Here is a 113,985-nt window from a genome sequence, read left to right on the forward strand (position 1 = left end):
CGCCTTCCGCTTCTACACCAAAACCAAGACCGTGACGTCGCGGTGGCCCTCCGGCATCCGCCAGGGCGCCAGCTTCATCATGCCGGCAGGCAGCTAGCCTTAGTCCATCTATGACAGCACGTAGTAATCAGCTGCGCTCAACCGACCCGATCGCTAACCCCGCAAGGAGTCAGTACATGAACGACTACACGCCGTGCACCCTTGAGTCCGGCCTCGCCTCCGCGCCTATTGGAGGTGGCCGCGCATGATCAAACGGCATGCCTCCCCGGCGCAAGTAACCGACCCGCCACCGGCGGGCCGGGCGCGGCGCCGCCACAACTTGATGGTGCCAATGCGTGACGGGGTCGAGCTGGCGTTGGACGTGCTACTACCGGACGGCGAAGGCCCGTTCCCGACGGTGCTGATCCGCACCTGCTACGACAAGAACAGGCACATCGACACGCCGCGTCCGGTACTGCAGGCGCTGCTTGGGACGGGCTACGCGATCGCTGCTCAGGACGTCCGCGGCCGGTTCAACTCTGACGGTCGGTGGGGGATGTACTTCGCCGAATTCGACGACGGGTTCGACACCCTGGAGTGGCTGGCCGGGCAGCCTTGGTGCGACGGCAACATCGGCATGTACGGCGTCTCCTACGAGGCGTCAGTGCAGTGGTTCGCGGCCCGCAGCGGCAGCGAGCACCTCAAAGCCATCGTACCGATGGCCGCCACGCCGAGCTCGATGTGGAGCAACGAGCCCCTCCGCGGCGGGGCATTCCTCGCGCCGATGGTCCAGTATGCGGTGGACATGGGGTATCGCTCCTTCCAGAGTATCGACTTCGGCGGCACGCTATGGGCCGAGGACCGGCCCTCGTCGATGGCGTTGCCATTCGCCGACATTCCCGCAGCCCAGGGCGCGCAAAGCCCATGGATCGCCGAGATGCTGCAGCACCCCACGCTGGACGAGTTCTGGGCGCGCGGCGACTTCAGCTGCTGGGACCAGATCCGGACACCGGCACTGCACATCACCGGCTGGTGGGACATGAACCTACCCGGTGCCCTGGACAACTACCCGGGAATGCGCGCTGGCGCGGCGACCACCGAAGCCCGTGACGGCCAGCGCCTTATCATCGGACCGTGGCCGCACTGGATGAACAACACTCGTCAGCTCAACGGCGTCGACTTCGGCGACCAAGCCGTAATCGACCTCGACGGGCACATCGTTGAGTTCTTCGACCGGCACCTGAAGGGCATACCGGCCGCGGCCGACGAGGACCCGGTGCACGTCTTCGTGATCGGCGCCAACGAGTGGTGGGCCTCGGACCGATGGCCGCTCGCCGAAGCAGTGGACCGCGAGCTGTTCCTCAGCTCGGATGGCCACGCCAACAGCCTGCACGGCGACGGCGGGTTGACTTGGGAGAGCCCGGGCGACAGCCCCTCGGACGAATACGACTACGACCCGTTGAACCCGGTGCACGCGTTCTTCCACATGTGCGCCGACGGTCCGGTTGATGACCGGATCCCCAGCCAGCGGCCGGACGTGCTCTGCTACACAACGGCTGCCCTGACAAAGGACATCGACGTGGTGGGTCCGGTGCGGCTTCAGCTCTGGGCCGCCTCCTCGGCAACGGACACCGACTGGCACGCCCGCCTGGTCGACGTCCACCCGGACGGCGCCGCCCGGTACCTGTGTCACGGCGTGCTGCGTGCCAGGTTCCGTGACAGCTTTACTACGCCGGCCCTGCTCGAGCCGGACCGCCCCTACGAGTACGAGATCTCGATGGACGCGGTGGGCATCCGCTTCGGCGTCGGGCACCGCATCCGGCTGGAGATCACCAGCAGCTGGTCACCTCGTTACGACCGCAACACCAACACCGGCGCGGACAACCCGTTCCAGGAGAGCCGTACAGTTGTGGCGCACCAGACGATTCTGCACGACGCAGAGCATCCGTCCCGGCTCATCGTCCAGGTGGTCGAACGAGACGCCGATCAGGCGACAGCGGCCCACCAGTCATGACAGCGGCAAGCTGCACTATCCCGGCAAGTCGGTGACATCCGGGATTGATGTGACGTAACAAGAGGACCTCCGGGTGTTGCGTGGTGCTTTTTCGAGAGCAAACACGCACTCCTGGAGGTCCTCGTCTCCCACTCCAACGCGATCCAGGCCCCTGCTATCGATCTCTGGCGGACGTGCCAGTAGTACAGCACTATCGGGGCCGGTGTCCGCAAGGTTGAGCCTGGTGGTGTGCATCGTTGGCTCGATGATCGGCGTCGGAGTATTTGGCGTGGGTTGAGGCTGTGGTGGTGGATGGGACCTTGGGGCTGTACCTCGACTGGACCAGTGTGGCCGTGTGCGCCAAACACCATGATGGCCTTCAAAGCGTTACTCCTCTTCGCTGTCTTCGGCACGCCACCGTACGGCGTAAATCTTGGGATCCAGACTCAGGCGTTTTACGGTTCTTTCGAGGGCGCCGATGTCCGCCTCCGTACTCGCGGAAAGCTCCGCCCGCACCTTGACCAGCGCGTTTTTGGTGCCCCGGGTTGACATCGACTGCAGACTGAAACCGGGTCGGCTGATCGCCTGCACCAGCATGGATCGCACCATTCCTTCACCCTCGCCATCGGTTGTGGCCTCCAGCAGGTAGCCGACGTCCGCCGTCGATGGTATGTCACCGGCAGTCCGCCGTGGGTGCCGGTTGATCATCCGTCCCACCGGGCGTAGCAGCGTGTTCACGCCAACAATGCACAACGCCCCAAGGATCGCGATCAGGTACAGCCCTGATCCGGCCAGCGAGCCGACGGCGGCGGCGCACCATAGCGTTGCGGCAGTGTTGAGTCCGCGGACATTCAGTCCCTCACGCATGATCACCCCGGCGCCGAGGAAGCCGATACCGGACACGATTTGGGCCGCCACGCGGGTGGGATCCGCCCCGATGCCTCCGAAGGAGTACGCACCCATCACGACGAAGAGCGCAGACCCCCCGGCGACCAGCGCGTTGGTGCGGATTCCAGCCATCCGGGAACGCCATTGCCGCTCCAATCCGATGCTGGCTCCCAAAAGCAGGCTGATGATAACCCTCAGCGAGAGGTCAAACAGCTCGGCGCTGAAGGTCATAGTTCCTGCGGAACGACGGCGTGGCGGAGGCCGAATCCGCCGTCGAAGAGCGTGCCGGCGGGGTCGTTAGGAACGTCGGGGTTTGAGGCCTCAATCGCGCCCGTGCTGGACGGGATGGCAGTCAGGTGTTGCAGCGGCTTTGTCATCATGGCACTCCTCTTGCGTCAGGGCATTGGCCATGTCGCGGTTGCGGTCAATCTGTTGGGGCTTGTTCAGTTGGCTGCCGGGCGCTTGGCTATGGAGGCAGGGCTTCGATCTCCAGCAGGCTCTGGCGTTCCAGCCGTCGTTTGCGCTGTGCGGCGGGATCGAGAACGGGGGCTGCCATCAGGAGCCGGCGGGTGTAGGGCTATTCCCCGCTCCGTGGTGGTCCGGCAGTCGCCGCTACGAGGGCGGGTAGTCGCTGGCAGGGTGGTCCTGGGCCACCGTCTCTGCCGTCATGATGGCGGAAAACCGGGCCCAGATCTTGTGTTTCGCATTGCGAGACGACGGCGTTCAGTTTATTCCAGACGGGCTTGCCGCGCTTCTGGTCCAGGAACCGTGCCTTGTCCTGACTGAAGTGTTCCTCCAGGAGCGCGAAGAGCAACTTCTCCTTCGAGGGGAATTGGTGCAGCAGGCCGGACCGGGTAACCCCGGCCCGGTCCGCAATGGTGTTGAGGGCAGCGCCCCGATAGCCGAGCTCCGCAAAGGCGCGTTCAGCTTCGGCAGGAATTTCTGCTCGGCGCCTCTCACCCTTGGCATTTCTGACGCCCGCTACTGCACCCACCTCACTACTTCCCTTGTGGTCGCAAGCGCCTATCGGCAGGCAATCTGTGGGTGTCGCACCATGCGGTCCCGCACCAGTCTGCTCAGGAGACCACCAGCTGGCCGCGAAGTCGGGAGACCAGAGTCTCATCCAGGCCCGCGGCCCGCAGGGGCTCCAGGGCGTCACCGTATTTCTCGTCGAGCTTCAGCAGGGCAAGCCGCAGGACCGAGGGCCTGGCATCCAACATCGGAGGCAGGTTGTCCAAGTCCAGGGACTCCAGGAACTCCCGCGGACCAGCGGGCGAGTCACCATCCGCTGCTCCCCCGGGCTCAACGCCGTTGCCCGTCGTCGGGGCCGCCGGCGTAGCGGCCAGCCATCGCGCGACCATAGTACGGAGATTCCCGGCCGTGACGCCGTAATCCCGGATGATCTCTTCATCCTCGGCACCAAGGATTCTCAACAGCAGCGCGGCCAGGATCCCGGTGCGGTCTTTGCCTGCGGCGCAGTGGAACACCAGGCCTCCCGCACTCCAGGCAATGAGGCTCAATACGCTCACCAGTTGCCGTGAATGCTGCTCGACCAGGCGTACATAGATTTCGGCCATATCGTCGTCATCGGCCGGCGTTGCGTAGCCGTCCATCACCTGACCGCCGAGCGCAACATTATGGTAGTCAATCCCGCGGGAGCCCAGCCGCCCAAGATTCACCTTGGCGATTTCCTCCGCACCTCGAAGGTCTACTACATCAGTGATTCCGTGCTCCGCCAGGAGAAGGTCAAGGAACTCATCAGTTGCCGTACTGAGATCATCGCTGCGGAACACGCGCGATGAGCGCACCTCTCCGCCGGAGACAGGAATCCCGCCAAGGTCGCGGAAGTTTCCCGGTTCGGTAAAAATCGTTGAAGGCATAGCCGCCATCTCTCTCTGTGAAGCCCCTGTCCGAGGGGCTAGAAAACACTGTGAATGTCTTGCCGCTCGTGGGGCGCACAGACGGGACTGCGCCCCCTTGGACCCTCAGTATTGCAGCCACACACCTGGCCGCGCTTGAGTCAGAAAAACGAAACAAGGCTTCAGCATTGTACGATCTGACGAAGGCCAGGGCGGTGGAGCGTCGAAGGTAGAGGGACAAGACTGTGAACCGCAACGCTATTTGGCTTGGAAGTCGTTGCGCTTAATGGCCGATCAGGAGTGGTTCTCTGGCGGCGTCGACGATCTCGGGGGTTAGTGCGTCGAGGTGGTTGAGTGTTTGGATGCGGTGCACTTGTGTCAGGAGCCTGTCCACGAGTCGGAAGTTGCCGCCGGTTATTCACGAAATCTTTGTGGTGGGCATGCGCCCACCGGGTGGCAGCGCGTTCCTATTCGACGGTGACACCCTGACCAAACAGCAGGAGGGGCTCCCGGGCGCAAGTCCCGGGAGCCCCTCCTGTCTGGCCGCTGAGGAGATTTAGGCGGCTACTTTGCTATAAAGCCGCCCGCCATAAAGAAATTCAACGCCATCGATGACTAGGTGCTGGAATTCGGTAGCCGATCCTTCGGGATCAGCCACGAATCTGGAATTCGACAGCAGATGAGCCTGGAGCGGCGCCTGGTCAGGTTCCCCAGAAATATCAACCTTTGACGAAGCAGCCAGCAGAAGCTGCCCGTCCTCCCGGCGGGTCAACTCGATGCGTGTCGTCGTGGATTCATAGGTACCGAGCAACCCACTGCTGTCGAAGTCCTCGCCGGTGCCTTCATCGAAGGGCTTGGGATAGGTCAGTCCCAGCTCAGCACCAATGGCAGTCTCCAACTCCTTGGCCAGAAGGTACCCGCCGCGGGAGTTGGTCAGAACACTCATCGCAACATTCACTTCGGGAAAAGTGTGAAGACTGGCAATCTGACCGATAGTAGCCCCGCCATGGCGAACAGCCATCGCAGTCCCCCAGTCCGACAAAACCCAGCCCAATCCCCAAGCCTTATCCACAGTGGAGACGGTCGATAGGTCGAACTGCGGCGTCCGCATGAGTCGCGCTGACTCCTCGGACAGGATTCGCTTCCCATTCAGTCCGAGCCCATCACGCATATGCGCCGACGCAAACATGAGCAGATCCTCAACCGTGCCCGTAATGACCCCTGCCGGGCCCATGGACCTCACCAGAACCCATTCCTTGGTCGGGACCACCTCTTCCCCGGACGCCGGATCAGCACTTGCCAGATGCCCAACCGCGGCACGGAACAACGGAGCATCCTTGGTCCTGGTAATGACGTGGCTCAGTCCCAACGGTTCATAGAGATAATCAACCAGCACATCATCCCAGGCCTGCCCGCGAAGAACCTCAATAATCCTTCCGGCAACGGTGAACCCGGAGTTGCAGTAACTCAGTTGCCCGCCAGGCTCGGTGATGCTGGTGGCCGTGGACAACGACGCAACGTACTTCTCAACGCAGTCATCGCCATACCCCGTGTCAGTGAAGAGATCACCATCGATCCCACTGGTGTGCGTCAACAAGTGGCGCACAGTAATCAGGCCCGAATACTCAGAGTTGGCAATATTGAAGTCAGGAAGAACATCAACCACCAAGGTATCGAGAGTCAGTTTCCCCTCGTCAACCAACTGCATGATCAGAGTCGTGGTCCAGATCTTCGTGATCGATCCGTACTGGAAAATCGTCTCCGGCGTGACCTCAACACCAGTGGCAAGACTGGTCACCCCGGTCGTCAAAACACGCAGATCCACATCACCCGCTGAATCGAGCGCAATCAAACCAACCTGCACCCCCGGCACGGAATGCTTCTTGGCCAGAGAATCAAGCCGTTCCTGCCACTCCGGCGTCGTCAGCAGATCTGAAGGAATTGTTACGGACATTAGTGCTCCTGAAAATTATCGTTCCCAAACTGGGAGAAAACTGGGCTGGAAACTAGCATGGTCTTTCCCTGACAGTTACTCAGACTGGCGGAATGACCAAGGGTCAATAACGGCAGACAGGCTAGCCGTAAATCCCCGCATGTAGATCTTGCTATCGAACCATCCCAACGGAAGGACATCTGCATCGGAGACGAGGGCGCGTTCTGCTGCCTGCCATTCAGGGCATCCCGCAGTTCCGACCGTCTTCATTGCTGCGGCGACGTTCTTGTTGTAGGTAGTATTCTGAATATTCGAGAAGTTGTTCGACGAATCGCCACTGAAGTAAGGAACCAGAACGTTGGGGAACGAGTTGAGGGTGTTAATGTCCACGACGTCCCAGTCTGCTGCACCTGGCTTGAAGAGCATGTCGATAATGGTTGCGATATCCGTAGATTTCAGGGTCACATCAACTCCCAACTTTTTCCAAACGTCGGCCTGATGCTCAAATGCCGCATTCTTCTCAGCCTCAGAGGTGTAAACGAACGTGATGGCCAGCTTTTGGCCGTCCTTGCTGCGCACACCGCCATCTGCCATCTTCCATCCGGCATCATCAAGGGTCTTGGCCGCGGCGTTCAGATCAAATGACGGAATGGACTTGTAGACGTCGTCAATGGCACAGGTCCGTGGCTTACCTACAAGGAGAGACTGGGTGGGACTTCCCTTGCCTCCGGCAAGAATGTCGATGACTTCCGAGGTATTCGTGCTTTGGACCAGAGCCTTCTTGACCGCAGGGTCTGAATTTACCCGTGAACTTCGCTGGTTGAAGAATAGCTCACTCGAAGGTTGCTGGACGGAAAGGCTGTTCATCTTAAGGGCGTCAAGCCGTCCGGCATCTGCTCCAGAGACGGAGGCAACATTCGCATCTCCGGAAGCAAGCAGGTTGGCCCGAGTTGTGTTGTCCTCCACAACAGTGACCACTACTGACTTTGGCAATCCTGGAGTTTCAGAAGTTGCTCCCTCAGGGCCCCAGCTATACCCTGAGCGACGGGTCATCGTGTAGCTTTCTCCGGGCTTCACGTCAGTGAGGGTGTAGAGACCGGTTCCACCAAAAGCTCCGGCAAACTTGGAGGGGTCCTTAAGCGCAGCGCTACAGGCAATGAAGACACGGCCAACATTCTCAACGAGGAACGGGGATGGCGTCTTCGAGGTCAAGGTAACCGTTCGGCTCGCGTTGTCGGCCGTGGCCTTCAAGTCCTCCGGAACCTTCGCGCCCAACTCGGACGAGTTGTTCGTCGCATCCGTAATCCAGGTGAAATTATCGGCCACTGTCTGGGCCGTCAATTCGGATCCGTCGTTGCAGGTAATTCCGGGCTTCAGAGTGAAGGTAGCTTCCGTGGTGGTCGCCGTCCATGATTCAGCCAACCAAGGCCTTGGCTTTCCATTATCATCCAAAGAAATCAAATTATCATAGCCAAAGGCAATCACTTGCTTACCGTCTGACGATGAATTCAACTGCGGGAATAGATTGCCGGGTTCTCCAGAAGCTGCGATTTTCAATGTTCCGTCGGTCACGACTTTCCCGGACGATGTCGTTTCGCCCGGGCTGGATCCGCAGGAACTCAGGGCAAGGGCTCCTGCCGCAAAAATCGCAGCGCAGGGGATTAGTTTCTTATTCATGAACGTTTTCCTTCAAGTTAGTAAATTCGAGAAGATAGGTATAGCAAATGGTCGCTGGTTACATGAGTTTCTGTGATTCGGAAGCACTTCCGGCTCCTGCGGCCTCGAACAACGGAACTCCGATCTGAGGGACTGCCTCGATCAGCAACCGTGTAGAAGGGTGCTGGGGGTTGGCCAGAACTTCGTCTACGGCACCGAACTCCACGAGGTTTCCTTTGTCCATGACGGCAACGAAGTCACACACATAGCGAACGACTGCGAGGTTGTGTGAAATGAACAATGAGGTCAAACCCAGCTCCGACTGAAGCTTGCGAAAAAGGTTCAAGACGGTCCCTTGAACGGAAACGTCCAGGGCAGACGTCATTTCGTCGGCGAGCAAAACCGACGGCTTGGCACCGAGGGCACGAGCTAAGGCCACCCTTTGGCGTTGCCCGCCAGAGAGTTTCTGGGGGTATCTGGACGCGAAACTAGGATCCAGTCCGACCAGTTCAAGCAACTCGTGAGTCTCGGCAATGAGTCGGTTTTTTGGTCGCCGGACAACTGTTGGCTCTCCAGGTTGTCTGTCACCTGCGCGCACGCCCTCAATGATCGAGTCACCGATGGTCATTCGAGGATTCAGTGAGGAATATGGATCCTGGAAAACCATTTGCACGGCCCGTCGATGGCGCCTGCTGGCACTCCCGGATCCCAGTAGCGACTTCCCATCCAAAAGAACTTCACCTGAAGAGGCACGCTCCAGGCCAATGGCCACTCGGGCAAGTGTCGATTTGCCTGAACCGGATTCCCCCAACAAACCAACAGTGGAGCCCGTAGGCACAGTAAATGATACGTCCTTGACGGCACGAACCGTCTTTGATCCATGTCCGAAATTCACTACGAGGTTTTGAAATTCAAGTGTCGTCATGATGGCTGCTCCTTCATAAAGTCACCAACTGTTGCCAACGGGCGGGTTTTGTCTGTTGTCAGCGTTGGGATTGAGGCCATGAGCGCACGTGTGTACGGATGCACGGCTAGGCCAGCAACCAAATCCGAAGTTGAAATGTCTTCGACCAGCTCTCCCCGGTACATGACTAGAACTCGATCGCAGAACCCAGTGACCAGAGCTATGTCGTGGGAGATAAACATGACGGCTGAGCCGTGTTCGACTGAAACTCGATCCAAGACTTCGAGGACAGTTCGTTGGACAGTCGCATCAAGCGCAGTGGTGGGTTCATCAGCAATGATCAGGCGTGGATTTCCCATAAGGCCCATCGCAATCATGGCCCTTTGGCGCATGCCTCCCGAGAACTGGAAGGGATATTGGTTGAAACGTAGTTTGGGATCAGGTATGCCCACTTCGTCCAGGCGATCGACTGCCATCTTTTTGGATTCAGACGCCGAATGGTGTCCGTGAACTTTGGCCACTTCGGAAACCTGTGGACCAATTCGTGTTGAGGGATTGAGGGAAGACATGGGGTCCTGGAAGACCATTGACATTGTGAGACCGAGCTTGGACGCATGTGAGTCGACTTCTCGCCGGCTCAAACCGGCAAGTTCCACACCATCAAACATGATGGTGTCCGCATCGACACGAACAGGGTCTTCAATGAGCTGGCTGATTGCGAGGGCTGTAAGGCTCTTCCCCGAGCCGGACTCTCCCACAATGCCTACTCGTTCACCGGCCGCAACGTCAAAACTTACACCGCGTACTGGAGTTATCCAGTTTCCGTGCGCGGGAAATGAAACGTGCAGATTCCGAACTGAGAGGACGTTTTCTGATCGCTCCGGCGCCTGGGTTTCGGCTTCCAATGTTTGCTCCGTCGTGTCCTTTCGGCCCGGAAAACCCGCCATCTTTCGAAGCGAAATCACCGGATTCACGCCCAATGCGCGCCCAATGGTGTCTCCAAGCATTGTCAGAACAATGCCAGCAAGAGTGACAGCTAGTGCAGGTGCCAGAGCGGCAGCAGGGGAGATATAGAGCCTGGACAGTCCCTCAGCAAGCAACCGTCCCCAGTCATACGCGGGAGGCTGCAGGCCGAGACCCAGGAATGAAAGGCCGGCCATCGCAGTGAGACACCCGGCCGCAACCATCGTTGCGTTGACGACCACCACATCTGTGATGCTGGGGATGATGTGCCGAATGAGGATCATGAATCTGGGCACACCGAGAATTTTTGCTGCGCTGATAAAGTCACGGCCGCTAACGCTAGCGGACATCGTCTGGCATAGCCTCGCCATATCCGGAACGATAGCCAAACCGAGGGCAACCACTGCACCTGTGGTTCCTTGACCAAAGATTACGGCAAGGAAGAGCACCAGAAGCAGGGAGGGGAAAGCGATCATCATGTTCACGAACGCAACGATCATTCGCCCTATGGCTGGCGGCAGGACACTGGGCAGGCAACCGACAACGATGCCCAAAGTCACTCCGATGACGGTGGCCACCATTCCATACATGAGGGATAGCTGTGTCGCGACAAGAGTCCGAAGGAGGATGTCGCGTCCTGAAGCGTCAGTACCTAACCAGTGGTCAGCGCTGGGGCCTTGAGCAATCGACGTTACGTCAACAGCGGCCGCTTTTTCTCCAAAGATACTTGGAGCAAAAATTGCAATTCCAATGAGTGTAAGAGTCCCAAAGATGGCAATCGCACCCGTTGGCGTGCGAGCCTGTTGCATGAATGACCGAAACCGACCGGTACTTACTGCAAGGGGATCTTGGTTGGTCGATGACATGAGTGCCTCTAAGTCGTTGTGATTCTGGAACGTGGATCAAATGCCGCGATGAGCAGATCTACGATGAGGTTAATGAGCAAAACGATTCCGCCATATACCAGGACTATGCCCTGCACCAGGGAATAGTCCCTATCAGCGATGGACCCGACGACAGTGGACCCCATTCCTGGCCAAGCGAACACGGTCTCAACGAATACGCTGCCCGCAATCAGACCTCCGAACATCAAGCCGGCAATCGTCAATGTTGGCGTAATCAGGTTCGCAAGCACATGCCGTACATACAGCCTGGCCTTACTAATTCGTTTGGACCTCGCCGTCCTAACGAAGTCTGCCTCCAACACAGACAAAGTCTCGGCTCGCACAATGCGTGCAATAGCGCAGACTGCCGGTAATGCCAGTGAAAGGACAGGCAATACATAGGAGGACGGTCCTGAACGGCCTGCTACCGGGAAAATTGGGGAGCTTATGGCGAATAGGAAGATGGAGATGGCTGCAACAACGAACACTGGGGCCACGGTAAAGAATCCCGTGATCGCGGAGAAAGTAGTGTCCAGCCACCTATTGCGGCCCCCTCGCGTCATCTCGGCCACCAGCATCCCGAACGGAATGCCTGTAACAAGAATTACGATGATTGTAAGGACGGCCAACTCCAACGTAGCCGGCATTCGCTGGGCGATGATTTCGAAAACGGGGAGCCGGTTGCCATAAGAAGTACCCAGGTTCCCCTGAAAAAGGCGTTCCCAGAAATGGAAGTACTGACTAAGCAACGAGTCGTCGAGGCCTAGTTCTGTCCGCCTGCGTAGTACTTGTTCGGCGCTTGCATCGGCACCTAGCGACAACCTTGCCGGATCCCCGGGCAAGAAACGAACCATTAGGTATGCGGCAGTGACGAGGGCGACGATCGAAACGACTAAACGCACAAACCGGCGTGCGGCGTATGCAATCCATGGGTTTCTCGTCCTGGCGGCCGTGACTTTCTGCGACACAACCTCGTTGTTGTTTTCAGGCAATGCCTTCGTCGTGGGCGGAGGCAAGCCGATCCTCTCATCCGTGGATATTTGGCTCTTCATATATTCAATTTTCCAGCGTGACGCAGATCATGTACAGTGCATGGTGCAGCGATATTGGATTGAGTATTGTCAAATTGAACAATGCATGCTCAGCATGGTCTGCCTAAGAGCGGTCTTCCCCCAGTTTCGGTCTGAAACCGGCAGACGTGTGCCGCCGGACGGGCTCGTCAACACCCGGCCGGGTCCGTGCACCTGGCCCCTGAATCATCTACTGATGTGCTAGTAGCGATGCTTTCTTGTACTAGTACGAGACGATAGGTTTAGGTGGTGATTGAGTCAGTTCGTACCCGAATATTGGAACCCACGGCCCGCGGTCTGGCAGATGCGGTCAGTCAATCAATCCGGGACGGTTCCTTGGAGTCAGGCAGTAAGCTGCCACCGATCCGCTCTGTTGCAGCTACCTTGTCGCTTTCGCCAAGCACAGTGAGCAATGCTTGGTCGCAACTGGCCAAGGCCGGACTCATCTTCACCGACGGCGCACGCGGGACCTTCGTAGCTGCAAGTGCTGCTCCGCCGGCCCGCTACAGGCGCGCTCTGCAATACTCAGGAAAATTCGAGATCGATCTCTCAACGGGTCTCCCCGACGCAGAACTCTTGCCTGATATCCAGAGTGCGTTTTCCAGGTTTGTGGGCTCGTCTCACTCTGATTCGTACCTGGGCGACACTCTGCTTCCGGACTTGGGCCGCGAACTGCGGAAGTCCTGGGCACGCGGCATCGAAGCGATCACGATCACTGACGGCGGCATGGACGCCTTGGACCTTTTAATAGCATCGCGGGTGAGACTCGGCGATTTTGTGGCTGTCGAGGACCCCGGATATCCGCCGCTGTTCGATCTTCTAGGTGCTGCTGGAGCCAGGATGCTATCGGTCGAAGTTGACAACGACGGCCTGGTACCCGCTTCCTTGGAAAAGGCCCTGAAAAGTGGTGCGTCCGTCGTGTTCCTTCAAACCCGGGCACAAAATCCAACAGGAGCCGTCTTGACGGCCGCTCGCGCCAAGCAATTGTCGGACGTGATGGGCCGGTACGACACCCTCATTGTCGAGTTCGACTTTGCCGATGGAATCTCCGCCGCACCTTGGGTGAGCTTTACTCAACTTCTGCCGGAGCGAACGTGTCACATTCACGGCTATTCGTCCTCCCTTGGCCCGGAGATGCGGCTTGCAGCACTCGGGGGTCCCTCCGCGGTCATCGATCCGATCGTTCAACGCCGCCATCTGGGACAAGGTTGGACGAGCCGGATACTGCAAAGCCTGCTGCTTGACCTCATCACGGACGAATCGTCATTGACGCAGGTCGAGAACGCTTGCGCCGAGTACGCGGCCCGTAGGTCGGCTCTCGTTGCAGAACTAGCTCAGCTTGGTGTTGAGGTGGGTGGGAGTGACGGCATAAATGTTTGGATACCGGTGGCCAACGAGGCGGCAGCACTATTGAGCCTCGCGACCGAAGGAATCGGGGTAGCACCCGGGAGCCCTTACATTCTGAACAGTCCCGTTTCCCATCACATCTGTGTGACAGCCGGGCTTGTTCCAGTGGGTGAATCGAGGCGAATCGCCGCTGCGATCAGCCGTGCCGCGAAACCTTCCAGTGCGTCACGCAGCGCTTAGGTGCTGTCTCCTCAAGTTGTCGGCCCTCAATTTACCCCTTTTGTGAATTCTGGTTTCGGTCGAATATGTAAGAGCCACGAGCGTCAAAGCCCACCACCCGGGAGCCGGCAGCGAATTCACTCATGAAGCAATCGCGCACCACGGAGCGCCATGCCCTTGCTGCCTCGGGATGTGTCCGGCGAAGTGACTCAATATCATCCGGTGTCGCCACTGCGACAACTGCTGACTGGGGCGCGGCCGAACCGTGCGGGTGATTGTTCGCGTCCGTCACGATGAGTTCAGTTGCCTCTGGCAGAGGCCGCTCATGCTCCGAACTGCCAGGGCTGACCGAACCGACGATTTCACTGTCAAGATCCCAGGTGATGAGTAACCGATCTGACGCGTCAGACCCATTGATTGCATCGTCCATCTGGCCGTAGAAGTTCGGAAGGTATTCAGTTGGGACGGCGCCTAGTTTGACGATATTAAAGAATGCGTTGCGCCGAACGAGCGGATCAACTGTCCACGTAATCGTGTGCATTGATGACTCAAGTGCCCACGCACGCTGGTGCAACTTGATTGCTTGCCCCACCTTGCGTCCCTGCATTGAACTGGAAACGCCTGTGATGTGGCTGTGGAGGGAGCGCTGATCAGGTTGTCCGCAAAATCCGACGCTCATCCCGACAAGTCTAGATCCAACAAATGCTCCGGATACGTAGTTTCCTGTCTTAGCCAATACCCTCAGGATGCCCAGGGTCATACTTTGATTCGACGCATCTGGACGCCATGTCTCCTTGTAGAGCTCATAGGCGTCAGTGAGTTCGTCGGGTGCGCTAATCGTCCGCACCGTGACGCCGGCCGAGGCGGCAGCAGCTTCTGCGAGTTGGTGAGCCCGCGCTGCGACGTTGGACGCATTACCCAGAGTGAGTTCAGTCATACATACAAGCGTGCCGGAGGGGCAGGCTGGGTTTCTTGTGCGTCGGTACCCAATATGAGTGGCAGACAGTGCCATTTGACCAATCCCCCCGGGTAGTCCCCTGCGTTAGCGGACATGAGAATGCCCACTTCCCCTGAACGCGGGCAAGGCCCCGCCAGAACAGCTGGAAGGGCCTTGCCGAGCCCGTCGCAAGGTCTGCGATGGACGGTTCGTGCGGGGCATTCGTGGCAGGACTTACCCACGGTCCGGACGCACGGATGCTGTGTGTACCGTCATTTCGGCGAGCACACTTGGGATTGGCTCGACGCCAAGTCCTGGTGCCGTCGGGATCTTGATGTATCCGTCCTCCAACACAAACGGTTCAGTGAGGTCCTGCTCATAGAAACGGTCCGAGGCCGAGATATCGCCCGGCAGCGTGAATCCGGGCAAGCCCGCCAGCGCCGAGTTCGCAGCTCGTCCCAGGCCTGACTCAAGCATTCCACCGCACCACGCCGGAATACCGTTGGCGCGCGCCACTTCATGGATGCGTTTTGCCTCCACGTACCCGCCCACGCGCCCCGCCTTGATATTGATGACATCCGCTGCGCCCCACGCAATCGCGTCGGCAGCCCGTTCGGCGGACACAATGGACTCATCAAGGCACATGGGAGTTCGCATCGTCTTAGCGAGGATCGCGTGTTGCCGCAGGTCGTCCTCGGCCAGCGGCTGCTCAATAAGCAGCAGATCGAATTCGTCGAACCGGCGAAGTGTGGGGGCATCGGCCAGCGTGTAGGCGGCATTGGCGTCCACCTGAAGAGGGATGTCGCCGTACTTCTCGCGAACCGCGCGCACTGGCTCAATGTCCCAGCCAGGCTTCACTTTGAGCTTGATCCGCACGTATCCCTCGGCAAGGAAGTTTCCAACGACATCGAGGAGTTCGGGAATCGAGTCCGCGATCCCGACTGACACCCCCGATTTGACCTTCGTCACGGTTGCTCCAAAGTACGAAGCGAAAGAACGTCCGCTGGCACGCAGCTGCGCGTCCAGTATCGCCATCTCCAGACCGGCTTTCGCCATCCGATGCCCGATGATCGGTCGAAGTACGTGACCCACCGTCTCCGCCGTGATGTCGTGGCCAGCAGCCTGGTGAGCGAACAGCATGGGCACGAGGTACCTTTCGAGAACTGCCCGGGTACCGTCCACGTATTCCTCGGAATACAGAGGATCACTCATGGCCACGCACTCCCCCCAGCCGATCGTCTGCACACCGTCTTCGAGGGCGGTAACCTTCACCAGCAGAGGCCGTCGTTCGGTCTGCGTACCGAACGATGTGGTGAATGGGCTCTTGAGCGGCATTCTTACCGTTATCAGCTCAACTTCGATGATGTTCATGCAGAATTCCTTTCGGTGCGGCGTGAACCGCGGGTGTGTTTGCCAAGGCGATCCGCTGATCGACTCCGCAGGACCGACTGCGACGAGCGGGAATGAAGGCCGTCGCATTCTCAAGGTCCACGCACTCGTCAGAGCGTGCGCAGGAGGAACGGTCAGGCCAACAAACTTAACCCTGCCCGCTTGGGAGCATCGAAACATCGTTCGATCGAACAATGCTGCACCCGGCGACTATGCCGCTCGCACACTTTCTGCCGAACGGGGTCCCAGGCCATGCCCTGTCAGCCGAATAGGCGCAGCTGCAATATGAGACCAAACCGTGTGTCGGCGTCGCCAAGGTCGATTCCGCCGATCTCGCACAGCCGCGCGAGACGGAATCGGAACGTGTTCCGATGCACATGGACGGCGTCTGCGGCCATCCTGATGTCGCCGAAGTGCTCCAGCCAGCTTTTGAGGGTTTCGACGTAGGCGGTGTTGTGTTGTTCGTCGTGTGCGATGAGGACCGCAAGCGGTCCACTTACCTTGACACCATCGTCTGCCAACGTGTTGGCAATGCGCAGCATCAGCCATGCCACCTGCACATCGGCCAAAGTCTGAACGGGCCCTTTGTCGACGGCGCCACTTTGCAGGACGCGCAGGGCAGCATCCGCTTCTGATCTTGACTGATCGAGATCCGCGGCGCTGAGGGCTACTGAACCGACTCCCGCGAGGAATCTACTGGTCGAATCCATACGGGCAATAAATTCACGGGCAAGCCGAACAGCCCTCTGTTGAGCACGTTCGTCGTTGGCGCGGAGGGGCACCACAGCATAGATGGTGCCGCTGATCAGCGCTGCCAGCGACCCTGGAGAGAGCGGGTGGAGGTACATGTTCAGCGAACTCACTACCCGCTGCAGTTCGGCTTCAGAACGAAGTGCGTCATCGGCGAATCCATGCCTGGTCCCGAAGGCGATGACACAGGTGGAAAGCGAGGCAATATTCAGCTGCTTGGCGGCGTCCCTTGCCTGCTGGCCTCCCTCGATCAATGTATTCACCAGGCCGAAACGCTGCCTTGCAAACGAGTCGGAGCTTGCCCGGGCACGCAGCATGGTGAGGGCAACGACGCTGGCTGCCTCGACAAAACCCTGTTCGCGGCGGTCCGTAAGGGGTTCGTGCACAACCGCCCAGATTGACCCAAGTACTTCCTCGCCGGCCTTCACCCTCATGGCCACACGGGGAAACTCCGTGGGAATACTCGGCTGGATGAAGACCGGACGGTCAGATGTGTAGATGCGTCGGAAGACCCCTTGGGCACGGTGATCATCCCCGTAGACATCTGGCACTTGCAGGCCAAGGATCGTCAGCCGGCGCGATTCGTCCGTGCCGGCCTGGTCGGCGGAAAAGGCCATAACCCGCGAGGATAGGTCCTCGATGGTCACTGGCGCCTGTAACAGGGCCGCGACCATGTTCGCCAGCTCAAAGAGATCCGTAGGTTCGTCGGAACCGGTTCCGACCGTGAGCCCGTTGGAGTCAAGGACGCTGAGCGCGGAGGAAAGCATCGATGCTACTTGGATCCAGGAAGCACCGCGAATGAGTCCGAAGATCACGATGCCCGTCTCCGCTACGGCCTCCGCGATTGCCGGATTCGTTGGAACCGGTTCCTTCATCACTAGTGCGACAGCCCCATCGGACGAGAAGGACCTTATCTGTTGGGCAGTGTCCTCCGCACTCGTCATTCCCACCCAAAGCACCACCGTACCGGGCACCACAATCGGCGGATCAATCGGATCGAAGAACGCCACACCACTAACGCTGGTTCCCGGTTCGAAGTTTCCGGCCTCAACGGAGAGAAGGGTGGAGCCAAGCCGATCGAAAAGGCGGCCGAGCGTCGCCGTACCAGACACCCCGGAGGGAAAGTGCGAATCGGTCATGATGGAGCTCTCTTCTCTTGGGCACAGGAAGCCTACTGATCAGCTCAAGGGCAGGGACAAGATTCTACCGCCGTGACGGTGCCGATTACACAGAAAACCCGTCCGATGCTGTCCTTTTGGCACAAGACGCGCTCCACCGGATTGGTGCACCGTAGAAAGTGAACATTTTTCCAGAACTCCCACGAAGGAAACCCTCCGATGAATCACGCCGACCTGCTCGAATATGTCTATCGCGTGACCGTCAGCGTCGCCCCGTCACCTTCGGGCGCTTCCGCCCTCCTCCGGCTTGTGTCGGTCATTCATCGTCGGGGTACGGATGTCCAAAGCGTGGCTTACACTGTCGCAGCTGACCACAAAGCAAGCATGACTGCGACTTTCAGGTCGTTTCCGGGGCGGGCCGCCACTCTGGTCAGATCTCTTCAGGGTGCCGTCTGCGTCACGGATGCCCGGCTGGAAGTTTGGTCTGCCGGCGATTGGGCACCCCAGACCCTTTAACCTTCGGACAGTGTCCGCGTAGATCGGAGGAAATTGCTTTCCCACACATCGACAACGCTCCCTTCCACGTCTGTGACGAGGTAACTTGACCACCGATCGAATGCCGAGCAGGGGTGGGAGATCCCGAATTGAACAACGTCCCCTACTTCGAGGCCACCTGCCTTCTCGAGTACGGCGTGGTGGTCGTACAGCTTCCTGACTATGCCACGAGCTTCAGGCTTTCGTTGGCCGTCAACCCCGGACGCGGCCAAAAGGACCGGAAATCCGGCATCGTACGGAAGATCACGCTTCCCGGCTCCGATGATGACGAGACCGGGTTCAGGTGCGGACAACACCACTGCGCGGACTGTTAAGGCCGGGTTGAGGCCAGGGACAGGGCTTACGCCCGCGTAGGTACCGTGGTCGTGGACTACGTAGCAACCCGACCGAAGAAGCCGAATCGTGCCAGGGACTTCTTCGACGGTGGGGAGGAACTCAACAACACGGTCGGGAAATGCGGACCCGCCCATTGAAAAGACGGGTGTCGCCGTCTCAAAGAGATCGGCGACGTCGAGATAGGCGTCCCGCACGCGGCGGCAATGATCGTCAACCGAGACGATGGTTTCATTGTTTCGTGTATTCGGGGCGATGCCTTCGTAGCCTGCCACTCCGACTAACTTGAGTCCCGGAGCGTCTGCTACGAGTTCTGCAATCCGTCGAGCCTCACGAATGTCACGGAGGCCGGTGCGTCCGACTGGAGCTCCGATGTCCAAAAGCACTTCAAGCACGGGTCCGGGTTCCCCGAACGCCAGCGCGGCTGCCTTTACACCAGCCTCGGAGTCAACAAAGCACTGAATCTTCCGGCCGGGGTCGTCTGCCAGCAAGGATCTCAACTGTGAGAGACCGAAGGAATCGACCACTTGGTTGGCGATGAGGACTGAGCAGTGCCCCCAATCAAGCACAGTCACCGCTTGGTCAACGGTTGCTACGGTGACTCCCAAGGCTCCTGCGCCGACCTGCCGTTCGATGATTGGGGCGGACATCGTTGTCTTGACGTGGGGCGCCAGAGCCACGTCCCGCTCACTGCACCAGCGGGCCATGATGTCGATATTCTGCTCAAGCGCATCAACGGACAGGCACAACTGAGGGTATGAAGCAGAGATCACGTTTGCTCCTTTGTAGCCACTCATGCCACTTCGACAACGAGTTCGATCTCGACGCATGCGTTGAGGGGAAGTGCAGCAACACCCACGGCCGAGCGGGCATGTACTCCCGCGTCGCCCAGGACGTCTGCGAGCAGTTTCGATGCGCCGTTTACCACTTCGGGCTGACCCGTAAAGTCGCTCGACGAGGCGACGAAACCCACCACTTTCACGACACGGACGACTGAGTCGAGCCCCACCAGGTTGTCTATCGCGGCAAGAGCGTTGAGTACGCAGTGTTCCGCAGCCAGTTTCGCATCTGAGACTGAGACTTCACTGCCGACTTTCCCTGGCCGTTCGATCACACCCTGAACCATCGGAAGCTGCCCGGAGGTATAAACCAAGTTCCCGGTCCGGACGGCCGGGACATAGATACCGGCCGGTTTGGCCGCTTCCGGCAGGGTGTAGTTCAATTCCGCGAGGCGCTGCTCCCAAGGCGATGGGATGCGTGCAGTACTGCGAGGGAATGCTGTCGAGGACACGTAGAAAATCTCTCTGTGGAGGACGGCTGTTGCGATCCAGTATTCGGGGCAGCAGCCGAGAAAGCATCGGCATTCTTGACGAATATCGACGTCAAACCGGTACAAAAGGACAAAACCCCAAGCTTGGAACAGGATCTGACGCCCACGCATCCCGGTCTTAGCCGGGCTCCCTCGTGTTCACGACGAAGTTCGCAGGCACCGACGCGATGCCATTCGCCTGGACCACAACGTAGTGCTGCCCTGGGTAGTACGTACGGGTTGTGATGGGGCGGAAGGAATGTGTTTTAGAGACGGTGACGGCCTCACCGGGTGCAATCCGACGGGAGGTGAGCTTGAAAGTCTTGGCGCTTACCGTGCCGTTGGCGCGCTGGAAACCGATGGAATAGTCAATCGCTGCCGTCGCGGGCTCGGAGCCTTTATTCAAGACCTCCGCTGTAAATTCCACGGTTCCGTCCCATGCGATGGCCGTGCGGAGGATCCGGGGCTCCATGACCACGAGCCGGCCACCCGAATAACCAACGAGTGCGAGCGCCTCTGGATTGCCTTGTTTGACCAGAGTTCTGAGTCCGTGGCGGATTACTTTTGCCGTGGTGGCATGCGGGTTCCCTGACCAGCGGCGCGCCGTGGCTACTACCAGCAGTGGATCAATCCGGCTCAGATCGTTGAGATGGTTTGCCGCGGACCGTCGAACATAATCGGCATCGTCCTGGTAGGTGGCATCGAGGATCCCCTGCGTCGCCGCTGGATTGGCCACCAGCCAAGGTACTCGCTTGGCCCATGGCAGGTAGGCCCGGGAGCCCTCCGTTGCGAGTCGGCGGACGTTGTGGTCATGGTGGTTCGTCCAGGTTTGCATGGTCGCGATGGCTCGGTCCGGCCTGGCAGCTATGAGGTCACGGATAGCGAACTCTCCCGTGAGCCGGACAGTCAGCCGGGAAAGCACCGCGAGTGCGGCGTCGAAGTCGGCGAGTGCCCCGGACCGGAGCGCCCTGCCGGTCACGACTTCGGAAACCGGCCAGAGCATCCATCCTGTAAACCGGGGGTCCTCGAGGGCATCGAGAAAGATCCTCTCAGCTGAGGAATAGTCGGCAGGAAGGTCTTGGAGCAGCGCGTCCCTCACGATATCCACGCGCTGCCTGAGGCGTTGCCCGTCAAGGGACTGGCGTGAACGCTCCGTTGTTGGCAGGTCAACGCCAGGCCCGGCGCTCATGAGGATGGACCGCAGTTCGTTCACCACGCTGGAATTGATCAGCTCATCCATAGCGCCCATATTTTCTCCTTCGCCGGTGCTGTCATCGTAGGCGATGGGACGGACACCTAAAGCGCGCACAAAAGCCGCCCGCCGCCGTCGTACTTCTGAGGAGAGCACGACGACGGCAGGCGCCCCAAGCGCTATGCGTCAGGCCGGCAGCTGGCTGGCCACCCGCGGCGCTTCCTGTGCCGGCAGTCCTTGACCGGTCTGCCCGTAGAGCCAGTCGTTGTACTGGAAATCGTTGTCTTTCCGGCTCTTGAAGAGCAGGTTGCGCAGCGTCCGGGCCACGCCGGAGACGTGCCACGATTCGCCCCACACCCGCGCGGTGCGCTGGACGCGCGCGGTCCGGGCGGCACGGGCGGAGTTGAACGCGGCAAGAGCGTCGTCCCACGCCGCGGGGTTGACGCCGTCAGCGGTGAAAACGGTGCCGGCGCTGACATCCTGCAGTACGGCGGCGTCCTCAAGCGCCTGGCAGGCGCCTTGGGCGAGGTACTGGAGCATGGGGTGGGCGGCGTCCCCCATCAGGACCATGCGTCCGGCAACCCAGTTTTCGATCGGGTCACGGTCGTACATGGGCCAGCGGATGCCGGTGCCCAGGTTTGCGAGCGCGGCCTGGACGGCGGGGACGCAGTCCTTGTAGGCGGCCTGGAGTTCATCCACTCCCCCGTACTGCTCCTCGCCGCGCTCAAATGAAGGGGACTTGAAGACGGCTACCGTGTTCAGCAGCTCGCCCTTGCGCAGCGGGTATTGCACCAGGTGGCAGTCCGGCCCGAGGTACACCACAACGTCCTCAAGGTCGGCAGCCGGGGTCGCCGGAGTGATGGGCACTGTGCCTCGGTAGGCAACGTATGCCGAGGAAACGGGGTCGTCGGACGCCACCAGCGGCCGCAGGGTGGACTTCAATCCGTCAGCAGCGATCACCACAGCCGCTTCATAGTCCACCCCGGCCGCGGTGTGCACGATTCCTCGTCCGTTCACGGTTTCCACGCTGTCCACCATGACGTCGTTGACCAGCTTCACACCCGCCGCTTCACATCCTTCGAGGAGCACGCGGTGCAGGTCGCTGCGGTGGATCACCACATACGGGGCGCCGTAGCGTTCTTCGAATTCCCCGCGCAGCGATTGCCGCGTGAGCTCTTCGCCGGTGACGGCGTCGCGGAACACCAGGTGCTTTGGTTGGACACCGATTTCGAGAGCCTTCTCCAACAACCCCCAGCGCTTCAGGACACGTGAGGCGTTGGGCGCCATCTGCAGCCCTGCGCCAACCTCGCCGAACTCGGGCGCCCGCTCCACGAGCGTGACGTTCGCCCCGTTTTCACGGAGGGCCAAGGCCCCTGCCAAGCCGGCCATTCCCCCTCCCACTACCAGGACATCGGTGGACGTTGCGTACTCAGACATTGCTTGCTCCTTGGGAGAATTTGGTGGTGATTTTGAGTCCGACGGCGGCCAACAGGACCGCTGCGATGGCGGCGGCACCGGCGAACGCGAGGAAGTTGGAGTTGACGCCCAGCCCGGCTGCCAGCAGCAGGCCACCCACCTGCGGTGCGACGACTGCGCCGATCCTCCCGGTGCCGAGGGCCCAGCCGAGCGCGGTTCCCCGTAAATGGTTCGGGTAGTGGCTGGCGACGGCCGCGATGATGAGGCACTGCGTGCCGTGGGTTCCGACCCCGGCCAGCACCAAGGCCAGGTACACCACCGTGACCGGCGGGCCGGCCAAGAGGACCGAAAGCCCGACGGCGGCTACGGCGGCTGCCGCTATCGCCGTCGGAATCGGGCCAAACCGTGTTCCCGCCCAAGCGGTGATGACCGATCCCGCAACAGCGCCAAGGTTTAGCGCCAAGGCGAAGGTGAGCGCAGATCCCAGGTTGTAGCCGGCCAACTGCATGAGGTTGGGCAGCCACGTCCCCAGACCGTACCAAGCGAACAGAGTGGCGATGGTGGCGAGGGCGAAAAGGACGCTGATGCCGAGGTAAGGCGCGCGGAGCAGGGTGCGGAAACCGACGGGTTCCCGCGAGGTTCTGCCAGCGGGTTCGTTGGCCGCCAGCGTCTCCGGAAGGTACTTCAGGCCGAGCGGCACCACGATCACCAGGGCCAGCGCGGCCACCAGGAACATGGACTGCCAACCGAAGGCAGGAATCATGGGGATGCCCACCAGCGCGGCGATGGATCCCCCAATGGGAACACCGGACATCATGAGCGTGGCGATGGTGGAGCGCCATTTGGCAGGGACCAGTTCAGCCACCAGTGCATTGGCAGAGGGAACCAATCCGCCCAGCCCGATTCCGGCGAGAAGCCGCAAACCACCAAACACGGCCGCATTGGGAGCGAGGGCGCAAAGGATGGTGAAGATCGAGAAGACGATCGCGCAGCCGAGGATGGTTCGGCGCCTGCCCCACGAGTCGGCCATCCTGCCTGCGAAGATGGCACCGATCATCATGCCGAGAAACGCCATGGAGCCGATGGTTCCGGCGGTCACCTTGGTCAGGCCCCAGTCCGTCTCCGAGATGAGCGAGGACTGGACCGTGCCGTAGACAATGAGGTCGTAACCATCGAAGACCACCAACAGCCAGCAGACCATGACGGCCAACGCTGAGCCTCTGGAGAAGCGCGGCGCATTGCCGGCAGGTCCTGCGGTAGGCCGCTGCGGCTCTGCAGCGGTAAATGTGTGATTCATCCCACCACTGTCAGGGGAGCGCCAAGCGAAGCACCATACAATTCTGTTGTGCAGAATAAGCCAGTTTCACCTTCGGCTCGAAAGCCAGTCCAAAAGCGGCCCACCTATTCCATCGAGGCCGTCGACAATGCCCTGCAGCTCCTCCAGCTGCTCCGCGACGGCGGCGCGCTGCGCCTCAAGGACGCCGCCGCAGAGCTGGGTGTCGCTCCCTCCACAGCCCACAGGCTCCTGGCGATGCTCGTCTACCGGGGCTTCGCGGTCCAGGACGAGAACCGTCGATACGTCCCCGGGCCGGCGATGGGCGTTGGCCCGGCAGGACTTAGCTGGACCAGGCAACTGAGGGACCTCGCCCAACCCCACATGGAGCTCCTGTCCGCCCAGCTCAACGAAACCGTCAACCTGATGGTCCGGGTGGGCACCAAGGTCCGGTTCCTGGCCACCGTTGAAGGCAGCAATGTCCTCCGCGTCGGCGATCGCCAAGGCACGGTCATGCCTGCGAACAGGACTTCCGGCGGGAAAGCCATGCTCGCCACGTTGGAACCTACAATGATCGAGCAACTCTTCCGGAGCCACAACGCGGAAATCGGCGGCGACACTATCCCCGATGACGAATTCGCCGCCTTCATCCGGGAGCTGGACGCCATCCGCGGCAACGGCTTTGCGGCGAATTTCGAGGGCACCGAGGAAGGGGTCAGCGCATTGGGCATGGCGCTCCACAACCGGCACGGCGCTGTGGTCGGCGCGCTAAGCGTCGCCACGCCGTCCACGCGGTTCCGCAGGGTGTTCGACGGCGGCCTGGTCACCGCTCTGCGCGAAAGCTGCAGGCAGCTGGAAATCGACATAGCTGCCAATCCGGCGGAACGCGACTGACCCCCTTCGTTGCGAGGCCCGCTCTGCGCCCCAAACACGCCCCAAACCCCGCAAACCAGGCCCCACAACGCAGGGACAATTCTGTAGAGCAGAATTATCTGTCAGTCACGGACCTGCATCCCTAGGGTCGAACTACGCCAAAAACTGTTCGGACCCTATCGAGGAGGCCCACGTGTCCATCAGCGCCGAGAACACGACTCATGAATCAGTGGCCGCCAGCCACGCCCTGCCGGAGCCGACTCCTGAGGAACAGGCCCAGTTGGAGCAGCTGTATGAGGACTTCGAGAAGGAGAACCTGATCCCGCTGTGGACCGAAATCGGCGACCTGATGCCCATGGTCCCCACCCCGAAGGCCGTGCCTCATGTGTGGCGGTGGAATGACCTGTACCCGCTGGCAGCGCGTGCCGGGGATCTGGTTCCGGTGGGCCGGGGTGGCGAGCGGCGGGCCATAGCCCTGGCCAACCCCGGCCTCGCTGGTACCCCTTATGCAACACCTACGTTGTGGGCCGCCATCCAGTACCTCGGCGCCCGGGAAACAGCCCCCGAGCACCGGCACTCGCAAAACGCGTTCCGTTTCGTGGTGGAGGGCGAGGGTGTGTGGACCGTGGTGAACGGGGATCCCGTGGCGATGCGCCGCGGTGACTTCCTGCTGACCCCGGGCTGGAATTTCCATGGCCATCACAATGACACCGACCAACCCATGGCGTGGATCGATGGCTTGGACATCCCCTTCGTGCACTACGCGGATGCCGGGTTCTTCGAGTTCGGCACCGAACGCGTCACCGACGAGGCAACCCCGGACATCTCCCGTTCCGAACGCCTCTGGGCCCATCCGGGCCTGCGACCCCTCTCCGGGCTGCAGGACACGGTCAACTCCCCCATCGCCGCCTATCGCTGGGAACACACGGACGCCGCCCTCCGCGAACAGCTCCTCCTCGAGGACGAGGGCCACCCGGCAACCGTCTCCCAGGGCCACGCGGCTATCCGATACTCGAACCCCACCACGGGCGGTGACGTCATGCCGACTATCCGTGCCGAGTTCCATCGCCTCCGCGCCGGCGCCAGGACCGAGCCTCTCCGCGAAGTCGGCTCCAGTGTCTGGCAAGTCTTCGAGGGTACCGGTGCGGTGGTGATCAACGGCGAACCCCGGCAGCTGGCCAAGGGCGACCTGTTCGTGGTCCCGTCCTGGCAGGAATGGTCCCTGAACGCGGACACGGAATTCGATCTGTTCCGTTTCAGCGACGCCCCCATCTTCGAACGACTGAACTTCAACCGCAGCTACACCGAAGGACGCAAGTAATGAGACTCCTGACCCTCCGCCTTGAAACCGGAACTACAGCCGTCCGCCAGGACGGCGATACCCTCACCGAGATTCCCGGCTTCTCCGACGTGGGCGCGCTGCTGGCGGACCCTGCCTGGGAGACCTCAGCTAAGACTGCCAACGGCGCAACGCACGACCTCGACGGCGCGGACCTCGCCGCCGTCGTACCGTCACCGGGGAAGATCATCTGCGTTGGCCACAACTACCGCAACCACATCAAGGAGATGGGTCGCGAAATCCCCGAGTACCCCACCCTGTTCGCCAAATACCAGGAATCACTGATCGGCCCGAACGACGACCTCGCGCTGCCGCAGGAATCGGACACCGTGGACTGGGAAGCCGAACTCGCCGTGATCATCGGCAAGAAGGGCCGCCGCATCGCCGAAGCCGACGCGCAAGATCACATCGCCGGGTACGCCGTCCTGAACGATATCTCCATGCGCGACTACCAGTTCCGCACCATCCAGTGGCTCCAAGGCAAGACGTGGGAGAACTCCACCCCCTTCGGCCCGGCCCTGGTCACCAAGGACGAATTCACCGCCGGTCCCCTCATGACCTCAGCCGTGGACGGCGAAATCCAGCAGTCCACCCCCACCGGCGACCTCGTTTTCACCCCCGAGTTCCTGGTCTCCTACATCTCCACCATCATCACGCTGAACCCGGGCGACGTAATCGCCACCGGCACCCCCGGCGGCGTCGGCCATGCCCAGGACCCCAAGCGCTACCTGCAGGAAGGCCAACTCCTGGTCACCACCATCGAGGGCCTCGGCCAGCTGAACAACCGCGTGGTCAAGGAAGCCTGATGGCAGCCCGCCACGACCACACCACCGATCCGCGCCTGCAGGAAGAACTCCTGCAGGCCCGGCGGGGCACCGCGTTCTTCGCCCGGAAACTGAACGAACTCACGGATGCAGAGCTCGACGGCGGGACGCGCCTTCCGGACTGGAGCCGCCGTCACGTTGTGGCACACGTGGGCTACAACGCCCGAGCCATCGCCAGGCTGGTGGAATGGGCAGCGACCGGTGTGGAGACACCCATGTATCCCTCGCCGGAGGCCCGCAACCAGGAAATCAACTTCGGCGCCACCCTCTCCCCCATCGCTTTGCGGAACCTGTTCGACCACTCCGCTGTGCACCTGTCCGTGGAATGGCGCGACCTGCCGGACGCGAACTGGGCCAGCGAAGTCCGGACCGCCCAAGGCCGCATAGTGCCCGCATCAGAAACCGTATGGATGCGCACCCGGGAAGTCTGGATCCACGCCGTGGACCTGGACAACGGAGCATCGTTCCACGACGTGCCCGTGCCCGTGCTCGAAAGGCTCCTGGCCGACATCACCACTGCCTGGCACACCCGCGGCACCGACGCTGGCCTCCTCATCACGGTCACCGACACTGCTAAGAACGGCGTCACGTTCGGCGACACCAGTGCCGCAGACCCCACGATCATCAGCGGGCCTCTTGCCGCCGTCGTCGAATGGGCCGCAGGACGCGGCGGCAGCGGCGTCACCGCGACCGGACCAGGCGGCTCACCGGAGGAAATCCCGGCGCCGCCGAACTGGATCTAGGGCGCGGCGGGAGAGGGTCCCGGCGAGACAGGGTCTGACAGGTCCTGTTACGGTTCGCGGAACTCTCGTACCGTCAAAGGGACCACCCCGGCTCTCCCGCCAGCAGCCCGAAAGAAGGACCCTCGACATGGAATACACGCGACTCGGAAGCACAGGACTGAAGATCAGCCGGCTAGCCCTGGGCTGCATGAGCTACGGCGATCCCACCACTGAGAACGCGCATTCATGGGCATTGACCGAAGACGCCGCCGGCCCCTTCTTTCGCCAGGCAGTGGAATTGGGTATCACTTTCTGGGACACGGCAAACGTGTATCAGGCAGGCACCTCCGAGGAAGTAGTCGGGCGGGCCATCACGCAGTACTCGCGCCGTGAAGACATCGTCCTCGCCACCAAGGTCCGCGGCAGGATGCATGGCGGCCCGGGCGGCGAAGGCCTTTCACGCAAAGCCATCCTGGAGCAGCTTGACGCCTCATTGGCCCGCCTGGGCACGGACTACATCGACCTCTACCAGATCCATCGTTTCGACGATGCCACGCCCGTTGAGGAAACCATGGAAGTCCTCCACGACGTCATCAAGGCCGGCAAAGTCCGCTACATCGGAGCTTCATCCATGTATGCCTGGCAGTTCGCGAAGCTCCAGCATGCCGCAGAACGTGGTGGCTGGACCAGGTTCGTCTCCATGCAGAACCAGTACAACCTGCTGCGCCGCCAGGACGAGCCCGAGCTTATGGCCATGTGCGCGGACATGGGCGTTGGCCTGGTGCCTTACTCCCCCAACGGGAAAGGCCGCCTCGCCCGTCCAGCGGGTGAACAGAGCACCCGATCCACCACGGATAAAGTGGTCCAGGCGTTCGACAACGACTACGACGAGCCCGTCATTAACGCTGTACAGGCCCTTGCAGATGCCCGGGGAGTCACCATGGCCCAGATCGCCCTGGCCTGGGTGCTGCGGAACCCGGCCGTGTCGGCGCCCATCGTCGGCGCCACCAAACCCCACCACCTCCAACAAGCAGTTGATGCACTGTCCCTGACGCTCAGTGATGAGGAAACCAAGGAACTCGAATCCCCCTACGTCAATCACGGACCGGCCTGGTACTGACATGGATTCCCGGTCCGAGATCAGCAACTTCCTCACCTCCAGGCGCGCCAAACTCAGTCCCGAGCAGGCAGGTGTCCCGCTCTACAACGGAGCCCGGCGCGTCCCAGGGCTCCGCCGGGAAGAGGTTGCACATCTGGCCGGCGTCAGCGTCGACTACTACGCCCGCCTGGAGCGCGGCAAGATCTCCGGTGCATCGCGGGAAGTCATCGAGGCACTTGCCCGCGCCCTGCAGCTCGACGACGACGAACGCGATCACCTGCTGGACCTCGCCCGGATCACCCAACGGCGGGCCCCGCGCCGGAAACCCTCCAACCGCACCATTGTCCGGCCCGGTATCCAGAGTGTTTTGGACTCCATCGATGCCCCCGCCTTCGTGCAGAACGCACGGCTCGACCGGCTCGCCTCCAACAGAATCGGCCGGGCGCTCTACTCACTCCCTGAAGACGGATCCCGTGACCGCTTCAACTACGCCCACTATTTGTTCCTGGACTCCCGCGCCCCGCGGTTCCACCGGGACTTCGACACCGCCAAACACAATGTGGTGGCTCTTCTGCACGCTGCAACAGCCCAGGACCCGTACGACCAAGAGCTGATCGAGATCGTGGGCACCCTCTCGACCCAAAGCGAAGAATTCCGGTCATTGTGGGCCTCCCACGACGTCTTCCGCTACCGCTCCGGCCAGAAGATGCTCACCCATTCGGCAGTGGGCGATCTCGAATTCGGCTACGAATCGTTCGAACTCTCCACCGACCCGGGGCTCGTGATGCTCGTGTACACCGTGGAACCTGGCTCCGCGACGGCCGATGCCATGCGGATGCTCGCCAGCTGGACCGCTCCGGCCTTGCACCAGCAATGAGTTGACTGCCGGCATGGCGATTAAGGCCGGTAGCGCGCAGTATGGGGGGATGAACGCCGCCAGCGCCGATGGTCAGGCGCAGGGTGGTTCCGGCTATTCAGGGGCCCGCCTGCACCCGTGGAGCCGTTATGTGGCCATGGGCGACTCGTTCACTGAAGGGGTGGGGGATCCCGAACCCCGGAGTCCGGGCGGCCTCAGGGGCTGGGCTGACAGGGTGGCCGAAGAACTGAGCGTGGGGCACCCTGATTTCGCGTACGCCAACCTGGCAATCAGCGGCCGGCTGCTCCACCAGATCCTGGAGGAGCAGGTTGGCCCGGCGTTGACCCTGCAGCCCGATCTGATCACCCTCAATGCCGGTGGCAACGATCTGCTGTTCCACCGAACCGATCCCGACAACCTTGCCCTCGAACTGGATGCCGGAGTGGAGATGCTTGCCTCCACCGGGGCCTCCATCCTGCTGTTCACGGGTCCGGATTGGGGTGCGACTCCGGTGCTGGGGCGGGCCCGCGGCAAGGTGGCCATCTACAACGAGAATATCCGGGTGATCGCCGCCCGCCACGATGCCGTGATCGCCGATCTCTGGGCGTTGCGCCAGCTGACCAATCCCTTGATGTGGGACCCGGACCGGCTTCATTTCTCCCCGTTGGGCCAGCACGCCATTGCCATCATGGTCCTCGATACGCTCAACGTTCCGCATTCCCTGGAACCGCAGGCACCAAAGGACCTGCCCGAACGCAGCTGGCGTGCGGCCCGGGCCGGCGACATCATCTGGGCGCGCGAGCATTTGGTCCCGTGGGTCCTGCGGCGCCTCACCCAGAAGATTTCCTCGGAGGAACGCCACCCCAAGCGGCCGGATCCCGGTCCCGTCTTCGGCGCGGGCATGCCGCCGGGGAGCTACGTGGGAAACGATCCCCGAAACGTCACTGACCCTTCTTGAGGTGAAGCTGGGTGGCGGGCGCGACCCTGTCCACCAGGGTGTCGAAGTCGAGTTCGGCTATGTGGGGGATCTTGTTGAGATGTCGCGTAAAGGCGACGCCCAGAAGATGCGACATCGCGAGCGTGAAACCCACCTGCCTTCCGGCCAGCAGTGCGGCAACCTCGGGCTGGCTGATGGTGCCGGTCATGATCCTCCGCATGCTGGCGGCCGCCGCTTCATTGATCAGCGCTGATCGGGCCAGCATCTGCATTTGCGGCCCGGTGGCGGCATCTTCCCACAGCGCCAGGTAGCTTCGCGTCAGCCGCTCCCCCTGGGTCTCGGGGTCACCGGAAAGCGCGGTGACCAACATGTCCATGGCTTGTTCGGGGAGGGCCATCGTGGCTGCGAACAGGCCATCCTTGTTCCCGAAGTAGTGGGCCAGCAGCGCGACGTCGAAACCAGCCAGCGCGGCAATTGACCGCATGGTTGCACCGCGGAATCCCTTGGAAGCGAACTCCGTCCGGGCCGCCGCCAGGATTTGTTCCTTGTTGCTTCCATCGCCGCCCGAAGGCCTTCCCGGGCGTTCACTTTTCCTGGTCATGGATACAGACTACCCTGACCTCAACAGATGTTGACATCATCAATTGTTGAGCAGACTATGGAGTGAAAGCCGCACCACTCAAATCCATTCATTTCTCGACCTGGAGGCCACCGTGTCCACTCCTCTTCTCCGGCCGCACACCAAGTGGCCTGTCGCCCTGGGGTTCGGCATTGTCGGATCACTGATCGTGGCGATCGTCGTGCTTGCCTTCCTCTGGCCCGCGAAAACCACAGCCGCCCATAACCTGCCCATCAGCATCAGCGGCCCAACGGCAGCCGTCACGGCACTCAAGGACGCGATTGCTACCCAGCAGCCGGACGCCTTCGACTTTGTTGAGGTAGCGAACCGCGATGCCGCCGTTTCCCAGATCAAGGCCAGGGAGACCTACGGCGGCATCGTCCTGGGCGACGCCACCACCATGCCCGAGGTCCTCACAGCGCCGGCAGGCAGCGCTGCGGCCACCCAAATCCTGAACGGCGTCGCAGCCCAACTCCAGGTGCAGCTCACCCAACGGGTGGCTGCCGCGGGCGGGAACCCTGCCACTGCCAAGGTCACCGTCACCCCCGTCGTTCCACTCTCGGCGAGCGACCCCAACGGAAGCGGACTGGCAGCAGCATCGTTTCCCATGGCGATGGGCGGCATGATCGGCGGTGCGCTGATCTCGCTCCTGGTGGTGGGCGCGATCCGCCGCCTCGTCGCCCTGGCTGGCTTCGGCGTTGCGGTGGGCCTCATACTCGCCTTGATATTGGACACCTGGTTCGGCTTCCTTCAGGGAGACTTCTGGATCAACGCCTCGGCCATAGCGCTGTCCATCCTGGCAACGTCCGCGTTCATCGTCGGCTGTACCTCGCTGCTCGGCACCAAGGGCATTGCGATCGGCGCTGTCCTGACCCTTTTTGTCGGCAACCCGATCTCCTCCGCCGCTGCGCCCTGGCAGTTCCTGCCCGAGCCTTGGGGCGCAGTCGGCCAGTTCTTCGTCCCCGGCGCCGCCAGTTGGTTGATTCGGTCGCTGAGCTACTTCCCTGACGCCAACGTGGCCCCGCAATGGTGGATTCTCCTCGGATGGACCGCGGTTGGCCTGATCCTGACGCTGGTGGGCCACTTCCGCGCCGAAGCTGCCATGACAGTGCCGGCAGGGACACTCGAGGACCCGGAGCGGGAGGCTGCCAACGCCCACCCTGCGTAGCGCGAAGCAGCCGAAACGCACGACGGCGGGACTCACCTTCCCGGTGAGTCCCGCCGTCGCACGTTTCAACCGAAAGTCAGCCTGCGGGCTGAGCCTCAGCCTGTGCGCGAATGCTCCACGTCGACCAGTCCAGGGGGTGAACGGAGGGCCGCCCCAGGAGGTATCCCTGCGCTGCAGTGACCTTCAGCGCCGTTGCTTCCTCGAGCTCAGCGGTGGTTTCGATGCCTTCGGCAACAACATCGGCCCCGATCCCGCGTGCAAGTTCAACGATGGCCCGCGCCCGGATCCTTTGCCCCTCACTGCCGGCAATACCTTCGATCAGGTGGCGGTCCAACTTGATAATGTCCGGGCGCAACTGCTCCACGTGGTCCATGGAAACCAAGGCAGCGCCGGAAGCGCTCACAGCCAGCCGCAAACCCAACGCGCGCAGCGGCCCCAAACCGGAAACCCCGGAGTGATCGCCGGCATTTTCCAGGCTGCCGGTGAGTTCAACGATGATCCGCTCCGGGGCGAGAACCGCCGCAGCCAACAGATTCCGCACCCTCGGATCAACGGAGGTTGCAGGGGTCAGGTTCAACGCCACGTACATGTCGTCGGGAACGTCGTGCGCCGCCGTCAGCGCGCAGTGCAGCGCGGCAATTTCCAATTCGGTGCCCAAGCCGGCGGCCGCCGCTTCGCGGAACCAGACGTCGGCTCCCGCACCATCTTCGCCAACAAACCTGGTCAGGGCTTCCACGCCCACCACTTCGCCGTCCGGCAGCGAGTGGACCGGCTGGAAGGCAGTCAGCAGAAGCTTGTCCGCAAGGATTGCCTGGATGTCTTCGCGGACATCATGGCCCACGGGAACCATGACGGTCCGCTGGGCGTCCGAAGATTCGAGATGGACGGTGGCGGGCTCGAGCTGGATCGGAACCATGCCGGCTTCCGCGGAAACCTTGCGGGTTTCCAGCAGGTGCTCCAGCAGGGCGCCCTCGGGGTCATCAGGACGCGCTTCAATCAGCTCGCGGAGCCTTTCCCTCGCTCCTTCGCTGCGGGACTCGGAGTCGGCAAGGATGGACTCGATAATGTCCTTCACCTGCTCGCGCATCGACGAATTGTCCAAGGCCGGCGCCTCAGCCGCGTCCTTGGACGGGTGGTCAGCACCGCCGTCCGGTGAAAGAGAGCCCGCTTCTTGAGCCATCGACTATTCCTTTATGTGTATCCCCCGCTGGCAACGCCAGACCATGACCCGACCCACAAGCGTGTGGGCCTTGTCACGAATCTTACAGAGAAACGGTGCACCCTACCCCCGGCGCGGGAGTGTGGGTGGTAAACCGTGTCGCTCAAGGTCCAGCACTGACATGCTGGAGGGGTGACTTCCATGTCAACGGAAACTCCGCGGACCGCGCTCAGCTGGAAGCTTTTGCCAGCGGCCCTGCTGTCGTTGTCCGGTGTTCCGCTTTTTGCCGCCGGCAACGAGCCGCTCGGCTACGGCTTGCTGCTGGTGAGCGTGGCCAGTGCAGGGATCGTCGACCACCAGCTCATGCGGCACCTTGCCTTGATCGCTGCCGGAATGGTGATCATCAGCCTGGTTCCCCTCAACGCCGACCTCAGCATCCAGCACATGGCCCTCATGGGCGGGGCCCTGGCTTTGGCGGTTCTGGTGCCGTGGCTGGTGTCGCGGCTCGTTTACCGCGAAGACGTCATCAAGTTTCCCGTGAACACCGGCCGTAAATGGCCCTTGGCGGCGAAGCTGTACCTGCTGGGTGTGGTTGCCCTCGGCTACTTCATTTTGCCCTTCTACCTGATCAGCACCGGCGTGTACCAAAACTGGCCGGATGCCTCCGATCCGAGCATCTTCTGGCGGCTCTTCCTGGGCATCAACGCGGTGGGAATCTGGGACGAGCTGTTCTTCATCTGCACCACGTTCACCCTTCTGCGTCAGCACTTCCCGGACTGGACGGCCAACCTCCTCCAAGCCGTGGTTTTCTCATCGTTCCTGTGGGAGATCGGCTACCAGGCCTGGGGGCCGCTGCTGACGTTCCCGTTCGCGTTGCTGCAGGGCTATACGTTCAAGCTCACAAAATCCTTTACCTATGTAGTGTCGGTACACCTGCTCTTCGACTTGGTTTTGTTCCTGGCCCTGGTCCATGCGCACAACCGCGATTTCCTGCCGATCTTCCTGTATTGAGCATCATTGAGTCGGCCGCCCTAAAAACCACTTTTCGGCTTGCCTAACTTTCGGTTATCCTCGTATCAGACCGCCCCAATGAAGAGGATCGACCATGGCTGCACCCACGCTCCAAACACGCCCCGGTACCGGAAGGGTATGGTCCCGGCTCCTGCTGCTCGGACCGGCCTTCGTTGCCGCCATTGCGTACGTGGATCCAGGCAATGTGGCTGCCAACCTGACCGCCGGAGCCAACTACGGATACCTGCTGGTTTGGGTGCTGGTGGTGGCCAACGCCATGGCCGTCCTGGTGCAGTACCAATCGGCAAAGCTGGGGCTCGCAACCGGGCACAGCCTTCCGGAGATCCTGGGCAAGCGGCTGGGCACCACGCGGCGCCGCCTCTATTGGGCGCAGGCTGAGATCGTTGCCGGCGCCACGGACATGGCCGAGGTCATCGGTGGCGCAGTGGCTTTGAATTTGCTGTTCGGACTGCCGCTCCTGGCGGGCGGCGTGATCATCGGGGTGGCCTCCATGCTGCTGCTGACGTTACAGTCCCGCCGGGGCCAGCGCTCCTTTGAGTACGCGATCCTGGTACTGCTGGGAGTCATCGCCGTCGGGTTCGTCTCAGGCTTATTCGTCAATCCACCGGACGCCGGCAGTGCCTTGAATGGCCTGATCCCCCGCTTCGAGGGCACCGACACGGTGCTCTTGGCAGCCAGCATGCTGGGCGCCACAGTGATGCCCCACGCGATCTACCTGCACTCCGCCCTTGCCCGCGACCGGCACGGCTTCGCGGAGGACCCGGCTGTGCGTACCCGATTGATCCGCGCAACCCGCTACGACGTCGTGGGCGCCTTGCTCCTGGCAGGCGTGGTGAACATTTCAATGCTGTTGCTGGCAGCCTCCAGCCTGCGCGGCATCGAGGGAACGGACACGATCGCCGGTGCCCACGCCGCAGTCACCTCAGCGTTGGGCCCGGCTATCGGCGTGATCTTCGCAATCGGCCTCCTCGCTTCCGGCCTGGCGTCCACCTCGGTGGGTTGCTATGCGGGCGCCACCATCATGGGCGGCCTGCTGAAAGTCCGCATCCCGCTGCTGACCAGGCGGGTCATCACACTGATTCCGGCGTTGATCATCCTGGGGGCCGGCATCGAGCCCACCCTGGCCCTCGTCCTGAGCCAGGTGTTGCTGAGTTTCGGCATCCCTTTTGCCCTGATCCCGCTGATCCGCCTCACCGGCAAACGCGAAGTCATGGGCATCCACACGGATTCCACCGCTTTGAAGATCGCAGGGTGGACCAGCGCCACGTTGATCGTGGGCCTGAATATCGTGCTGATTACACTGACCCTGGCCGGACAGTCCTGACACAGGAGCGGGCTGGCGCTAGCCTTCGTCGCAGAGCAAGTGGTACCAGGCATCAGCGAGGACTTCGAGGGCGTGTTCACGGTTGGGCTCAAGCTTCCTGCGAGTCCAGAGCGTTGCCACATAGTCCAACTGCGTGAAGGCCAGCGTGCCGCGGATGTGGTGCGTTTCCGCGGAGAAGCGGCCAGCCAACTGCATGCCACGGACCATGTCCGAAATGACTTCCTCGTGCCAGCCTTCCACCAAATCCCGCACGTCACGGTCCACGGCCGCGGCTTCGTCGAGCACGTCAAGGTAGGGCCGGAATACCGGCCAAAGGACGGCGCGTGATTCAAGCCAGGCAAGGATCCCGGGCAGCTCGCCGGCACGCACTACGTCCACCAGGTCCGGGGCTGTGGACGCACTGTCCGGGCCGTCCGCCCGGTCCAGCACGGTGTTGACGCGCGCCATAAAGTCTCTCATCAAATCACTGCGCGACGGGTAGTAGGCGTAGAAGGTGACCCTGGTGGTACCGGCCGCCGCGGCGATCTCGTCGATGGTGGTTGCGGCGTAGCCCTTCTCAGTGAAGAGCCCCAACGCACGTTCGATGATGGTGTCGCGGGTCAGCTGCTTCTGGGCTTCGCGCAGTGAGGACATGGGCCAATCCTATCGGTGGAGCGCCGCCTTCCCGGGCCGGAGTCCTCCCGGCCCCGCATTGGCCAGCTTGCGCAGTTTCGGGACAGGAATCCGGTAATTGATGGCTGCCGCCGTCCCGGAACCGCCCCCGCCGTCCCAGCGCAGGAGCACCGAATCGCGCTCCTCTCCGGGCTCGCAGTAGTCCGGCGCACCCTCAACGGGGGTGAATCCAACAGCCTTGAGCGACAACCCGAAGCCCTCGGTCCAAAAGTACGGCTGGAAATCCGCCGGCGGCGCAGCGTCACCCAACAGAAGTCCGACGGCGGCAACCTTGGCTTGGTCTATGGCGCTGGTCCACAGGGGCACTCGCCTCAGGCCGAACGGCGTGGGGAAGAAGGCGACGTCCCCGGCGGCCACGATTTCCGGCCGGAGCCGGCCACGCAAGTCGACCTGCAGCGACCCCACGGTTCCCGGGCCGCAATCCGCCAGGAGACCGGACCCCGCCAACCATTCGATGTTCGGTTCGTCGCCGATGGCGGCCACCACGATGTCCGCCTCCAATTCGGTGCCGTCAGCGAGCGCGACCCGGGCTCCGCCGTCGTACGTCGCCCCTGAGTCGCCCGTCGCCGTGGAACCGGAGCCGATCAGGCGGGCCTTACCGCTGGAAACCAACCGCAGGCCACGCTGGACGGCAGCGGCCGTGAAGATGCCTGAAAGGTGGTGGCCGAGTTGACGCGAGAGCGGCTTTGCGTCGGCAACAAGGGTGACGTCACAGCCGGCGTTGAGGCAGCCCGAGGCGATCTCCATGCCCAGCGGCCCTCCGCCGACCACGATCACGGAGGGACGCCCGGCGACGCACTGTTTCAGCGCGATGGCGTCCTCCAGGGTGCGGAGGGTGAAGACCCGGCCCCCGCTGCCCGCGTGTCCGGGGAGGGTTTTCGGCCGCGCGCCGGAGGCGATGACAAGGCCGTCGTACGGGAGCTGGCCGCCGTCGTCGAGCCTCAACAACCTCGCGTCGACGTCCAGGCCGGCCGCGCCGATGCCGAGCAGCTCTTCCGCTTGATGCGTGGGCGCAGGCAACTGGTGGGCGGTGACGCTCCTTTCGCCGCCGTGCAACAGCGCCTTGGACAATGCCGGGCGGCTGTACGGCTGGTGCGGTTCGGCGCCCACCACGGTCAGCTCGCCGTCGAAGCCGGCGGAGCGCAGCGTGTCGCAGGCCGTCAGCCCGGCGATCCCGTTGCCTACCACCACGATCCGGCGCATGGTCATGCCGCCTCCAACCGGAGGGCGGCCACCGGGCAGACCCGCACGGCCGCCTTCGCTGCGTCCAGGTCTGCGCCTCCCACATCAGGAGAATCGATCAGCAGTTCGCCGTCGTCGTCGAGATGCATGAGGGCCGGTGCCGCTTCCTCGCAGAGCCCGTGTCCTTCGCAGCGGGGCCGGTCCAGTTCGATTCTCATGCGGCCACCACCTTCAGGACGTGAAGCCTTTCGTGACTGCGGGTGATGTTGCCCGGCACCCGCAGCTCTTCGCCGATTTCCAGCGTCTTGACCCGGCGTGCCAGGGATTCGATGATGGCGTGGGCCTCGAGCTTCGCCAATCCCTGACCTGCGCAGCCGTGCGGCCCGTACCCGAAGGAGAGGTGGTCCACCGGGTTGCGCGTGACGTCGAACGTGTCAGGGTTTTCGTAGTGCCGCGGGTCGCGGTTTCCGGCGCCGAACAGGATACCCAGCTGGGCGCCAGCGGGGAGGGTAGCTCCGTCAATCTCGACTTCCCGCGTGGTGGTGCGGCCCCAGATGTGGACCGGGGCCCAGTAGCGGAGTACCTCGGCGAGGGCGGCGGGGACCAACTCCGGGTTTCTCCGGACAAGTTCCAGCTGCTCCGGATGCCGGCCGAACAGTGCCACGATGTTTCCAATGGAAGCGATGGTGGTGTCGATGCCTGCACCCAGGTACTGGTGGATGATGTGCCCGGCGGCGCCCTGGGGGATGTCTCCACGGGACTCTGCGTCGAAGATCCCCCGGCCAATCGAACCCGGTGTGAGATCGTCAGCGGTTACTGAGGAGCACCAACCGTAGAGCTCGCCGGCGATCGGGAAGTTTTCCTGCGTGCGGTGGTTCATCGGCCCAAGGACCTGCATGGCAGCCTGACCCCAGCGCATCATGTTGTCCTTGACGTGCCCGCTGAAGCCGATGAGGTCCGCCACGATTTCCAGCGGGAAGGCCCGTGCCAGCGAGTCGATGGCCTCGAAGCTGCCGCTGTCCACGAGTTCTTCCACCAGCTTGTCGGCTTTCTGGTCAATGACCACTTTCAAGCCGCGCAACGCCCGCGGAGTGAGGTTCGCTGAGAGGGTGGCGCGCAGCTGCGTATGCGTTGGCGGGTCAGAGGCCAGGGACGTGCCTTGCAACGCCTCGTTCACCAGGGGATTGAAACCCAGGGTGGTGGAAGAAAATGTCGCCGGATCGCCGAGTACGTCGCGGATGATGTCATACCGCGTGAGGACGTACACGCCATTCTTGGGGAGGTGGACTACTCCGGCTTGCTCGCGCAGTGCGGCGTAGGCGGGGTAGGGGTCAACCAGGATGGCGTCGTCCCAGATGTCGATTTCGGATGAGGTGGGAGTGCTCATGGTGTGCTCTTTCAGATCGCCGGTTCGGAAGTGGGCTCGGTTGCGGAGTCGGATGCCGCGACGGTTGCGGTGAGGGGAGCCGGGGCCGCGGACCGCGAGGAGATGAACAGCGTGAGTGCTGCTGAGACCGTGGCGGCAATGGCTGCCACGAGGTAGACCATCTGGAAGCCTTGGCCAAGGGAAACCCCGGCCACTCCCTGGATCTGCTGCTGGGCGGAGGTGAGGGCTTGGGTCATTCCTTCCACGGCCTGGCTGGATGCGCCGCTGGCCGCGGCTTCGCCGGTGAGCCGGGCCATGATTCCGTCCCACCCCGAGAGGTAGCCCAGGGGCGGGACGTGGGAGAGTCCGGCCACGGCGTTGGCGGGCAGTCCGGTGCCGCCGAGGATTCCGGACAAGGGTCCGGCGAAGACCGAGGCACCAACTCCGAAGGCGATGGCTGAGCCCACCACGGGTCCAAGGGCAAAACCGAGGTCCCGCAGGAGGTTGGTGGTGGCCGAGGCCATGCCGATGTGTTGGGGCTGGACGGTATTGATGGCGACGGCGGTAATGGAGCCGACAGTGAGGGCGAACCCGATGCCCAGGAGCAGGAGCGGGGGTATGAACGCAGTCCACGCTGTGCCGCAGAATGCCTCGGGCGTGCCAAGCGGGAAGGTGGACAACCAGAAGCCGGAGATCGCCATGAAGGCGAAACCACCGGTCAGGGCCCACCGCGGAGCTACGTGGTGAATGAGCCAGCCCACCACGGGGATGAGGACGAACGCGGGGCCTTGGATGAAGACGAACAGCACGCCCACTTTCCAGGCCTCGGCCAGGGCGAGGCCGCCGACGGCGACGCTGGTGCTGTAGCAGATCGCGAGGAAGGCAAACATGCCCGTGACAGCCACGATGCCGGTGATGGAGTAGGCGCTGTTCTTGAACAGCGAGAGGTGGATAAGGGGCTGCTCGGTGCGCATCTCGATCACCACGAAGGACACCAGCAGGAGGCCGCCGATGACGTAGCTCGCCATGACCTCCCAGGCTCCGAAGCCCGAGTCCACGGCCTGGACTGTCGCGAACAGGACCGCGATGAGGCCGAGTGCCAGCGTGATCTGTCCGGGCACATCGAGCTTGCGTCCCTTGGCGGCGGCGGAGTCCTTCGCCCGGAGCGAGACAAGGAAGACGGCCACCGCGATCAGTGCCGCCACAAGGTAGGCCACGCGCCAGCCGCTGAATACGTTGGGGGCGCCCGCCTCAGGTGCGGGCACCGTGAAGAACTCCGCCGTCAGGCCAGCGAGCAAGGGCGAGATGACGGCACCAAGGGAAAGGAAGCCGGCCCAGGTGGCGATAGCCCTGGCCCGCGCCCGGTGGTCCGGGGTGATGGCGGCCAGCATGGACAGGGAGATGGGGAACAGGATGCCCGCCCCGATGCCGCCGATGGCCTGGGCCGCAATCATCATCCCGGTGCTGGTGGCCGTCGCGGCGGCCAAGGAGCCCAGGACGCTCAGCCCGGCTCCGACGTACAGCAGCTTCTTGCGTCCGAACAGGTCGCCCAAAAGCCCCCAGCTGAGTTCGAAAACGACGATGCCCATCATGAACATGCCGGCAATCCAGGTAAGGCCTGCCCCCGAGGTCTGGAATTCCACGGCGAACGTGCCGTTGAGGGCACCCGGGAGGGCGTTGGTGATCTGGGCAAGGGTGACCGCACTGTAGGCGGCCACGAACGTCGCTCGTGCCGAGCCTCGGCTCGACACTGTGGTGGTCTGACTCATCGATGAAACTCCCTTGTTTCGGGTCGATTGGAGGATGAAGTGCTTTCGCTCACAGTTTGAATGCAAATTTTACGCAGTGTCAAGAGATACGCACATCAAGAATGTTTTCTTGACATCATGTAAAGCTTTGTGTGACGCTGGCTGCACATCAGACCCGGACTTCAAGGGAGAAGCCAGTGATACATCCCCTTTCCGTCGACACCCCGGCAACACCAAACACCGCCACGGCCGGTAAAGCCGTCAACACGGTGCTCGGCCCCGTGCCGGCCCACGAACTGGGCGTAGTAGCCGTCCACGAAGCCCTGCTTTCAGTGGTTCCCGGAGCCCAGTACGCGCCGGACATCAGCATGGACCGGGCCGAGATCTTCGAGGTCCTGGCCGCTAAACTCAGCGATTTCCGCGCGCATGGCGGCAGGACCATCGTGGACAGCACAGGCATGTTCCACGGCCGGGACGTGAAACTCTACGAGGCCCTCTCGCGAGCTACAGGCGTCCACATCATTGCCTCCACGGGCATGGGCCCCGAAGAAACGCTGGGCGGCTACTTCCTCACGCCTCAGACCAACCCGCCTACACCGTGGCCTGCCGAAAAGTTCGCCGAGCTGTTCAGCAAGGAGGCCAGCGAAGGCATGGTGGTTCCCCGCGTCGAGCGCCGCGGATCCGCAGGCCTGGTCACCACCACGGCAGACCGCGCTGGCATGACACCAACCGAAGAGAGCCTTTTCCGGGGTTCGGCCAGGGCCTCCCTGAGCACAGGAATTCCGCTGTCCATCCGCTTCGGCGCAGACGCCCTGCATGACCTGGACATCGTGCTGGACGAAAAGCTCCCTGCCGGACGGGTACTCGTAGGCGATCTGGACCGTAAGGATGCCGCAGGCGCCGCCGTGGAAGTCGCCAGGCGCGGGGCGTTTACCGGCCTGGACCACGTGGGCCTCAACGACGACGCAAACTACCTGTCCGACGTCGAACGCGCCGCGTTGGTCGTCGAGCTGGTGGAGGCCGGGCACGGACACCGGATCATCCTGTCCAGCAATGCCATCGGCGTGGCCAAGGGACACCCGGACTATGACCTTCCCTTCAGCCACGTCCTGTCAACGTTCGTGCCCTTCCTCAAGCAGCAGGGCCTCAGCGACGAGGATGCCCACCGGATTCTGGTGGACAACCCCCGCGAACTCCTCACACATTCCTAAGGGGAACCTCTTGTCAAAGGTAAACACAGTGCTGGGAACCATCCCGGCCGAAGAACTGGGACTCGTGGCCATCCACGAGCACATCGGATACGGCATGCCCGGCAGCGAGCTGGACACCAAATGGTGGAAAACGCCGGAGGAACGCTACGCCGAGACGGTACCCAAGCTCCGGGCCTTCCATGAGTACGGCGGCGGAACCTTCGTGGACGCCACCGGCATCTGCAACGGCCGCGACGTCGACTACTACAAATCGCTGTCCGCCAAGACCGGCGTCCACATCGTTGCCTGCACCGGCTTCGTCGGAGGCGACACCGCCCTCCCGCACTTCGCCCGTGCCTCCGTGGACTACCTGGCCAAGGTCTTCATCCACGAAATCACCGTGGGAATCGGCACCACCGGAAGCCGGGCAGGCGTCATCAAAGTCGGCGTCAGCCGCGGCGGGCGCATGACGGACCTGGACAAGCGCATCTACCGCGCCGCAGCCCGGGCGTCCGTACAGACCGGGGCGCCGGTCCTGACGCACCTGGCCATCGACGCCGAAAACGCGATCGCCATCTTCCAAGAGGAAGGACTGCCGCTGGACCGCGTCCTTTTCGGCCACGTCGACGACGGTGTGAACGCCGAAAACACGCGGGACACCTGGATCGCGGAACAAGGAGGCCGGGTGGGGTTCGATACCTTCGGCTACGAGACCGAGCTTGAGGACCCGCCGTTTTGGGCCCGCCCGCGCCAGGAACGCCTGGACCACTTCCTTCGCTTCCTCAATGCCGGCCATCTGGACAAGGCACTCGCTGGAGCTGACGCCAACTGCAGTCCGCTCGGCTGGGCAGGGGTGAAGGGCCACACCGTCAACTACATCTTCGAGGACCTGATCCCGGACCTCCGCAAAGCCGGCCTCGAGGAGGACGCCATCAGGACCATCTTCGTGGACAACCCTGCCGCATTCCTCTCACTCAGCGCCTGAACCAAGAAAGCGATCAATCACATGAAGGCTTCGGACATCAAAAACCTCAGAATCGCCATTGTCGGCGCAGGGTACGGCGGCGCTGCGGCCGCCAAGGCCTTGAGCCTGCTCGGTGCGGACGTCAACGTCTATGAACAAACCAGCCAGATCCGCGAGGTAGGCGCCGGAATCGGCCTCCGCCCCTCCACCATGGACCGCTTCCGCCAATGGGGCACTTTTGAGGCGATCGCCCAGGTGAGCTCGGCCAGCGACTACTTCGAAATCCTTACAGCCACGGCCGAACCGATCATGAAGGAAGCCTGGCCGGGCATCGACGACTACGCCGAACAGACCAAGACCCAGCTGATCCACCGGGGAGACTTCATCGAGGCACTCCTTAGCGTCCTCCCCGAGGGCATGGTCCATCTCGGCCACAAACTCGAAACACTGGATGATCGGGGCACCCATTCCGTCCTCACCTTCGCACACGGCCGGACGGTTGAAGCTGACCTGGTCATCGGCGCGGACGGCATCAAGTCCGTAGTGCGGCATCAGTTGTTCAGCGACAAGGGCCCTGTCTTCTCCGGCGAACACGCCTACCGCGCTGTCATCTCCATCGACGACGCCCACGGCATGGTGGAGGACGACAACCTCCGCATGTACATAGGCCGGGGAACCAAGGTCTACCTCCTGCCCCTGCGCCACCGCAACCAAGTGTCCTTCGATATCACCGCACTCTGCCCCGACAGCACCTGGGCGCCCACCGTCACCAAGGAAGACCTCCTGGCCACTGTTCAGGGCTTCGACCAGCGGATTATCGATATCACCCGCGGCCTGGACATGGACAACGTGAACATCCGCGCCGTCTACGACATCGACCCCCTCGAGTCCTGGCACACCGACTCCGTGGTGCTCATGGGCGACGCAGCCCATTCGATGCTGCACCACCAAGGGCAGGGCGCCAACTCGGCCATCATGGACGCCGGCGCACTCGCCGACGCCCTGGTCCAGGCCGACTCGGTCAAGGAAGCCCTGGCCTTGTTCCAGGCAACGCGCAAGCCCGTGACCGATGAGCTGCAGCGCATTTCGCGCCAAGGCTGGACCGAGGACGAGGTGGACGATGTCTTCCCCGGGCAGAAACCCCCAGCGCAGCAACCGGCCCAGCTGCCAGCGCAGCTGCCCGCCGAAGCAAAGGCCTGACCCATGCCCCTCCATCCCCAGATCGCCAAGGTACTCAGCACCCTCCCCGCGCCCGACGGTTCGCCGCTCAACCCCGCGGCCATGCGCGCGGGCGAAGCAGCCCGGGTCCCGCCGATGGAACAGCGCTTGCCGCTTCACGGCGTCGTCGATGCCACAGCGGTGACCACCGCAGGCGAGGTGCCGGTGCGGATCTACACGCCCACGGACGCGGACCAGCACGGCCTGCTGATCTACCTCCATGGCGGAGCCTTCTTCCTGGGCAGCCTGGATACGCATGACCACCTCGCCCGTGCACTAGCGCAGGAGACCGGCCACAAGGTCATCTCGGTAGGCTACCGGCTGGCACCCGAGGCCGCTTTCCCCGCTGGCCTGGACGACTGCTACGCCGTGGTCCGCTGGGCGGCGGAGCAGCGCGAAAACCTGGGCTGGGACGGCAAGAACCTTGCGATTGCGGGCGACAGCTCGGGCGGAAACTTCGCGGCGGCAGTTGCCGCGAAAGCGCACGATGACGGGTTTGCGGGCATCACCCACCAGATCCTCTTCTACCCGTCGCTGGACCTGGACTTCGACGCTGACCGTTACCCCTCCATGCGTGAGAACGCCAAGGGTTACGGCCTGGAAACGGCCGGTCTGAAGCCGTTCAACGCTTTCTATCTCGACGGCGGTGCGGAGCCGGCCAGCCCGCTCGTCTCACCCATCAAGCGCGAGGACTTGGGCGGCCTGCCACCGGCGCTCATCATCACCGCCGAGTTTGACCCCCTGCGCGACGAAGGCGAACTGTACGGCCAGCGCTTGGCGGAGGCCGGCGTCGAAACCACCGTGAGCCGCTACGAAGGCGCCAACCATGGCTTCGTCCAGAACTTTTCCTGGATCCCCGAGTTCCACGGCGTCTTCAGCGAGACGGCGGAGTTCCTGCACCGGAGCCCCGGGAAATGACCCAGGCCGTACGCGTGCAACCCATCGTTTCGCCGTGGGGCCGTTTCGGCCTCTACAGCTTCTTCATCGACGCGCCCGAGCCGGCCATTGTCGACACCGGAATCGCGTCGTCGCCCGCGGAAGGAATGGTGCCGGCGTTGGAGGCCATCGGCCGCAGGATCGAGGACGTCCGCTGGATTTTCCTGACGCACGGACACATCGACCACATTGGCGGAGCCCATGCCTTGTGGGAGCTCACTGGACGGCGGGCGCAGGTGGTCATTCACCAGGCCGACGCGCCGATGCTGCGTTCGCGTCGTGCCCACGTGGACGAATATCTCGCCGGCCGCGGCCGGTACTTAAAGGATCACGACGGCGGCACCCGGGTAGCGGCCGCGGCCGACGCCGTCATTTCCGGCGAAATGGAGCCGACCCTCCTGGTCCGGGGCGGCGAAACCATATCCCTGGGTGGCGACGTGGCTGTTTCCGTTCACTCCATCCCGGGTCACACTCCAGGGTCGGTGGCCTACGTCATCGACGGCCAAAACGACGTCTTCGCGGGCGATGCCGTGCAGGTCCACGGTGCGGCCAACGGGTTCCCCGGCTTCGTGGACCCTGCGGGCTACCGTGCGAGCCTCGAGTACCTTCGCGATGAGATCCGTCCGCGGCATCTGTACCTCGGGCATCCGTACCGCGGCGCGGACGGTGAGCCGTTCGGCGTCGAACTCGATGAACCGCAGGCGCGACGCGCACTCCAGGAGAGCATCTCGCTCGAGTCCCGTGTGAGTGGCGCAGCCTGCCGCTGCCTCGATGCGGGACTCGCGGAGACGGCTTCGGGCTATTCACCGTTCGCCGCCGTTGCCGAAGAGCTGGGTTACACGGGCGATCCCAACCTGGAGCCGTCGCCTTTCTTCACCACGCTCCACGGCTACCGCAGGATTTTCGAGGCAGCGGGCCATGACACCACTACCAACGATGAGGAGAAGGCCACCCATGGATGACTTCCAACTTTTGAACGCCGGCGGCGAGAAGATCGCGGTCCGGAAGGATCTGCGGGTCCCCATGCGCGACGGCATCGAGCTCGCTGCCGACGCGTACCAAGGCATGGAGGACAAGCCGCGCCCCGCACTGGTGGCTTTGAGCCCGTACGGCAAGGAGCTGCAGGCGCTGGCTCTCACTACTCCTCCACAGCGTCGCCCGAGTCCGATGTGGGACGGCTGCATCGAGGCCGGTGACATCGCAAGGATCGTCAAGGAAGACTACGTCCATGTGATCGGCGACCTGCGCGGATCCGGGCATTCCGGCGGCGAGCACATCGGCAACTACAACGCCGGCGGGGTTTCCCTTGGCCAGGACGCCTTCGACTTCATCGAATGGGTCGCGGCCCAGCCATGGTGCGACGGCAACGTGGGGATGGTGGGCATTTCCTACTTCGGGTCCATGCAAGTCCTTGCCGCAGCGGAACGTCCGCCGAGCCTGCGGGCGATCTTTGTCTCCGGTGGCCACTACGACTTCTACGAGACCACCTACCACGGCGGCATCATGTGGTTCATGCCGCGGGCTGCACGCGAGGGCCGTGGTGGAGACTCCGGCTGGGCGTTCACGGACAATGTGAAGTCCCGCATGATGGAGAAATACTCCCCCCAAGAACTCAAGAGGCTCGTCCAGGAGCGCCTGCAGGATCCCGACGTCGCCGCGTGGCCCAACCTGGTCCACGTGCTGAACTACCCCACGAACCACGAAGCGTGGTTCGACATTGTCATGAACCAGCTGGACGGTGAATGGTATGAGGAACGAAACCCCGTCACGTTGGCACCGAAAATCGACATCCCGGTGTGGCTGCAGATCGACCAAGGCCGCGGCTGGACCATGGACGGAACCATCGAGCTCTTCAACGAACTCAAGGGACCGAAAAAGCTGGACATCGGCCCTTATCCGCCGATGCAGTCCCGGCCTTTCATCGAGGAACACGACAAAATGTTCCGCTGGTACGACTACTGGATCAAGGGCATCGATAACGGGGTCATGGACGAGCCTGCCGTCAGGGTCTTCGTGGAGGGCTCCCGCGAAACCGTCACTGCAGACCAGTGGCCACCCAAGGAAGTCCAGTACACGCCGTTCTTCCTGCGGCCTCGCGGCAAGCTATCCGCTGAACCCGAGCCCATGGGCGCCGAATACGCCGCGCCGGACGGCTTCTACCAGGCGCCGCTGACGGTGACGGACAAAGTGGAGATCCTCAGCTGGAGCACTCCGCCGTTCGAGCAGGAGTCCGAAATGATCGGTACGGGCGCGGCCCACATCTTCGCCGAGATAGACCAGCCGGACACCAACTTCATCCTCCGGTTGTGGGACTACGCGCCCAACGGCAAACGCCAACTGATCACCAGCGGCTACCTCAAGGCGTCACACCGTGAACTCGATGAGCGCACCACTGAAGGCAGCCCGCACCACCCGCACACCAGGGCAGTTCCGGTGGAGCCCGGGCAGATCGAGGAGTACGTGCTGCGTCTCTACCCCTTCGCCAACACCTTCAAACCGGGTCATCACCTGACCGTCGAGCTGTCCAACAGCGAACCCTTGGCTGACGAACACAACGCCCTGCTTCCGCCGGATGCTTTCCATCTGCCGGTAGGGCGGCCCGTCACGCACAAGATCTACCGCGACGCCGCGCACCCGTCGCGGATCGTCCTGCCTTTCACCGGGGGCAGCTAAGAACGCGCCCACTCCTCGCTGCCCACGTCGATTTCTTCTGCCATGTCATCGAGGAAACGCATCACTGTCTCCCGTTCCGCGGGCGTCAGCCGCGCGGCGGCCAGGAAGCGCTTGGCCTGTTGCCGCCCCACGGTCTGCATGGCGGCGTCGTGGGTGTGGGGCGTGATAGCGATCGCAAGGGCGCGCCGGTCTGAGGGGTGGGCGTGTCGGGCAATGTGTCCGGCGCGTTCCAGCCGGTCGAGGAGCTTGGTGGTGGACGCCGTCGAGATGTGAAGGTGACCGGCTATTGCCCCTGGTGTGGCAATTTCGCCGTGATTGGCGCAGACGATCAGGTAGTGCAGGGCCCGCATGTCCGATTGGTTGAGCTTCATGTAGCGCAGTGAAGCATCGGAGAGCCGCTGTTCGGCGTCGCGCAACCTCCCCAGTGCGGCCATCAGGGCACTGATCTGCCGGATGTCCGCCTCAGTGAGGCCGGACCTGTCCACGAGTTCCTGATGGGGGTCGTTGGAGTCCAAGTGATAGATGCCAGAGGAGATCGTGGCGTCGATTTCGTCAGGACTGGACATGCTGAGTATGTTACACCTAACTTCCTACATGGTAGCCTTTCTTCTAGCTTGTCTAGCAATATAGTGGCGTAGTGCGCTGCTCGTTGAGGTGGTCCTGAGGGAAGGCGAAAAGTGAACGCGACAGAGATGGTCGTCCTTCTTGACGACGCCGGCGAGCCCATCGGGATTGCCCACAAATCCGGGGTGCATACCTTGCAGACGCCCCTGCACCTGGCCTTCTCCTGCTACCTGCTCAACGAGTCCGGCCAAGTACTCCTGACCCGACGCTCACCGGAGAAGAAGACGTGGCCCGGCGTATGGACCAACAGCTTCTGCGGACATCCGGGGCCGGGTGAGGACTTCGAGGAAGCGGTGATGCGGCGCGCACGGTTCGAACTCGGCGTGGATGCCAACAGGATCGAACTGGTCCTTCCCTCCTTCCGTTACAGGGCAGTGGACCCCACTGGAATCGTCGAAAACGAAATCTGCCCCGTCTATGTAGCCCGGATCGGCGGCCAGGTGGAACCGAATCCGGCCGAGGTGGCGGACTGGGCCTGGGTTTCGCCGGCGCTGCTCGCAGATGCGTTGGAGAACACCCCCTCGGCATTCAGCCCGTGGCTCGTCCTGCAATTTCCCCAACTCCTGCAGGCCCGGGCCTTGCCCATCGGAGCGGGAGCATGACCGTCACGTCCGGTGCCTTGCGCAGCCGCACGGACCTTTGCACGCGCATCGAAAACGAACTGAGCGGGCTCATCGAAAAGAGGGCAAGCTCCGCGGCCACCTATGGCCCCCACTTCAGCCGCCTCTGGGATCTAGCCGGGCAGAACGTCCTCGGCGGCAAGTTAGTACGCCCCCTCCTCCTCATGGAGACCTACGACGCTTTGCAGCAAACGGGTTCCTCCGAGTCCGGCAAACGCGGGACGGCCATCAGCATCGCAGCCGCGATTGAACTCCTCCACTACGCCTTCCTCTTGCACGATGACGTGATCGACGGCGACCTCGTCCGCCGCGGGCACCCGAACCTCATCGGTTCCCTCCTGGCGGAAGCCGGCGAACTCCCCCGAGCCGATGGCGGCCTCCACTGGGCCCAAACAGGCGGGATCCTGATGGGCGACATGCTGCTGGCGGGCACGCATCAGGCGTTCGCCCGGGCAGACCTCCCCCACGCACTGCGGCTCCGCCTCCTCGACCTCCTGGAGCACACCATCAACGAGACCGTGGCAGGAGAGCAGTTGGACGTCGGCCTCGGTGACGGCATCGTTGCCCCCGAGCTTGAGACCATCTTGATGATGTGCGGCTACAAGACGGCTACCTACACGTTCGAGCTCCCCCTCCGTGCAGCCGCGGCCCTCGCTGGTGCAGGGTTCACCGTCGAGTCCGCGCTGGCGGCGGCCGGCCGGCACCTGGGGCTCGCCTTCCAACTCCAAGACGACCTCCTGTCCACCTTCGGGGATCCGGGCCGGCACGGCAAGGATCCCTACTCCGATCTTCGCGAAGGCAAGCAGACTGCCATCATCGCGCATGCACGGATGACCAGTGCGTGGCCGGGCATTGAGCCCTTCTTCGGCAGGCCTGAACTCAACGGCGCGGAGGCTGACCACGTGCGCCGGGAGCTCAGCAATTGCGGTGCGGAGAAATTCGTCCAGGACCTCATCGACCAGCAGATGCGGGAGTTCCATGAGTTGTTGACCAACCCCGGATCACAGGTCCCGGCAAGCGTGCGCAATGTGCTCCTGGACCTCGCGGGCCAGTTGGAAGGACGGCAATCATGAGCCTGGCCACCGACACCTCATTCACGCACTTCACGCGCACTGCCGAGCGCGCCGCGAACCAGGTCATCGCGGCCTACTCCACGTCATTCGGCCTCGCCTGCAGGCTGCTCGGGGCCAGGCACCGCCAGCACGTCCGGAACATCTATGCTTTGGTGCGCGTGGCCGATGAACTCGTGGACGGCGTGACGGCTGAGGCCGGCCTGAGCTACCAGGAACAATGCGAGGCCCTCACCCACTTCATCGAGGAGACCCACCGGGCTGTCAAACTCGGCTACAGCAGCGACCTCATCATCCATGCGTTCGCGCAAACGGCCCGCGTGGCCGGTATCGAACATGACCTCATTGATCCTTTCTTCGCGTCCATGCGCACGGACCTCGGCGAGCGCAGCGCAGCGCCGGCCGCACCCCTTCGCTTCGACCCGGAGGCGCACCAGGGCTACGTGCACGGCTCCGCCGAGGTGGTGGGCTTGATGTGCTTGCGCGTCTTCATGCGGGATGAAGACATCGACGACGGCGACGCTGCGGCTTTGGAGTTCGGCGCCAGCAGGCTGGGCGCTGCCTTCCAGAACATCAACTTCCTCCGTGACCTGGCCGACGACACCGCCCGGCTCGGTCGCAGTTACCTAGGTACCTCCGATCACCTGGAGGACCGTGATCGCCTGGACTGGGTCCGCACCATCCGGGCCCAGCTGGCCGACGCCAATGCGGCCATTCCCTTGTTGCCGCATGATGCCCGGGCAGCGGTCCGCAGTGCACTGGCCCTTTTCGCGGCCTTGACGGACAGGATCGAACAGACCACGGTGGACGAGCTTTACCGGTCCCGCGTCCGTGTTCCGGATACGGTCAAGGCAGGCCTGGCCGCCCGGGCTGTCGCCTCAACCTGGATGGAGCTGCACCGATGACCCGGACAGTAGTGATCGGCGGTGGCATCGCCGGGCTTGCCACCGCCGCCCTCCTCGCCCATGAAGGTCACGAAGTCCAGCTTCTTGAGCAACGTGACCGCGTTGGCGGGCGGGCCGGCAGCCTTGAACGCGACGGTTTCCGCTTCGATACCGGCCCTTCCTGGTACCTCATGCCGGGCGTTTTCGACCATTTCTTCGAGCTGCTCGGCACCAGCACCGCGGAACAGTTGGATCTTCGAACGCTCAGTCCCGCTTACCGCATCTTCAGCGAGCCAAACCACGACGGCGTGCGACCGGATCCGCTGACCGTCCCGTTGGGCAGCAATCAGGTTTTGGACACCTTCGAACGGGTTGAGCCCGGCAGCGCGAAGGTGCTCAAGGCTTACCTTGCTTCTGCCCGGCACACCACGGACATGGCTGAGCGCTTCTTCCTGTACAACCCTTTCACCAAGCTCAAGGGGTTGCTCCATCCGGAGGTGGTGCGGAGCCTGCCCAAGCTTTTGCAACTCCTGGCCACCCCATTGGACAAGTACGTTTCCCAGCGGTTCCAGCACCCGGTCCTCCGGCAGGTCTTGGGATATCCCGCGGTCTTCCTTGGCACCAACCCTTCCCATGCTCCCGCCATGTACCACCTGATGAGCGCCTTGGATTTGGGTGATGGCGTGCAGTATCCGATGGGTGGGTTCTGGGCTCTCGTGGAGCGGCTCGAGGCCTTGGCTCTTGATGCCGGTGTGCGGATCCACACCGGCGCGGAGGCCCTCAAAATCACCACACGCGAAGCACCCCACATCGGGAAGCTGGGACGCTTTGACGGCCTGAACCTTCCCGCCAGCCTCTCCGGCAAGGACAGCCGGGAAGTCACGGGCGTGAAGTGGCGTGACAGCTCCGGCGCAGAGCACTACAGCGTCGCGGACCTCGTTGTCTCAGGCGCCGACCTCCACCACACCGAAACCCAACTACTTGGAGTGAGGGACAGGAGCTACAACAACAAGTACTGGCAGAGCCGTACCAGCGGACCGGGCGCGGTCCTGGTGATGTTGGGAGTCAGGGGCGAGCTTCCTGAACTCCCCCACCACTCTTTGTTCTTCACCCGGGATTGGGAGGCAAATTTCGCCTCGATCTTCGGTGAAAAACCGAGTATTCCGGATCCCGCATCCATCTACGTCTGCAAGCCCAGTGCAACGGATGACGGAGTCGCTCCCCAAGACCACGAGAACCTCTTTGTGTTGGTTCCCATCCCGGCTGATCCCGAACTCGGAGCCGGTGGTCCGGACGGCAGCGGCGACGCCCTTATTGAGCGCACAGCCGACGCCGCCGTTGACCAGATCGCCCAGTGGGCCAACATCCCGGACCTCCGCGAGCGCATCGTGGTCCGGCACACCATCGGGCCGGCCGACTTCGCCCGCGACTACAACTCCTGGCGCGGAGGCATGCTGGGGCCCGCCCACACGCTGCGGCAGAGCGCCATGTTCCGGGCCCAGAATGCCTCCAAGCGTGTGCGCGGCCTGTACTACGCGGGGGCCACCACTTCGCCTGGGGTAGGGGTGCCGATGTGCCTCATCAGTGCGGAGCTTGTCCTGAAGCGGATCCGTGGCGACCACAGCCCCGGACCTGTCACTGCGAGGCCTGTATCCAGCAGGATTGGCTGATGGGTGTCATCTATCTGTTCTCGCTGCTGCTCGGCATCACGTGCATGCTCCTGCTTGACCACCGCTTCCGCCTGTTCTTCTGGCACGACGCGAAAGCGGCGGCGATCGTCACCGCCGTCGGGGTTGTGTTCCTGCTCGTCTGGGACCTGGCCGGAATCGGGCTGGGGATCTTCCTGCGCGGCGAAGGCACAATCGCCACCGGCCTGCTGATCGCTCCTGAGTTGCCCCTTGAAGAGCCCGTGTTCCTGCTCTTCCTGGTGCTGTGCACCATGGTCCTCTACACGGGCGCCCGGCGGCTCCTTGAACGGATCCCCGCGAGGCAAGCCGAGCGGGAGCGGGAGAACGTGTGACGTACTTATGGCTCGCTCTCGCGTTCATCGCCGCGGCAGTCGCTGCCGGGGTGCTCTTTGCCCGTGCGGGCGCCCAACCGGGCGAGGCCGCCAAGCACTGGAAAGCCGTAGGCCTGGCGTTCGCCGCACTCGCTGTGCTGACCGCCGTCTTCGACTCCGTGATGATCGGCATGGAGCTTTTCCACTACGACACCTCGCACATCCTCGGCATCAGGATAGGCCTGGCGCCCATTGAGGACTTCGCGTACCCGTTGGCGGGCGTCGTGGCGCTTCCCGGGTTATGGATGTGGCTGACGCGCAAGCGCAAAGGTGCCAGTTCCCACGGCGCCGAACCCCACCTCAAAGGCCTCGTCCCCCAGGCCTTACTCGCCTCCCGCCCGGTCAGCTGGATCAATACCGCCTACCCGTTTGCCGCGGCCATGCTCCTGACCACCCGCGAGATCGACTGGGTCCTGATCGTGGGCACCTTCTACTTCCTGATCCCCTACAACCTGGCCATGTACGGCATCAACGACGTCTTCGACTACGAGTCGGACCTGCAAAATCCGCGCAAGGGCGGTATCGAAGGCGCCCTCCTCCAACCCCATCTGCACCGGCCCATGCTGTGGCTCGCAGCCATTACCAACGTGCCCTTCCTGCTGGTGCTCGCCTTCGCGGCCGGCCCCGCCACGTGGCTCGCCCTGGGCGTGAGCGCATTCGCTGTGGTGGCTTACTCCGTTGCGGGACTCCGCTTCAAAGAGCGCCCGGTCTTGGACTCGCTGACGTCCAGTACGCACTTCGTGAGTCCCGCCGTCGTCGGCTTGACGCTTGCCGGCGCCGACGTGACGCCGGGGCTTCTCACCCTGCTGGCCGCGTTCTTCCTGTGGGGCATGGCTGCCCACGCCTTCGGCGCCGTCCAGGACATCGAACCCGACCGGCAGGCCGGCATCGGCTCCATAGCAACTGTCATCGGCGCCCGCCGGACGGTGAGGCTCGCCGTCGTGCTCTGGCTTGTTGCCGGTCTCGCAATGCTGGCTACGCCGTGGCCCGGGCCGCTGGCGGCGATCATCGCCTTCCCATACATCGTCAACTGCGCACCCTACTGGAAAGTCACTGATACGACGGCGGCACGCACCAATGTGGCATGGCGCCGGTTCATCTGGCTCAACTACGGATCAGGATTCGTGGTGACGCTCGTTTTCATCCTGCAGTGGAGCCTCACGTCATGACTGGGACGGTTCCTCTGGCTCTTCGTCGATGGTGTCCAGTGCCTCGCGCATGTGCTGAAGGAAGTTCACCACGATCTGCGATTCATCCGGATTCAAGGCACAGGCCGCGTCCAGCATCCGTCGGTGCATTCCGCCCAGCGTGTGCCGCACTTCCTGATCGGAACCGGGAGTCGGCTTCAGGATCAGCGCGCGGCGATCTGTTGGATGGGGTTCGCGGCGGATGTGGCCCGACTCCACCAAGCGATCGATCAAAGTGGTCATGGACGCCGACGTTATCCCGAGCTTGTCGCCAAGGTCCTTCGGTTTCATCACTTTGCCGGCGGCCTCGGCTTCGAACAAATAGCGCAGGGCCAGCAAGTCCTTTTCCCCCATCCCCATGGACGAGCGGGTCCGTCGACGCATCGCTTGCTCGGAGGCACGGTAGTCCCGCAAGGCGTTCAGCACGTCAATGGCAATGGCCTTCTGACCTGGGTCTTTGCCGTACCAATAGCCCTTTGCGTGGCCTTCCGAGTCCATCCGATGTTCCTTCGATAAACGTAAAGCTTGAATCACTAGCATTTTGATACTAGGTCACCTACCTCGTGAATGCATGACACCGCACATCCGATAAGGAAAGAGGCCCTGCACATGACGACAAGATCCCAGGATCCCGCCCGACAAATCACCGTCACGCTGAGCCTGGTGGTGTGCATCGTTGGCTCGATGATCGGCGTCGGAGTGTTCGGCGGAACCCCGATTGCACAGGCCGCCGGCGGTGCCCTGGCCGCCGACTCCACCCTCCTTGCCCCAGCCACGCCTGCCTTCTCCATCTGGTCAGTGATCTACGCCGGGCTTGTTGCCTACACCGTGTGGCAGTGGTTGCCGTCCCAGCGGGCCAACACTCGACAACGGTCTTTGGGGTGGGTTGTGGCCTTGTCCATGGTCCTCAACGCGGCGTGGATCCTGTCAGTCCAGGCCGGCTGGCTCTTTATCAGTGTCCTGGTGATCCTTGCGCTGCTGGTGACCCTGGTGGCGGCGTTCCTCCGCTACAGCCAGACCCGCGCATCATCATGGATTGAGGCCGTGGTGGTGGACGGGACCCTGGGGCTGTACCTCGGCTGGACCAGCGTGGCCGTGTGCGCCAACATTGCGGCTGCATTGAAGGCCTCAGGTTTCTCCGGGTTCGGCTTCCGACCTGAAATCTGGTCCGTCGCGGTGCTGGTAGTGGTCGCCGTTGTCGGTATCGCTTTGGCTATCAAGGGCCACGGGCGGCTGGCATTGGCCGCCGCCATCGCGTGGGGCCTCGTGTGGATCACGGTCGGCCGCAGCGTTGACGCACCCGAGTCATTTCCGACGGCGATCGCAGCCGCTGTTGCTGCTGCGGTGGTTCTCGGAGCTGCGATCACGGTGCGGGCCCGAACGGCGCTGGCTGGGGTTTCAGCGCGGCGTTGACCCGCATTTGCTGCCCTCGCTAGCGCCGCATGAAGAGTGCCGTCTTCGCGTGCATGGCGCTCGCGGCGAGTTCATAGAACACGACAATCAGCCCGAGGACTTGGCCGGCATCCGTTACGGTGCATTCGACCGAGCGGTCGCTGGTGCGTCGCGCACCCGGAATCGACATGGCAAGCTCGGCGGCGTTTGCCGTCGGCATGTCCACAGCAACCGTGAATTGCTCGGGCACGTCCGCAACGGTGAGAGTTGCCGCGTTGCGCACGGCGCGCGCCGCGGCTTCGCGGATGGCTTCGCGGGCCACGGACGGCGCTACCGATGCGGTGGACGTGTAGCCGTGCGCTACCTTGACCTCGACTGCCTCGACTCCAGCGAACTGCTCCCGTGCGATGCGGCAGATCACGTCATCGCCGCTGACGAGCCCGACGGGTACACCGAGCGAAGCCGCGTACATGGCGTTGACCTCGGCCTCCGAGACCACCGCACCGTTCACCCGTACCTCCGTGAAGTGGCTCGAAAAGGTGTGCGCAAGCACCCCGTATTCCCCTGCGGGGGCGTGGTAGCCGATGAACAAGGCGACGTCGCAATCCGCGGTGAGTCCCTCGGCCATGCACTGTGCCTTCGGACTGCCGAACACGACGATGGCCCGGGGGTCCAGACGCTCGTGGATGAGGTTGTCCATCGTGCCGTGCGAATCGTTGATGACAACCTCATCCGCCCCACCGTCGAAGGCGCCCGCGATTGCGGCGTTCGCCTCAAGGGTCATCAATTCCTGCGCGCGTGGATAGCCATGGCCGCCGCGGGCGACCTGGTCAAACGTCGCGACGCCGGCGACGCCCTCCATGTCGATCGAGATGAATGTCTTGATGCTCACGAGCTCTCCTTCGAAGGTGGCGGGCGCGCGGACAGGATTGCACCCATGACCTCAGTATTGCGCCCACACACGTCATCGCTCTTGAGACTTGGAAACCAAAAAGGGCATCAATATTGTACGATCCAACGAACTTCAGAGGCAGTGGAGCGTCGAAGGTAGAGGGACAAGACACTAGTGGACTCACCGCCACGAGAAGGGGAATCACCGTGACGCCCAACACCTTAACGAACCGCCCGCTTGAGCTCGAAGATATCGCGCGCTTCGTCGTGCCAGCCGAGACCGCGATCTCGCCAGATGGCACCCTCGTGGTCTTCACCCGCACGGAAACCTTGAACGGCAACGCGCACAGCTCACTCTGGGCGGTCAGCGACGGCTCCGAGGCCTGGCCTCTGACGAGCGGCCCGGCCGATTCCGCGCCGCAATTCGTCCCCGACGGTTCCGCGGTGCTCTTCCTGCGGGCCTCGGATGGACCAGCCCAGGTGTACCTGCTGCCCATCGGAGGAGGCGAAGCACGGGCCCTTAGCCGCACCGCTGACTTCCCCCGGGGTGTTGCGGCCGTGCGCGTCAGCCCCGACGGCCTCCGCCTCGCCATCACCGCGCCGGTTTCACGCAACGCAAAGGTATCGGCGGTGGAAGAGCCGATCGTGATCGACAGGCTCGGCTTCAAGACCGATGGGCTCGGCTGGAACGCCGCCGTTCGACTGCACCTCTTTGTCAGTGAGATCGCATCCGGCCGGGTGCGGCGCCTCAGCGACGGCGACTGGAACGCCAGCGAGGCAAACTGGTCGCCCGACGGTCTGCTGATCGCCTTCACGGCCGCAATCGAACCTGGCAGTGACCTCGATTGGACGAGCGGCGCCTACGTGCTCGACGTCGACGCCAAAATGCCGCTGCCGCGCCGCATCGGCCAGGCCACCAGCGTCGGCGGGGCACTGGCATGGTCACCGGATGGTGGCTCAGTGATCGCGGTCGGGAATCGCGCGCCGCGCACCGGCAACGCCGAACTCCTTCGTCTATACCTCGGCACGGATACGGCCGACGCCTCGCTCACTGCCCCGCTGGATCGCAATGTCATGGCCGGCTTCCCGGGCTACCCGGGCGGGCGCCCGGCGTTTCGTGCCGACGGCTCCGAGGTCCTCTACTGCTCACGCGACCGCGGCTGGACGCAGCTGCATGCGCTCGCCCCCGATGGCACGGGCTCACGGGCACTGCTCGCAGGGCCCCACCAGGTGGTCTCTGCCCTGTCCGTGGCGTCCGCTTGCGAACGTGTCGCCTTCGTGCTTACGACCCGGCAGAGCCTGGGTGAGGTCGCGACGCTCGACCTGGCAACCGGCGTCGTTACGGTGCTGACGAAATTGCGCGAGAGCACCCTGGCCGGCATCGAGCTGTTCGAGGCCGAAGAACGCGAGTTCACCATCACCGATGGCACACGCGTTCATGGCTGGGTGCTCTCGGCCCCGGAGACCGATGGCGCGGCGCCCCTGCTTCTCGACATCCACGGTGGCCCTCACAACGCCTGGAGCGGTGTCGCTGACGGCGTTCATCTTTACCACCAGGTCCTGGCAGCGAAGGGCTGGCGCATCCTGATGGTGAACCCACGCGGCTCGGATGGCTACGGGGACGCCTTCTACCGGGCCGTAAACGGGGGCTGGGGCACCGCCGATGCACGCGACTTCCTCGAGCCGATCGACACACTCGTTGCCGAGGGCCTCGCCGACCCCGACCGCCTCGCCGTGACCGGTTACAGCTACGGAGGCTTCGGCACCTGTGCGCTCACGGCAGCGACCACCCGATTTGCCGCGGCCGTCGCCGGTGGCCTGATCTGCAACTTCTCCAGCATGGCCGCCGATGGCGAGCACGCCGCGTACTTCTCCGAGATGAGCACGGGGGTTGCGCCGCTGGGCCACTACCGCGAGCTCCTCGATGGCTCACCGATCGCCCAGGTCACCAATGTCAGAACGCCGACCCTCATCCTGCACGGAGCCGAGGACGCAACCTGTCCCGTCGGGCAGGCAGAGGAATGGTTCAAGGCCCTGCGCCTGGCCGGGGTGCCGGCCCGCCTTGTCGTCTACCCGGGCGGGAGCCACCTGTTCATCCTGGACGGCCCGATCGAGTATCGCATCGACTACAACCGCCGTCTCATCGAGTGGCTCGAAAGCTACACGCGGCCCGTCTCGCGCGCACGGCCGCACGGCCTCACCGCCGCCGGTCACGGCGCCGGCTTCTGGCGCCGCCGCCTGGACGTTCTCCGCACCCGCTACGGGGTCACAGCTGCACAGTTCGGCATCGTGCGGCTCAACGAGAACGGCACCCCGATCGAATGCACCACGGCGAGCTCGGGAGTACTCGACACCGGCTCCGGGGTATCCACGACGGACGACGCGCTTTTCCAGATCGGCTCGATCACCAAGGTCTGGACAACGGTCCTCATCATGCAACTCGTCGACGAGGGGCGCCTGGAGCTGGATGCACCGGTGCAGAGCATCCTGCCCGATTTCGCCCTCGCGGATCACGCCACCGCCGCCGCCGTCACGGTGCGGCACCTTCTGATTCACACGAGCGGCATCGACGGGGACCTCTTCACCGACACCGGCCCCGGCGACGACTGCGTCGAGCGCTACGTCGAGTCACTGAAGAGCGCCAGGCAGGTGCACCCGATCGACGAGCGTTTCTCGTACTGCAACGCAGGCTTCGTCGTCGCAGGGCGGATCATCGAAGTGCTGCGAGGCACCACCTGGGACGCCGCGCTACGCAAGCACATCATCGCACCCATGGGACTCGAACACACGATCACCCTGACCTCGGACGCCCCACGCTTCGCCACCGCAACGGGGCACTCCGGGTTCGGCGATGCAGCCGCGCCGGTTTCGACGTGGCCGATCACGCGCTCCATGGGGCCAGCCGGCCTGATCACGGCGAGCATCGGGGACCTGCTCAGCTTCGCCCAGACCGCGCTCCGCGGCGGTCTCGCGCCCAACGGCACACGCATACTCTCCGCCGAATCGGCCAGCGCCATGCTCGAGGAACAGGTAAGCCTGCGCGCAGTGTCGCCCTCCACCGCTGGCTGGGGGCTCGGTTGGTTCCTCGAAGACTGGAAAGGAACATTCGTCTACGGACACGATGGGGGCACCATTGGCCAACGCGCCTATCTGCGGGTCTTCCCGGAGGACGGTTTCGCGCTCGCGCTGCTGACCACCGGGGGCCAACCGGATGGCCTCTACCGGGAATTGTTCGGCGATGCCGCCAGTGCCATCTCGGCGGCGCGGATCCCGGATGCCTTGCAGGCGGACTCGAACGGCGCGTCCGCCGCGCTTGCCCGAGAGATCGCCCGGACACCGCGCAGCTACGCCTCCGGCGGAGCGGCGCTCATGTTCGAGAACGCCGGGAATGGTCCGCAGCTCACCATGCGCGAACTCACCGACATCCTGCAGGACGGCGCGGAGCCCAAAGCAACCACCCTTAAGCTTGTGCCCGCCACCGAGCCCGGCGTCTTGCTCTACACCTCGCCCGACTCCGCGGGCTGGGCACAATTCCGTCCGCTCGAGAAGGGCGCCTACCTCGGCTACCGCTACATGCCCCACGGTGATGCCTCGTGACCGGTGCTCTGCTCACGAGCCAGGCCAGGCTCGACCAGATCGCCTCACGTGCCGAGGCCCAGGCCCAGGCACTGGCCGTGGCCAGCGGGGTCAGCGTCCGCACCCTGCACGACCCGACCGACATGGAGCTGGCCTCTGCTCTTCTCGCGACGATCTGGAAGGCCAAAGGAAACGAGCCCCTCATCGACCCGGGCTTCCTTGTCGCGCTCGCGCACGCGCACAACTACGTCGCAGGCGCATACCGCGGCACGGAACTGGTTGGCGTGTGCGTCGGATTCTTCCACCCGCCGCCGGACCGGACGCTGCACTCACACATCGCGGGCGTCCGCGGCGGGAGCATCGGGGCGGGGGTCGGCAAGGCACTCAAACACCATGAGCGGGCCTGGTGCCTTCGCCGCGGGACCGACACCATGACGTGGACCTTTGATCCACTAGTTGCGCGCAACGCCTACTTCAATATTCACAGGCTCGGGACAGCCGCAATGAACTACTTGCCCAATTTCTACGGAGAGATGACAGACAGCATAAACCGCGGCCAGGACAGCGACCGGATGCTACTGGCCTGGGATCTGCTGCGGGAGCCCGGTGCCCGCATAGCGGCGGGCACCCCGGAACCGGAGGCCTGTGTCCTGCACAACGAGGACGGTGTGCCGCACCTCTCCCCCGACTCCCTGGGCTCAGCGCAGCGCGTCCGGGTCGAGATCCCCTCCGACATAGAAACAATGCGGATCGAGCATCCCGATCGAGCCGCTTGCTGGCGCCCCGCGCTCCGTGACGCCCTTGCAACACTCATGAACGACGGCTGGCAGGTCACCGACTTCGCCCGCCAAGGCCACTACAGTCTCGAAAGGACCCCCGCACGTGCGCATTCTCAGCATTGACCTCATCGATATCACCCTGCCCCTCGTGTCACCATTCACCACCTCGTTCAGCACCCAAACCTCGCGCTCACCGCTGCTCGTCAAGGTGACGGCCGAGCACAATGGCCGTGAGGTGACCGGCTGGGGCGAGTGCGTCGTCCTCGACGGGCCCGTGTACTCGCCCGAGTATCTCGATGGCGCGCGCGAGGTGTTGCAGCGCTTCCTGATTCCGGCGCTCTACGCCTGGCAGGAGGCGGGCAAGACGCTCACCGCCGAGCTTGTAGGCCACGTCCTTGAGCACATCGTTGGCCACCGCATGGCGAAGGCCGCGCTCGAGATGGCGATCCTCGATGCCCAGCTGCGGGCGACGGATATTTCCTTCGCCTCCTATTTCGGCGCGACTGTCGACACGGTCCCGTCCGGCGTTTCGGTCGGAATCCAGAAGTCAATCCCGGATTTGCTCTCCGCGGTAGGCGGCTATCTCGACCAGGGCTACGTGCGCATCAAGCTCAAGATCCAGCACGGCTGGGACATCGAGCCCGTCCGTGCAGTGCGCGAGCGCTTTGGCGATATCCCGTTGCAGGTGGACGCGAATACCGCCTACCGGCTCGTCGACGCCCCGCATCTGCGCAAGCTGGACCCCTTCAACTTGCTGCTGATCGAGCAGCCGCTCGCTGAGGACGATCTGCGCCAGCATGCCCTCCTTGCCCGTGAAATCTCGACACCGATGTGCCTTGACGAGTCGATTGTCTCTGCGGCCTCCGCCGCCGACGCCATCGCCATGGGAGCCGCAGCAATTATCAACATCAAGCCCGGACGCGTTGGTGGATACCTCGAAGCCAAACGCATTCACGACATCGCCGTGGCCCATGGGGTCGCTGTGTGGTGCGGCGGGATGCTCGAGACCGGCCTCGGCCGTGCGGCAAATGCGGCACTCGCCGGCCTGCCCGGATTCACTTTGCCGGGAGACATCTCCGCATCAGACCGTTTCTACAAGCAGGACATCACCGAACCCTTCCGAATCGAAGACGGCCAGATCCGGATCCCGGGCGGGCCGGGCATCGGCGTCGAACCGATCCCTGCGATGCTCGCCGAGGCGACGACAGCGACCGTCACGGTCGCCCCACGGCGAGCTCAGACACTTACAGCGAGCGCTCGCCGTGGGTGAGTAGGCGCAACTGGATCATGGCTGCGAAACGCGCTTCCGGGTCGCTCAGGTCGATCTGTCCAATGGCGGAGAGCCTGCCCAGGCGGTAGCGGAAGGTGTTCGGGTGGGTGTACACGAGCGCGGACGCCGCGGCAACGTCGCCGAAGGCATCCAGCCAGGCGCGGAGAGTTTCAACAAGTTTTGCGTTGCGCACCCGGTCGTACTCAAGCAAGCGTGCGACCGGGCCGCTTGGGCGGTCGCCGCGAGCGGCGGCAAGATCTCCGAGTTCGACGAGAAGTGCCTCAACTTGCACATCGTCGAAGATCACGACCTGCGCATGCGATCGGCCTAGTTGAAGCACGCGCAGGGCGCGATCCGCGCTGACGCGGGAAGCGGGCAGTGCTGCATGGCCCTCGGCGATGGTGCCGATACCGAGCAGCAGGCGCCGGTCGCCGCCGATGCGGGCGAGGAATTCTTTGGCGACCCGTGCGGTGCGTCGGTCGGCATCCGCTTGGTCCGGGCGAACGCTGACGACACCGTAGATGATGTTGCCGATGAGAGCGGCGGCGGAGCGGGGATATACCGCGCTCAGGTGCATCGAGAAGGCGTCGGCGATGCGTTGCCGTGCGGGGAGAAGACGCGCATGCGCGGCCCCGTCTTCCTCGTCCTCTTCGGACTCTGCGGCAGCGAGCGCAAGCACAACGCAGCGGTGATCGGTGAGACGCAACTGTGAGGCGGCATCGGCCGCGCCCGGCCCGCCTTCAAGCAGCGTGGCAAGTAGATCAGCCCGCAGCCTGCGCTCAACGTCGGCACCGGCGCGTATCCGCAGCATGTGCAGCGCTACGAGCTTCGCGGCATCCTTCAGCGCCACGATCCGATCTTCGGGCATTGGTTCGCGCACCGCAACCCAGATGGAGCCGAGAATCTCGTCGCCCGCACGCACGGCGAGCGCCACACGAGGGTAGGAGGCCACTTGGGGGTCGGCATCTACGGGAGCTACCTGGATGGGGTCGGTGCTGCGATACATGTCGCGGAACACACCGCGCTGCTCCAACTGGCGCGTGTAGCGTTCGGGAACCTGACGACCGAGGATTGTCTCCACTCGGGCGGGATCGGCTTCGTCTTGCTTGCCGGAGAAGGCGAGGACCCGGGAGTTGCGGTCCTCGATCGTGACGGGAGCATTGAGAAGTGTCGAAATTGCATTGGCGAGCGAGAAGAGGTCACCGGCGGGCATTCCACCGAGGCCGCTCTCGCCGACGTCGCCTTCCGCGATGAGCGAGCGCAGCATCGAAGTGAGTTGGGCCCAGGAGGCGCCGCGGGTCAGTGCCAGCACGGGAATGCCGGATTCTTCGGACGCGCGTATGATCGCCGGGTCTGCGGTCACTGGCGCCCGGAGCACGAGGCCCGCGGCGTCTTGGGTGGCGAGGGTTGTGAGCAGCTCGACGATTTCCCCGGTCTCGCGCATCCCAACGCCGAGCACGAGCGCACCGTGTGAGGGGAGGGCATCGTCGAGGGAGTCGTGGATGATCACCGTCTCGATCTGTTGTTGGCCCTCCGCTTTTCCGCAGACGAGCTCAAGAAGGGTCGTTCCGAGGTCTTCGAGCACCCGGCCCAGGCTTGATCGCGGACGTATCGTCATTGACATGAGCACGCCTCTGACACTACGGGCGGACGGTACGACTCGACATTGTTGCGCACGATGAAATCGTACCCCGATTTCGTCCGATATTACGGAATGCAGCCCGACGGTGTACCGCGGACGACCAGGGCGCCCGGGTCAGGACCGCGCCTTCGTGACGATGACATAGCGGTGCGAGGAATCGAATCCGAGCACCCGCCCACCATCATCCATGAGCGCGCCCAAGCTCTCGCGCAGGGCGGCCCGCCAGCGCGAAGCTGTCTCGGGCGCCCTGCGGCGCAGCGCCTCGATGTCATTCGGGAGGCGAGCAAGCACGAGCCCCGCATCGGTTTTCCGCACGGTCGGTTCGTCGTGCGCCGAGGGCTCGAGCAGCGTCTCAGCCTCATCGGCCCGGTGCGCGCTCGTCTCGAGAGTCGCGGGCTTTCCGTGGCAGGCCGCAGCCACACTCCCCGAGAGCAGGTCCCACGTCACGAGTAACCTATCGGTGTCATCGCCACCGTTGAGAACATCGCTCATCTGCCCGTAGTAGTTGCAGTGGTAGGTACTCGCGCGGGCGCCGAGCTTCACGAGGTTGAAGTGGGCATTGCGGCTGATGAGCGGGTCGAAGGTCCAGGAGATCTCATGGATGCCCTCGCCCAACGCCCAAGCCCGCTGGTGCGCTTTGATCGCGAAGCCGACATTGCGGCCACGCATTCGGCCGTCGACGCCAGCGATATGGCTGTGCACTGCCTGCCGCGAGGGTGCGGCAAAGAACCCCATGCACGCACCAACCAACTGGTCGCCGTCGAAAGCGCCGGCGAGATAGCTTCCCGCCGTCGAAATTGCCCTCAGGGTTTCCGTATTAACCGGCCCCCTGGCGTGATCCGAGGTCCATATGCGCTCGAAGAGCGCCACGACCTCGGAGAATTCCTCGACCTGGTGCAGCATACGGATCGTGATGCCCGCGGAGTCCGCGGCGGCCCGCGCCGCCTGACGGGCGTCCTCGACGAGACCTTCGCTTATACCGATGGTGCTCATCGTGCCGATACCGATGCGGCGGGATCCGTCTGTGCAAACTCGTGTATGAGCTCGGCGATGAGCGCATGCACGAGGCCAGTGCGTTCGATCAATGCCCCAACGAGCGCGTGTTCATGGCTCGCGTGCGCACCACCGCCCACGGCGCCGAGCCCGTCGAGCGTTGGAACGCCGATCCCGGCAGTGAAATTGCCATCGGAGGCTCCTCCCACCGAGGCGCCCTCGAGGCGGCCAAGCCCGAGCTCCGCAGCCAACCGGCTGGCGCGGGCGAACAATTCCAGCGCGGCCGATTCCTCGAGTGGCGGACGGTTCGCTCCACCCGTGATGCTCAGCACGGCATCGGGTAACGTCGCCGTGAGAGCACGCATGGCGGTGTCCACCCTGTCTTGCTCGGCGAGCGTGCGCACGCGCACGTCCACTGCGAAGCTGGATGCGGCCGGGACGGTGTTGGTGGTCGTGCCGGAGCGCAGCAACGTCGGTGTTACCGTCGTGCCCAGTTCCGCGTCGCCGAGGCTTGCAACGGCAAGGATCTGGTGCGCGGCCTCGATCGAAGCGTTGACCCCCCGCTCGGGCTCAAGCCCGGCGTGCGCCGCCCGCCCCTGCACCGCGACCTCGTACAGTGAGACACCCTTGCGGGCAACCTTGAGCGCGCCGCCGTCGGCCGATGCCTCAAGAACGAGGGCGGCGGCGCAGCCCTGGGCCTCCTCTTCGATGAGCTGCCGGGAGCTGGGCGAACCAAGCTCCTCGTCGCCGGTTATCAGGAGGCTCACGCCTTCGCGGTTCGGAAGGGCCGCAATGGCGTGGAGCGCCATCACGAGTCCCACCTTCATATCGAAGGAGCCCGGCCCACGCAACACGTCGCCGTTGATCTCAAACGGATGCTCGATGAGCGACCCGATCGGCCAGACTGTGTCGTGGTGGCAGAGTACGAGAACCCGGGGGGTACCGAAGCGCCAGCGCAGGTGGGTGCGTCCCTCGATCACGATCCGCTCGGGGGAGCGGCCGAGCAGGCGTTGCCCGATCTCGGTGATCGTGTCCGCGCTGCGGGCGATGGCAGCCAGGTCCGTGGAGGGCGACTCGCATTCGATGACTGTCCGCAGGTCTTCGAGCATCTGTTGGGTGTCGATGTTCACGACGCCACCTTGGGCATGGCCCGTGCACCGAAATGCACGTACTGCTCGCCCGTCGGCAGGGCGTAGAACACCAGCGAGAGCCACCCTTGGGTGCCGGGCGCCCGGAGCGCGAATTGGCCATCGCTTACCGGGGTGAGGGTGTACTCTTCGACGGGATTCGGCATGGATTTGGCGACGACGCCGCTCACGGTCGTGCGCATGCGCACGGCCTCCTCCTCCTTGAAGACCTCCATGAGGACGCCGGAGCGCTCGTAGGTACCGAGGTACGGTGACGTGTCGCCCGTGTACGGCTCCGCTGGCGGGCCGAACGATTCCGCAATTGAAATCTCGGCCAGCTCGCCGAAAATCTCGTTGTAGAGCTCGACGTACAGATCCCGTGTGTTGCCGCCGTTGGTAAGCAGCGTCACGGCGATGCCGTCTTCTGGCAGGATGCGCAGGAAGGCGGCCTGGCCGATCGTGTTGCCGTCGTGACCGTAGAGGCGCTTTCCGCCCCAGTCGAAGCGGATCCAGCCCAGGCCCCAGGAATCGCCGAGCACGTGCGGGTCCGGAACGTCGCTCTGGTGTGTGGTCATGAGCTCGGCGCTCTGTGCCGAGAGAATGCGGGTGCCGTCGGCCGCGAGCCCGGATCCCAGATGCATGCGGGCGAACTCGAGCACGTCTGCCGCGCTGGCATCGATGAGCCCGGCGGGGCCAAGGGCACGCGGCAGTGACCACATCGGGGCGAGAATGGGGCCATTCTCATCTGCGCCCACATGCCCGGCGGCGGCACGGTGGAGCAGAGCCTCCTCCGGCAGCGTCACAGTGTGCTTGAGGCCAAGCGGTGTGAACAGGCGATCGCGAAGGGCGTCATCCCAGCTGAGACCGGTGAGCTTCTCGATCACGCGGCCCATGAGGGAGAAGCCGGAGTTGCAGTACGAGAAGGTCGCCCCGATGGGGTGGTTCTGCTTGACCTCGGAGAGGGCCTCGACGTATTTTTCGAGGCAGTCGTCGCCACGGCCGGTGTCGGTGAAAACGTCACCGTCTATGCCGCTGGTGTGGTTGAGCAGGTGGCGCATTGTCACCTGCTTGCTCACCTCGGCGTCGGCGACCCGGAACTCGGGGACCACGTCGATGATCGGAGCGTCGAGGTCGAGCTTGCCCTCGTCGACGAGCTGCATGATGACGGTCGCCGTCCATACCTTCGAGATCGAGCCGATCTGGAAGACGGAGTCCTCGGTGGTCTCGACACCGGTGTTGATGTTGAGAACGCCGTGACTGGCCAGGACAGGGTCCTCGCCGAGGCGCAGGATGCCGAGCGTGGCCCCAGGAACTTTGTGGGCGGCCGCCAGCTCGCTCAGGCGCTGCTGCCAGTGCCCGGCGTTGAGGGCTTTCTTGCGAACGGGGGCGCCGGCGGCCGGGGCGTAGCGTTCCACCCAGTCGACGATGCGCTGGTTCCAGTCGGCGCGGTGCGAGGGGGCCCCGTTGAGAATAAACAGGTGCGACCCGCCCGGGTAGAGCACGAGCTCGCTGGGTACGTCCTGTTCGCGGAGGGCGGTGAACCACTGCTCGGCCTGGCCGACGGGGCAGCGGTGGTCCTCGCCGCCCTGCACGATCAAGGTCGGGGTGCGGACCTGGCCCACCTGGCTGTAGGGCGATTGCGGGGCGAGGAGTTCCGGGCTCTTCCACGGCATGGCACCGTTCTCGAGGCGCGACATATAGTGGCCGGCGTCCGATGTGCCCGCGACGCTCGTGAGGTCGGCGACAACCCCGCCGGCGACGGCAGCGGCGAAGCGGCTCTCGCGTGAGGTGAGATAGCAGGTCATGAACCCGCCGTAGCTGTAGCCGGTGACCGCGAGGCGGGCAGGGTCGGCAACACCCTCGGCGAGGAGATCATCGATCGGCTCGAGGAAGTCCTTGGCATCGCTCGTGCCCCAGCCGCCGAGAGCTCCGCGGTAGAAGTCGTTGCCGTAGCCGTCGCTGCCGCGCGGGTTGAGCGTGAGCACGGCCCAGCCGCGGGCAACGAGTTCGTGGTGGTAGGCGTGGAAGGGGTCCGCGGCCCCGTTCCAGGCATTGTGCGGCCCCCCGTGCACATCGAGCAGGAGCGGCAGGGGGCCGGTGCGCTGCGGGTCCCGGCGCAGCCAGCCGTGCACGACGACGCCATCCGAGATCGTGAAGCTCCGCGGCTCGGCGACGATGAGGCCGGCCTCCTCCGGAGAGTAGCTCGTGAGCACCGTAGCGGCGCCAGAGCGCAGATCGACGGTGGCGATTTCACCGAAGGACGTTTCCGTTGCGAGCACGATCGCGGCGGTGTTGCCGGCGACGGATACGCCGGACACGTTGGCCGCTCCGCCAACGATGACACGCTGCACCGCACCATCGATGCCCGTAGCGTAGAGGTGAGTGTAACCGCCGTCGCGCAGGCAGAAGAAGACAGTCTGGCCATCGGCGCTCAGTTGCGGGAAAGCGCCCGGGTAGCCCGCACCGCCCGGCATGACATTGCGGTCCAGGGCCGAGGTGATGTCTCGCGGCGCTTCGCCGTCCAGGGGAAGGAGCAGCACGCTCGCGTTTCCCACCTGGGCATCGGTGCGACCCACGGCGATGAGCTTGCCGCCATCAGGAGTCCAGCCGGTGACCGAGAGCTGCACACCGGCGGCACCCACCAGGCGTGGCCTGGCATTGCCATCGCTCGAGGACACCACATAGGCGGCCGACTCGAAGGTGAGGTCTGAATCGGCCTCTTTGCCGGTGGAGAAAGCGATCCGTTCGCCGTCCGGAGACCAGACCGGATCACCGGCGTGCCAGTCGCCACGGGTCAGCTGGGTGATCTCGCCGCTGCCCAGGCTCACCACATGGATGTGCATGCGCATCGTGCCAAGGAGACCGGTACCGTCGGCCTTGTAGCCGAGCCTGTTTGTGACGATTGGTGCCGTGCGGCGCTTCGCGACGTCATCGCTGCCTTCGCCAGGCAACGCAGCAGAGTCGATAGGGCCGGCGAACGCGATACGTGTGCCGTCGCCGCTCCACACCGGGGCGCCGGCACCGAAGGCCTGCGTCGTGACCTGCTCGGCTTCGCCGCCGCCGACCGGCAGAACCCAAATCTGAGGCGGGCCATCCTGGGCGCGCAGGAAGGCCAGACGCGTCCCATCCGGGCTCCACCTCGGTGAGGAGTCACCGGTTCCTCGGGTCAACCGGCGCGGTTCGCCGCCCCCGGCGGCCACGAGCCACAGCGAGCGTTCGTCGCGGTCCTCGGCGCGGTTGGTGCTCTTCAGAACATAAGCGATGCTGCCGCCATCCGGCGACAGGGCAGGCTGCTCTGGAAGCTGCGTGGCAACGAGGTCATCAATGCTTACACGTTGTTGTGCCATCGTGTGGGTCTCCTGTTCAAGAGGTACGTTGTGCGGGGTCTAGCGTGAGCGGATGTTGTTGCCGACCGGGGTCGACAGTTCGGGGGAGCTTGTGAGCTCAGCGAAGTGGCAGGCTGCGGCGTGCGCCTGCGTCGTGGGAAGCGGTGGCGGGCTCTGCACGCAGATCTGACGGTCGGGGTGGACCAGCGGCCCGATCGGGCAACGGGGGTTGAAGCGGCACCCGCTCGGCGGGTGATGGGGGTCTGCGGGTTCGACGTCCAACAGGGCGGCCGGGTCAACGGCAAGAAGGTTGCCGTGGCGGGTCGGCACGGATGCGAGCAGCTCGCGGGTATAAGGGTGCTTGGCGTTGTTCAGCACCTCATCGACCGGTCCGAGCTCGACGATGTTGCCGAGGTACATCACGGCGATGTAGTCGCTCAGATAGCGCACCACCGAGAGGTTGTGCGAGATGAACAACATCGTGAGCTCCAGCTCGGCGCAGACATCGCGCACGAGGTTCAGCACCGAGCCCTGCACCGAGACGTCAAGAGCCGAGGTGATCTCATCGGCGATGATGACCTCTGGTCGTGCGGCGAGCGCCCGGGCCAGGCCAATGCGCTGGCGTTGGCCGCCCGAGAGGTCGCCCGGAAGCGAACCCGCGCGGGCGGGGTCAAGGTTGACAAGCTCAAGCAAGCGCCCCACCTCCGCACGCTTGGCTGCGCTTGAGGAGAACGTGCCGCGCGGAATCATCTCGGCGATGGACTCGCCGATCGTCATCCGTGGATCGAGCGAGGAGAACGGGTCCTGGAAGACCATCTGAATTGGATGCCGGCGCCGCAGTTTCCTGACATCGACACCGTCGAGCGTGATCGTGCCGCCCGTGACAGGGGCGAGCCCGATGGCGGCGCGGGCGAGCGTGGACTTGCCCGAGCCTGATTCGCCAACCAGGCCGACGACGGACCCGGAGGGGATGGTCAGCGAGGCGCCATCGACGGCGGTCAGGCCCGTGCTGCGGGATCCATACCTCACGCTGACATGATCGAAACGTAGCTCGCTCACTTCATGCCTCCCGCGGTTGCGACCGGCGCAGCTTCGGCGTGCGCGCCGGGGGTACTTAGTCCAGACAGTGTCACGCGGGTACCACTCTCTACGGGGTTCCAGCAGGCAACCCTGTGCTTGTGGTTGTGGATCTCCAGCTCGGGGTCGGATTCGCGGCACTGTGCCGTCGCCAGCGGGCAACGAGCGGCGAAGGCGCATCCGGGCGGTACCTCCCCGGGTGCCGGCGGGCGGCCGGGAATCACACCGAGGGGCTGTTCGCGGTCGGTGTCCAGATCGGGCACGACCTCAAGCAGGGCCCGGGTATAGGGGTGGCGTGCGCCCGTGTAGAGTTCCGCCGTCGGAAGGTCTTCGACGATGCGCCCGGCGTACATGACAAGCACACGCTCGCAGCTTTGCGAGACGACGGCGATGTCGTGGCTGATCAGCAGGATCGCTGCATTAGTTTCGGTGCGCACCCGCTCGAGGAGCCGAAGCACCTGGCGCTGTACCGTGACATCGAGGGCGGTGGTCGGTTCGTCGGCGATGATCAGCCTGGGGCTGTTCATGAGGCCCATTGCGATCATCGCGCGCTGTCGCATCCCGCCGGAGAACTCGTGCGGGTACTGTTCGGCGCGACGGGCGGCTGCGGGCACGCGCACTGCCTGGAGCCGCTCGACGGCGCGTTCCATGGCATCCTGTCTGCTTATGGCCTGGTGTTCCAGAGCGGCTTCGGCGAGTTGGCTGCCAACGCGTCGGGTGGGGTTGAACGAGGTCAGCGGGTCCTGAAACACCATTGCCAGTGACGTGCCAAGCAGCCTACGAATGGTCTTCTCCGGTGCGGTCAGTATCTGGACGCCATTGAACTCGAGGCGATCGGCGGCCACAACCCCTGGTGGTTCGATGAGTCGGGAGGCGGCCAGCGCGGTCAGGCTCTTGCCCGAGCCGGATTCTCCGACCACTCCCAGAGACTCACCCTCCCTGATCTCGAAGCTGACTCCGCGAACGGGGTGTACCAGGCCGCTGTGTGTCGGGTAAGAGATGCGAAGGTTTTCGATGCTCAGGATCGTGCCGGTGGAAACGGTGGGAACCGCACGGGTGGTGGGCTGCGGCAGCCGCGGGATCGTCCAACGACGGATGGCGACGCGGCCACCGGCAACGGATGCGGCGCTCTCGCCGAGCAGGTTGAACGCGAGGCCGGCAACGATGACGGCGGCGGCCGGGCCGAAGGCTGCGGCGGGGTTAATGTAGATCCGGTTGAGTCCCTCGCTGAGCAGCTTGCCCCAGTCGTAGGCGGGAAGCTGTACGCCGATACCGAGAAAAGACAGTCCGGCGAAGGCCAGCAGCGCACCGCCGGCGGCAACGGTCGCATTGACGATGAGAGGCTCGGCAATGTTTGGCAGTACGTGCCGGATGAGGATGCGCAGGCGCGAGACACCGGCGGTGCGCGCAGCGGAGATGAAGTCGCGGCCGGCGATCGCGGCGGACATGGTCTGGGTGAGGCGGGCGAAGCTGGGGGCCATGGCAAAGCCGATGGCGAGCACAGCCCCGGTGGTGCCGACGCCGAAGATCACGGCGAAGAACAGCGCGAGCAGGAGGCCGGGAAAGGCGACGGCAACGTTGACGATGCCGACCACGATGCGTCCGGCCCAGCGCGGGAGCACGGATGGGGCGGTACCGAGGAGGGTTCCGACCGTGACGCCGATGACGACTGCGACGACGGCGAGTGTGACCGAGAGCTGGGTGGCAACCAACACGCGAGCGAGGACGTCGCGCCCCAGCGCATCCGTTCCAAGGAGGTGTTCAGCGCTTGGACCCTGCTGTGTGCCGGAGGTGTCAATGGCCTGGGCCTGTGCGCCCCAGATCAGGGGGGCAAAGATCGCGAGCAGTGCAACGAGAAGGACGAGAACCGTGGCGGTGACCCCGACCGGGCTACGGACGATGGAAAGCCACTTCAGACGAGCGGGCATCAGGACTCCCGGATTGTTGAGCGCGGATCGAGAAGTGCAAGCACGATATCGATGAGGAGGTTGACGAGAAGTACACCGATTCCATAGATGAGCACGATGGACTGCACCACCGGGTAGTCCTTGGACAGGATGGACTGCACGATCATGGTGCCAAGGCCGGGCCAGGCGAAGATGTTTTCGACAAGCACGGTGCCCGCGACCATGCCGCTGAGGAGGAGGCCGGTGAGGGTGAGCGTGGCCGTCATGGCGTTGGGGAGGGCATGGCGGATATAGATCTTGCGCGGCGCCAGGCGCTTGGCGCGAGCGGTGCGAACGAAGTCCTGGCTGAGGACGCTGAGGACCTCGACGCGGATGATTCGCGAGAAGACGGCGATTGGCCCGACGGCCAGGGCGACAACGGGTAACACCAGCGCTGACGGGCTGTCATTGCCGGCGATAGGGAACCATCCCAGGTTGACCGCGAAGATGTAGACGAGCCCGACACCGAGGAGGAACTCGGGGATTGCGGCGAACACCACGCAAATGATGGCGAAGGTGAGTTCAAGCCCGCGTCTGCGGCCGCTGCGGGTCGCCACGGCCATGGTGACGCCGAGCGGAAGGGCGACCAGTAGAACAAGGAGGCAGGCGAGCAGGGCGAGCTGCAGGGTGGCAGGGAACCGTGTAGCGATAATGTGGGCGACCGGCTCGTTGGTGATGGTGGAAACCCCGAGATCGCCGGTAAAGAGCTTGGCGAAGTAGTTCACGTATTGCACCATCAGCGGCTGGTCGAGACCGAGCGCTGCGCGCCGGGCCTCGACCAGCTCCGCTGGTGCGTTCATGCCCAGTGCCGCGCGAACCGGATCACCGGGCACGAGGTGGATCATGAGGAAGGCCGCCGTGATCAGCACCCACAGCGAGAGGATGAACTGTCCGCCGCGTCGCAGCGCGAAGGTCAGCCAGGGGCTGAGTCCTGGACGCAGTGCGGCGGCGGGTGCGGCCACTGTTTCGGTCATGGTGCTGGTCATCGGGCTACCAACTTCTCGGGTTATTTGAACAGACGGATAGACGCGGGCTCGAGGCTGTCGCTCACAGTGAACTTCGCCTTGCTGCCGAACACTGACACAACCGAGTTCGCGAACGGGATGACGTCTGCGGCGCCGATCAGTGCTGCCTCGGCGTGCGACCAGTCCTCACAACCTTCTTTACCCGGCTTCATCGCGGCAGAGCTCGCGGCGGCGACGTACTCCGCGTTATCGGTGTAGCCGAAGTTTGAGCCGTTCGGCGGGGTTTTGCCGGAGAAGAATGGCACGATCTGGCTGGGCAGGCCAACGCCGAGTGAGATGAGTGAAACGTCCCAGTCGCCGGTACTGAAGAGCGCCTCGCTCACACCGTTGGCATCGACACCCTTGGGGGTCGCCTCAACGCCGATCTCTTTCCACATTGACTGCAGCAGCTCTGCGGTCGGGCCGAAGGAAGCGGAAAGATACGGGGGGTACATGACGGTGAGTGAGAGCCTCGCCCCGTTCTTCTGGCGGATGCCGTCGGATCCGGGCTTCCAGCCGGCGGAATCGAGTGCGTCGGCTGCGGCCTTCACATCGAATGCCGGGATGCTGGCCGCCGCCACGTCGGCATTGCAGGGGTTCGGCGCCATATTGACGAGATTGGTCGGCGCGGTGCCCGTGCCGCTTGTGAGAACCGAGCGCAGCCTTCCGAGGTCCAGACCCTGGGTGAGGGCAATGCGAAGTGCCTCATCAGAAAGCAGCTTCTTGGGGTTCTTGTTGAAGTGAAGCTGTCCCAAACCAACTTGGATATCACTGGAGAATAGCTTCTTGGCGCGCAGCCGCTCGGAATCGGGCCCCACAACCTGTGCGGCGTTCAGCTCGCCTGAAACCAGCAGATTTGTCACAGTGGTCTCGTTGGGCAAGACCTTGAAAATGACCGTGGCGGGGATGCCGGCCTGCTTCGGGTCCCAGTCGCCGGGCCCCCAAACAAACTCCTTGCGCCGTGTCAGTGTGTACTGCGAGTTCGGGGCGATCTCCGTGATCGTGTACATGCCGGTTGCGCCTTCGCCCTTGGCGAGCGCATCCGGGTTGGCGAGAGCCGGCCCGCAGACCATGTGCACGCTGCCAACGTTTTCGAGGAGGAAGGCGTCGGGCGCGCCGCTCGTCACACTCAGCACGCCGGTGGCGTCGTCGCCTGTCGCGACGGTGCCGGCCTGTACGTTCAGCCCGACGAGGGGTGAGCCGTTCTTCGGGTCCGCAATGAAGTTGATGTTCTCCGCGAGCATTGATGCGGTGATCGCGGTGCCGTCAGCGCAGGTGGCGTCCTTGCGCAGAGTGAAGGTGGCGTTGGTGGTGCCGGCCTTCCACGCGCTCGCCAGCCCGGAAAGGATGGTGCCGTCCTTGCCTACCTCGACGAGGCGCGAATAGAGGAAGCGGTCAATAGTGCGCGCACCACTCATCGCGGTGATCATGGGGTTGAGGTTTCCCGGGTCGGCGCCGATTGCCATCGTGAAGGTACCGTCGGTGGCAAGCTCGCCGCCGGCGTCGTTGCCGGAAGCGCCGGGCGCGGTGCAGGCCGTGAGAGTGAGTGCTGCCGCCCCAACGAGGGCGACGAGTGGGGTGATGGAACGCATTGGATGCTCCAGCTGGTCGTGTGCGGGATGGGATGTGTGCGGGTGGAGTTATGAGGAAAGCGTCCGGAGGTGCTCAACCGCGAGGTGACCGGCGACGCCGATGGAGGCGTCGACGGCGGGCAACCGGTCTGCCAGCGAGTCGGCTCTGGTGAAGACGGCGACCGCATACTGCCGTCCGTCCGGGTAGGTGACGACGCCTGCCTCATTGCGCACTGCGGGCACGGTTCCCGTCTTCGCGGCAATCTGTACATCACTCGGGAATCCTGACGACAGCCGGTGCGGCCAGATCTGCTGCGCCATGATGTCTCTGGCGATCTTGCAGGCCGCCGGAGAGGCCGCGGTGTCAGTCCAGATTGCATTCAGCAGTGTGGTGATGTCCCGCGGAGTCGACGCGGCAGTGCGCAGCGGATCAAGGATCGACAGGCTCCAGATCTGCTCGGCCGTCGCCGCTTCCAGCAGCTCCTTAAGGTCGCTCGCCGACCCGCCGCCGAGGTCTTCGCCGACCGAAGCGAACAAGTCTTCGCAGCAGCCGATCAGACGCGTTTCGCTGAGCCCCAGATCACTCACGACCTGGTCAACTGCCTCCCGGCCGAGCCGGTGGTAGAGGACGTCGGTTGCGGCGTTATCGCTCATCACCATCATGTTGTGGGCAAGGTCGCGCCAGCTGGCCTCGACGTCGTCGGTGAATCCCGCGGTGCCAACTCCGCCGGTGCGGTAGCGGGCAGTGACAGTTGTCCGCCCGCTTGGATCCAACTGGCCGGCATCAACCGCGCGGACGAAGGCGACCAGGACGAAAACCTTGAAAACGGACGCCAGAACTACGCGCTCGTCGGAGCGGACGGAAACCTCGTTGCCGCCGTCGGCTCCGATTTCACGCGCGTGCAGGAAACCGCAGGCTCCAACCCGCGTGAAGACATCCGAGATCGCGGCGCTCATGCCGACACCCGCCGGTCGGCGCGACCGGTGTGCAGGTACAGCGCGTTGCCGTTGCCGTCGTTGCCCACGAAGGCGTGCGGTGTGTGCATTCCGTTACGGGCTTCACGCGGGATAAGGGTGTCGCCCTTCCAATGCACCAGCTCGACCGGGGGCCGCTCCGGGGACAGCCCGGCGAAGATTCCCTTCATCTTCTGTTCGATCCAGATCCGCCCCTCTGTGTCCTGGGTGACGTGGGAGTCGGCCACCTGTGAGCTGTAGGTGCCTACGTAGCGCGAGGCATCGATGGCGTGGACGTCGTCGGCGGGGGCCGGAAGCCCCGGCACGACAACGCCAGTGAGACGGTTGATGACTGGGCGGATGAGCTCCTCGTAAAGGCCAAGAACATCGCCGCCGTTTGTCAGCACCGCAACCGCGGCCTGCTGCCCAGGGATCACGCGAAGGAAGGCGCTCTGGCCGATTGTTCCTCCGTCATGGCCGATGACGGGGCCGCCGTCCCAATTGAACAGCTCCCAGCCAAGTCCCCAGCTATCGCCCATGAGACCGAGCTCCGGAAGCTTGACCTGCTGTTCCTGCATTGCAGCTACGCTTTCGGCGCTTAGGATCTGCTTGCCATCCGGGCCAACTCCGCCGTCGATGTGCATCTTCGCGAAGGCGATAAGGTTGCTCGCACTCATGGCGAATACGGATCCGGCCGGAGCGTTGGAACGCACCAGCGACCAGACGTGTGCCGGCTCCGGGGCGACGCCCTCGGCCGGGCTGAGGTGACCAAGCGCTGCACGGAACATGATTGCCTCGCCCGCCCCCGTGGCCGCATGCTTGAGCTGCAGCGGGTCGATCAGGTATTCGCGCAAGCAGGCCTCATAGTGCTTGCCACGAACAACCTCCACGATCCGGCCCAGAACCGAGAAAGCCGCGTTGTTATAGGAGAACATTTCGCCGGGTTCGAAAAGCTGCGGCACATCGGCCAGGATCGGCATGAACTTCTCGACGGCGTCTTCGCCCTCTGTCGTGGCCGTGAAGATATCGCCCTCAAAACCGGAAAGGTGGCTGAGGAGCTGACGAACGGTGATCCTCGCCGCGGCGGCTTCGTCGGCGATGACGAAGTCCTTGACGTAACGGCGAACAGGCGCATCAAGGTCGACGAGCCCCTCATCGACAAGCTGCATGACGAGCGAGGTTGTCCAGACCTTGGTGATGGAACCAATCTGGAAGACCGAATCGGTGGTGGCCTCAACACCGGTTGCTTTGTTCAAGATGCCTGCCGCGGTCCGGACCACCTCGCCACCACTGAGAATTGCCACAGATGCGGCGGGCACCTGGTATTTGGCGATGAGTTCGGGCAGCATTTCCTCGACCCAAGCACCGATCCGTGAAAGTGAATCCACCATGAAAGTTCCTCCTCGTTGAGAATGCGAATTCGCTCAGCGTACTCGCCGCTGCCGCCCTATAAATGGTAGGAACCGACGGGACTTGCGTACATTTTGGTTCGATCCAACAAAAAACTGCCCGGCACCACCGATGTACCGCCGACGAAGAGATGACACTGTTCGATGACCGGTGGAAAACCCACCTGGCCGACAAGACTCAGGGCACCGGTCCGGGCCCCTCAAGCAAAAAAGGGATGGAGAACGCCGAGACTATGCGGCAAACACTGAATCCGGGGAGCACCGTCAACGGTCAACTGCCGGCCGCGCTCGCGGTTCCGGTGCGGCCCGGGGGTCTGCCGCCTACGGCGCGCAAGCCTCTTTTAGTGCCTGAACCGACTCGGCCGGCACTTCGTCGCCGGCTTCCGCGATCTGCTTCAACGGCGTCGTGATTTCTGCGGGGACACCGGCAGCACTGGCGGAGGAGACCAAGCCAGCCAGCAGTTGCTTGTCCTGAACGCTGACCAAGCCGTCCTGGACCACGGCACAGACCTGCTTGGTCACTTCATCGGCGGCGGCAGTGGCCACTTTGGAGGCTGCCTCGCTGGCTGCGCTTGTCGCTGCTTCCTCCACGGCACCGCAGCCTACGAGCAGCAGCAACAGGGGAACGGCGGAAAGTGCAGCGAGTCGACGGGTCATGAGTCCAGACTAGCTGCGGGAGTTGATACGCTCGCCGAATGCGGCTCCGTCCGATCGATCTTGTAGATGTGTTCGTCTATCTTGTAGTGCTGGGCATGTTCATTCAGCTGTTCCCAGCCGTCATTTCCGAGTCCTTCCTCTTGGCCCTTCTGACGGCAATCCTGCTCAAGGTTGTCCTCGAGGTTGTGATGCTGGCCAAGAAGAAGATCGTCGGACGCATTCGGGGTGGAACAACTGTGGCCGTACGCATCATTAACGTGGTCGCGTTGCTCTTCGTGATGCCCGGGAGCAAGTTCCTGGTTCTTGAGTTAGTCGATTTCGCATTCGGCGACGCCGTCCAACTTGGCGGCTTCTTCCCAGTGACTGCCCTGATCATTGTCCTGATGCTGGCGCGCGGAGGCATGCGGCGCCTCTTGCTGAAGACGGAAAACGCAGCTTCAAGCTAGCGTCAGTCGTGCCCGGTCCTTATGTTTCGGAAATGAGGGGGTCTCCCTCCCCCGACTCGCTCCGACGCCAGGACCTCAACGGTTCGCGACCGGAGAGTTATAAAAACGGGCCCGCGTGAGGGGTAAAGACTTCCACTCCGTACGTAGAACAGCAGCGGCTCTCCCTGCGGCCCCCTCATCGGGTGCGCTTCCAAAAACCAGGGCTACTTGTTTCCGGGCTGGTCGGCCGGAACCGACACATTCTCGACGGCGGGAGGGAGCCGGTAGACCGACACGTGGCTGCGGGACTCTGCTGTGAAGTCGCTGCGGTCCCAGTCCGCCCACCTGGACTCCAGCTCAAACCCTGCCAAGCGCGCCATGAGATCAAGCTCGCTGGGCCAGATGTACCTATGCGGCGTCCGCCCGATCCGGGCATCCCGCCCGTCCGATAGGCCCGGGCCGAATCGCACGTGATGGGAGACGACGTGCTGGCGCAGTACGTCGTAGGTGTCCACCAGGAGATACCCGGATTCGCTGACCTCCACCGTTCCGCCATGCCCGGGCGGGAGGGAGCGCAGTTGCGGCACCCAGAGCTCAACCACGAACCGCCCGCCCGGGGCAAGGTGTCGGGCCGCGTTTTGGAAGCAGCGGACCTGCTCGTCCTGTGTCAGGAGGTTGGAGATGGTGTTGAACACCAGGAACGCCAGCGAGAAGTCCTCACCCGCCCGCGCCTCGGTCATATCACCCTGCACCACGGGAATCTGGTCCTCACCGACCTTCTCACGAAGGCGGGAGATCATCGCGTGGGAAAGTTCGACGCCGGCGACCCGGACTCCCGCCTCGGAGAGCGGGATAGCCACCCGACCCGTACCAATGGCGAACTCAACTGCCCGGCCGGTGCCCGCGAGCCGGGAGAGGACCTCCACAGTGGGGCCCAGGACGGCTGCGGAGAACATGCCTTCCCCTGGAGTGTCGTACTGCTTCGCGGCGTCGTCGTCCCAGAGCTGCTGCTGGTTGATCATGGCTCCACTATTGCAGGCAGGTAGCGGCCGCGCTGCTACGCCCAGGCGCCGCAGTGCGGAAAAGTGAATTACGACGGCGGACCACTCACCTAAACATTGGCGTGAGGTAACTCACATTCTGTAAGCTAATTTCAAAGTCACGCAGCCGGCTTCGCTTATTCTCTTCCTGGAGGTCCACATGGCCCCCCATTCCCTCAAGGCCGAAATCCTTCTGGCCCACGGAGCACCGCCTTCCGCGGCCACTGTCGCTCGACGAAGAGCAGCAGGAGCCCACGGAAACCACGGTGCACTCAGCAAACCCGACGCCCTCCTCGGAGCCATCGCCGTCAGGCAGCTGTTTCACCGCTGGCCACTGGTTCCGTCCCGCGAATTGGAACGCATCCGCCACGTACTCATCCACTGCGATCAGCTGGGCTCAGCCGACACCCATCATTTGTCCGAGCCGGCCCAAGCGCTGCTGGACCTCATCAACAGTGAGTTGGACCGGCGTCGGGCTTCCGGCAAGACGCCGGAAGCCGACATCAGCAGCAACTGACTACGGGATGACCGCCACGACGTCGATCTCCACAAGGAAGTCGCCCAGGAACGAGCCAACAGTGGTGCGGGCCGGATAAGGGGCCACAACGTACTGCTCGTAGATGCCATTGAACCCGTCAAAGTCGCGCCCCGGGTGGTGCAGGTGCACGGTTGCCTTGACCACGTGGGAGAAGTCGAGCCCGTGGGCGCCGAGGACCTCACCCAGGTTCTTCATTGCTTGGATCGTTTGTTCTTCGATGGTGATCCCAACGCGTTCGCCCGTGACGGGATGGTGGGGCGTCTGGCCGGCTGTGAAGAGGAATCCGTTGGCCACAATGGCCTGGGAGTAGGGGCCGGCCGGGCTGGGTGCGAGCTCGGTGATGACTTGCTGGCGGGACATGTGGTGCCTTTCGTTGTGCTTGGAGAACTTACAAAACCTTGGAGAGGAACGCCTTGGTTCGCTCCTGCTGTGGGTTGTCCAGGACTTCCTCGGGCGGGCCGCTTTCCACCACCACGCCGCCGTCCATGAACACCACTTGGTCCGCCACTTGCCGGGCGAAACCGAGTTCGTGGGTGACCACCACCATGGTCATCCCGGCCTCAGCCAGGGATTTCATGACATCCAGGACTTCGCCAACAAGCTCAGGGTCCAGGGCGGACGTCGGCTCGTCGAAAAGCATCAGCTTGGGCTTCATGGCCAGCGCCCGTGCGATCGCTATGCGCTGCTGCTGGCCGCCGGAGAGTTCCTGCGGGTAGGAGTGCCCGCGGTTGCCAAGCCCCACGCGGTCCAGGAGGGCTTGTGCCTCCACTGCAACTTCACGCCGTGGGCGTCCCAGCACGTGCACGGGTGCCTCGATGATGTTCTCCAGTACGGTCATGTGCGGGAAAAGGTTGAAGCGTTGGAACACCATGCCGGCGTTGAGCCGTGAACGTGCGGTCTGGCGTTCCTTCATCTCGTAGAGCTTGCCGTTGCGCTCTGCGTAACCCACCAGGTGCTCGTCCACGTACAAGCGGCCGGCGTCCACCTTTTCCAAATGGTTGATGCAGCGCAGGAAAGTGGTCTTTCCGGACCCGGACGGGCCGATCAGGCAGGTCACGGATCCTTTTTCAACCCTGAGGTCGATGCCTTTCAGGATTTCGATAACGCCGAAGTTCTTCCGGACTCCCCGGGCTTCCACCATGGCAGTAGTCATCATGCTGTCCTTGTCTTAGGCTTGCGGATCCGTCGCGGCGCCGAGTCGAAGCCGCGCCCGTACCGGCGTTCAAGTTTGTTTTGGAAGAAGCTCAAGATAGTGGTCATGAGCAGGTACCAGAGGCTGGCAACGATCAGCAGCGGAATGGTCTGGTAGTTGGTCGCGTAGATGATCTGCGCCGAGTAGAGCAGGTCCGAGATCGCCAGGACACTCACAAGAGAAGTGCCTTTCAGCATCGAAATGACCTGGTTGCCGGTGGGAGGCAGCACCACGCGCATGGCCTGGGGCAGGATCACCCTGTTCATGAGCTTGCCGCCGCTCATTCCCAGTGCGCGGGCGGCGTCGTACTGGCCCTTGTCCACGGAGCCGATGCCACCGCGGATGATCTCTGCCATGTACGCGGCCTCGTTCAGCGACAACCCCAGGAGGGCGGCACCCAGCGGAGAGATCAGCACGTTCGCGGAGCCCAGGACCATGGAGGGCCCGCCGAACGGAAGCCCGAACGCGATCACCGGGTACAGGGCCGCGATGTTGTACCAAAAGATCAGTTGGACCAGCAGCGGGGTTCCACGGAAGAACCAGATGTACCCGCGGCTGATGGTGCTCAGGATCGGATTGTCGGAGAGCCGCATGATCGCAAGCAGCGTGCCCAGGGCAATGCCAACTGTCATGGAAACCACGGTCAGCAACAGCGTCAGCCCGGCTCCGGCAAGGATCTGCGGGGCGAACAGATAGGACAGCACAACGTCCCAGCGGTAGCGTTCGTTCACGGCCACATCCCATGCCGCGCTGAGCGCCACCAGGATGAGGACAATTGCCAGGGCCAAACGGACCGGATGCTTCAACGGCACCACGGGGATGGAGTCACCGGCAGCCGCTGTAGCCGGCTCCTTGGTGTCGGGGACTGAGGGTTGCTGATGCATGGCCGTCACCTCTCTACTTGGGGATTTCACTACTGCGCGAAGTTGACGCGTGCGTCGGTGATGGCACTGGATTCAAGTCCGTACTTGCCAAGAACCTTGGTGTACGACTCGCTCTTGATCACAGCGTCCAGGGCAGCGGAGACCGACTTCACCAGCCCGGATTCCTTGGGCACACCCACGCCCACGGGGGCGAACTCGTACGTCCGGGCAACCTCAATCTGCGGGTTCTGCGTGGCAGCGAAGTTCAGGATGGGCGAGTCAGCCAACACGGTGTCCAAGCGGCCGCTGGTCAGTGCGGAAATGGCCTGCCGGGTGTCCTGGAATTCACTCTTCTGGAGGGCTTCCTTGCCGGCAGCTGCGCAGGCTTCATCGTATGAAGGAACGTTCACGGTCAGCTGGTACGAGCCCGTGAGTAGCCCCACCTTCTTGCCGCAGAGTGCTGTCTCGTCCTTGATTCCCCCGGGGTTTCCCTTGGGGACTGCGATCGCGTTGCCGATCTGCATGTAGTCAACAAAGTCCAGGACTTCCATGCGCTTCTCGGTGGGGGTCATGGAGGAGACGGTCATGTCGTAGCGGTTGGCCGCCAAGCCGGGAATGATGGAGTCGAAATTGGCCACCTGGATATCCACTTTGACACCCAATGCCTCGCCGATGAGACGGGCCACGTCCGGGTTTGTTCCGGTCATTTCCTGCGTGCCTTCGCGGTAGAACTGCGTTGGCGGTTCGTTGGTGGGGATTGCCACGCGCAGCACCTTGGACGCCTTGATGGAGTCCGGGAGAAGCTCGACGGCGGCCTGGTTGACTTCCAGCGCGGGGACGCCGGTTCCCGCTGCGGCAGCGTCGCCGGACGGATTCGACGCCGAGGCGTTGCCTGTGGGGCTGCACGCCGTCACCGCGAGCATCAGCGCTGCGGTGCTGGCGACGATGCCCGGTGCGATGAACCGGTTCCGACGGGTTAATGGGGGATTCTTCATGTCAGGGTGCTCATTTCTGCAAAGCCCAGGTGGGCTCGGTGGGTTGGGTGCGGGCGAAGGCTTCGTTGCGGTGCCGGATCAGTTCCCGGCCTTCCGTCCGCAGTTCCTCGATGGTGGACACTCCGAGGAGCATCATGGTGCGTGTCATTTCGGCGTGGAACATTTTCAGGACGTGGGCGACGCCTGCCTGGCTGGCGGCCGCGAGCCCGTAAAGGTAAGGGCGTCCGATGGAGCAGGCATCTGCGCCGAGGGCCAGCGCCTTGACCACGTCGGAGCCCCGGCGGATGCCGCCGTCGACGATGATTTCCATGCGGCCCGCAGCCCTGTCAACGATGTCCTGGAGGACATCAAGCGGCGCCGCCATGTGGTCCAACTGGCGTCCGCCATGGTTGCTGACCTGGATGGCGTCGATTCCCATGTCCGCTGCCAGGGCGGCGTCGTTCGGGTTGACGACGCCCTTGAGGACGATCGGACCATTCCAGCGTTCCCGTAACTCCCGGATGTCGTCCCAGTCCGTGGGTTCATAGGAGCCGGCGAGCAGTGTCCGCCACATGTCCGGGGAGCTGGCGAGCGGACCCTCTGGAATCTCGGCGTCCAGGTTGGGGAAGGCGATTGCGTCGTTGGCAAGGAATCCCAGCGCCCAGGCGGGGTGCAGCATTCCCTCCACCACGGTCTTGGGCTTGATGGACGGCGGGGCGGTGAAACCATTCCGGTAGTCCCGCTCGCGGTGTCCGATTGCCCGGCAGTCCACGTTGACCAGCAGGGCCTCATAGCCGGCGTTTGAAACGCGGTCCAGGACTGCCTGCAGCAGGCCTTTGTCCGAGGTTGGTTCCAGGTTGAACCAACGCCGAAGCCCGGGCGCTGCCGCGCTGACATCCTCCATGGTGGTGGTGCTCAGGTGCGCCAAGCCGTAGGGAATACCTGCGGCGAGCGCGGCCCGGGCGACGGCGGACTCTCCCTCGGGGTGGAAAAGCCGGGTACCGCCTGTGGGCGAGAGGGTCACAGGCATGGAAACCGGTCCGCCGAGGAGGGTTGAGCTCAGGTCCAGGTTGTCCACGGAACCCCACTTGGGGAGGAAGGACCAGTCGTCGAACGAGGACCGGTTGCGGCGCAGCGAGACCTCGTCTTCGCCACCGCCCTCGATGTATTCGAAGATGCTCTTGGGCAGGCGTTTGGCGGCCAGTTTCCGCATGTCTTCAACGCTGTAGCAGCTCCTGGACAGGCGCTCCGCGACGGATCGGGCCGGTCCTTGCACCGAGGCGAGCGCCTTGATGTCCTTGAGTTTCATGGTGTGTCCTTTGCGTTCCTGCTGGGGTAACCCGTCCAGCTCCTTTCCCAATGGTGACGCAGATCTCCTCCACGCTATATGTGAATTCCTCCACAAGATTGCTGATTGCCTTGTGATAACTTCCATAGATGGAATCAGATCCCCAGACCGCCGCCACGCCAGCAGAGTCAGGCCTGCAGCAATCCGTGGTGAGGCTCTCCGATTGCCTCCAGCTCATGCAGGCGGACCTGGTGCACGCCAATCCGACGCCGGAGAACCTTGGGCACCTCGTCTCGGACGTCCTGATGTACGACCCCCTGGACAACTGGTCCAGCGTGGATGACCGCATCATCCTCGCCGTCGGGTGCACCTACGGAACGCCGGACTTCGACCAGCTTTTGCACAGGGCGGCTAACAGCAATGCGGCCGCGGTGATCGTCAAGGCCCACGGCGCCCTCATGGAACAACTCCGCTCTGCTGCTGTCCGGCACAGCCTTGCCGTGCTCGTGGCACCGGATGGGGCCGACTGGACACGGTTGGTCACCCTTGCCAGGGCCTCGGTCATGGGCGCGGCCGCGGATTCAGTCTCCGGGGTGCGGCTCGGAGACCTCTATGCTTTCGCCAACGCAGCGGCGTCCATCACCAACGGTGCGGCCAGCATCGTGGACCCCTTGGGCCGGATTTTGGGTTACTCAACCCTGCCGGGCCAGCCCATCGACGAGCTTCGCAGGATCACCACGCTCACTCTGGAGGAAACCACCCAGCCGGCGTTCGATCCGGACTTCAAAAGGGTCTACGCCTCACCGGGAGCTGTGCTGGTGGACGCGTTGGATGACGGCATGGCCCGCCTGGCACTGGCCGTGCGGGCAGGCGGAGAGCTTCTTGGTTCCATCTGGATCATCGATCCCGGGGAGGAAAGACGGGAAGCATCCTTGCAGGCGTTGGACCGGATGGCCCCCCTCGCGGGACTGCACATGCTTCACGCCCGTTCGGCCTCCGACTTCGGGGAGCGACGCAACGCGGACCTGATCCGCACGCTCATGGACGATGCGCCGCACGCTTCCTTTGCCGCCGCACAATTGGGGCTGGACGCCGCGAACGGACTCGCGGTCGCGGCGTTCTCGATCGCCCGTCCCGAGACCGGCAGCCTGGAGTCGGTGCGTGACATCCACCGGCTGCTGCACCTGGTGACCACAGTGTGCAACGTGCAGTTCAATACCAGCCACAGCGCCCTTATCGGCTCCGTAGTGTACGCCCTGTTGCCTTGCCAGGGGGGTGCCCCCAGGGCCGTCCAAGGGCGGATCATCCAGGAAATCGCCGCCTACTCGCACACCATTTCCTCCCACCCGCTCATTGCGACGGTGGGAGGAATCGCAGCGCGCGTAGAAGACCTGCCCCGGTCCAGGTCCGAGGCCATGCAGACCATGCACCACCTGATGAACCAGCAATCACGGGGCGGTGAAGCACCCAGGGTGGCCCTGTTCGAGGACTTTCAAGTACCGCTGAACCTGTTGAAGATCGGCCAGTTCATTGAGGAAAGCGGGCTGGCCGGCGTGGATGACATCGCCAGGATCCAAACCCGCGATGCAGAACAGCAAACGGATTACCTCGACACCTTGCGGGCGTACCTGGCGAGCAACGGAAATATCTCCGCCATGGCCGCCCAGTTGCATGTGCACAACAACACCGTCCGGTATCGCGTGGCCCGCCTGGCCGAGGACTTCAACCTCGACCTGGCGGACCCGCAGAAGCGGCTCTGGCTGTGGTTGCGGCTGACCACCATGGACCTCGCCGCGAAGTAGCCGCGCGCAGCCGGCCTATCGAACCCGCACTATCGAACTATGGGGAGTCCCGCCGTCGGGAAGACGCTGGGGAAGATCGACGGCGGCGGCACCGGCACGGTATCCAGCGGCACCGTGACGGTGTCCCCGCCCACGGTGACGTGCTGATCCCGCACGTTCAGGCGCAACGGCTCGTCACTGTAGTCCGGACCGGACACGAGTGCCAAGGCGATGGAACCCTGCGAAAGGTCCACGGACAACAGGCGCCCCTGCACCTTGAGCCTGAACGAGAGCCCTTCCCATTCGACGGGCAGGCGGGGATCGAAACGCAGGACTTCGCCTTGGTCCCGCATGCCGGCAAAACCGCAGACCAGCGAACTCCAGATGCCACCCGTGGAGGCGATGTGGACGCCGTCGATCGTGTTGCCGTGCGAGTTATCCAGATCGATGAACAGGGCCTCGGTGAAATGCTTCAACGCGACGTCGCCGTAGCCGACCTCCGCCGCCATGATGCCTTGAACGCAGGCGGAGAGGGTGGAATCGCCCGTGGTGATGGGATCGTAGAAGTCGAACGCACGCTGCTTTTCCTCAGCATTGAAGTCCTGCCACTGAAGGAACATGGCCAGCACGGTGTCCGCCTGCTTGAGGACCTGGTGCCGGTAAATCACCAACGGGTGGAAGTTCAGCAGCAGCGGGTACTTGGACTTCGGCGTGTTCCAGTCCCACGGCTCCAGGGTCATGAAGTCGTTGTCCTGGCTGAAGACCTCCAAGTGAGGGTCATACGGCAGCGACATCCGCTCGGCCGCCTGCCGCCACACCATGCGCTCGGTATCGGTGCTCCCCTCGTGTTCCAGGGCAGCGGCGGCACGGAGGTTGAAGCGCGCCATGACGTTGGTGTACAGGTTGTCGTTGACCACGGCCGTGTACTCATCCGGGCCGGTGACGCCGTGGATGTGGAACATGCCGTCCTTGCCGAAGAAGCCCAGCGAAGCCCACATGCGCGCCGTCTCGATCAAGAGGTCGGCACCCAGTTCGGTCCGGAACGTCTCATCGCCGCTGGCCCATTCGTAGCGGTTGGCCGCGAAAGCGATGGCCGCGGCGATGTGGAACTGGGCCGTACCCGCTGCGTAGTAGGCGCTGGCCTCCAGGCCGTTGATGGTGCGCCACGGGAAGAGTGCGCCGTCCACACTGAGTTCCTTGGCACGAACCCGGGCGTCCGGAAGCATGGCGTGCCGCGATTCCAGCACCTTTCGGGCGCCGCACGGGTTGGTGTACGTCAGGTACGGCAGGAGGTAGACCTCCTGGTCCCAGAAGTAGTGCCCTTCATACCCGGAACCGCTGACGCCCTTGGCCGGGATTCCCGCCACGCCCGCCCGCGCAGTGGCCTGCGCCAACTGGAACAGGGCCCATCGTACGGCCTGCTGGAGTTCAGGCTGTCCACCGATTGAAACGTCCGCCGTGGTCCAATACTGCTGATAATGCTCCCTGCTCTGCGCAAGGATGTCCAAGAACGGCACCAGGTTGGCTTCCGCCTCGGCGGCAAGGGTCTCGCCGACGTCCTCAGCATCGCCCTTCGAGCCCGCCACCACGTAGCTGACGGTCTTTTCCACGCGGAACTCTTCGCCGGCGTGGATGGCCAGAACGTAGCGAACGGACGACTCGTCCTCCGCGACGACGGTCTCGAACGGCTGGCCCTCGGCGGAGATCCAGTGATCCACGGCCATGGCAACGCGTTGACGTGATTCAGAGGTCTCCCAGGCGAGGCGAAGGGAGCCATCGGCGCCCTGCAGGTGCAGCGGCAGGAGGACCCGGCCGGCGTGCCGGCCGGAGCGGCGGGGATCGTGGACCGAGTGGTCCTCCACAGGCTGGTCCTGGCGGTTCACGACGCCGGACGTTATGTCCGCGGACACGTCACGGTCAGCGCTGATGGTCAGTTCCAGGCCAAGGCATCCGCGGGAATCGAACCCCACAGCGCGGCGTTCGGCCGTGGTGACAGTAGCGCCCGACCGGCACGCCCACGTGGTGGATTCCTCATAGACGCCTGTGGAGAAGTCGACGCTGCGGTGATAGTCCAGCACCGTGGATTCGGCCAGGCTCAGGGCCTCGCCGTCAATGGACACGGTGAAGTTATTGGCGTCCGGAACGTAGACGATCCTCTGGCCCGTGCGGGCAAAACCGTAGGCATTCTCGGCGTGCTTGATGTCCCAGATCTCGTGGAAACCGTTGATGAACGTGCCGGGGAGTTCGCCGTCGCCGGCTGTTGAGTGGGAGCCTCGGATGCCGAGGTGGCCGTTGCCTAGCGCGAACAGCGTCTCCAAGGTTCCCTCGTCACCGGGGACGTGGATGTTTTCCACGAGCTTCCAGGGCTCGCAGGGGAAGCGCAGCCGATCGGAGCTGATGAGTGCCATGGGCGGATGAAGTCCTTCGAAAAGTAGGGTCAGAGAAGATCGTTGAGGTCGTCGACAACCAGCGTGGCGCCAGCGTCCAGCAGGGTTTTGCGGCCCGCCCCGCGGTCCACGCCGATCACGGCGTAAAACGCAGCGCCCGCACCGGCTTGCACGCCGGAGACTGCATCCTCCACCACGATGCATTCCTCCACAGGCACGCCCAACAGGCCCGCTGCGTAGACGTAGGTTGCCGGGTCCGGTTTACCGGGAAGCCCGACGTCGGCAGCCACCAGCCCATCGACCACAACCTCGAAGTGGTGGTCGAGTCCGGCGGCTTTCAGTACCGCGGGCGCGTTCCGGGATGAGGACACAACAGCCACTTGGAGCCCAAGCTCAACGGCCGCGTTGATGAATTTGACCGACCCGACGTACGGCTCAACGCCCCGGGAACCCACGATCTCGTTGAAAATGGCGTTCTTGCGGTTGCCCAGGCCCTGCACGGTGGTGTTGGTGGGATCGTCGTCCGCCGGGCCTTCCGGCAGCGTGATGCCGCGGGAGGTCAGGAAATCGCGGACGCCATCGAAGCGCGGCTTGCCGTCGATGTGATCAAAGTAGTCGCTCTCCTGGTAGCCCTCAGGATGTCCGGCCTCGGCCAGGTAACCATCGAACAGTTCCTGCCAGGCCTGCTCATGCACTACGGCCGTGGGCGTCAGCACGCCGTCGAGGTCGAACAGCAGCGCCGTGGCGCCGGTCCAGGCATTACGAAGATCAGTCATGTGCATAGTTCCGTTCAGCGCTTGTGGCGCGTGGTTTTGCGTTCGATGAGCTTGGTATCGAGCAGGTGGTTGGAGGGCTGGTGGGGGTTCTCGGAATTCAGGAGCCGTTCACACAGCAGGTTCGCCGCGAAGGCCCCTTGGTCGGCAACGGGTTGCGCCACTGTGCTCAGGCCAAGGAACCAGCTCATGGGATGGTCATCAATACCGATCACGGACACGTTCTTGGGCACGGACAGGCCGTATTCACGGAGCGCCATGAGGGCACCGAATGCGGCCTCGTCGCAATGGGCAAACACTGCCGTGGGCCGGGCACCGCGGGTAATGAGTTCCGTCATGGCCCGCCGGCCGTCTTCGATGCTTGGACCGGCGCCCACCACAAGGTCCGGGTGGACGGTGAGGTGGTGTTCATCCAGTGCACGCTTGAAGCCGCGGAACCGTGGAGTCTCAGTGAGAACGGGGTGTTCATTGCTCGAGAGGACGGCCAAGTCCCAATGGCCAAGCCCCAGCAGGTGTTGGGTTGCCTGCCAGGCTGCGTGTTCGTCGTCGATACCTACATTGTCCCACGGAACATTTCCCATGCCCACGCTGGCCAGGGCCAGGCCGGACGCTTCCAAGGCTTCCAACTCCTCCGGCTCGAGGTCGATATTGAGCAGCAGCAGGCCATCAACTCTCTGCGCGAGGTTCTCGAGGTCGCCAAAAACCTGGCGCCTCACACTGGCCTTGTTGCGGAGGCTGATCAGGACCGTGTCATAGCCGCTGTCGCCGAAGACCTCTTCCGCTGCTTCCACGGCTTGGGCGAAGAACCAAGCCGTAGCTGTCGGGGCCACGATTGCCACCGAACCTGTGCTGCCGCCGGCCAGGCGGGATGCTGCCGCGGAGGCTTTGTAACCGAGTTTGCTCGCGGCTTCCGCCACCGTTCGTTGGGCCTTTTCGGAAACGTTGGGGAGATTCCTCAGGGCCCGCGACACCGTGCAAATGGACAACCCGGAGAGGACTGCAACGTCCTGGATTGTCACCTTGTGAGTCCTAACCATGCAACACGGCCTCAACCCTTTCCATACTCGCCTGCCCCTTGGAGGGGAGTCCTGAACGGGACTCCAGCCAAAAGTGTAAGCGCTTACAATTTTGTCATTCAATAGAGTGTGCGTGAATGCGAAATTGTGACGCGAATCTCACCAAGGGATTGATTCTGGGGGCAAGATGCCTTCTAATCGGCGGCTATCAGCCGATCGTTCCGCTCCCGTTCAGCACATAGAACTTGAGGAACGCACTGACATCTACCAGTTCGGGGGGCTCAATCCTGTGGCCCATGCCGGGATAGGTCCGTGCGGTCAAGGCAACATTGGCATTCAGCCACTCTTTGGTGTGGGACACCGCGTCCTCGTTGATCACGGGATCGGCCTTGTCCCTCCCCCAGAAAAAAGGCGGAGGAGCGTCGAACGATTCGCTCAGGGCCAGGAGGTCGTTGTCCATGACAAACCCGGACAATCCCACGGTTGCCGCGAACTCGTGGGGACGCAACCGCAGGAGCGTGCTGGCCATGGCCATGCCCTGCGAATAACCCAGCAGGCTCACGCTGCTGTGGTTGTGCTTCACGGAGTTGATCCAGTCGAACACCCGGTTGGTGGATGAAATCACATCCGCGAAATCGTTGGTCAGGAAGTAGTCCAGCAGGAACCAGCCGTAGTCGTCGCCGATGACTTTCGGACCCCGCAAGGCCGCGCAGCTGAACTCCCCGGGAAGGTGCGGAAAGAGATTCACCATCCGTTGCTCACTGGTGCCGTATCCGTGGAGCATCACCAGCAAGGGGGTGCCCGCGCGCTCGTTCTCGGCCCTAGACCAAACCACTGAATCCATGGGAACGAGACTAGTAGACTTGCCGCATGACACCGCAGGAACTGGCCAACCTGGCCCATCTGCGGCGCGCCCGCGATTTCATCGACCGCGAGTACGCGCGGCCGCTGGACGTTCCCACCATGGCCGCCGGCGCCCTCATGTCCCCCGCGCATTTCTCCAGGCAGTTCAAGGCGGCCTATGGCGAATCGCCGTACAACTACCTGATGACCAGGCGGATCGAACGGGCCATGGCCCTGCTCCGCTCGGGAATGACCGTGACCGATGCCTGCATGGAAGTCGGCTGTACGTCTTTGGGATCCTTCAGTACCCGCTTCACGGAAATCGTCGGCATCACCCCCAGCGACTACCGCTCCCGGGAGCACCACGCAGTGAAAGCGATGCCCAACTGCATCGCCAAACAGCACACACGGCCGGAACGCAAGAACACCAGGAATCTGAGCAGGATTGAAGAAGCGCCCACGTCAGAGCTGCAATAGCGTGTGAAACATGAACATTTCATTGAAGTACGCACACGTCACTGTCAACGATCTCGACGAGTCCCTCGCCTTCTACCGGGACGCCCTCGGCTTGGAGGTCAGGAACGACGTCGGCTCGGACGGACAGCGCTGGGTCACCCTCGGCAGCACCGCCCAGCCCGATCTTGAGATTGTCCTCTCGCCTCCGCACGCCGGCCGTTCACAGGCCGACGGCGACGCCATCCAGGAACTGCTCACCAAGGGCGTCATGCCCATGCTCGTGTTCAATACGGACGATCTCGATGCCACGTTCGAGAAACTCCGCGCTTCCGGCGCCGAAGTCCTTCAGGAACCCATCGTCCAGCCCTGGGGCCCCAAGGACTGCGCCTTCCGCGACCCCTCCGGCAACATGATCCGCATCAACCAGGGCTGACTGCTTGACCCGACGCCGGCCCGCTAGCGGCTTAGCAGGCCGGCGTCGGACAGTTCGCCGTCCTGGTGCGTCGATGCAATGGCGGCGGACACCACATCGGACAACCGCAGCCGCCGGCTGTAGGCCTGCCGCTGGAGCCGTTCTCCCGTGCCGCGCCGGAGGATGTTCGCAGTCCCGGCCCGCGCGAGTGCCAGGTCCCCGGAATCCGTGAGGGCAGGACCTACGTGCCGGAGCAGCGCGTCCACTACATCGGCGGCTGGATACGGCTTCAATTCCAGTGGGTGCAGAAGCTGGTGGTTCACGCCGAAACGGCTGGACTTCCAGTTCGCCATGCGCAGGACGGGCGTCACCATGCTCGACGCCGGCTCCCCCCTGCGCCATTCGCCCGCCGAAGTTTCCACCAAGGCGCGGGCGATGACCGCTATGGTGAGGGCATCCTCGGCGTACAGGCAGACGTCGGCGATCCGCAGCTCAACGGTGGGGTGCCCCCTGGAGAGCCGGGCGTCGAAGTAGATCATGCCCTCGTCCAGCGGAACCCCTGTGCCCAGCAGGTCCGCCAGGACACCACGGTATTGGTCCGCCGAGCCGAAAACGTCCATGGGACCGGCAGTGGGCCACCTGTTCCAGATCTGCGTCCGGTAGCTGGCAAAACCGGTGTCTGCACCCATCCAAAACGGCGAGTTGGTGCTGAGCGCCAGGAGCACGGGAAGCCAGTGGCGCATGCGATCGAGTACAGCGACGCCTTCATCGGGCGACTCGATGGACACGTGCACATGGAACCCACAGGTGAGCTGTTCACGCGCTATCAACCCGAACTCGTTGCCCATGGTGGCGTAGCGCTGATTGCCCTGTGTGGGTGTCGCGTGAAACACCGGGGGCGTGGCCAGTGCCGCCACACGGGCACCCAACGCCCGTGCAGCCGTGTCAGCCACGGCCCGGCCGTTCCGGATTTCGGACCGCAACTCCGTGGCCGTAGTGCAGGGCCGTGAATTGACCTCCACTTGTTCCTGCTTGAATTCCGACTTCAGCGAAGGTTCATCACCGGAATCGGTGTCCTCGCCGGGATAGACCGCCACGTCCAGGACACCAGAGGCCAAGGCCAAGGGCATGCCGTCCGCAGGATCGGCAATCAGCAGCTCCTCCTCGACACCAAACGTCCGCATAGCTGGCCCTCTCCACGCTGGATTTACTAGAGACGGCGGTTATCCGACGTGACGCGGAACCTCCATTTGGAAACCGCAACGGCAGTGAAGTACCTGTGTTTGCAAGTACACCTCCAGCAGGCTCGGGCTGCTCGGATCGTCAGTGCTCCGGGGCGCCTCGATAACGCGTTCGGTGGGACGGCCCAACGTCATGGGATCGCCGCAATGGGTGCAGCTGAACCAGAGTCCGGCTGCGGAGATGGAGAGGAACTCGTGTTGGATCTCAGGTATCAGCGCGTCCAAACGCACTGCATGGGCGTAAAACGTATCGCATTCACTGCAGGTGTAGCTGACTTCAACAATCTCCGAGCGATCCTGCCCTGCTTCAACAACCGTCTCCACGAAGACGTAGGAATCGGTATCGCACACCGTGCACCACGGACGGTTTCCGGTATCCACAGTTGCGGGTTCCGCGCCCAATAAAGGTTCCGGGGCGGGAATCGGGGATGTAAGCGTCATTGCCATTCTCCTTTGATGCACGTATCCACCGTGAGGTGTTTTCCGACAACAGGCCCTAGCGGGAAGCACTGAACATGTCGGGCAAAGCTGATTTGTCCCATTGGAAAGCCTGCGTGAATGCACACGGCGAGCCGGCCGATAGAGGCCGCGGCTAAAAGGTGCAGTTCTTGTACCAACTCGAATGGCTCAAGTCACGAGGCTCCAAGGGCTATCTGCTTAACCCACCTATGAATGTAGTTCACTAGTGGCGGACGTCACAAGTGAAAGATTGCCACCCCGGCGGCTCAGGGCTCGAAGTGAGCGACGGGCGCCTGGTTGGCGACAGATTCTATGAGCGTCTGTGCCACGTCCCGAAGCTTCTGGTTGCGGCTGCTCGAAGCCTTCTTCAGGATCTGGAAAGCCTGGTCCTGGGTACAGCGGTTTTGGCCCATGATGATCCCGCACGCAAGGTCGATCACGGTCCGGTTCTGCATGGCATCCTGGAGGTCGTCCGCGTGCTGCTGCTTCACGCCGATCCGCACCGCCAACCGCAACGATCGTTCGGCTTGGCTGGCATAGAGCTCACAGCTGCGGATGGTGGCCTCGTCATAGACGTTGGCCTGCGGGGCGAAGAAGTTGAGCGCCGCCGTGGCCCCTTCATCCAACTCCAAGGGCACGCAGAGTGCAGCGAGGTGGCCCCGCTGTGCAATGACAGTGCAGTAATCGGACCATCGTTCTTCCGTGGACGTGTCCGGCACATGGACGGTGGTGTGGCTGCGCATGGCTTCCAGGCAGGGCCCGTCGCCGTACGCCTGCTGGACTTCGTCGATCAGCCGGGCTTCATGGGTGCTGCCGGCCACGGTAGCGGTGCGGCGACGCCGGCTCAGCGTGATGCCGCAGAGCACGGGGAATCCAACCGCTTCGGACACGGCAGCTGCAGAGAACACCGCGAGTTCCCCAAGGAATCCACCCACGTCTTCGCTGTCGATGACAAGGTCCTGCAGCTGCTCTGGCACCGAGACGTCGTTGGGTGCGGAGACATCTTCAGGCACCGCAAATTCAACGTTCATCTCGTCCATGCCTTAGTTTACGATTGCCGGGACCTCAGTGTTGAGCCTTTTCCGGGCGAAGGCAAATCCTTGCATTCCACGGACCCTTCAGTGCAGAATCTAGCTACGGTCATGCAACATTAGATCGTCATTCGCTCAAGCAGATGGGCGCCCCGTGTTTTTGATGCCGAGGTGACCCATGCCGGCCCAGCCAGCATCCCGAGTTCCGGACGAAGCCCAACAGCCGCCCGACGAACCGCTCTGGTGCGCGCGCTGCAACACCGATCAGCATCTACTGGTGAACTCGATCCAGTCGCATTATCCGCCGGTGCCCAACGTTGTTGACGTCTCCTACGAATGCCTCGCCTGCCGGTTCTCCTACCGGAAGCTTGCCTCCGTCCAGAAAGTTGCCGTGGTACTGAACCGGCCCGGCATTACCCAGGGACTACTCCAGTTTGGCGGCCAATACCTTCACTGCGGGGAGCCCATGAAAACCAAAAGCTGCGAGCTGCGGCGCATACAGGCCTCCCTTTCGCTCAGTCATGGCGTCCGGGAGCGGCTCTACGAGGTTTACATCAATACCCGCATTCTGGGATGTCACTGCGGTTTCCGCATGGAAATCCCTGACTGAGGATCCTGAAAGCAATCAACTGCAGCACCCCTGATGGAACTACCGCGAGGGACACAATGTACGCAGAATCCAAGAGGAACGAATTTTCGGCCGGCACGTCAGAGCGCAGGTTGTCCGGCAAGCACAAACTGCCGGACCCGCCCGATCCCGACAACCTCCCCATCGACTACCCGGGGACCGGGTATGCCAGCAGGTATCCTTCCAGCGCCACGGGAAGTTCCCGGCTGCCGCGCCAGGACTACCAGGGGAGCTCAAAAGCATGAGCGAATTCCCACCGGATCCCTCGCACCCTGATCCAACACGCGATCCGAACCCCGACCCCACCCGGGAGCCCCCACCCACCCCCGAGCCCGTTCCCTTGCCCGAGCCCGGGCCGCCACCGGTCCCGGACCCTACGCCAAAACCCACCCCATAGACCGGATCCTGGCAAATCCCCCAGTCAGGATCCGAACGAGGGCATGCCGCACTACAGGGAGTGCGGCATGCCCTTTTGCCCGCCCGCACCCGGCCCTCGGTCGCTCCATGCCCACATATCTGTGTTTGTGTTGTTTTCTATTGACTTACCAACATAAACAAAGATAGAGTCAAGCAATTCCACATCGTTGTGACAGCAGTCACGCAAGTGGTTGCACTGAAAATTGGCATTACCGCAATGGAGGGTAAGTGTTCGCCGAAGAGCGCCAGCAATTGATCTCCGCACTCGTCGCAGAGCGCGGACGGGTGAGCGTCACAGACCTCGCCGACCGTTTCAGCATCACCACTGAGACCATCCGCCGCGACCTCGCGGCCCTTGAGGTCTCCGGAAACCTCCGCCGGGTACACGGCGGTGCAGTCCCCTCCGATCGCCTGAGCACCCGCGAGGAAAGCATCCTCGAACGCGCCGTCCAGCGCCAGTCGGAGAAGCTTCGCATCGCTAACGCCGCCCTTGCACTGATCCCCGATCCAACCACCGGCAGCATCCTGCTGGACGCCGGTTCCACCACTGAAATCCTTGCGGACCTACTGGCGGCCAGGACCCCCTCCCCCAACGGCGGCGACGAACTCGTAGTCATCACCCATGCCATTCCCATCGCCGGCAAGCTCTCGTCCACGCCGGGCATCGCTCTGCAGATCCTCGGTGGCCGTGTCCGCGGACTGACGCAGGCCGCCGTCGGGCAGTCCACCGTGGAGGCGGCCTACCGCCTGCGTCCGGACATCGCCTTTGTGGGAACCAACGGGATCCACTCCGCTTTCGGGCTCAGCACGCCCGATCCCGAGGAAGCTGCCGTGAAGGCAGCCTTCGTCAAGTCGGCCCGCCGCGTGGTGGCCCTGGCCGACTCTTCCAAGCTGGACGCCGAAACACTGGTCCAGTTCGCCACTTTGAAGGATGTTGACACCTTGATCACAGACAGCGAACCCTCAGCGGAACTCGCAGCAGCCCTGGCTGACGCCGGCGTCGACGTGGTGATCGCATGATCGTCACGCTCACCGCCAATCCCAGCTTGGACCGAACTGTGGAACTCCCGGGAGCCTTGGCTCGCGGCGAGGTTCAGCGCGCGGTGGCCGTCCACCAGGAGTCCGGCGGGAAGGGCGTGAACGTGTCCCGCGCTCTCGTGGCCTCCGGCCTCGAAACACTGGCAGTCCTTCCGGGCGCCGATTCGGATCCGGTCCTTTCCGGACTGCACGACGGCGGCGTTCCGTTTGCGGCCCTGCCCATCGGTCAGGCGCTGCGCAGCAATGTCACACTCACCGAACCGGACGGCGTCACCACCAAGATCAACGAACCCGGCCCGGAGCTGAGCGGTGAACAGCAGGAAGCCCTGATCGGGCTGCTGCTGGAGCGCTCCCGTGGCGCCAGCTGGGTGGTTCTCGCGGGCTCGCTCCCACCAGGAGTGCCCGCGGACTTCTACGCCACAATCGCGCGTCGGCTCCGGTCGAACGCGGATGGAACGGCCGCCCCCGGCATCGCCATCGACTCCTCGGGGGCTCCGCTTGCGGCAGCCCTGGTGGGCGATGCCGCAGGAAAGCCGGACCTGCTCAAGCCGAACGCGGAGGAGCTCGCGGAGCTCGCCGCCGCTGCCGGTTTCGCCAACGTCTCCACAGCTGACGAACTGGAAGCGGATCCGGCCAAAGCCGCCCAAGCCGCTGCCGCCGTCGTCGCCAGCGGTGTAGGCGCCGTTCTCGCAACACTCGGGTCCAAGGGCGCAGTCCTGGTGACCGCGGACGGAGCGTGGCTCGCCACGCATCCGCCCATCAAGGCAGTCAGCACGGTAGGCGCCGGGGATTCCTCCCTGGCCGGCTATCTACTGGCCGCAACCCAGGGTGGTTCCCCTCAGGACTGCCTCCGTCAAGCCGTGGCACATGGTGCCGCTGCTGCTTCGCTGCCGGGCTCCACTGTCCCTGCAGTCCACCAGACAACCCCCGACGCCGTAACCATCACGGCCCTCCAGAAGGACTAACAGTGACCCAGCTGATCACAACCCAATTGGTCACCCTCGACCAGAACCTGGGCGACTCCCCTGCCGACGTCATCCGCGTCCTGGCCGGCAAAGTTGCCGCCGCGGGCCGTGCTTCCGAGGTTGAAGGGCTCTTCACCGATGCCTTCGCCCGCGAGCAGAAAACCGCAACCGGCGTCCCCGGCGGCATCGCGATCCCGCACTGCCGCTCAGCCGCAGTCACGGAACCTGCCCTTGCCATGGCCCGGTTGTCCCACAAGGTGGACTTCGGTGCCAAGGATGGCCCGGCGGACCTCATCTTCTTCATCGCAGCCCCGGACGGCGCGGACCAGGAACACCTGAAACTGCTCTCCAAGCTGGCACGATCGCTGATCAAGAAGGACTTCACCGCGGCGCTGCGTGCAGCGTCTTCTCCTGAAGAGATCGTGGACCTGGTTGATGGCGCCATCGGTGACGCTCCGAGCACCAGCGAAGCCGGGAATGGGGGTCGCGGAGTGGTTGGGCATCGCGAAGCGGGCACGACCCCCATTGCCGGCGAAGCGGCCGCTGCGTCAGCACCCAAGCGCATCGTGGCAGTGACCGCTTGCCCCACCGGCATTGCGCACACCTATATGGCAGCTGACTCCCTGGTTGCCGCTGCCAAGGAGATGGGCGTCGACCTCCAGGTCGAAACCCAGGGTTCCTCGGGCGCCAAGCCGCTGGACCCGGCAGTGATTGCTGCGGCTGACGCGGTGATCTTCGCCGTCGACGTCGACGTCCGCGGCAAGGAGCGCTTCGCGGGAAAGCCGGTCATCAACGCTCCGGTCAAGCGCGGCATCGACGAGCCCGCCAAGATGGTCCAGGAAGCGTTGGCCGCTGCGGATGACCCGCACGCACGCCGCGTTCCGCACTTTGGCGCTGAAGAGCAGGCCGAGCGCCAGGCGGAAGAGAGCAGCGAGCACATCGGCCAGAAGCTGAAGCGCGCACTCCTCACGGGCGTCTCCTACATGATCCCGTTCGTGGCCGGTGGCGGTTTGCTGATTGCCCTGGGCTTCCTGCTGGGCGGCTACGACATCACCGCTGTCGCGGACAAGGTGGTGTTGGAGAACAACCTCTTCAACCTGCCTGAAGGCGGACTTTCCATCTACCTTGGCGCCGTGGCGTTCAAGATCGGCGCCCTGTCCATCGGATTCCTGGTCCCCGCGTTGGCGGGCTACATCGCTTACGGCATCGCGGACCGTCCCGGTATCGCACCGGGCTTCACCGCAGGAGCCGTTGCGGGCTTCATGGGTGCAGGCTTCCTGGGCGGCCTGGTCGGCGGCCTCCTGGCCGGCGTGGTGGCCCACTGGATCGGCACCTGGCAGGTTCCGCGCTGGCTGCGCGGCCTCATGCCCGTGGTCATCATTCCGCTACTCGCCTCCATTGTGGCTTCCGGCCTCATGTTCCTGGTCCTTGGTGGACCGATCAAGAACCTCACTGTCGCCCTGAACACCTGGTTGTCGGGCATGACGGGTGCATCCGCAGTAGTGCTCGGCATCATCCTGGGCCTCATGATGTGCTTCGACCTGGGTGGCCCGGTCAACAAGGTTGCCTACTCCTTCGCAGTGGCAGGCCTCGGTGCCGGTGCGGTTGCCAACCAGGCACCATGGCAGATCATGGCCACGGTCATGGCTGCCGGCATGGTTCCCCCACTCGCAATGGCCCTTGCGACAGTGCTGGACAAGAAGCGCTTCAGCCTGGCCGAGCGTGAAAACGGCAAGGCCGCCTGGCTCCTCGGCGCCTCGTTCATCTCCGAAGGCGCCATCCCGTTCGCAGCAGCCGATCCGCTGCGCGTCATCCCGGCCAGCATGGTGGGCGGCGCACTGACCGGCGCCTTGTGCATGGCAACCGGTGTAACGTCGCAGGCTCCCCACGGTGGCATCTTCGTCTTCTTCGCCATCGGCAACCTGGCCATGTTCGTCATCTCCATCCTGGCCGGCACCGTGGTCTCCGCGCTGATCGTGGTTGCCCTCAAGCGTTGGGCAGTCCGGAAGCCGGTGGAAGCAGAACCCGTTCCAGTCACCGCCAGCGTCTAGACTTCCCACAAAACCAACCTCACCAAAGGAGCACCAATGCCTGAACGTACAGCCACCATCGCAAGCCGCGTCGGCCTCCACGCCCGCCCGGCCGCCATCTTCGCCGAGGCTGCCGGAGACCTGGACCTCGATGTCACCATCGCCCGCCAGGGCGAGCCCGCCGACGACGCCATGGACGCTGCCAGCATCCTGTCCCTGATGAGCTTGGGCGCGGCCCACGGCGACGTTGTGGTGCTGCGCGCCGAAGGCGACGGGGCCGACGCAGCCCTGGACAGCCTGGTGAAGATCCTCGAAACGGACCACGACGCCTAGGGGTCACGAACCCCTCAGCGATACTGAAAGAGCCTGGCGACACCCGGATGTGGGTGTCGCCAGGCTCTTTCTGTGTCTCGCTAAGGCCCGGCGAGCTCGTCGAGATGGCGTGCGAGCACGCTGGGCATTTGGCTCGACTCCGGCAGTTCCCCGCTCCACAGCCCGTGCATGGCGATTCCGTCCAGAAGTGCACGGAGCCGCTGTGCTTCATACGCGGGATCGCGGCCATTGTAGAACTGGTCCGCTTCGGTCAGGATCTGTAGAGCAGCGTGACATGCGCGATCAACTGCGTCGCTAAGCCTGATCGCAGCAGGACGAAGCTCGCTGTCGGTCAGCGAAAGGACCCCTAGCTGGACTTGCGCAACCAGTTCCAGGCGCCGTTCTTTGTCGAGAGGGAGCAACTGCAGCAGCAGCTCATCAACGAGTGCCCGGCCGGTTAACTCGAGTGCGGCGACCCTTGCGGTCACTCGGTCCTCAATGAGTTGCAGGCAGTACTCCCGAAGGGCATGCTGCGTGGCAAATGCTCGGCGCAACGAAGCGGCGGCAATGCCCGCTTCCGCTGCGACCCCGCGCACTGACAGCCCGGAGAGCCCATCACGTTCGAGGACTCGTAAGGAAGCCTCCGCAATCGCTGCCGTACGTTCCTCTGCGTCGATTCTCCGGGGCATGGGCTTCAGCGCGAAGGAGTAGCAGCCGGCAACACGCGGGCGGCCTTTTTCGGCCAAATCGTGTAGCTCACAGCCCACAGGAAGTCGATTGCGAAGATGATGCCCAGAATGCGAAAGAACCCCGAGAGGGCTGAGGTTCGTTCCGCGTCGTTGACCAGAAGGATGATCGCTCCCAGGGTCGCCGCGGCGATCACGACCGCCAATGCAGTGAGAAGTACATCCCGCCAGCACTTGATCGTGTAGCGGGTTCCCGTGAGTCGTTCCGGCGCAGGTCCGCCGGCGAATCGGTGCTGGAAGCGCGCATCGGCCCATGCCACCATGCGTTTGCCGTAGGCGATGGAAACGCCAATGTAGATCGCCGCCAGTCCGTGCTGCCATGAGGCAGTTCCCCCGCCAAGCAGATCCACGGCGACCAAGGCAAGCAACACAGCATCGATCACCGGGGCAAGGACCAGGAGAGCTCCCCCAAGGCGGGGACGCCGCAGGAGATACCGAGCCGCGAGCCCGGCGAGAATAGCCACCCAGAACGCAACTTCGCACACCACGATTGCGAACAGAATCATTTACGGCCCCCAGACGCTATGCCCCGTCAATCCTTATTAGTACGAGTGTACTCACAAAACTCTTGGAACCGTCTCAAGGCACTTGGTCTACCGCGGCGTTTAGCCGTTCAAATAGGCGGCAATCGATGCTTCCGTGGGCTTGACGTCCTTCAGCTCTTCCGACAGGTAACCCTCGATGATCCGGGGGTCCACGTAGGAGGAACGTGCCACCGAGGGGGTGTTGCCCAAGAGGTCGGAAGTCTCCTTGATGGCCCGCACAATTGCCTGCCTCGGAGTTCCCTTATGGCCGGACTTGATGAGGCACATGGCCGCCGCGGCCGTCCCCTTCCACGTTCGGAAATCCTTGGACGTGTAGGCCTCTCCTGCGATGTCGCGCAGGTATTCGTTGATCATGGACGCATCCACAGAAACCCACGTGCCGTTGGCCTGGTAGGCCAGCAGGCGCTCCTTGCCGGGACGCTCCGCCAGCGGTTCCAGGAAGGATGCCAAGGCGGGATCGTGAATGGAGGTGTCCCACAGCTGGCCGCTCTTGCCCGGGAATTTGAGGAAGACGTCCGGCCCGTCCACGCGCGCGTGGCGGCAGCGGAGGGTGGTGAGGCCGTAGGAGCCGTTCTGCTTCATGTAGATCTCGGAACCGACGCGGAGCGCGCCAAGGTCCATGAACCTCACCGCGGCGGCGAGGGTCTGCTGCCGCGGGTCTGCGGTGCCCTGGAGGTGGACCGTCACATTGCGGCGAACCGTTGGCAGGACAAGGCCCAGCTTGGCAGCCCGGATGAACTTCTCGGTGTCCTTCCGCTCCCGCCAACCAGGGTGGTAAATGTACTGGCTACGTCCCGCGGCATCGACGCCAGTGGCCAGGATGTGCCCGTGCTCGAAGGGGCTGATCCACACATCGGTCCATGCAGGCGGGATCGCCAGCGCATTGATGCGCTGGCGATCCTCCTTGCTGACCAAGCTCCCATCGGGGTGGCGATAGCTGAATCCCGTCCCTGCCCTGCGGCGGACAATACCGGGCCGGGAAAGGTCGCTGCGCTTAAGCCGCGGCACGATCTCTTAGCCCTCTTCGGGATCCGGCGGGTCCGGTTACTGTCAGGCCTCGTCCGGATCCGTCACGGCTGCGCCGGCGTTCATGATTTCGGCATTGATCATCCAGACCAACTGCTCAAGGCGGGCAATGAACGCGTGCAGCAGGTCCGCCGTCGTGGGATCTTCCTCGTCCACTTCGTCATGGACGTCGCGCATGGTCTGGACAGCCCGTTCCACACGATCGGTGACCAGCTTGACGGCGTTCTTGGTGTTGACCAGGCCGGCCGGGAATTCCTCCAATCGCGTGCCCTTGGCGATGGTCGCACTGCGGCCGTCGGGAAGGGCATGAAGGGCCCTCATGCGCTCGGCTGTGTCGTCAGCGAACTGGCGCGTGGCCAGGACGAGCTCGTCCAGTTGGAGGTGGAGGTCGCGGAAGTTCGGACCAACAATGTTCCAGTGGGCCTGCTTGCCCTGGAGCTGTAGCTCGATCAGGTCTGTCAGGACGATTTGAAGGTTGTCTGCAAGCTGCTGTGACGCTTTCATGTGTTCCTCTCTCGGACGGTCAAGTGAGCGAAAAACGTAACCGCCGGGAATTTCCGGCGGCTGCCCAATCATCAAGTGACGACTTCCCCAAGCCTTTCATAAGGGTGCTTAGTAGTACAATGAAGAGTGTTACTGTTCACGACCGGCGAACTTCGCCATCGGCGGAGGGCCGGCAGAACCGCATCGAAGTAAGTAGGAATGCATAGCTGGGAATCGGAGACGTTCGTCAAAGATTCCCCCAGAAAGGAATGTGCTGACCATGAATACGCTTCTGATCATTGCTGGTGTAGTGGCAATTGTCCTTCTCCTTGTGGGTGGCTTCACGCAAGCCCTCAACTGGTTGCTGTGGGTAGGCGTCATCCTCCTCGTAGTCGCGGCCATCGGCTGGCTGCTGAGCTTCATGTCAGGCCGCCGGGGACATACGGTATAGAGCTACGCGCCGCGACCAGAACCGCGCCGCCCGATTACTGATGGTCGGCACGCCTTGAACAATTGCGGACAGTGAGGGCTGTCCCCGCCCCAGCTCAGCTGCGGGCCGGGGCAGTCCTTTGGCGTACGGTCCCGATGCTGACAGTTCCGACCGTAGTCCGGTGCAACGTCGGCGTCCACCAAACAACTACGTGGAGGTGCGCGAATGGCAGAGCCGGACCAGGTTCCCAGGATCGGCAGGAACGAATCCACGGAAGAGCGAATGGACCGCAATTGGATGGAATTGATCCAGGAATTGCGCGTCCTTCAAACCGGAGTGCAAATTCTGGGCGGATTCCTGTTGACGCTCCCCTTCCAATCCCGATTCGCCGACCTGGACGACTGGCAACGGAATCTCTATCTGTTCAACGTGATGACGGCAGCCCTGACCACCGTCCTCATCGTGCTTCCCGTGAGCGTTCACCGCAGGCTCTTCCGCCGGGGGCTCAAAGCTGTCCTTGTCTCCAGCGCCGACATCATCACCAGATGGGCCTTGGCGGGTGTCGCCCTGCTGATTACCGGCTCCGCGTCACTGGTCTTCGACGTGACGGCCGGCAGGACCGCCGGGCTGGTGGCCGGTGCGTGCATCCTGCTGGTGGTCCTGGTCTTCGTGGTGGCAATGCCGCTGTGGCTGCAACGCCGCGCCATCCCCAATAACGGGGATAGCACCAACGGAACCGCCACGAACGGATGACCAGGCTGCGGCCCATCAAGCGAACCATGGAAAGGACGCTCAACCATGCCGGACAAGAAGAACCCCAGCATCAAAGACCCTGAACTTTACGAAGAACTGCGCGAGGACGGCGCGTCCAAGGAGAAAGCGGCCCGCATTTCCAACGCAGCTGCTGCGCAAGGCCGCAAGGAAATAGGCCGCAAGGGTGGAAAGTCCGGCGACTACGACGATTGGACAGTGGACAAGCTCAAGGCGCGGGCCAAGGAACTCGGCATTACGGGCTACTCCGGCAAGAAAAAGTCGGAAATCATCTCAATGCTCCGCAACCACTAGGCGCTAGTCCTGGAGCCGGGGAGCTGGCCTCAGCTTCTTCAACCAAGCTTCACTCTGTGCGATGTGCGCAGCCGTTGCGGTTGCTGCGAGCGTCGGATCCCTGCGGACAATCGCATCCACTATTGCGCTGTGCCCGGCGGTGCTGCCCTCCCGGACTGCCGCCCCTTCTTCGCCGTCGAAGATGTGGAAATGTCCACCCCGGGAACGGAAGAGGCTGACGAGCGCTGCAAGCGTCGAGTTGCCGCTCGCACGGCAGATTTCCTCGTGAAAGCGTGAATCGAGTTCTGAATACTCGGAGGGATTGTCCGTCGCCTCCATGCTGTCCACGAGCGCCGTCAGCCTGGCCAGGACTTCCGGCGTGGCATTCGCGGCCGCGGCTGCCGCAGCATGGGATTCCATCAGACGGCGGATCTCAAAGAGTTCAAGCAATCCGTCCAGCGGCAGCAGGTCCACCAGGAGGGCAAAATTCTGGAGGATGACGGTTGGTTCGAGCGAGGAGACATATGTCCCCGAGCCGTGCCGCGATTCCATGACACCAAGGGCGGACATGGCCCGCACAGCCTCCCGCAACGAACTCCGCGATACGCCGAGCTGGGCGGAGAGCTCTGCCTCCGGCGGGCACTTCTGACCCGCCGCTAGTTCGCCCGAGGCAATCTTGTTTCTTAGGCCCTGCATGGCCGTCTCAACAGCACCCAATGTGTCGCCTCCTCCAGATACCTGTAACACGCTACCGCACCAGCACAACCCCGCAGCCAGTACGTCACGCTGTCATACGTCTAAGCAAAGACATCGTACCTATCCTGATTAAAGATGCTGATTTGCGGTGATTTCGAGGCTTAAGCACTCAAGTCATCTTATGACTATTTCAAGTTGTCCGTTGTCTGGGGAGATTCTGTGATGTAACTTACAAAGCGTTCACTCCTCCCCGACCAAGAAGGACACCGTGTTCCCAGCACCGCTCACGGCACCGCATCCCATGACGACTCCAGAGGGCGAACCCTCAATAGCCGATTGGAGCCTCACCCCGTCCAAGGTCCACCTCAACCACGGTTCCTACGGTTCCGTTCCGCGGGCCGCCCAAGCCATGCAGCTGAGCCTGAAGGAGCGCATGGACGCCAATCCGTGCACGTGGTTCATGGGGCAATTCGAAATGGTCGCCGAGGCAAGGGCGGGGATCGCCGGCTTCCTCAGCGTCAGCCCCCAGGATGTGGCCCTGGTTCACAACGCCAGCGCCGGCGTCAGCACCGTGTACAACTCGCTGAATTTCCCGGCCGGTGCCGAGATCGTCACTACCAACCATGCCTACGGGGCAGTGCTGCAGGGCGCCGAGCGGGTTGCGCGGAAATGTGGCGGACGGGTCCGGATCGCGGATATCCCCCTCAATGCGGACGCTGAGACTGCCTGCGCCCTGGTGATGGCCGAGGTCACCGAAAGGACAGCCCTCATTGTGGTGGACCACATCACGTCCGCCACGGCCCGCGCTTTTCCCGTGGAGGCGATCGCCCAAGCAGCCTCGGTCCTTGGAGTGCCAGTCTTGGTGGACGGCGCCCATGCTCCAGGCGTCTTGGAGTTTCCCGTACCGGATATGGAGGGTTTCTGGGTGGGAAACCTCCACAAGTTCGCCTGCGCTCCCAGGGGCACCGCGGCGCTGGTCGCCCGTGGACCAATGGCCGGAAAGCTGGAGCCATTGATCGATTCCTGGGGGTTCCCCCATGCTTTTCCGGAGAACTTCGACCACGTGGGAACCCAGGACGTGACGTCGTGGATGGCAGCCAACAAGGCCTTCGACACCATCCAGGAACGGTACGGCTGGGCAACATTCCGCAGCTACGCCAAGGAACTCTGCGACTACGGCCAGTCCTTGATTGGCCGGTCCTTTGCGGATGCCACCGGCGAGGACCCACATGTTGAGGTCGGTATGCCGGTTGGGCCCCTTCGCCTTGTTCGGCTGCCGAAGGGTCTCGCCACGACGCACGAGGATTCGCATGCTGTCCGTGCCCACATTTCGGATCAGCTGGACATCGAAACGGCCATCACCACCTTCAACGGCCAAGGTTTCCTGCGGCTCTCTGCACACCTGTACAACTCGCCCCAGGACTACGAAACGTTCGCCGAGAGGGCGGTGCCGGAGCTCGTCCGGCTCGCCCGGGCTTCATAGGTACCCCACACACACAACCAACCACTACGCCGCTCCGCCGGTGCGACGATTGCCCACGCTCAAGACGATTGCCCACGCTCAACAAGTCAATGGAGGATCCACGTGAAATCCAGATTCATCATGTCTGCCGCAGCCGGCCTCGCGGCCGTCCTTGCGCTAGCCGGATGCGGCGGCGCTGAACCTGCCAAAGACGGCAAAGTCACGCTCAAGATGGTGGAAAGCCTCACCAATCCAACGCGGACAGAAACGTTGAAGAAGCTCATTTCCGGCTTCGAACAGGCGAACCCGGATATCAAGGTGGATCTGATCTCACCGCCGACCGATCAGGCTGACCAGAAGATCCAACAGATGCTCCAGTCGGGCAAGGGAATCGATGTCGTCGAGGCCCGTGACATCACCGTGGGATCGTTCGGTGCCAACGACTGGCTGTATGACATGACGGCCGACCTCAAGGGGTGGGATGGCTGGAACAACCTCACGGACAATGCCGTCACCTATTCGAAGCAAAACGGTAAGACCTACTACATTCCTTACGGGTTCTACGGCCTCTCGCTGTTCTACCGCTCCGATGTGGTCAAGGACGCCGGGTTCTCGGGTCCCCCCGCGAGCTGGTCCGAGATGCTGGAGCAAGCGTCCGCCATCAACAAACCGGCTGAAAACAAGTTCGGTTACGCCTTCCGCGGCGGCACCAACGCCAACTCCAACGCCGTCGCCATCATCGAGGCCTACGTGGCTGACGAGATCGACACCGAGAACGCCTTCAAGCTGACCAGCGGCAAGACGATCTTCTCCTCGCCAAAGGCACAAGAAGCCATGGACCTGTACATCGACCTCTTCAAGAAGGGTTCGCCTCCCTCATCCGTGGCTTGGGGTTATCCGGAAATGGTCCAGGGCTTCAGCAACGGCTCAACGTCGTTCCTGCTTCAGGACCCTGAGGTGATCGCCACCGTGCGGGAGTCAAAGTCCATCAAGGAAGATCAGTGGAACGTAGCACCGCTGCTCGTTGGTCCGAGCGGAAAAGCCATCCAACCCGTAGCGTCCGCCGGTTGGGGCGTTGCCCAGAGCAGCAAAACCAAGCCGGAGGCCGTGAAGCTGGTCAAGTATCTCGCCCAGGGTGATGCAGCCACCACGTTCAGCAAGGACAACAGCCTGGTGCCGATCCTGAAGTCGGCCGCCCAGGACAGTTTCTACAGCACCGGCCCTTGGGCCGCGTACGTCAAGATGACGGAAAACCCGCAGACTTACGTCTCTGCCGTCCAGCCGCGCAGTGTGTCGTGGTGGAACGAGTGGATCAAGAAGTCCGACGGCGAGCTCCAGCGCGTCCTGACGGGAAAGATGTCCACCAGCGAGCTCCTCTCCAGCTGGGACACGTACTGGTCCGAAAAGTTGAAAGGCTAGTCTCCAATGAGCCTCGACACAGAGCGCACGGCGCCGCTTCCCTCCCCAAGGAAGGAGGCGGCGCCGGGAGCAGGCCAGGGCAACCTGTCCAAAAGGCGGTTCAATTCCAGGACGGCTTTCACCCTGTTGATCTTCCTGGCTCCTGCGGCGGTGTTCGTCGGCATCTTCACTTACTATCCGATGATCGCCGGCAGCCAGATGGCATTCCGCAATTGGAACCTGAACGATCTCTCCGACACCTCATGGGTAGGGTTCGGCAACTTCGCGAGCCTGCTGGAAACGCCGGAATTCTGGGGAATCGTCCGCAACACGGTGGTGTGGGTGGTGGGTTCCTTGTTACCCCAGGTGGTCATCGGCTTCGCCGTGGCCTTGTTCCTGAAGCGGAAGTTCAGGATGCGCGGGGCGTACCAGGCCATGATCTTCTTCCCTTGGGCGGTGTCCGGATTCCTGATCGGCATGCTCTTCCGGTGGATGTTCAACGCGGAGTTCGGCGTCATCAATGACCTCCTGATGAAGGCGGGGATCATCGGCTCGCCCATCCCGTGGTTGTCCGACCCGGGCTTTGCGATGACCGCCATCATCATTGCCAACATCTGGTACGGCGTCACGTTCTTCGCCATCATGATCCTCGCCGCACTGCAATCCGTCTCCGACGAAATGTACGAGGCCGCGGCCTTGGACGGGGCCGGGAAGGTACGGACGTTCTTCAACATCACGTTGCCGAGCATCGCCACCACGTTGGCGTTGACCATCCTGCTGCGAGTGATCTGGATTTTCAATTTCCCTGACATCATCTTCGCCATGACCGGCGGCGGTCCAGCTGACCAGACGCACATCATCACCACCTACATGATCAAAATTACGCAGGAGGGCGACTACGGAAAGGCGTCCGCCCTCGGGCTGATCGTGGTGGTCACGCTTGTGCTTTTCGCCGCCTTCTACCTCATGGCCGTCCGTCTTCGAAAGAGTGCCCGATGATCAATCAACAGAGCCTCATGGGCCGCGCCGGAAAGATTGTTTTCCTCGGAGCCTGCCTCGTCGCCACGGTGTTTCCGCTGTACTGGATCATCCTGACTTCCCTCAAGGAGCCTGGCGCCATCTATTCGCTGCCTCTGGATTACTGGCCGCGGCAACTGTCCCTGGAAAACTACATCGGGCTCTTCACCAAGTCCGATTTCGGCCAGTACATGCTCAACAGCTTGGTGGTGGCCCTGGTGGCCTCGTCCGTGGCAACGCTGATCTCCTTGCTCTCGGCCTATGTCCTTGCCCGTTTCCATTTCGCCGGACGCGGCGCCGTGCTGGGTGCGTTCCTGATAACCCAGATGATTCCCGGCTTCATCGCCCTGGGACCGCTTTACCTGATGATGAGCAACTTCGGGCTGGTGGATTCCAAGACAGGCCTGATCCTGATCTACATCGCCATTTGCATCCCGTTCTGCACCATCATGCTCCGGGGATTCTTCGAAAACGTCCCTGACGCCCTTGAAGAAGCGGCGATGATTGATGGCTGTTCCCGGCTGGCTGCGCTTTTCAGGGTCATCGTTCCCGTGATGCTGCCCGGTATTGCAGCGAGTTTTGTCTTCAACTTCGTCAATTGCTGGAACGAACTGTTCTTGTCCGTGACCCTGATGAACAGCGACAGCAACAAGACTATTCCGACGGCGTTGGCCGGCTTTATCTCAAGTTTCAACATTGATTGGGGTTCCATGTCCGCTGCCGCGGTCCTGACGGTAGTGCCGACGCTGGTGATCTTCGCCTTTGCGAGCAAGTTCATTGTCCAAGGTCTGACAGCCGGCTCCGTCAAGGGTTAAGCCCCGTATGAACCGAACCGTCGGGCGCCCCTCAAGGCGCCCGACGCCGGTTCACGCCTTTTTCTTGGCCCGCGCCTTGGGCTTGCTGGCAGTCTTGCTGGCGGCAGCGTCGTCGTCGGACGCTTTTTCCTTGCCGCGCTTCTTGTCGAGGCTGCGCTTGAGCGCTTCCATGAGGTCGATGACGTCGCCGCCTTCGCCCTCGCCTTCCACCACGCCGAACGTGGCCTCAGTATCCAAGGCCTCGCCCTTCTCCAGCTTGGCCTCGATCAGGGTCTTCAACTGTGCCTGGTAGTCGTCGGTGTATTCGTCGGGATCAAAGTCATGCGCCATCGATTCCACCAAGGCCGAGGACATTTCGAGTTCCTTGTCAGAGATCTTGATGTCGGTTTCCAAGGACGGGAACTTGGCTTCGCGGACTTCATCTCCCCACAGGAGCGCCTGCAGCAGCAGCACATCGCCGCGCACCCGCAGCGCCCCCAGCCGGGTCTTCTGCCGCAGTGCATACTGGACGATCGCAATCCTGTCCGAGTCCTCCAGCGTCTGCCGCAGCAGCATGTAGGCCTTGGGAGACTTTGAATCCGGTTCAAGGAAATAGCTGCGCTCATACATGATGGGGTCCAACTGCTCGGCGGGGATGAACTCCACCACCTCGATTTCGCGGCTGTTCTCTTCCGGCAGGGACTTCAATTCGGCTGCAGTGAGGACTACTGTCCGGCCTTCTTCTTCGTAGGCCTTGTCGATATCCTCATAAGCCACCACTTCGCTGCAGATCTCGCACTTACGCTGGTACCGGATGCGGCCGCCGTCCTTGTTGTGGACCTGGTGCAGGCCAATATCGTGATCCTCCGTGGCACTGTAGAGCTTCACTGGTACGTTGACCAGACCGAACGCGATAGATCCCTTCCATATGGCCCTCATGCACACAGTCAACAGCACAAGACAGCAGAGGAGAAGAGGTGGCAGGCAAGCAACAAGAGCGGGTGAACGTGGAAGGCCACGAGCTCACCCTCACCAACCTGGGCAAAATCATCTACCCGGAAACCGGCACCACCAAGGCCGAAGTGCTGGAGTACTACGCCGCCGTGGCACCGTTCCTCATTCCGGCCGCGGCCAACAGGCCCGTCACCCGCAAGCGCTGGGTCAACGGCGTGGGCACGGCCGAGAACCCGGGCCAGGTGTTCTTCCAAAAGAACCTGGAGGACTCCGCGCCCAAGTGGATACCGCGTGCCACCATCCACCACTCCGACCACACCAACGACTACCCCATGGTCAACAACCTGGCCACGCTGACGTGGATGGCCCAGATCGCGTCCTTGGAGATCCACGTTCCGCAGTGGCAGGTGGACGCTTCCGGGAAGCCGCTCCGGCCTGATCGCTTTGTGCTGGACCTCGATCCCGGTCCCGGCGCGGGCCTCCCCGAGTGCGTCGAAGTGGCCAAGCTGGCCCGCTCCATCCTTCAGGACATGGGCATGGAACCGGTTCCCGTCACCAGCGGCAGCAAAGGCATCCACCTTTATACGGGGTTGGACGGCACACTGAAATCCGAGCAGGTTTCCGCTTTCGCCCACGAGCTCGCCCGCGCTTTGGAGTCCGATCATCCCGAGCTGGTAGTCAGCGACATGAAGAAGTCCCTCCGGCACGGCAAGGTGTTGGTGGACTGGAGCCAGAACAGCGGGAACAAGACCACCATCGTGCCTTACTCACTGCGAGGCCGAGCCTTCCCTACTGTTGCCGCGCCGCGCACCTGGCGGGAACTCGCCTCACCGTCGCTGGACCACCTCGATTACACCGCCGTGATGAAACGGGTGGCCACCGGCAAGGACCACTTCGCCTCGATTTCCGACCGGCACCTGCCGCCGCACGGCGAGGACGCGGATGACGACGGCGGCGCTGCCGGAGGCAGTTCGGGCACTGTCAGTTCGGGCACCGTCGGGTCCGTCTCCCGGGAGCGGCTGGTGACGGTGGAGAACCGTCTCGCCAAGTACGTCGGGATGCGCGATCCGGAGAAAACCCCGGAGCCGTTCCCGTCGTCGTCGGACGCTGTTGCCTGGGCCGCCACCGGCGGGGCACTGTCCGGCACCTCGTCCTCGGAGCAGCCGAAGCCGGGCGACCCACCGCCACCCGGCGGCATCTTCGTGATCCAGGAGCACCACGCCCGCCGGTACCACCTGGACTTCAGGCTGGAGCATGAGGGCGTGCTGGTGTCCTGGGCACTGCCGCGTGGCGTGCCCGAAACACCGGACCGCAACAACCTGGCCGTGCACACCGAGGACCACCCCATGGACTACGCGACCTTCGCGGGAGTGATTCCCAAGGGAGAGTACGGTGCGGGGACCATCAGCATCTGGGACCGCGGCGAGTTCACGTGCGAGAAGTGGCGCGACGGCAAGGAAGTGATCGCGACCCTCACGGGCGAGCCTGGCGGCGGACTGGGAGGGACCAAGCGTTTTGCGCTGATCAACACGGGTCAGAACTGGCTCATTCACCTGATGAAGGAGCAGCCGGGCGGGCGGCGGACAGCCAAGGCCATGCCAGCCAAGCCGGCCACCCAGGAGCCCACTCCCCAGCCCATGCCCGACTACGCACCCATGCTCGCCACCGCGGGATCCGCCGCTGAGCTGCACGGCGATGACTGGCTGTTCGAGCTGAAATGGGACGGCATCCGGGCGATCATCACGGGCACGGAGGGCAGGATCCGCTTGATGAGCCGCAACGGGAACGACCTCACAGCCACCTATCCCGAACTCATCGACCGCGCCTGCTGGCCTGAAGGCGACTTTGTGGCCGACGGCGAGATCGTGGCACTCGGAAAGGGCTCCCGGCCCGACTTTGGACGGCTGCAGCTTCGGATGAACCTGGTCAAAACCGCGGACATCGAGCGTGCCCGGGCATCGGTTCCGGTGCAGCTCATGCTGTTCGATCTTCTGTACGACGGCGGCACGGACCTGAGCGGCCTGCCTTTCAGCGAGCGCCGCGACAGGCTGGCAGGTTTCGCGGGACGATTGCGCGCGGGATGCCCGCTGCACCTTTCAGCCGTCCTGGACCACGATGCGGAGGACCTCATGTCAAGTGCCGCCGAGCTGGGCCTGGAAGGCGTGATGGCGAAGAAGGCCGATAGCCGCTACGTGAGCGGCCGCCGCAGCAGGTCCTGGATCAAGCTCAAGCTGGAGCAGAGCCAGGAAGTGGTGGTGGGTGGCTGGCGGCCCGGAGCTGGAGCCCGGAGCGGGACGTTTGGCGCGCTGCTGCTGGGCATCCCCGACGGCGACAAACTGCACTATGTGGGCCGGGTGGGCAGCGGATTCAAGGATTGGCAGCTGCGGGAAATCATGGAAAAACTGGAGCCACGCGTGGTGGCAGATTCTCCCTTCGCCGACATCCCCCGCGAGGACGCTGCGGGTGCCCAGTGGGTGAGTCCTGATCTCGTGGCCGAGGTGACTTTCGGTGAATGGACCGGCCCGGGGCGGCTGCGGCATCCCGTATGGCGTGGGTGGCGTCCGGACAAGTCCCCTTCAGACGTGAGCCAGCCCAACTAACTGGCATTAGCGGTTGTTCTGAGCGCTCAAAACAACCACAAATGCTAGTCAGTTGGGCTGGCTGCGCTGGGTGTGGCTACTAGGAGGAGTGCGGCATTTGCGGACGACTGGTCCGGTGGACGGCCGTCACAGCTGCTCCCTGACCCATGCGTCCGTGGGCCTGGCCCCGATCTTTCGGATGCCGGCGTTTACCGTTTCCGTCCGGCCACTGGGAGTTCTGGTCCGCGCCCAAGGCCACCGCAACGGTTGCCGGTTCGGGCATCGGAGCCATGTCCATGGACTCCGCCAAGTGACTGGCGACCTCGGGATTGATGTTCTCTGCTGCATGCTTCGCAGTCATTGTTCTTCCTTTCTGCAATGAAACGAAGGGACTTTCCATACTAGGTGTGCTGACGGCTGTTGTCTGCAGGAATTAACTGGCTGCAGGTTTTACCAGCGGACCTTCTTCTCCGTCTTGGCCTGCTTGCCGCTGGCGGACGTGGGCTTGTGGCCCTTGCCGGTGCTTTGCCAGCCGGCGGGGGCGCCACCTCCGGACTTGCTGGCGAGCATCGCCCTTTGGGCATCGGTCAGTTTGGATTTGATGCCACCGGAAGCGGGAGCCTTGGAGGTGCTCTCCGGCTCAGTGGTCTCCGGGGTGTTGTTGTCGGAAGGGTTGGCAGTCATACGTGGACTCCTAAAGGTGTGAGTCCTGTAGAGACACTTATCCCATGACGTTTGCGGTGCGAGAAAAGGCGTCGACAACGGGAACGGCATGG

Annotated in this window: 105 protein-coding genes and 1 pseudogene; 46 read left to right on the forward strand and 60 right to left on the reverse strand. The window is 63.3% G+C overall.

The window, feature by feature from the left end; translation table 11 throughout:
• The first annotated feature begins 322 nt into the window (after window positions 1-322).
• Window positions 323-1,993 carry a CocE/NonD family hydrolase gene (locus tag ACFRJ9_RS09310; protein WP_377666710.1) on the forward strand — a complete coding sequence of 557 codons (1,671 nt, stop codon included), beginning with the start codon at window positions 323-325 and terminating at the stop codon, window positions 1,991-1,993.
• 366 nt (window positions 1,994-2,359) lie between these two features.
• Here the strand turns inward: ACFRJ9_RS09310 and ACFRJ9_RS09315 are convergent, their stop codons facing one another.
• From ACFRJ9_RS09315 to ACFRJ9_RS09360, 10 genes and pseudogenes are all read right to left on the reverse strand, one after another.
• Complete coding sequence (locus tag ACFRJ9_RS09315) at window positions 2,360-3,091, reverse strand: MgtC/SapB family protein (RefSeq protein WP_377666712.1); 732 nt, start codon at window positions 3,089-3,091, stop codon at window positions 2,360-2,362.
• The gene (locus tag ACFRJ9_RS09320; RefSeq protein ID WP_377666714.1) at window positions 3,088-3,240 is read right to left on the reverse strand and encodes a hypothetical protein; all 153 of its coding nucleotides are present in this window, start codon (window positions 3,238-3,240) and stop codon (window positions 3,088-3,090) included. The genes ACFRJ9_RS09315 and ACFRJ9_RS09320 overlap by 4 nt, the downstream gene beginning before the upstream one ends.
• A 197-nt stretch (window positions 3,241-3,437) precedes the next feature.
• Entirely contained in the window at window positions 3,438-3,854 is a 417-nt protein-coding gene (locus ACFRJ9_RS09325) for a TetR/AcrR family transcriptional regulator (protein WP_377666716.1), read from the reverse strand.
• An 82-nt stretch (window positions 3,855-3,936) separates the two neighbouring features.
• Complete coding sequence (locus tag ACFRJ9_RS09330; protein WP_377666718.1) at window positions 3,937-4,740, reverse strand: tyrosine-protein phosphatase; 804 nt, start codon at window positions 4,738-4,740, stop codon at window positions 3,937-3,939.
• Window positions 4,741-5,275: 535 nt separating this feature from the next.
• Entirely contained in the window at window positions 5,276-6,673 is a 1,398-nt protein-coding gene (locus ACFRJ9_RS09335) for a serine hydrolase domain-containing protein (protein ID WP_377666720.1), read from the reverse strand.
• 75 nt (window positions 6,674-6,748) lie between these two features.
• Window positions 6,749-8,329, reverse strand: a complete 1,581-nt coding sequence (locus ACFRJ9_RS09340) for an ABC transporter substrate-binding protein (RefSeq protein WP_377666722.1) — start codon at window positions 8,327-8,329, stop codon at window positions 6,749-6,751.
• A gap of 58 nt (window positions 8,330-8,387) precedes the next feature.
• Window positions 8,388-8,654, reverse strand: coding sequence for a hypothetical protein (locus ACFRJ9_RS09345; protein WP_377667198.1), 267 nt, complete (start codon window positions 8,652-8,654; stop codon window positions 8,388-8,390).
• A gap of 42 nt (window positions 8,655-8,696) precedes the next feature.
• Window positions 8,697-9,233 (reverse strand): annotated as a pseudogene (locus ACFRJ9_RS09350) (ABC transporter ATP-binding protein); the annotation flags it as partial.
• A complete protein-coding gene (locus ACFRJ9_RS09355; RefSeq protein WP_377666724.1) occupies window positions 9,230-11,041 on the reverse strand; it encodes a dipeptide/oligopeptide/nickel ABC transporter permease/ATP-binding protein in 1,812 nt (603 codons plus the stop codon). The gene ACFRJ9_RS09355 and the pseudogene ACFRJ9_RS09350, both read right to left, overlap by 4 nt.
• Window positions 11,042-11,049: 8 nt before the next feature.
• Window positions 11,050-12,111, reverse strand: a complete 1,062-nt coding sequence (locus ACFRJ9_RS09360; protein WP_377666726.1) for an ABC transporter permease — start codon at window positions 12,109-12,111, stop codon at window positions 11,050-11,052.
• Window positions 12,112-12,378: 267 nt separating this feature from the next.
• On the opposite strand from ACFRJ9_RS09360, the gene ACFRJ9_RS09365 reads away from it, so the two are divergent.
• On the forward strand, window positions 12,379-13,716 hold the full coding sequence (locus ACFRJ9_RS09365) for a PLP-dependent aminotransferase family protein (protein ID WP_377666728.1): 1,338 nt from the start codon (window positions 12,379-12,381) through the stop codon (window positions 13,714-13,716).
• A 31-nt stretch (window positions 13,717-13,747) separates the two neighbouring features.
• On the opposite strand, the gene ACFRJ9_RS09370 is transcribed toward ACFRJ9_RS09365, so the two are convergent.
• From ACFRJ9_RS09370 to ACFRJ9_RS09405, 8 genes are all read right to left on the reverse strand, one after another.
• On the reverse strand, window positions 13,748-14,632 hold the full coding sequence (locus ACFRJ9_RS09370) for a GNAT family N-acetyltransferase (protein WP_377666730.1): 885 nt from the start codon (window positions 14,630-14,632) through the stop codon (window positions 13,748-13,750).
• Between the two features lie 234 nt (window positions 14,633-14,866).
• Window positions 14,867-16,003, reverse strand: a complete 1,137-nt coding sequence (menC, locus tag ACFRJ9_RS09375) for an o-succinylbenzoate synthase (RefSeq protein ID WP_377666732.1) — start codon at window positions 16,001-16,003, stop codon at window positions 14,867-14,869.
• A 278-nt stretch (window positions 16,004-16,281) separates the two neighbouring features.
• Window positions 16,282-17,910, reverse strand: a complete 1,629-nt coding sequence (locus ACFRJ9_RS09380; protein ID WP_377666734.1) for a PucR family transcriptional regulator — start codon at window positions 17,908-17,910, stop codon at window positions 16,282-16,284.
• Window positions 17,911-18,401: 491 nt separating this feature from the next.
• Entirely contained in the window at window positions 18,402-19,550 is a 1,149-nt protein-coding gene (locus ACFRJ9_RS09385) for an alanine racemase (RefSeq protein ID WP_377666736.1), read from the reverse strand.
• Between the two features lie 20 nt (window positions 19,551-19,570).
• Window positions 19,571-20,068 carry a RidA family protein gene (locus ACFRJ9_RS09390; protein WP_377666738.1) on the reverse strand — a complete coding sequence of 166 codons (498 nt, stop codon included), beginning with the start codon at window positions 20,066-20,068 and terminating at the stop codon, window positions 19,571-19,573.
• Window positions 20,069-20,225: 157 nt separating this feature from the next.
• Entirely contained in the window at window positions 20,226-21,335 is a 1,110-nt protein-coding gene (locus ACFRJ9_RS09395; protein WP_377666740.1) for a hypothetical protein, read from the reverse strand.
• 129 nt (window positions 21,336-21,464) lie between these two features.
• A complete protein-coding gene (locus ACFRJ9_RS09400; RefSeq protein ID WP_377666742.1) occupies window positions 21,465-22,715 on the reverse strand; it encodes an FAD-dependent oxidoreductase in 1,251 nt (416 codons plus the stop codon).
• A complete protein-coding gene (locus ACFRJ9_RS09405; RefSeq protein ID WP_377666744.1) occupies window positions 22,708-23,991 on the reverse strand; it encodes an MFS transporter in 1,284 nt (427 codons plus the stop codon). The genes ACFRJ9_RS09400 and ACFRJ9_RS09405 overlap by 8 nt, the downstream gene beginning before the upstream one ends.
• A 48-nt stretch (window positions 23,992-24,039) precedes the next feature.
• Between ACFRJ9_RS09405 and ACFRJ9_RS09410 the strand changes: the two genes are divergently transcribed.
• The 7 genes from ACFRJ9_RS09410 to ACFRJ9_RS09440 all read left to right on the forward strand — a co-directional run bounded on the left by ACFRJ9_RS09410 (window position 24,040) and on the right by ACFRJ9_RS09440 (window position 30,638).
• Window positions 24,040-24,861 carry an IclR family transcriptional regulator gene (locus ACFRJ9_RS09410; protein WP_377666746.1) on the forward strand — a complete coding sequence of 274 codons (822 nt, stop codon included), beginning with the start codon at window positions 24,040-24,042 and terminating at the stop codon, window positions 24,859-24,861.
• 172 nt (window positions 24,862-25,033) lie between these two features.
• Window positions 25,034-26,161, forward strand: a complete 1,128-nt coding sequence (locus tag ACFRJ9_RS09415; RefSeq protein WP_377666748.1) for a cupin domain-containing protein — start codon at window positions 25,034-25,036, stop codon at window positions 26,159-26,161.
• Window positions 26,161-26,985 carry a fumarylacetoacetate hydrolase family protein gene (locus tag ACFRJ9_RS09420; protein ID WP_377666750.1) on the forward strand — a complete coding sequence of 275 codons (825 nt, stop codon included), beginning with the start codon at window positions 26,161-26,163 and terminating at the stop codon, window positions 26,983-26,985. Before ACFRJ9_RS09415 ends, ACFRJ9_RS09420 begins: the two co-directional genes overlap by 1 nt.
• Window positions 26,985-27,746 carry a maleylpyruvate isomerase family mycothiol-dependent enzyme gene (locus tag ACFRJ9_RS09425; protein ID WP_377666752.1) on the forward strand — a complete coding sequence of 254 codons (762 nt, stop codon included), beginning with the start codon at window positions 26,985-26,987 and terminating at the stop codon, window positions 27,744-27,746. Before ACFRJ9_RS09420 ends, ACFRJ9_RS09425 begins: the two co-directional genes overlap by 1 nt.
• A 127-nt stretch (window positions 27,747-27,873) precedes the next feature.
• Complete coding sequence (locus tag ACFRJ9_RS09430) at window positions 27,874-28,845, forward strand: aldo/keto reductase (protein ID WP_377666754.1); 972 nt, start codon at window positions 27,874-27,876, stop codon at window positions 28,843-28,845.
• Between the two features lies 1 nt (window position 28,846).
• On the forward strand, window positions 28,847-29,701 hold the full coding sequence (locus ACFRJ9_RS09435) for a helix-turn-helix transcriptional regulator (protein ID WP_377666756.1): 855 nt from the start codon (window positions 28,847-28,849) through the stop codon (window positions 29,699-29,701).
• Between the two features lie 49 nt (window positions 29,702-29,750).
• Entirely contained in the window at window positions 29,751-30,638 is an 888-nt protein-coding gene (locus ACFRJ9_RS09440; RefSeq protein WP_377666758.1) for an SGNH/GDSL hydrolase family protein, read from the forward strand.
• On the opposite strand, the gene ACFRJ9_RS09445 is transcribed toward ACFRJ9_RS09440, so the two are convergent.
• Window positions 30,622-31,218, reverse strand: a complete 597-nt coding sequence (locus tag ACFRJ9_RS09445; protein WP_377666760.1) for a TetR/AcrR family transcriptional regulator — start codon at window positions 31,216-31,218, stop codon at window positions 30,622-30,624. The genes ACFRJ9_RS09440 and ACFRJ9_RS09445 overlap by 17 nt on opposite strands.
• Window positions 31,219-31,330: 112 nt before the next feature.
• On the opposite strand from ACFRJ9_RS09445, the gene ACFRJ9_RS09450 reads away from it, so the two are divergent.
• A complete protein-coding gene (locus ACFRJ9_RS09450) occupies window positions 31,331-32,404 on the forward strand; it encodes a hypothetical protein (RefSeq protein ID WP_377666762.1) in 1,074 nt (357 codons plus the stop codon).
• A 76-nt stretch (window positions 32,405-32,480) separates the two neighbouring features.
• On the opposite strand, the gene ACFRJ9_RS09455 is transcribed toward ACFRJ9_RS09450, so the two are convergent.
• Window positions 32,481-33,584, reverse strand: a complete 1,104-nt coding sequence (locus tag ACFRJ9_RS09455; RefSeq protein WP_377666764.1) for an EAL domain-containing protein — start codon at window positions 33,582-33,584, stop codon at window positions 32,481-32,483.
• Between the two features lie 171 nt (window positions 33,585-33,755).
• Here ACFRJ9_RS09455 and ACFRJ9_RS09460 point away from each other — a divergent pair, with 171 nt between their 5' ends.
• Complete coding sequence (locus ACFRJ9_RS09460) at window positions 33,756-34,574, forward strand: CPBP family intramembrane glutamic endopeptidase (protein WP_377666766.1); 819 nt, start codon at window positions 33,756-33,758, stop codon at window positions 34,572-34,574.
• A gap of 94 nt (window positions 34,575-34,668) precedes the next feature.
• Window positions 34,669-35,919, forward strand: a complete 1,251-nt coding sequence (locus ACFRJ9_RS09465) for an Nramp family divalent metal transporter (RefSeq protein ID WP_377666768.1) — start codon at window positions 34,669-34,671, stop codon at window positions 35,917-35,919.
• Between the two features lie 18 nt (window positions 35,920-35,937).
• Here ACFRJ9_RS09465 and ACFRJ9_RS09470 read toward each other — a convergent pair whose 3' ends face one another.
• From ACFRJ9_RS09470 to ACFRJ9_RS09490, 5 genes are read right to left on the reverse strand one after another with little or no spacing between them, the layout of a single operon-like run.
• Window positions 35,938-36,552: a TetR/AcrR family transcriptional regulator gene (locus ACFRJ9_RS09470; RefSeq protein ID WP_377666770.1), complete on the reverse strand. Its 615-nt coding sequence runs from the start codon at window positions 36,550-36,552 to the stop codon at window positions 35,938-35,940.
• A gap of 9 nt (window positions 36,553-36,561) precedes the next feature.
• A complete protein-coding gene (locus tag ACFRJ9_RS09475; protein ID WP_377666772.1) occupies window positions 36,562-37,800 on the reverse strand; it encodes an NAD(P)/FAD-dependent oxidoreductase in 1,239 nt (412 codons plus the stop codon).
• A complete protein-coding gene (locus ACFRJ9_RS09480) occupies window positions 37,797-37,991 on the reverse strand; it encodes a ferredoxin (protein WP_377666774.1) in 195 nt (64 codons plus the stop codon). Before ACFRJ9_RS09480 ends, ACFRJ9_RS09475 begins: the two co-directional genes overlap by 4 nt.
• Window positions 37,988-39,160: a cytochrome P450 gene (locus ACFRJ9_RS09485; RefSeq protein WP_377666776.1), complete on the reverse strand. Its 1,173-nt coding sequence runs from the start codon at window positions 39,158-39,160 to the stop codon at window positions 37,988-37,990. Before ACFRJ9_RS09485 ends, ACFRJ9_RS09480 begins: the two co-directional genes overlap by 4 nt.
• Window positions 39,161-39,171: 11 nt before the next feature.
• Window positions 39,172-40,908, reverse strand: a complete 1,737-nt coding sequence (locus tag ACFRJ9_RS09490) for an MFS transporter (RefSeq protein WP_377666778.1) — start codon at window positions 40,906-40,908, stop codon at window positions 39,172-39,174.
• 176 nt (window positions 40,909-41,084) lie between these two features.
• Here ACFRJ9_RS09490 and ACFRJ9_RS09495 point away from each other — a divergent pair, with 176 nt between their 5' ends.
• The 6 genes from ACFRJ9_RS09495 to ACFRJ9_RS09520 are packed head-to-tail and all read left to right on the forward strand — an operon-like array spanning window position 41,085 to window position 47,868.
• Window positions 41,085-42,098 (forward strand): phosphotriesterase, encoded by a 1,014-nt coding sequence (locus ACFRJ9_RS09495; RefSeq protein ID WP_377666780.1) that lies wholly within the window; start codon window positions 41,085-41,087, stop codon window positions 42,096-42,098.
• A gap of 10 nt (window positions 42,099-42,108) precedes the next feature.
• On the forward strand, window positions 42,109-43,062 hold the full coding sequence (locus ACFRJ9_RS09500) for a phosphotriesterase (protein ID WP_377666782.1): 954 nt from the start codon (window positions 42,109-42,111) through the stop codon (window positions 43,060-43,062).
• 21 nt (window positions 43,063-43,083) lie between these two features.
• Window positions 43,084-44,241: an FAD-dependent monooxygenase gene (locus tag ACFRJ9_RS09505; RefSeq protein ID WP_377666784.1), complete on the forward strand. Its 1,158-nt coding sequence runs from the start codon at window positions 43,084-43,086 to the stop codon at window positions 44,239-44,241.
• A 3-nt stretch (window positions 44,242-44,244) separates the two neighbouring features.
• A complete protein-coding gene (locus ACFRJ9_RS09510) occupies window positions 44,245-45,177 on the forward strand; it encodes an alpha/beta hydrolase (protein ID WP_377666786.1) in 933 nt (310 codons plus the stop codon).
• Complete coding sequence (locus ACFRJ9_RS09515) at window positions 45,174-46,157, forward strand: MBL fold metallo-hydrolase (RefSeq protein WP_377666788.1); 984 nt, start codon at window positions 45,174-45,176, stop codon at window positions 46,155-46,157. Before ACFRJ9_RS09510 ends, ACFRJ9_RS09515 begins: the two co-directional genes overlap by 4 nt.
• On the forward strand, window positions 46,150-47,868 hold the full coding sequence (locus ACFRJ9_RS09520) for a CocE/NonD family hydrolase (RefSeq protein ID WP_377666790.1): 1,719 nt from the start codon (window positions 46,150-46,152) through the stop codon (window positions 47,866-47,868). The genes ACFRJ9_RS09515 and ACFRJ9_RS09520 overlap by 8 nt, the downstream gene beginning before the upstream one ends.
• Here ACFRJ9_RS09520 and ACFRJ9_RS09525 read toward each other — a convergent pair.
• The gene (locus ACFRJ9_RS09525; protein ID WP_377666792.1) at window positions 47,865-48,434 is read right to left on the reverse strand and encodes a MarR family winged helix-turn-helix transcriptional regulator; all 570 of its coding nucleotides are present in this window, start codon (window positions 48,432-48,434) and stop codon (window positions 47,865-47,867) included. The two genes, ACFRJ9_RS09520 and ACFRJ9_RS09525, sit on opposite strands and share 4 nt — an antisense overlap.
• Before the next feature lie 111 nt (window positions 48,435-48,545).
• Here ACFRJ9_RS09525 and idi point away from each other — a divergent pair, with 111 nt between their 5' ends.
• The 6 genes from idi to ACFRJ9_RS09555 are packed head-to-tail and all read left to right on the forward strand — an operon-like array spanning window position 48,546 to window position 54,294.
• Window positions 48,546-49,094: an isopentenyl-diphosphate Delta-isomerase gene (idi, locus tag ACFRJ9_RS09530; RefSeq protein WP_377666794.1), complete on the forward strand. Its 549-nt coding sequence runs from the start codon at window positions 48,546-48,548 to the stop codon at window positions 49,092-49,094.
• Window positions 49,091-50,185: a polyprenyl synthetase family protein gene (locus ACFRJ9_RS09535; protein WP_377666796.1), complete on the forward strand. Its 1,095-nt coding sequence runs from the start codon at window positions 49,091-49,093 to the stop codon at window positions 50,183-50,185. Before idi ends, ACFRJ9_RS09535 begins: the two co-directional genes overlap by 4 nt.
• Window positions 50,182-51,087, forward strand: coding sequence for a phytoene/squalene synthase family protein (locus ACFRJ9_RS09540; RefSeq protein WP_377666798.1), 906 nt, complete (start codon window positions 50,182-50,184; stop codon window positions 51,085-51,087). Before ACFRJ9_RS09535 ends, ACFRJ9_RS09540 begins: the two co-directional genes overlap by 4 nt.
• Window positions 51,084-52,736, forward strand: a complete 1,653-nt coding sequence (gene crtI / locus ACFRJ9_RS09545) for a phytoene desaturase family protein (protein WP_377666800.1) — start codon at window positions 51,084-51,086, stop codon at window positions 52,734-52,736. The genes ACFRJ9_RS09540 and crtI overlap by 4 nt, the downstream gene beginning before the upstream one ends.
• Complete coding sequence (locus ACFRJ9_RS09550) at window positions 52,736-53,086, forward strand: lycopene cyclase domain-containing protein (protein ID WP_377666802.1); 351 nt, start codon at window positions 52,736-52,738, stop codon at window positions 53,084-53,086. Before crtI ends, ACFRJ9_RS09550 begins: the two co-directional genes overlap by 1 nt.
• Window positions 53,083-54,294: a prenyltransferase gene (locus tag ACFRJ9_RS09555; RefSeq protein WP_377666804.1), complete on the forward strand. Its 1,212-nt coding sequence runs from the start codon at window positions 53,083-53,085 to the stop codon at window positions 54,292-54,294. The genes ACFRJ9_RS09550 and ACFRJ9_RS09555 overlap by 4 nt, the downstream gene beginning before the upstream one ends.
• Here ACFRJ9_RS09555 and ACFRJ9_RS09560 read toward each other — a convergent pair.
• Complete coding sequence (locus ACFRJ9_RS09560; RefSeq protein ID WP_377666806.1) at window positions 54,289-54,810, reverse strand: MarR family winged helix-turn-helix transcriptional regulator; 522 nt, start codon at window positions 54,808-54,810, stop codon at window positions 54,289-54,291. The two genes, ACFRJ9_RS09555 and ACFRJ9_RS09560, sit on opposite strands and share 6 nt — an antisense overlap.
• Window positions 54,811-54,921: 111 nt before the next feature.
• Here ACFRJ9_RS09560 and ACFRJ9_RS09565 point away from each other — a divergent pair, with 111 nt between their 5' ends.
• Window positions 54,922-55,725: a TspO/MBR family protein gene (locus ACFRJ9_RS09565; protein WP_377666808.1), complete on the forward strand. Its 804-nt coding sequence runs from the start codon at window positions 54,922-54,924 to the stop codon at window positions 55,723-55,725.
• A 19-nt stretch (window positions 55,726-55,744) separates the two neighbouring features.
• On the opposite strand, the gene ACFRJ9_RS09570 is transcribed toward ACFRJ9_RS09565, so the two are convergent.
• On the reverse strand, window positions 55,745-56,596 hold the full coding sequence (locus ACFRJ9_RS09570) for a M55 family metallopeptidase (protein ID WP_377666810.1): 852 nt from the start codon (window positions 56,594-56,596) through the stop codon (window positions 55,745-55,747).
• A gap of 206 nt (window positions 56,597-56,802) precedes the next feature.
• On the opposite strand from ACFRJ9_RS09570, the gene ACFRJ9_RS09575 reads away from it, so the two are divergent.
• The 3 genes from ACFRJ9_RS09575 to menC (ACFRJ9_RS09585) are packed head-to-tail and all read left to right on the forward strand — an operon-like array spanning window position 56,803 to window position 62,220.
• Window positions 56,803-60,192, forward strand: coding sequence for an LpqB family beta-propeller domain-containing protein (locus ACFRJ9_RS09575; protein ID WP_377666811.1), 3,390 nt, complete (start codon window positions 56,803-56,805; stop codon window positions 60,190-60,192).
• Window positions 60,189-61,073, forward strand: a complete 885-nt coding sequence (locus tag ACFRJ9_RS09580) for a hypothetical protein (RefSeq protein ID WP_377666813.1) — start codon at window positions 60,189-60,191, stop codon at window positions 61,071-61,073. Before ACFRJ9_RS09575 ends, ACFRJ9_RS09580 begins: the two co-directional genes overlap by 4 nt.
• Window positions 61,054-62,220 carry an o-succinylbenzoate synthase gene (gene menC / locus ACFRJ9_RS09585; RefSeq protein WP_377666815.1) on the forward strand — a complete coding sequence of 389 codons (1,167 nt, stop codon included), beginning with the start codon at window positions 61,054-61,056 and terminating at the stop codon, window positions 62,218-62,220. The genes ACFRJ9_RS09580 and menC (ACFRJ9_RS09585) overlap by 20 nt, the downstream gene beginning before the upstream one ends.
• Here the strand turns inward: menC (ACFRJ9_RS09585) and ACFRJ9_RS09590 are convergent.
• The 11 genes from ACFRJ9_RS09590 to ACFRJ9_RS09640 all read right to left on the reverse strand — a co-directional run bounded on the left by ACFRJ9_RS09590 (window position 62,195) and on the right by ACFRJ9_RS09640 (window position 77,926).
• Complete coding sequence (locus tag ACFRJ9_RS09590) at window positions 62,195-63,844, reverse strand: PucR family transcriptional regulator (RefSeq protein WP_377666817.1); 1,650 nt, start codon at window positions 63,842-63,844, stop codon at window positions 62,195-62,197. The two genes, menC (ACFRJ9_RS09585) and ACFRJ9_RS09590, sit on opposite strands and share 26 nt — an antisense overlap.
• A 132-nt stretch (window positions 63,845-63,976) precedes the next feature.
• Entirely contained in the window at window positions 63,977-64,855 is an 879-nt protein-coding gene (locus ACFRJ9_RS09595; RefSeq protein WP_377666819.1) for a GNAT family N-acetyltransferase, read from the reverse strand.
• A complete protein-coding gene (locus ACFRJ9_RS09600) occupies window positions 64,852-65,985 on the reverse strand; it encodes a M20 family metallopeptidase (RefSeq protein ID WP_377666821.1) in 1,134 nt (377 codons plus the stop codon). The genes ACFRJ9_RS09595 and ACFRJ9_RS09600 overlap by 4 nt, the downstream gene beginning before the upstream one ends.
• Window positions 65,982-69,329 carry a serine hydrolase gene (locus tag ACFRJ9_RS09605; protein WP_377666823.1) on the reverse strand — a complete coding sequence of 1,116 codons (3,348 nt, stop codon included), beginning with the start codon at window positions 69,327-69,329 and terminating at the stop codon, window positions 65,982-65,984. The genes ACFRJ9_RS09600 and ACFRJ9_RS09605 overlap by 4 nt, the downstream gene beginning before the upstream one ends.
• Before the next feature lie 39 nt (window positions 69,330-69,368).
• Window positions 69,369-70,367: an ABC transporter ATP-binding protein gene (locus ACFRJ9_RS09610; protein ID WP_377666825.1), complete on the reverse strand. Its 999-nt coding sequence runs from the start codon at window positions 70,365-70,367 to the stop codon at window positions 69,369-69,371.
• A complete protein-coding gene (locus ACFRJ9_RS09615) occupies window positions 70,364-72,313 on the reverse strand; it encodes a dipeptide/oligopeptide/nickel ABC transporter permease/ATP-binding protein (protein WP_377666827.1) in 1,950 nt (649 codons plus the stop codon). The genes ACFRJ9_RS09610 and ACFRJ9_RS09615 overlap by 4 nt, the downstream gene beginning before the upstream one ends.
• Window positions 72,313-73,317 carry an ABC transporter permease gene (locus tag ACFRJ9_RS09620; protein WP_377666830.1) on the reverse strand — a complete coding sequence of 335 codons (1,005 nt, stop codon included), beginning with the start codon at window positions 73,315-73,317 and terminating at the stop codon, window positions 72,313-72,315. Before ACFRJ9_RS09620 ends, ACFRJ9_RS09615 begins: the two co-directional genes overlap by 1 nt.
• 20 nt (window positions 73,318-73,337) lie before the next feature.
• Window positions 73,338-74,927, reverse strand: coding sequence for an ABC transporter substrate-binding protein (locus ACFRJ9_RS09625; protein WP_377666833.1), 1,590 nt, complete (start codon window positions 74,925-74,927; stop codon window positions 73,338-73,340).
• A 48-nt stretch (window positions 74,928-74,975) separates the two neighbouring features.
• Window positions 74,976-75,863 (reverse strand): serine hydrolase, encoded by an 888-nt coding sequence (locus tag ACFRJ9_RS09630; RefSeq protein WP_377666836.1) that lies wholly within the window; start codon window positions 75,861-75,863, stop codon window positions 74,976-74,978.
• Window positions 75,860-77,251 carry a serine hydrolase domain-containing protein gene (locus tag ACFRJ9_RS09635; protein ID WP_377666838.1) on the reverse strand — a complete coding sequence of 464 codons (1,392 nt, stop codon included), beginning with the start codon at window positions 77,249-77,251 and terminating at the stop codon, window positions 75,860-75,862. Before ACFRJ9_RS09635 ends, ACFRJ9_RS09630 begins: the two co-directional genes overlap by 4 nt.
• A 339-nt stretch (window positions 77,252-77,590) precedes the next feature.
• Window positions 77,591-77,926: a hypothetical protein gene (locus tag ACFRJ9_RS09640; protein WP_377666841.1), complete on the reverse strand. Its 336-nt coding sequence runs from the start codon at window positions 77,924-77,926 to the stop codon at window positions 77,591-77,593.
• 38 nt (window positions 77,927-77,964) lie between these two features.
• On the opposite strand from ACFRJ9_RS09640, the gene ACFRJ9_RS09645 reads away from it, so the two are divergent.
• The gene (locus ACFRJ9_RS09645) at window positions 77,965-78,372 is read left to right on the forward strand and encodes a hypothetical protein (RefSeq protein WP_377666843.1); all 408 of its coding nucleotides are present in this window, start codon (window positions 77,965-77,967) and stop codon (window positions 78,370-78,372) included.
• Between the two features lie 203 nt (window positions 78,373-78,575).
• Here ACFRJ9_RS09645 and ACFRJ9_RS09650 read toward each other — a convergent pair whose 3' ends face one another.
• Entirely contained in the window at window positions 78,576-79,373 is a 798-nt protein-coding gene (locus ACFRJ9_RS09650) for a class I SAM-dependent DNA methyltransferase (protein WP_377666844.1), read from the reverse strand.
• Between the two features lie 178 nt (window positions 79,374-79,551).
• Between ACFRJ9_RS09650 and ACFRJ9_RS09655 the strand changes: the two genes are divergently transcribed.
• Window positions 79,552-79,908 carry a hypothetical protein gene (locus tag ACFRJ9_RS09655; RefSeq protein ID WP_377666846.1) on the forward strand — a complete coding sequence of 119 codons (357 nt, stop codon included), beginning with the start codon at window positions 79,552-79,554 and terminating at the stop codon, window positions 79,906-79,908.
• Here ACFRJ9_RS09655 and ACFRJ9_RS09660 read toward each other — a convergent pair whose 3' ends face one another.
• The 5 genes from ACFRJ9_RS09660 to ACFRJ9_RS09680 are packed head-to-tail and all read right to left on the reverse strand — an operon-like array spanning window position 79,909 to window position 84,267.
• On the reverse strand, window positions 79,909-80,289 hold the full coding sequence (locus ACFRJ9_RS09660; protein ID WP_377666848.1) for a RidA family protein: 381 nt from the start codon (window positions 80,287-80,289) through the stop codon (window positions 79,909-79,911).
• Window positions 80,290-80,317: 28 nt separating this feature from the next.
• Window positions 80,318-81,082, reverse strand: a complete 765-nt coding sequence (locus ACFRJ9_RS09665) for an amino acid ABC transporter ATP-binding protein (RefSeq protein WP_377666851.1) — start codon at window positions 81,080-81,082, stop codon at window positions 80,318-80,320.
• Window positions 81,082-82,005 (reverse strand): amino acid ABC transporter permease, encoded by a 924-nt coding sequence (locus ACFRJ9_RS09670; RefSeq protein WP_377666854.1) that lies wholly within the window; start codon window positions 82,003-82,005, stop codon window positions 81,082-81,084. The genes ACFRJ9_RS09665 and ACFRJ9_RS09670 overlap by 1 nt, the downstream gene beginning before the upstream one ends.
• Before the next feature lie 29 nt (window positions 82,006-82,034).
• Window positions 82,035-82,979 carry an ABC transporter substrate-binding protein gene (locus ACFRJ9_RS09675; RefSeq protein WP_377666857.1) on the reverse strand — a complete coding sequence of 315 codons (945 nt, stop codon included), beginning with the start codon at window positions 82,977-82,979 and terminating at the stop codon, window positions 82,035-82,037.
• Window positions 82,980-82,989: 10 nt separating this feature from the next.
• Window positions 82,990-84,267, reverse strand: coding sequence for an alpha-hydroxy-acid oxidizing protein (locus tag ACFRJ9_RS09680; protein WP_377666860.1), 1,278 nt, complete (start codon window positions 84,265-84,267; stop codon window positions 82,990-82,992).
• A gap of 128 nt (window positions 84,268-84,395) precedes the next feature.
• Between ACFRJ9_RS09680 and ACFRJ9_RS09685 the strand changes: the two genes are divergently transcribed.
• Entirely contained in the window at window positions 84,396-86,048 is a 1,653-nt protein-coding gene (locus ACFRJ9_RS09685) for a PucR family transcriptional regulator (RefSeq protein ID WP_377666862.1), read from the forward strand.
• A 29-nt stretch (window positions 86,049-86,077) separates the two neighbouring features.
• On the opposite strand, the gene ACFRJ9_RS09690 is transcribed toward ACFRJ9_RS09685, so the two are convergent.
• The 4 genes from ACFRJ9_RS09690 to ACFRJ9_RS09705 form a co-directional block, all read right to left on the reverse strand.
• On the reverse strand, window positions 86,078-88,435 hold the full coding sequence (locus tag ACFRJ9_RS09690) for a glycoside hydrolase family 65 protein (RefSeq protein ID WP_377666865.1): 2,358 nt from the start codon (window positions 88,433-88,435) through the stop codon (window positions 86,078-86,080).
• A 29-nt stretch (window positions 88,436-88,464) separates the two neighbouring features.
• Window positions 88,465-89,196: an HAD family hydrolase gene (locus ACFRJ9_RS09695; RefSeq protein WP_377666867.1), complete on the reverse strand. Its 732-nt coding sequence runs from the start codon at window positions 89,194-89,196 to the stop codon at window positions 88,465-88,467.
• A gap of 8 nt (window positions 89,197-89,204) precedes the next feature.
• Window positions 89,205-90,206, reverse strand: coding sequence for a LacI family DNA-binding transcriptional regulator (locus ACFRJ9_RS09700; RefSeq protein ID WP_377666869.1), 1,002 nt, complete (start codon window positions 90,204-90,206; stop codon window positions 89,205-89,207).
• Between the two features lie 205 nt (window positions 90,207-90,411).
• Window positions 90,412-91,047 carry an alpha/beta hydrolase gene (locus ACFRJ9_RS09705; protein ID WP_377666871.1) on the reverse strand — a complete coding sequence of 212 codons (636 nt, stop codon included), beginning with the start codon at window positions 91,045-91,047 and terminating at the stop codon, window positions 90,412-90,414.
• 26 nt (window positions 91,048-91,073) lie between these two features.
• Between ACFRJ9_RS09705 and ACFRJ9_RS09710 the strand changes: the two genes are divergently transcribed.
• Both ACFRJ9_RS09710 and ACFRJ9_RS09715 read left to right on the forward strand, forming a co-directional pair.
• The gene (locus tag ACFRJ9_RS09710; RefSeq protein ID WP_377666873.1) at window positions 91,074-91,523 is read left to right on the forward strand and encodes a helix-turn-helix transcriptional regulator; all 450 of its coding nucleotides are present in this window, start codon (window positions 91,074-91,076) and stop codon (window positions 91,521-91,523) included.
• Window positions 91,524-91,533: 10 nt separating this feature from the next.
• Window positions 91,534-91,935 (forward strand): VOC family protein, encoded by a 402-nt coding sequence (locus tag ACFRJ9_RS09715; RefSeq protein WP_377666875.1) that lies wholly within the window; start codon window positions 91,534-91,536, stop codon window positions 91,933-91,935.
• Between the two features lie 23 nt (window positions 91,936-91,958).
• On the opposite strand, the gene ACFRJ9_RS09720 is transcribed toward ACFRJ9_RS09715, so the two are convergent.
• The 3 genes from ACFRJ9_RS09720 to ACFRJ9_RS09730 all read right to left on the reverse strand — a co-directional run bounded on the left by ACFRJ9_RS09720 (window position 91,959) and on the right by ACFRJ9_RS09730 (window position 94,654).
• Window positions 91,959-93,098: a glutamate--cysteine ligase gene (locus ACFRJ9_RS09720; RefSeq protein WP_377666877.1), complete on the reverse strand. Its 1,140-nt coding sequence runs from the start codon at window positions 93,096-93,098 to the stop codon at window positions 91,959-91,961.
• A gap of 39 nt (window positions 93,099-93,137) precedes the next feature.
• A complete protein-coding gene (locus tag ACFRJ9_RS09725) occupies window positions 93,138-93,596 on the reverse strand; it encodes a hypothetical protein (RefSeq protein ID WP_377666879.1) in 459 nt (152 codons plus the stop codon).
• Between the two features lie 284 nt (window positions 93,597-93,880).
• The gene (locus ACFRJ9_RS09730; RefSeq protein ID WP_377666882.1) at window positions 93,881-94,654 is read right to left on the reverse strand and encodes a GAF and ANTAR domain-containing protein; all 774 of its coding nucleotides are present in this window, start codon (window positions 94,652-94,654) and stop codon (window positions 93,881-93,883) included.
• A 169-nt stretch (window positions 94,655-94,823) separates the two neighbouring features.
• Here ACFRJ9_RS09730 and ACFRJ9_RS09735 point away from each other — a divergent pair, with 169 nt between their 5' ends.
• The 5 genes from ACFRJ9_RS09735 (at window position 94,824) to ACFRJ9_RS09755 (ending at window position 100,056) form a co-directional block, all read left to right on the forward strand.
• Window positions 94,824-95,255 carry a hypothetical protein gene (locus ACFRJ9_RS09735; protein ID WP_377666884.1) on the forward strand — a complete coding sequence of 144 codons (432 nt, stop codon included), beginning with the start codon at window positions 94,824-94,826 and terminating at the stop codon, window positions 95,253-95,255.
• Window positions 95,256-95,918: 663 nt separating this feature from the next.
• Window positions 95,919-96,710 (forward strand): DeoR/GlpR family DNA-binding transcription regulator, encoded by a 792-nt coding sequence (locus ACFRJ9_RS09740; protein WP_377666887.1) that lies wholly within the window; start codon window positions 95,919-95,921, stop codon window positions 96,708-96,710.
• Complete coding sequence (locus ACFRJ9_RS09745; protein ID WP_377666890.1) at window positions 96,707-97,693, forward strand: 1-phosphofructokinase family hexose kinase; 987 nt, start codon at window positions 96,707-96,709, stop codon at window positions 97,691-97,693. Before ACFRJ9_RS09740 ends, ACFRJ9_RS09745 begins: the two co-directional genes overlap by 4 nt.
• A 2-nt stretch (window positions 97,694-97,695) precedes the next feature.
• Complete coding sequence (locus ACFRJ9_RS09750; RefSeq protein ID WP_377666893.1) at window positions 97,696-99,744, forward strand: fructose-specific PTS transporter subunit EIIC; 2,049 nt, start codon at window positions 97,696-97,698, stop codon at window positions 99,742-99,744.
• A 36-nt stretch (window positions 99,745-99,780) separates the two neighbouring features.
• Complete coding sequence (locus ACFRJ9_RS09755) at window positions 99,781-100,056, forward strand: HPr family phosphocarrier protein (RefSeq protein WP_377666896.1); 276 nt, start codon at window positions 99,781-99,783, stop codon at window positions 100,054-100,056.
• Between the two features lie 80 nt (window positions 100,057-100,136).
• On the opposite strand, the gene ACFRJ9_RS09760 is transcribed toward ACFRJ9_RS09755, so the two are convergent.
• From ACFRJ9_RS09760 to ACFRJ9_RS09775, 4 genes are all read right to left on the reverse strand, one after another.
• On the reverse strand, window positions 100,137-100,724 hold the full coding sequence (locus ACFRJ9_RS09760) for a TetR/AcrR family transcriptional regulator (protein WP_377666899.1): 588 nt from the start codon (window positions 100,722-100,724) through the stop codon (window positions 100,137-100,139).
• Between the two features lie 5 nt (window positions 100,725-100,729).
• On the reverse strand, window positions 100,730-101,287 hold the full coding sequence (locus ACFRJ9_RS09765; RefSeq protein ID WP_377666902.1) for a hypothetical protein: 558 nt from the start codon (window positions 101,285-101,287) through the stop codon (window positions 100,730-100,732).
• A 99-nt stretch (window positions 101,288-101,386) separates the two neighbouring features.
• The gene (locus ACFRJ9_RS09770; RefSeq protein WP_377666904.1) at window positions 101,387-102,334 is read right to left on the reverse strand and encodes a DNA topoisomerase IB; all 948 of its coding nucleotides are present in this window, start codon (window positions 102,332-102,334) and stop codon (window positions 101,387-101,389) included.
• 42 nt (window positions 102,335-102,376) lie between these two features.
• The gene (locus tag ACFRJ9_RS09775) at window positions 102,377-102,856 is read right to left on the reverse strand and encodes a Dps family protein (protein WP_014920468.1); all 480 of its coding nucleotides are present in this window, start codon (window positions 102,854-102,856) and stop codon (window positions 102,377-102,379) included.
• A 259-nt stretch (window positions 102,857-103,115) separates the two neighbouring features.
• Here ACFRJ9_RS09775 and ACFRJ9_RS09780 point away from each other — a divergent pair, with 259 nt between their 5' ends.
• The 3 genes from ACFRJ9_RS09780 (at window position 103,116) to ACFRJ9_RS09790 (ending at window position 104,330) form a co-directional block, all read left to right on the forward strand.
• On the forward strand, window positions 103,116-103,286 hold the full coding sequence (locus ACFRJ9_RS09780; RefSeq protein ID WP_200846824.1) for a hypothetical protein: 171 nt from the start codon (window positions 103,116-103,118) through the stop codon (window positions 103,284-103,286).
• Between the two features lie 204 nt (window positions 103,287-103,490).
• Window positions 103,491-104,018, forward strand: a complete 528-nt coding sequence (locus ACFRJ9_RS09785) for a DUF6328 family protein (protein WP_377666906.1) — start codon at window positions 103,491-103,493, stop codon at window positions 104,016-104,018.
• Between the two features lie 45 nt (window positions 104,019-104,063).
• Window positions 104,064-104,330 (forward strand): Rho termination factor N-terminal domain-containing protein, encoded by a 267-nt coding sequence (locus ACFRJ9_RS09790; RefSeq protein ID WP_377666907.1) that lies wholly within the window; start codon window positions 104,064-104,066, stop codon window positions 104,328-104,330.
• Between the two features lie 3 nt (window positions 104,331-104,333).
• On the opposite strand, the gene ACFRJ9_RS09795 is transcribed toward ACFRJ9_RS09790, so the two are convergent.
• Window positions 104,334-105,026 (reverse strand): FadR/GntR family transcriptional regulator, encoded by a 693-nt coding sequence (locus tag ACFRJ9_RS09795; RefSeq protein WP_377666910.1) that lies wholly within the window; start codon window positions 105,024-105,026, stop codon window positions 104,334-104,336.
• Window positions 105,027-105,273: 247 nt separating this feature from the next.
• Between ACFRJ9_RS09795 and ACFRJ9_RS09800 the strand changes: the two genes are divergently transcribed.
• From ACFRJ9_RS09800 to ACFRJ9_RS09815, 4 genes are all read left to right on the forward strand, one after another.
• Window positions 105,274-106,488 (forward strand): aminotransferase class V-fold PLP-dependent enzyme, encoded by a 1,215-nt coding sequence (locus ACFRJ9_RS09800; RefSeq protein ID WP_377666912.1) that lies wholly within the window; start codon window positions 105,274-105,276, stop codon window positions 106,486-106,488.
• Between the two features lie 102 nt (window positions 106,489-106,590).
• Window positions 106,591-107,886: an ABC transporter substrate-binding protein gene (locus tag ACFRJ9_RS09805; RefSeq protein WP_377666913.1), complete on the forward strand. Its 1,296-nt coding sequence runs from the start codon at window positions 106,591-106,593 to the stop codon at window positions 107,884-107,886.
• A gap of 6 nt (window positions 107,887-107,892) precedes the next feature.
• Entirely contained in the window at window positions 107,893-108,864 is a 972-nt protein-coding gene (locus tag ACFRJ9_RS09810; RefSeq protein WP_377666916.1) for a carbohydrate ABC transporter permease, read from the forward strand.
• Window positions 108,861-109,697, forward strand: coding sequence for a carbohydrate ABC transporter permease (locus ACFRJ9_RS09815; RefSeq protein WP_377666917.1), 837 nt, complete (start codon window positions 108,861-108,863; stop codon window positions 109,695-109,697). The genes ACFRJ9_RS09810 and ACFRJ9_RS09815 overlap by 4 nt, the downstream gene beginning before the upstream one ends.
• Before the next feature lie 51 nt (window positions 109,698-109,748).
• Here the strand turns inward: ACFRJ9_RS09815 and ACFRJ9_RS09820 are convergent, their stop codons facing one another.
• A complete protein-coding gene (locus ACFRJ9_RS09820) occupies window positions 109,749-110,615 on the reverse strand; it encodes a Ku protein (RefSeq protein WP_377666919.1) in 867 nt (288 codons plus the stop codon).
• A 38-nt stretch (window positions 110,616-110,653) separates the two neighbouring features.
• Here ACFRJ9_RS09820 and ACFRJ9_RS09825 point away from each other — a divergent pair, with 38 nt between their 5' ends.
• Window positions 110,654-113,230 (forward strand): ATP-dependent DNA ligase, encoded by a 2,577-nt coding sequence (locus ACFRJ9_RS09825; RefSeq protein WP_377666922.1) that lies wholly within the window; start codon window positions 110,654-110,656, stop codon window positions 113,228-113,230.
• Window positions 113,231-113,309: 79 nt separating this feature from the next.
• On the opposite strand, the gene ACFRJ9_RS09830 is transcribed toward ACFRJ9_RS09825, so the two are convergent.
• A complete protein-coding gene (locus ACFRJ9_RS09830) occupies window positions 113,310-113,570 on the reverse strand; it encodes a hypothetical protein (protein WP_377666925.1) in 261 nt (86 codons plus the stop codon).
• Window positions 113,571-113,659: 89 nt separating this feature from the next.
• Window positions 113,660-113,893, reverse strand: coding sequence for a hypothetical protein (locus ACFRJ9_RS09835; RefSeq protein WP_377666928.1), 234 nt, complete (start codon window positions 113,891-113,893; stop codon window positions 113,660-113,662).
• Window positions 113,894-113,985 lie beyond the last annotated feature (92 nt).

The sequence above is a fragment of the Paenarthrobacter sp. NPDC056912 genome, from assembly GCF_042786555.1.
Classification (GTDB): Bacteria; Actinomycetota; Actinomycetes; order Actinomycetales; family Micrococcaceae; genus Arthrobacter.

Bases quoted from the DNA above. Each gene is read 5' to 3' on its own strand.
- ACFRJ9_RS09735 (WP_377666884.1), top strand. From the start codon at position 94,824: ATGCCGGCCCAGCCAGCATCCCGAGTTCCGGACGAAGCCCAACAGCCG.
- ACFRJ9_RS09615 (WP_377666827.1), bottom strand. From the start codon at position 72,313: ATGCCCGCTCGTCTGAAGTGGCTTTCCATCGTCCGTAGCCCGGTCGGG.
- ACFRJ9_RS09715 (WP_377666875.1), top strand. From the start codon at position 91,534: ATGAACATTTCATTGAAGTACGCACACGTCACTGTCAACGATCTCGAC.
- ACFRJ9_RS09525 (WP_377666792.1), bottom strand. From the start codon at position 48,434: ATGTCCAGTCCTGACGAAATCGACGCCACGATCTCCTCTGGCATCTAT.
- ACFRJ9_RS09340 (WP_377666722.1), bottom strand. From the start codon at position 8,329: ATGAATAAGAAACTAATCCCCTGCGCTGCGATTTTTGCGGCAGGAGCC.
- ACFRJ9_RS09455 (WP_377666764.1), bottom strand. From the start codon at position 33,584: ATGGCTCAAGAAGCGGGCTCTCTTTCACCGGACGGCGGTGCTGACCAC.
- ACFRJ9_RS09335 (WP_377666720.1), bottom strand. From the start codon at position 6,673: ATGTCCGTAACAATTCCTTCAGATCTGCTGACGACGCCGGAGTGGCAG.
- ACFRJ9_RS09780 (WP_200846824.1), top strand. From the start codon at position 103,116: ATGAATACGCTTCTGATCATTGCTGGTGTAGTGGCAATTGTCCTTCTC.
- ACFRJ9_RS09540 (WP_377666798.1), top strand. From the start codon at position 50,182: ATGAGCCTGGCCACCGACACCTCATTCACGCACTTCACGCGCACTGCC.
- ACFRJ9_RS09395 (WP_377666740.1), bottom strand. From the start codon at position 21,335: ATGGGCGCTATGGATGAGCTGATCAATTCCAGCGTGGTGAACGAACTG.
- ACFRJ9_RS09725 (WP_377666879.1), bottom strand. From the start codon at position 93,596: ATGACGCTTACATCCCCGATTCCCGCCCCGGAACCTTTATTGGGCGCG.
- ACFRJ9_RS09745 (WP_377666890.1), top strand. From the start codon at position 96,707: ATGATCGTCACGCTCACCGCCAATCCCAGCTTGGACCGAACTGTGGAA.
- ACFRJ9_RS09565 (WP_377666808.1), top strand. From the start codon at position 54,922: ATGACGACAAGATCCCAGGATCCCGCCCGACAAATCACCGTCACGCTG.
- ACFRJ9_RS09400 (WP_377666742.1), bottom strand. From the start codon at position 22,715: ATGTCTGAGTACGCAACGTCCACCGATGTCCTGGTAGTGGGAGGGGGA.
- ACFRJ9_RS09505 (WP_377666784.1), top strand. From the start codon at position 43,084: ATGAAGGCTTCGGACATCAAAAACCTCAGAATCGCCATTGTCGGCGCA.
- ACFRJ9_RS09625 (WP_377666833.1), bottom strand. From the start codon at position 74,927: ATGCGTTCCATCACCCCACTCGTCGCCCTCGTTGGGGCGGCAGCACTC.
- ACFRJ9_RS09435 (WP_377666756.1), top strand. From the start codon at position 28,847: ATGGATTCCCGGTCCGAGATCAGCAACTTCCTCACCTCCAGGCGCGCC.
- ACFRJ9_RS09790 (WP_377666907.1), top strand. From the start codon at position 104,064: ATGCCGGACAAGAAGAACCCCAGCATCAAAGACCCTGAACTTTACGAA.
- ACFRJ9_RS09360 (WP_377666726.1), bottom strand. From the start codon at position 12,111: ATGAAGAGCCAAATATCCACGGATGAGAGGATCGGCTTGCCTCCGCCC.
- ACFRJ9_RS09485 (WP_377666776.1), bottom strand. From the start codon at position 39,160: ATGAGCACTCCCACCTCATCCGAAATCGACATCTGGGACGACGCCATC.
- ACFRJ9_RS09810 (WP_377666916.1), top strand. From the start codon at position 107,893: ATGAGCCTCGACACAGAGCGCACGGCGCCGCTTCCCTCCCCAAGGAAG.
- ACFRJ9_RS09675 (WP_377666857.1), bottom strand. From the start codon at position 82,979: ATGAAGAATCCCCCATTAACCCGTCGGAACCGGTTCATCGCACCGGGC.
- ACFRJ9_RS09330 (WP_377666718.1), bottom strand. From the start codon at position 4,740: ATGCCTTCAACGATTTTTACCGAACCGGGAAACTTCCGCGACCTTGGC.
- ACFRJ9_RS09620 (WP_377666830.1), bottom strand. From the start codon at position 73,317: ATGACCAGCACCATGACCGAAACAGTGGCCGCACCCGCCGCCGCACTG.
- ACFRJ9_RS09755 (WP_377666896.1), top strand. From the start codon at position 99,781: ATGCCTGAACGTACAGCCACCATCGCAAGCCGCGTCGGCCTCCACGCC.
- ACFRJ9_RS09430 (WP_377666754.1), top strand. From the start codon at position 27,874: ATGGAATACACGCGACTCGGAAGCACAGGACTGAAGATCAGCCGGCTA.
- ACFRJ9_RS09440 (WP_377666758.1), top strand. From the start codon at position 29,751: ATGAACGCCGCCAGCGCCGATGGTCAGGCGCAGGGTGGTTCCGGCTAT.
- ACFRJ9_RS09550 (WP_377666802.1), top strand. From the start codon at position 52,736: ATGGGTGTCATCTATCTGTTCTCGCTGCTGCTCGGCATCACGTGCATG.
- ACFRJ9_RS09595 (WP_377666819.1), bottom strand. From the start codon at position 64,855: ATGAGCACCATCGGTATAAGCGAAGGTCTCGTCGAGGACGCCCGTCAG.
- ACFRJ9_RS09650 (WP_377666844.1), bottom strand. From the start codon at position 79,373: ATGATCAACCAGCAGCAGCTCTGGGACGACGACGCCGCGAAGCAGTAC.
- ACFRJ9_RS09630 (WP_377666836.1), bottom strand. From the start codon at position 75,863: ATGAGCGCCGCGATCTCGGATGTCTTCACGCGGGTTGGAGCCTGCGGT.
- ACFRJ9_RS09315 (WP_377666712.1), bottom strand. From the start codon at position 3,091: ATGACCTTCAGCGCCGAGCTGTTTGACCTCTCGCTGAGGGTTATCATC.
- crtI (WP_377666800.1), top strand. From the start codon at position 51,084: ATGACCCGGACAGTAGTGATCGGCGGTGGCATCGCCGGGCTTGCCACC.
- ACFRJ9_RS09380 (WP_377666734.1), bottom strand. From the start codon at position 17,910: ATGACCGATTCGCACTTTCCCTCCGGGGTGTCTGGTACGGCGACGCTC.
- ACFRJ9_RS09835 (WP_377666928.1), bottom strand. From the start codon at position 113,893: ATGACTGCCAACCCTTCCGACAACAACACCCCGGAGACCACTGAGCCG.
- ACFRJ9_RS09425 (WP_377666752.1), top strand. From the start codon at position 26,985: ATGGCAGCCCGCCACGACCACACCACCGATCCGCGCCTGCAGGAAGAA.
- ACFRJ9_RS09635 (WP_377666838.1), bottom strand. From the start codon at position 77,251: ATGGTGGATTCACTTTCACGGATCGGTGCTTGGGTCGAGGAAATGCTG.
- ACFRJ9_RS09730 (WP_377666882.1), bottom strand. From the start codon at position 94,654: ATGGACGAGATGAACGTTGAATTTGCGGTGCCTGAAGATGTCTCCGCA.
- ACFRJ9_RS09605 (WP_377666823.1), bottom strand. From the start codon at position 69,329: ATGGCACAACAACGTGTAAGCATTGATGACCTCGTTGCCACGCAGCTT.
- ACFRJ9_RS09640 (WP_377666841.1), bottom strand. From the start codon at position 77,926: ATGACCCGTCGACTCGCTGCACTTTCCGCCGTTCCCCTGTTGCTGCTG.
- ACFRJ9_RS09470 (WP_377666770.1), bottom strand. From the start codon at position 36,552: ATGTCCTCACTGCGCGAAGCCCAGAAGCAGCTGACCCGCGACACCATC.
- ACFRJ9_RS09685 (WP_377666862.1), top strand. From the start codon at position 84,396: ATGGAATCAGATCCCCAGACCGCCGCCACGCCAGCAGAGTCAGGCCTG.
- ACFRJ9_RS09465 (WP_377666768.1), top strand. From the start codon at position 34,669: ATGGCTGCACCCACGCTCCAAACACGCCCCGGTACCGGAAGGGTATGG.
- ACFRJ9_RS09370 (WP_377666730.1), bottom strand. From the start codon at position 14,632: ATGACTGAACTCACTCTGGGTAATGCGTCCAACGTCGCAGCGCGGGCT.
- ACFRJ9_RS09560 (WP_377666806.1), bottom strand. From the start codon at position 54,810: ATGGACTCGGAAGGCCACGCAAAGGGCTATTGGTACGGCAAAGACCCA.
- ACFRJ9_RS09475 (WP_377666772.1), bottom strand. From the start codon at position 37,800: ATGACCATGCGCCGGATCGTGGTGGTAGGCAACGGGATCGCCGGGCTG.
- ACFRJ9_RS09670 (WP_377666854.1), bottom strand. From the start codon at position 82,005: ATGCATCAGCAACCCTCAGTCCCCGACACCAAGGAGCCGGCTACAGCG.
- menC (WP_377666732.1), bottom strand. From the start codon at position 16,003: ATGAACATCATCGAAGTTGAGCTGATAACGGTAAGAATGCCGCTCAAG.
- ACFRJ9_RS09355 (WP_377666724.1), bottom strand. From the start codon at position 11,041: ATGTCATCGACCAACCAAGATCCCCTTGCAGTAAGTACCGGTCGGTTT.
- ACFRJ9_RS09705 (WP_377666871.1), bottom strand. From the start codon at position 91,047: ATGGATTCAGTGGTTTGGTCTAGGGCCGAGAACGAGCGCGCGGGCACC.
- ACFRJ9_RS09785 (WP_377666906.1), top strand. From the start codon at position 103,491: ATGGCAGAGCCGGACCAGGTTCCCAGGATCGGCAGGAACGAATCCACG.
- ACFRJ9_RS09405 (WP_377666744.1), bottom strand. From the start codon at position 23,991: ATGAATCACACATTTACCGCTGCAGAGCCGCAGCGGCCTACCGCAGGA.
- ACFRJ9_RS09665 (WP_377666851.1), bottom strand. From the start codon at position 81,082: ATGACTACTGCCATGGTGGAAGCCCGGGGAGTCCGGAAGAACTTCGGC.
- ACFRJ9_RS09520 (WP_377666790.1), top strand. From the start codon at position 46,150: ATGGATGACTTCCAACTTTTGAACGCCGGCGGCGAGAAGATCGCGGTC.
- ACFRJ9_RS09660 (WP_377666848.1), bottom strand. From the start codon at position 80,289: ATGTCCCGCCAGCAAGTCATCACCGAGCTCGCACCCAGCCCGGCCGGC.
- ACFRJ9_RS09690 (WP_377666865.1), bottom strand. From the start codon at position 88,435: ATGGCACTCATCAGCTCCGATCGGCTGCGCTTCCCCTGCGAGCCCTGG.
- ACFRJ9_RS09515 (WP_377666788.1), top strand. From the start codon at position 45,174: ATGACCCAGGCCGTACGCGTGCAACCCATCGTTTCGCCGTGGGGCCGT.
- ACFRJ9_RS09680 (WP_377666860.1), bottom strand. From the start codon at position 84,267: ATGAAACTCAAGGACATCAAGGCGCTCGCCTCGGTGCAAGGACCGGCC.
- ACFRJ9_RS09645 (WP_377666843.1), top strand. From the start codon at position 77,965: ATGCGGCTCCGTCCGATCGATCTTGTAGATGTGTTCGTCTATCTTGTA.
- ACFRJ9_RS09765 (WP_377666902.1), bottom strand. From the start codon at position 101,287: ATGATTCTGTTCGCAATCGTGGTGTGCGAAGTTGCGTTCTGGGTGGCT.
- ACFRJ9_RS09490 (WP_377666778.1), bottom strand. From the start codon at position 40,908: ATGAGTCAGACCACCACAGTGTCGAGCCGAGGCTCGGCACGAGCGACG.
- ACFRJ9_RS09775 (WP_014920468.1), bottom strand. From the start codon at position 102,856: ATGAAAGCGTCACAGCAGCTTGCAGACAACCTTCAAATCGTCCTGACA.
- ACFRJ9_RS09510 (WP_377666786.1), top strand. From the start codon at position 44,245: ATGCCCCTCCATCCCCAGATCGCCAAGGTACTCAGCACCCTCCCCGCG.
- ACFRJ9_RS09320 (WP_377666714.1), bottom strand. From the start codon at position 3,240: ATGATGACAAAGCCGCTGCAACACCTGACTGCCATCCCGTCCAGCACG.
- ACFRJ9_RS09535 (WP_377666796.1), top strand. From the start codon at position 49,091: ATGACCGTCACGTCCGGTGCCTTGCGCAGCCGCACGGACCTTTGCACG.
- ACFRJ9_RS09820 (WP_377666919.1), bottom strand. From the start codon at position 110,615: ATGAGGGCCATATGGAAGGGATCTATCGCGTTCGGTCTGGTCAACGTA.
- ACFRJ9_RS09445 (WP_377666760.1), bottom strand. From the start codon at position 31,218: ATGACCAGGAAAAGTGAACGCCCGGGAAGGCCTTCGGGCGGCGATGGA.
- ACFRJ9_RS09590 (WP_377666817.1), bottom strand. From the start codon at position 63,844: ATGTCAATGACGATACGTCCGCGATCAAGCCTGGGCCGGGTGCTCGAA.
- ACFRJ9_RS09420 (WP_377666750.1), top strand. From the start codon at position 26,161: ATGAGACTCCTGACCCTCCGCCTTGAAACCGGAACTACAGCCGTCCGC.
- ACFRJ9_RS09710 (WP_377666873.1), top strand. From the start codon at position 91,074: ATGACACCGCAGGAACTGGCCAACCTGGCCCATCTGCGGCGCGCCCGC.
- ACFRJ9_RS09760 (WP_377666899.1), bottom strand. From the start codon at position 100,724: ATGCCCCGGAGAATCGACGCAGAGGAACGTACGGCAGCGATTGCGGAG.
- ACFRJ9_RS09830 (WP_377666925.1), bottom strand. From the start codon at position 113,570: ATGACTGCGAAGCATGCAGCAGAGAACATCAATCCCGAGGTCGCCAGT.
- ACFRJ9_RS09695 (WP_377666867.1), bottom strand. From the start codon at position 89,196: ATGCACATGACTGATCTTCGTAATGCCTGGACCGGCGCCACGGCGCTG.
- ACFRJ9_RS09655 (WP_377666846.1), top strand. From the start codon at position 79,552: ATGGCCCCCCATTCCCTCAAGGCCGAAATCCTTCTGGCCCACGGAGCA.
- ACFRJ9_RS09310 (WP_377666710.1), top strand. From the start codon at position 323: ATGGTGCCAATGCGTGACGGGGTCGAGCTGGCGTTGGACGTGCTACTA.
- ACFRJ9_RS09720 (WP_377666877.1), bottom strand. From the start codon at position 93,098: ATGCGGACGTTTGGTGTCGAGGAGGAGCTGCTGATTGCCGATCCTGCG.
- ACFRJ9_RS09480 (WP_377666774.1), bottom strand. From the start codon at position 37,991: ATGAGAATCGAACTGGACCGGCCCCGCTGCGAAGGACACGGGCTCTGC.
- ACFRJ9_RS09815 (WP_377666917.1), top strand. From the start codon at position 108,861: ATGATCAATCAACAGAGCCTCATGGGCCGCGCCGGAAAGATTGTTTTC.